Genomic DNA, 105,927 nt, shown 5'->3' with positions numbered 1-105,927 from the left:
GTAATTACGCCGCGTTAATCCTGATATAAGAAGCCGTCAGCTAACACTGGCGGCTTTTTTTCGTCTTTAATTTGCTCCGCAGCTCTGCACATTTTGCCCTCTCTCCAACTCCCGCTTTTTTAGTTTTATGACGTAGGTCACTCTTCTGGTGTGTGCCAAACGAGAATATTTCTTTTATGCATTAATTCGTTTATGCTAGCTGAAGCGTTTCAGTTGTTGTGCTGACGGCGTTCTGCCAGGGGTTCTCTGGTGTCTAAGAAGGGTATATTCTATGCGCTGGGCATACCTGCAATGACATAAGGAACCACAAAGAACGCCATGACGATCCGTATTGCGATAAACGGTTTTGGCCGCATCGGCCGCAGTGTTTTACGTGCGTTGTATGAATCAGGCCGCCGAGCTGAGATTACCGTGGTGGCGATTAACGAGTTGGCGAGCGCGGAAGGCATGGCGCATTTGCTCAAGTACGACTCCAGCCACGGCCGTTTTTCGTGGGATGTGCGTCAGGAATGCGACCAGCTTTATGTCGGTGATGATTGTATTCGTCTGTTGCATCAGGCAGAGATCCAGGCATTGCCCTGGCGAGAACTCGGTGTAGATATCGTACTGGATTGCAGCGGTGTTTACGGTAGCCGGGAAGATGGCGAAGCCCATCTGGCGGCAGGTGCGAAGAAAGTGCTGTTTTCTCATCCGGGAACGGCGGATTTGGATGCTACGGTGGTGTTTGGCGTCAATCACCATCAGTTGGAAAGCGGGCATCGCATTGTTTCGAATGCGTCCTGCACGACCAACTGCATTATCCCGGTGATCAAACTACTGGATGATGCCTTCGGGATCGAAAATGGCACGGTGACGACGATTCACTCATCGATGAACGATCAACCGGTGATCGATGCTTATCATCACGATCTGCGGCGCACACGCGCTGCCAGCCAGTCGATCATTCCGGTAGATACCAAACTGTCGGCGGGGATCACCCGTATTTTTCCGCAGTTTGTCGATCGCTTTGAAGCGATATCGGTGCGGGTGCCGACGATTAACGTCACGGCAATTGATCTGAGCGTTAGCGTCAGGAAAGCCGTAAACGTGAATGAAATTAATGCACTATTGCAAAAATCAGCGCATGAGTCGTTTCGTGGTATAGTTGATTATACTGAATTGCCGCTGGTGTCGGCTGATTTTAACCACGATCCGCACAGTGCCATTGTCGACGGCACGCAGACACGGGTCAGTGGTCAGCACCTGATTAAAACATTAGTCTGGTGCGATAACGAATGGGGCTTTGCCAACCGGATGTTGGATACAACACGGGCGATGGCAGCCTGCGGTTTCTAGTACGACGGTGGCGATCAGGGGTCGCTATCTCGCTCAAGCAACTTTAAAAGAGAATCAACAAGAGGATTCACCATGTCTGTAATTAAGATGACCGATCTGGATCTGGCTGGTAAACGTGTTCTTATTCGTGCGGATCTGAACGTACCAGTAAAAGAAGGGAAAGTGACGTCTGATGCGCGCATCCGTGCCTCTCTGCCGACCATCGAAATTGCGCTAAAACAAGGCGCTCGCGTTATGGTCACGTCCCACTTGGGACGTCCGACCGAAGGTGAGTACAACGAAGAGTTTTCTCTGCTGCCTGTCGTTGACTACCTGAAAGAGAAACTGTCTTCTCCTGTACGTCTGGCGAAAGACTATCTTGATGGTGTTGATGTCGCCGAAGGCGAGCTGGTTGTACTGGAAAACGTCCGCTTTAACAAAGGCGAGAAGAAAGACGACGAAGTCCTGTCCAAGAAATACGCGGCGCTGTGCGATGTATTCGTCATGGATGCCTTCGGTACGGCACACCGTGCGCAGGCTTCAACCCACGGCGTGGGTAAATTTGCGTCTATCGCCTGTGCGGGCCCGCTGCTGTCTGGTGAACTGGAAGCGCTGGGTAAAGCATTGAGCGAGCCAGCACGTCCGATGGTTGCTATCGTAGGTGGTTCTAAAGTTTCCACTAAACTGACGGTACTGGATTCCCTGTCTAAAATCGCCGATCAGCTGATCGTCGGCGGCGGTATTGCCAACACCTTCGTTGCCGCACAAGGCCACAACGTGGGTAAATCTCTGTACGAAGCCGATCTGATTTCTGAAGCGAAGAAGCTGCTGGAAACCTGCGATATTCCTGTACCGAGCGATGTGCGCGTGGCGTCAGAATTCTCTGAAACTGCAACGGCAACGCTGAAGTCTGTTACCGCAATCAAAGATGAAGAACAGATTCTGGATCTGGGTGATGTTTCCGCAGAGCGTCTGGCTGAGATTCTGAAAAATGCCAAGACCATCCTGTGGAATGGCCCGGTTGGCGTCTTCGAATTCCCGAATTTCCGTAAAGGAACCGAGACCATCGCTCGCGCTATCGCAGAGAGCGATGCATTCTCTATTGCAGGCGGCGGCGATACGCTGGCTGCGATCGATCTGTTTGGTATTGCAGATAAAATCTCCTACATTTCTACCGGTGGCGGTGCATTCCTCGAATTTGTCGAAGGGAAAAAACTGCCAGCAGTTGTTATGCTGGAAGAACGCGCTAAGCAGTAATTTAAGGTAAGGGCTGATTTTTTCCCTTTCCTAGGGCTGTCTCGACATGGGGTTGTTGCAACATCATGTCGGGATGGCCTGTCGATTGAACATCGATTTCTCTAACCCCTCCACGGCCAACGAAACGGGACACGTAACATGTCTAAAATTTTTGATTTCGTAAAACCCGGTGTCATCACAGGTGATGACGTTCAGAAAGTTTTCGCAGTAGCAAAAGAAAACAAATTCGCTTTGCCAGCAGTGAACTGTGTCGGTACCGACTCAATCAATGCTGTGCTGGAAGCCGCAGCCAAAGTACGCGCGCCGGTCATCGTTCAGTTCTCTAACGGCGGAGCAGCGTTCACCGCAGGTAAGGGCCTGAAAGCGGAAGGCCAGAAGGCGGCAATTTTGGGTGCGATCTCTGGCGCTCATCATGTTCACCAAATGGCTGAACATTATGGTATTCCGGTAATTCTGCACACTGACCACTGTGCGAAAAAACTGCTGCCATGGATCGATGGCCTGCTGGATGCGGGTGAAAAACACTTCGCTGCTACCGGCAAACCGCTGTTCTCTTCTCACATGATTGACCTGTCTGAAGAGTCTCTGGAAGAGAACATCGAAATCTGCTCTAAATATTTGGCGCGTATGGCCAAAATCGATATGACCCTGGAAATCGAACTGGGTTGCACCGGTGGTGAAGAAGACGGTGTGGATAACAGCCACATGGACGCTTCTGCTCTGTACACCCAGCCAGAAGATGTTGACTATGCGTACACCAAACTGAACGCGATCAGCCCACGTTTCACTATCGCTGCCTCTTTCGGTAACGTGCATGGCGTATACAAGCCAGGTAACGTGAAGTTGACCCCGACCATCCTGCGTGATTCTCAGGAATATGTTTCCAAGAAACATAACCTGCCGCACAACAGCCTGGACTTCGTGTTCCACGGTGGTTCTGGTTCCAGCGCTCAGGAAATCAAAGACTCCGTTAGCTATGGCGTAGTGAAAATGAACATCGATACCGACACCCAGTGGGCAACGTGGGAAGGTATCCTGAAATACTACAAAGAAAACGAAGCTTACCTGCAAGGCCAATTGGGCAACCCGAAAGGCGACGATCAGCCGAACAAGAAATACTATGATCCACGTGTGTGGCTGCGTTCCGCTCAGGCGAGCATGGTTACGCGTCTGGAGCAGGCCTTCAAAGAGCTGAATGCTGTTGATGTGCTGTAAGTAAGACGACGTAAGTATGGTTTGATATTAAGACTCCTAAGGGAGTCTTAATTTTTGGGGCCGATGTTGCGGTTTCTGCTATCGACGTTATGCTTTCCCGGTGATTAAGAAAACAGGAGCGTTTAAATGGAAGAACTTAATACGGGATTGGATCAGGCAGGGAACTGGTTGGTGGCACATCAGAACTTGTTTTTGCAGTATGCCGTGAATATTGTCGCCGCATTAGTGATCCTTATTGTTGGTTTGGTGATCGCGCGGATCGTCTCTGGCACCATCAATAAACTGATGATTAGCCGTTCTATCGATTCAACCGTGGCTGATTTCCTGTCTGCGCTGGTGCGTTATGGCATTATCGCGTTTACGCTGATTGCGGTATTGAGCCGGGTTGGCGTACAGACTGCATCGGTGATTGCCGTGTTGGGTGCGGCGGGCTTGGCTGTCGGTTTGGCATTACAGGGCTCGTTAGCCAACTTTGCTGCCGGTGTGTTGTTAGTGATCTTCCGGCCTTTCCGTACTGGAGAATGGGTCGATTTGGGCGGCGTATCTGGCTCGGTTACGCAGGTGCAGATCTTCTCGACGACGCTACGTACCTCTGACGGCAAAATTATCGTGGTGCCGAATGGCAAGATCATTGCGGGTAATATCATCAACAGCTCACGTGAACCCGATCGCCGTACCGAAATTATTGTTGGTGTAGCCTATGATGCTGACATTGATGTAGTGAAAAAGCTGTTGGGCGATATTGTTGCCGCAGACGATCGTATTCAGCATGACAAAGGCGTTACGATCCGCCTGAATGAAATGGCAGCATCGTCGCTGAATTTTGTGGTATGGGTATGGACGACCAACGGTAATGCGCAGGCGGTGTACTGGGATCTGTTGGAAAGCTTTAAGCGTGTACTAGACGAACATCGTATTGGCATTCCTTACCCGCAGATGGATGTACACCTGCATAAGGTTCAAGAACGCGCTGAATAATAGATAATATGACAGGGGCCGAATGGCCCCTGATTGATCCCTGCCTTTACTGTCCGTAATAGGCGTTTTTACCATGCTTGCGCAGGTAGTGCTTGTCCAGCAGAACTTGCTGCATAGCGGTAATACCCGGTGTCAGCTGGCGTGAAAAAATTCCCATATAGGCTATCTCTTCCAACACCACCGCATTATGCACTGCGTTGTGTGCATCTTTGCCCCAGGCGAACGGGCCGTGGGCATTGACCAGCACAGCAGGAATGTCTGTCGGGCTGATTCCGCGCTGGCGGAACGTTTCTATAATGACGTTGCCCGTTTCCTGCTCATAGTGCTGCGCAATTTCGTCCTGTGTCATCAATCGCGTACAGGGGATGGCACCGTAGAAATAGTCGGCATGCGTGGTGCCCCAGGCGGGCAGATCCAGCCCTGCCTGTGCCCAGATGGTGGCGTGGCGCGAGTGCGTATGGACGATGCCGCCGATCTCGGTAAAAGCACGGTATAGCGCCAGGTGTGTCGCCGTATCCGAGGACGGCTTTTTGTTACCTTCGAGGGTCTGCCCGGAGGCCAGATCGACCACGACCATATCCTCTACGGCCATATGTTCGTACTCCACGCCTGACGGTTTGATGACCACCAGACCGCGGTCGCGATCCACGACGCTGACGTTACCCCAGGTGAACGTCACCAGATTGTGACGCGGTAAATCCAGATTTGCTTCCAGAACCTGTTGTTTAAGCTGTTGTAACGTTAGCATGGCATTCCCCCTTGTTGCATTTTCTGTTCGATCCAGCGGCGCGCCTGAACAATTTCGGCGACCGGTTCATCAGCCTTCTCCGTCCACATTTCAATCAAGAACGCACCGCGATAATTGAGTGCTTTCAGCGTGCTAAAAACGGAAACGAAATCCACACAGCCTTCACCAAATGGCACGTCGCGGAACTGTCCGGGCGAGGTTGCGGTAACGGCTAAGGTGTCTTTCAGATGAATAGCGGCGATGCGATCGATACCCAGTTGTAATTCTTGCGTGACATTGTTGCCCCAGGCGCTGAGGTTGCCGACGTCTGGGTAGACGGTAAACCACGGCGAAGCCAGGCAGGCATCCCAGGCTTTCCACTTACTGATCGAGTTCATAAAGGCGGTATCCATGATCTCCACGGACAGCATCACCTGCGCGGCAGCGGCACGTTCAACCGCCCATTGCATACCTTCGGTAAAGCGAGCGAGCGTGCTTTCATCCTGCTGCTCGTAATAGACGTCATACCCAGCGAGCTGAATAGTGCGGATGCCCACGTCGTTGGCCAGTTGAATAGCCTGCTCCATGATCGTAAAGGCGCGCTGGCGTAGTGCCTCGTCATGGCTGCCGAACGGAAAACGCCGATGCCCGGATAAGCACATCGAAGGGATGCGAATGCCGGTTTCCAGCATCGCATTGACCAACGAGAGCCGCTGCTCCTTACTCCACAGCAGGCGAGCCAGACGCTCATCGCTTTCGTCTACCGACATTTCAACAAAGTCAAAACCACAGGCTTTTGCCAGCGCCAGGCGCTCTGGCCAGGTCAGGTGTTTCGGCAGGGCTTTTTCATAAATACCTAATGGGTGTTGGCGCATATTAAGGCCTCCAGATGGCGTCAATGGCGGTACGGAATTGGCGAGCCGAGTTTACTGGGTCAGATGCATCCGCCAGCGCTCGTCCGGCAATGAATGCAGTGACGGCGATATCACGGAATAGCGGCAGATCCGCAGGGGTGATCCCTCCGGTGATAGACAGTTCGATGCCGAGGTCTGAGAGGGCTTTCATCATGTCCAGATCTTGCTGACCCCAGGTTTGGCCGCTGGCCTGCGCATCGCGGCCACGGTGGTAAATCGCCTGTTTGATGCCCAACGCACGCCACGCTTTGGCATCTTCCAGCGTCCAGCGCCCGAATAGCTCTATCTGGATCTCTCCCCGATGACGCTCTGCCACTTCCCGTGCGCTGGCCATGGTGGGCAGCGGGGCGGCGCAGATCACGGTCATCCAGTTTGCGCCGTGAGAAAAGGCTTGCTCCGCCAGCGTTGCGCCCGCGTCAGCGACTTTCAAATCGGCCACCAGCACATGGTGAGGGCAGCGCTGGCGCAGTTGGTTGACGGCCTGAATACCTGCGCTGATGCACAAAATGGTGCCCGCCTCGATGATGTCAACATAAGGGTGGAGTAATTCCACGGTAGTGAGGGCGGCATCCAGTCGGGTGTGGTCGAGCGCCAGTTGCAGGCGGGGTTGCGTGGTCATGGTTTCTCCTTACCGGCGGGTTGCAGCGCTTTTAACGCGTCGACGAGCGCCTGATAGTGTTGGTATTTTTTGTCGTAGGCCGTGCGAACGTGTTCATCTGGGGTAAGGCGTGTAATGCGTGGTGAGAGTGCCTGCTGAGCGGCAGTGAAATCGCTAAAGGCACCGTTGCCGACCATCGCCGCCATCGCCGCACCCAGACAGCCGGTTTCTTCTACCTGTGGGAGCTCGACAGGCAGGCCACTGATGTCCGCGAACATCTGCATCCAAGGGATAGACTTGGCAGGGCCGCCGGTGATGCGCAACGCGTCCACGTGAGGGAAGCGCTGACGCATACGATTCAGGTGCGCCATGTGGCAGAACACCACGCCTTCGTAAATGGCCTGAACAAGGTGTTCTCGCTGGTGGAACGCTTGCAGGCCGTAGAAGCTGGCGCTGAGCCCTAATCCGGCGTTGGAGCCATACAAAAACGGGACAAACAGTAGGGGGCTGCCTGCTTTAGGCAGCTCCGAAACCCAGCGGTTGAGCTGAGCATAATCAACCCCTAAACCGTCGCTCAGCCGCCATTGTTGGCAGAACCATTCCAGATTGGCGGCAGACGTAGGACTGGCTTCATGCACGATGTAACGGCCTGCTTCCGCATGGCGGCCATACACAAAGGGATGGTCGTAGCCATCGGCGAGCGTGTCGGTGATGCCGCTGGTGACAGACCATGTTCCCATCACCGCATTGAGTCGGGTTTCGTCCTGAAGGCCTGCGCACAGGGCGGTAGAAACCACGTCGAATAATCCGCCGACGACGGGGGTTCCTGCCCGCAGTCCGGTGAGCTGTGCTGCTTCTGGGGTAATTCGGCCTGCGATATCAGCAGAACTGATAAGCGGCGGTAAAGCCTCGATGATTTCTGCAATCCCGAGCTGTTCTGCCAGCGCGGGATCGTAGCGGCCCGTGTCCATGTTGTAGAGATTGGATTCGGAGATATTGGTTTCTTCACAAGCCCGTTCTCCGGTCAGGCAGAAACGCAGATAGTCGTGTGCCATGAACAGCGTACCGATTTGTGCATAGCGTGTCGGCTGGTGGTCTTTAAGCCACCGCAGTAGCGAAACCGGATGGCCTGTCCACAGCGTCTGACGGGTCTGAGGATAAAGCGCTTGCGGTATCCCCGCCTGCTGCCACGCCAGAACCTGTTCACGTGCGCGCTGATCGGATGACAGCATCGCATTACCTAGCGGCTTGTCATGCTTATCCAGCAAGAATAACCCTTTGCCTTGGGCAGAGATCCCTACGCCGGAAATGGCGCTGGCGGGGATTGCCGCTCTGCCCAGCAGTTCGCGAATAACCTCGGCAGCGGTCTGCCACAGGGTGTGCAGGTCGCGCTCAGCCCAACCGGGCTGCGGTGTGGTAATTGGCAGATTACGGCGTGCGATGCCGTACTCTGTTCCGGTGACGTCATAGATCCCGGCTTTGATAAAAGTGCCGCCGCAGTCGAGCCCCAGAAAATAGTCCGTCATGCTGCCTCCGTGGACTCATCGCAGCGCGGTGGCAGCATCATGGCCAGTACAGCGGCAATCGCCAGCGAGATAGCCAAACTGTAGACGCCAACGTCTTTGTTAAAGGCTGAAATCAGGACGCCGACCATATAAGGGCCGCAGAAGCCACCGAGATTACCGAGCGCGTTAATGACACCGCGCGCGCCGCCAGCGACTTCGGCATCAAACAGCTTGGGAGGAATGGTCCAGAACACGCCCGCAGCCGCCTGAATGAAGACGCCACAGCCGACTAGCGCGGCATAGGACCACCAGATATGGCTTTTGAGCAAGACGGACAGCGCCATGCAGATAGCAAAACAGGCGAGCGGTAGTGCGACGAAGACTTTACGTTTTCCTGAGTTATCGGACAGATAGGAGATCGTGAACATGCCGACGATCGCACCGATATAAGGCAAAATAGCCAGCATACCGACCTGTTCCATATTGCCGTTGGTCAGCCCTTTCAGGATGGTGGGCAACCACAGGGTGTAGCCGTAAATACCTGTCTGGTAAAAGAAATTTACCAAAATTAACTGCCACATCAGCTTTTCGCGCAGTACCCGGCTTAGGGAGGCATTACGGACGGTTTTGCCTTGCAGAGCCGCTTGTTCTTCCTGCAACGTTTTGATCAGATACTCTTTTTCTGCCTGTGAAATCCATTTCGCTTCCTGCGGGCGGTTGCTGATGGTAAACCACCACAGCAGCATAACCACCAGCGAGAATCCTCCCTCCACCAGAAACAGCATGCGCCAATCCCAGGTTGTGATGACCCAGCCAGAAAGCGGGGCGGTCAAAATTCCGGCGATGGGCACAAACATGATGACAATCGCGTTGGCGCGGCCACGCTCTTTATCTGGGAACCAGTTGCTGATCATCGTGAGCACCACCGGGAGCATGCCGCCTTCAGATACCCCCAGCGCAAAGCGTAAAAACAGCAACTGATACTGATTGGTCACCAGACCGGTTAACACCGAAATGACGGCCCAGGCCAGCAGTGACCAGCCGATAAATTTTTTACCGTTGCCGTGTACGGCGAGTTTGCCGCCCGGCACTTGTAAAAACAGATAGCCGATGAAGAAGATCCCGCCTGCGAGTCCGGCCATCGATGCCGTAATACCCAGTTCGTCATCCATACCGCCCGGCATCGCGAAGGCAATGTTGACGCGGTCCATATAGGAAATAATGCAGGTAATCAAAATGGGCGGTACGATCCGCAACCAGCGTAATCGAGGAATGTTTGCTGCTGTGGGCTGGTTAGAAGAAATCGTAGCTGTATTCATATCACTTTACCCTTCAACATGTTGCGTGCATGGCGTGCTTCACTTTGGGCTTTTTCGCGCGTAGCGATCCCCGCACATGCCCGCAGGCATGTGTCGCGTTACATGGCAAAATCAGAAACGATTAGGGAGCGTGAAAGTGTGCCATCGGTATCTTCACCACCACTTTGCGGATTGCGCAGGGCTGCTCGTGAATGCAGGCTGGACGATGCACATCCTGAGGAAAGAACACGGCAAAGTTGCCGGAATGCATGGTCAGCCAGGACTCGTCATCAACATCCTGATAGAACAAGATGTCGCGTGCTTCGTTCCATTCCTGATGTACCGGATTACGGCCGTTGTCCGTTACCACGCCGATCCGTTCGGTTCCGCTGACTAAAAATTGCACATCGATATTGTGACGATGGACTTCAGGACGTAAGTCACTTTTAGTCTGCGTGTGTAGATCCAGTACCTGAACGGTATAGCCTGTCTCTTCATCAAGGTAGCGACCAGCCGGTAAGGCGCTGAAGTCGGTTTTTTGCAGGTAGGCCAGCGCACGGGCGACGGGCGCAGGGTGCTGACCAAAAACGGTATTGTCGATATGACCGAAGATCATGGGACGTCTCCTTGTTAAAGCGCCTGAATACGTGCCCACACCCGTTCATCAACCGGGATGCCGTCGCGCAAGTTTTCTTCGCGAATACGCGGAAACTTATGGCCCGGCAGACGGATGGCGACATCAGGTTGGGTACGCTCGGCGCTGGTGATGTAATCCATTATGCGTTTCAGTTTTTCATCGCGGGTTTTGCCGTCGATCAACCTATCGATCTCAATGGCGATGAAGACCTGCGATACGCCGTATTCGTCGCGATGATCTTCTGTGACTTCTGCGACGGAGGCACCGCCGGACAGTAGGGTGGCGATCATGTCCAGCACAATAGACAGTGCCGATCCTTTCCAGTAGCCCGCCGGGAGGATGCGTCGGTTCTCCTCGATAATGGCTGGATCGCGGGTCAAATTACCGTCGTTGTCGAACCCACCATCAACGGGCAAGGTCTTGCCTGCCAGTCGGTTTATCTCTAGCGCGCCATAGGAAAACATCGACATCGACATATCCACCATGGTGATCGGATTTCCGGGGACGGCGACGATCAGCGGATTAGTACCGATGCGGCAGGTTTTTGCTCCCCACGGTGGCATAACGGCGATCGAATTAGTCCAGCAAATACCGATATAGCCTTTCTCGGCTGCCTGCCAGCCATAGCCGCCGCCGCGCATCCAGTGGTTAGCATTGCGTAGCGCGACCAGGCCGATACCGTGCGCATCAGCCAACTGCATGGCGCGATCCATCATGCGGCGCGCCGTCAGGTTGCCAATGCCCTGATGGGCATCCCACTGTTCGATAGCACCAAGTGAGAGCAGTTTGCTGGGTTCGGCATCGGGTACGATGTCGCCAGCGTCCAACTGCTGAATAAAGCGTGGGAAGCGGTTTACACCGTGAGAATAAACGCCGTCGGCTGAAGTATCGGCGAACAGCGTCGCGCAGGCATCGGCGGTTTCTTCCGCTACATTGCGCACCAGTAAAACACGTTTGAACTGTTGCTTAAGGTCGTCGTAACTCACTCTCATAACGCGTCTCCATGACGATGGTTAGATTGCTTTTTATTCGTCATATTTCATTATGCGAAATTGCATTTCAAATAAATGCTATACCTGTGCTTGCATGAAGTCAAAACGAGAGAGGGTTAAATTTTGCTTTAAAAACAATTAGTTATTTTAATGTGGTGACTTTGTGATCGGTGCCGCATTTTGGTCGGTACACAGAGTACAGGCGTGAGAAAGCAGGGGGAGAGACTCCCCCTGTTAACTACCCACAGGCGTGGTTTTACCGGTACGACTCTACCCCGATACGGTAAAGCGACGTTGTTGCCGTGATGTACAGTTCATTCCCTTCTGGCCCGCCAATGGTGCAGTTGGACACGCACTCCGGTACATCAATTTTGCCGATCTGATGACCATCGGGACTAAAAATCAGGACGCCGTCAGCGCAGCTACAAAACAGATTGCCAGTGCGATCAACACAGAAGCCATCGGGAATGCCCGGCTCGACGCGGGCAAAAAACTGGCCCGCTCCCAGACGCTTTCCCTCAACCGGATAAATTCGCAGATCGCGACGACCCAGCGTGGGGAAATCAATAATCGACATGTCTGCAACATATAAATATTTTTCATCTGGCGAAAAGGCCAGCCCGTTTGGACGCTGGAGATCGCTGGCCGCGATGCTGAGTGAGCCATCGCGCGGATCGAAGCAGTAGACATAGCAGCCAATGACCTGACTTTCTGATTTGTAGCCTTCGTCATCGCTGGTAATGCCATAGGGCGGATCGGTAAACCAGATCGTGCCATCGCTACGGATCGCCACATCGTTGGGCGAGTTGAAGCGTTTCCCGTCAATGCGGTCGACCAGAACGTGAATATCGCCATTGTGCTCACGACGGCTGATACCACGTCGGCCATGCTCGCAGCTCACGACGCGTCCTTGCGCATCAAGTGCATTGCCGTTGGCGTAGTGGGATGGAGAGCGCCAGAGCGTGACGTCGCCAGTACGCGACCAGATAAACATCCGATTTCCTTTTACATCGCTAAAGACCACGGCATCCTGCTGCGGCAACCATACTGGGCCTTCGGCCCAGATGGCGGGAGAACACAGGCGCTCAAGTTGTTGTGTCATGCTGGGCTCTCCACTTATTTCACACCCCAGATTGCCCGGTAATGGCCCTGATAATCATTTTGTGGGTCATACAGGTTGTTATTACCGCCATCGTTCGCGACGTTTTCGGCAGTCACCAAATGTGCCGGGGTGACATAGCCAGAAGGCGGTTGCTTGGCAAAGGCACGGTTAAACTCATCCAGTAACTGCCAGCCGTGCAGTTTCAGGGGCTCAGGCACGGTGGCTGATTGGCTATCGCCGGAGCGAATGCGCTGATAGGCAGAGATGGAACCATCGCCAGCCGAAATGTTGTACGGTGCATTTTTACCGCCTTTCCCAGCCGTTTTTAACGACGGTGCCATGAAATCAAAATACAGATCGTTGATTGCCAGCGAATACTGGAAGCTGTCGCCGTATTTCTGCAACAGACTAAACGTCATGGCAGGCATGCGGTTTGCGGTATCGGCGAGCGGTGTGTCGATGAACTCCACCACCTTGCAGCCGCTACATTTACCGATTTCGTCTTTCATGACGTTGGCTTTATCAAGAGCGATTTGATAAAGGGAATCGGTAAAGATTAAAACATTGGCTTTTCCACCTGATTTAACGACGGCGTATTGTGCGGCGATGCGGGCGACGTCATTCGAATCAGAGGTCACATTGTAGAAAATATCGTATTTAGGCAGCGGCCCCGGTTCGGGTACGGCATGCCACGCTGTCAGAACAATGCCTTGCTGAATGGCTTTCTTTAGCGGGATTTTGGCGACATTTGGGTTCCAGCCGCCAATCACAATGCCATCTGGCTTTTGAGCGATCGCCTGATTGAGCGAGGCCAACTGATCTTTGACCGAGCCGCCGCCGTCCAGCGTTTCTAACTTCCAGCCTGCGGCTTTGGCTGCTTCATTCAGCCCCTGTTGCACGCCTTGAACGCCGCCATTTTTCATATCGGAAGCAATAAAAATAATCTTCTTATTCGGCTGTAACTGCGGCCCCTGAGTCGGGCCATCCCACTGTGTGCTGCTGGCGGTCGCTTTTGCAACGGCCGCTGTTGCCTGATCGAGATAGCTGTCAGCCCACGTTGACTGGCTGCTTAATAACACGGTGGTCAGTCCTGATAACAGCAATAAACGTTTCATAGGGGGTGCTCCTGTTAGGGATGTGTCACGTTATGGTTATTGTTTTCTGGTGGCGTGTTTTTCTGATGAGAAGGTTCCTGGTGGTGGCGCTGGGGTGTGTCAGCCTGACGGCGTTGTACGGCTTTTTGATTCAGTAAGCGGCGGCGCTGGGCGTAGCCTGCCAGCGTGATGGAGAGCAGCAGCGTGGCTCCGTTAAACAACGGTTCCACCCAGAATTCGCCACCAAATTGCTGGATACCGGCGATGCCAATCGCAAGAATGGCGATGCCAATAACCGTTCCCCAGACGTTAACTCGGCCGGGGCGAAGCGTGGTACTGCCAAGGAATGCACCAACCAGCGCAGGCAAGAGATAATCCATACCGACGCTGGCTTGTCCGACGCCTTGTTCTGCGGCGATCAACACGCCGCTAAAGCCTGTCAATACGCTGGACGTGATGAAGGCACCGATAGTAAAACGATTAACGGAAATCCCATTGAGACGTGCTGCGGCCGGATTGCCCCCCACGGCATACATGCAGCGGCCGAGCGGCGTATGTTCAGTGACGAGCCATAAAACGATCGCGACAAGCAGGACATAGAAGGCCACGATAGGGATCCCGCCGATCTCGGTATGGTGCAGAGCAATGAAGGCATCAGGCAGATCGCCGACGATCTGGCGGCCGCCTGAGTGCCACAGGGCGACGGCGTACAGTACGGTGCCAGAACCCAGCGTGGCGACGAAGCTATCGATATCGGCCAATGCCACCAGAATGCCGTTGAGCAAGCCGTATAGCGCGGAAATGACCAGCACTGTCAGCACGGCCATCTGCCATGAGAAGCCGTATTCCACCTGAAGCGTAATCGCCAGAATGTGCCAGAGCACGATGCCGAAACCGACGTTGAGATCGATTTTTCCGACGATCATGGGAATGGTCGCGGCCAGTGCCAGCAGGGCGATTTTGGCTTTACTGGAGAGGATGGCCTGTAGCGTCAACATGGAAGCGAACGATGGCGTGGCAAGTGAAAACAGAATAACCAGCGCGATGCACAGTAACAGCAGGCCATAGCGGGTCAGAATTTGCATCAGCCAGGGGCCGGCACCATCCTGTGCCAGACTCACTCGTTGCTCTAGCGCCGTTGATTTTACTGATGTTTTATTAGACATTATTTTCTTCCTTCGAACAGGTGAGGCTGTGTGAGCGTCTGAATTTTTTTACTGTGGATTCAGTTCGCCTGCGCAATAGCGTGCTATTCAGGCCGAAGCCGTGGTTTCCCCCGTGCTGGCAGACGCCAGTTCCAATAAGTTGGCGAAAGAGACCTGTTGATTTTTGAGTTCGCCGACGACATTGCCCCGATTGAAAACCAGTGCGCGATTGCAAATGTGGGCGATCTCCTCGAAATCATTGGAAATCACCAGCACGGCGACGCCTTCTGCCAGTGACTTGTTTAATAGATGGTAAATTTCTGCACGAGCACCGACATCAACGCCCGCCGTGGGATCTTCGAGGATCAGCAGCGGCGCGCCGAGGTGCATCCAGCGTGCCATCACCACTTTCTGTTGGTTGCCACCAGACAGCGCACTGATGTCGATATTGACGTTTTTGGGGCGAACATCGAACAGTTGTACTTTCCACCAGCTTGCCCCGATCTCTTCGCGACGGCTGTAGCGGGAAAAGAGCTTATGTCCGCTGGCGCAGGGGTTGATAAACAGGTTCTCGCGGACGCTCATCGACATCACTAGACTTTCATTGGTGCGATCGCCTGCGACCAGCGAGACGCCATGAGCCATCGCCTGTTGCGGTGAACTAGCGTGGTAAGGTGCATCACGAAACTGAATTTCTCCGCTGTCGCATTGGCGCAGCCCGAACAGCAAACGACCGATTTCTTCTTGACCCGCGCCGCGCAGACCCGCCAGCGCGAGCATTTCCCCCGGTTGCAGGCTAAAGCTGACCGGGCCGATGTCGCCTACAGTGACGTTTTTTACCTGGAGAACAGGAGAAGAAAGGGCAGGCAAGGGTTCACGCTGATCGCCGGGCATGGCTTCACCCACAATCAACTGCACCAGGTCGCGCAGCGAATAATCCGCCGTTTTACCGCCCGCGACATAGCGACCATCGCGCATGACGCAGACGCGGTCGGCGATGTCGATCACTTCATCCAGTCGGTGAGTGACGTAAATCATGCCCACTTTTTTCGCACGCAGCCGGTTAATCACGGAAAAAAGATGGCGGACATCATTTGCCGGAAGCGACGCGGTGGGTTCATCCAGCACGAGGAGTTCGGCATTCACCGCGACGGCTCGCGCGATGGCGAGTAGCGATTTTTCCGTGCGGGAGAGTTCAAATACGCGGGCATCGGGATCGAGTGCGATCCCCACATCCTGTAGCGCCTGGCTGGCACGCTGACGGATCGCCCGCCAGTCAATTAATCCAAAGCGGCGTGGAAAGCCCATGACCAGCGCCATGTTTTCCGCCACCGTCATCCACTCGATCAGCCCCAGATCCTGATGAATAAACGCAATAGGCTGGAGGCCATCACTTTTTATCGCTGCGGCTGACGCTATGCTGGTTCCACGGAATTGAATATCACCGCCATCGCGGGGGTAGACGCCTGCGAGGACTTTAATAATTGTCGATTTCCCCGCGCCATTTTCGCCCAGCAGCGCGAGCACCTCGCCCGGCATGACCTGAAGGCTGACATCATTAACCGCAATGTTGCCGCCAAAGCGTTTAGTGATGTGGCTAAGCGCAAGTATGGGTTGATCCGCATTGATTTGATTCATGTGATGCGCCCTTGTGTTCAGCACACGCTGCGATGCGGTGCAAAATCGGTAAGCAACCTGTTCCCATTAATTCAGAACGGCATCGCGTCCTGAATGTGATGTGGCAGGAACGAAATTAGTAATATTTTGGCGTTTTAATAATCCGCATATTTCAATATGCGAAACTTGATTTCAAAAACAATATACTGAAGATTGCGCTAAAGCAAAGGCAAAGAGGTTTTTAATTTCTTTAAAAAACAAATGATTATTTTTGTTGTTTCGTATTTGTGACGTACTGCTCACTTCATGGACAGGGGGAAGGTTGCGTATTCGGGATGTCATGCCGACAATGAAACGGCGTTCCACTTCACCTCATGCAGCCCTTGCGGTAACATCGCTATTCTTAAGAGAAATGGATGGCGGCGACACACTGCGTTGCAGCAATTTCTGCGCAAGCACTGCCCAGCCCCTGATTCTGGAGATCAGTTATGAGCCCGAAAGCTGTTAATGAGAAAGACGATCAAAAAGAGAAACCGCTGGGGAGCCAGAGTCTATTTCGTGGTTTGCAATTGATTGAAATTCTGAGTAATTTTCCTAATGGTTGCCCACTCGCCCATTTGTCAGAACTGGCGGGGATGAACAAAAGCACCGTGCACAGGCTGCTACAAGGGCTGCACACCAGTGGCTATGTTACGCAGGCACCTTCACCCGGCAGCTATCGTCTGACGACTAAATTTATCTCTATTGGGCAGAAGGCCCTGTCTTCACTGAATATTATCCACGTCGCATCGCCCCATTTGGTGCAATTAAATCTGGAAGTGGGAGAGACGGTAAACTTCTCCAGCCGTGAAGACGATCATGTCATTCTGATTTACAAATTGGAGCCGACGACGGGCATGATGCGTACTCGCGCTTATATCGGTCAGCACATGCCGCTTTATTGCTCCGCCATGGGCAAAATATTTATGGCGTATGGTAAAAGCGACTACCCTGCGTACTATTGGCAAACTCACCAAAATACTATCCAGCCTCTCACGCGCAATACCATCACCGAGCTGCCGAAGATGTATGAAGAGCTGGAGGATATTCGTCAGAAAGGTCTGGCGATGGATCGTGAGGAAAATGAACTTGGCGTATCGTGTATTGCCGCGCCGGTATTTGATATTCAGCAGCGTGTTCCTTATGCCGTATCGGTATCCCTGCCTACCGCTAAGTTACAGCAAATCGGTATGAAATCGCTGATTAAGCCGGTCATCGCGACCGCGCAGCGTATTTCTCTGGAGCTGGGTTTTGTCACGCCCGGTTGAGTATTAGCTTGGCTAATGCCTGATTAGAAACATCCATTTCATCTAATGATTATCCCTTCGTATGATGCGCGAGTGACATCGCGCATGCGCCGCTATTGGCGCTTTATCTACGAGGGAAATCATGTTTGCTGTCTTTCTACAAGGCGTTCTATTAGGCGCGGCGATGATTCTGCCGCTGGGGCCACAGAATGCATTTGTGATGAATCAGGGAATTCGCCGTCAGTATCACCTGATGGTAGCGCTGTTGTGTGCCGTGAGCGATATGGTGTTGATTACCGCCGGTATTTTTGGCGGCAGCGCGTTGCTCAGCCAGTCTTCGCTGTTATTGGGGGCGGTGACCTGGGGCGGCGTTGCGTTTCTACTCTGGTTCGGCTGGGGAGCGATGAAAACGGCTTTCAGCAAAAATATCGCACTGGCTAGCGCTGAGGTGATGAAGCAGAGCCGCTGGCGGATTATTGCCACTATGCTGGCAGTGACCTGGCTTAATCCCCATGTTTATCTCGATACCTTTGTGGTGTTGGGAAGCCTGGGGAGCCAATTTACGGAGGATGATCGAGGCTGGTTTGCGCTGGGGACGATAACGGCTTCCTTCACCTGGTTCTTCGCGCTGGCGTTATTGGCGGCCTGGTTGGCACCGTGGCTGAATACGTCGAGGGTACAGCGGGTCATCAACGTTTTTGTCGGCGTGGTGATGTGGGGGATTGCCTTGCAGTTGGCGCGTCACGGTTGGCAATAGTGGTTAGAAATAAATGACATCACCTTACGCTACGTTTCAGAAATTCACCTATATTGTGTGGAGTCAGTAATACGTTATGTTGTCTGGTAAAAGATACCCTTCTTGTATCTTTCATTCTGGAACGTGCTGTGCCGACGTAGGAAAAATCTGCCGGGACACACGCGTGACGAAACATCAGTAAGGAGAGAGTGTGAAGCGAGGTATGATGAAGCTAAATGCACTGGCGCTGGCCGCCGCAGTAGGATTTGGTGGTGTGTCGATGGTCGCACAGGCTGCGGAATTGCCGGATGGCCCGCATATCGTGACGTCAGGGACATCCAGCGTAGACGCCACGCCGGATATTGCGCGCTTGGCGATTGAAGTGAGCGTGTCATCGAAAGATGCGGCGGAAGCGAAAAAGCAGGTCGATGCCCGCGTTGCACAATATTTTGATTTTCTAGGTAAAAACGGCATTGAGAAAAAAGACATTAATGCCGCCAATTTGCGCACGCAGCCGGAATATGACTATCTGAAAACGGGGGGATCGGTGCTGAAAGGCTACCGTGCCGTGCGTCAGGTTGAAGTGACATTACGTCAGTTAGATAAACTGAACGAACTGCTGGATGGGGCGTTGAAATCGGGCCTGAATGAGATTCGCACGGTAGAACTCGGCGTGGCTAACCCAGAAACCTATCGTGACGAAGCGCGTAAGAAAGCGATTGAGCAGGCGACGAGCCAAGCGGCAGCGCTGGCGCAGGGCTTCAATGCCAAGCTGGGGCCGATCTACAGCGTTCGCTACCATGTTGCCAACTATCAGCCGATGCCAATGGCACGGATGTTTAAAACGGCAGATGCGGCGACGCAAACGGAAGCGGCACAAACTTATGAACAGCAAACCATTCACTTTGACGATCAGGTGGATGTCGTGTTTGAACTACAGCGTACGCCGTAATGACTGCGTGAACGCAGTGATGCTACTAACAGGCCTGTTCAGACAGGCCTGTTTTCGTTTATCACTCTCTCAGTACGTTATGATTGTCTCAGTACCTGATGGCCGTGCGAAAGTAGGGCGTCCGTCACTTTCCTCATCATCCGGCTTTCTGGTGCGAAGCGATGCCAATAGAGCATCCGACGTTGAAATAGCCCCGGCGTCAGGTCGATTAGCTCGTTATTGGCCAGTTCTCTCTCGATTTGCAGATGCGGGATCATGCAGCAGGTCGTGCCCTGTCGCGCTAATTGAACAAAGGCTTCCGACGAGTTCACGATATGGCAGGGAACGCTGCCCGGCGATAAATCAAAGTTTTGCTGTAAAAAAGCCTGATGCATGTCATCCAGATGGTCGAAGGCGACCGCAGGCGCGCGCAGGAGCGCCGAACGCGTGACGCCATTCGGGAAATAGCGGGCAGCAAAGGTGGGTGATGCGACAAACAGATAATCCAGTGCGCCCAGTTTATCCACCAGACAGCTTGGCAGCGGCTGAGATTGGATACTCACTGCGCCCACCACTTCACCCCGGCGCAGCCTTTCCTGAGTACGCGTTTCATCTTCTACCTGCAAGTTGAGGCGAATCGGTGAATCGACCAGCACCGGCTGTAACGCGGGTAACAGCCAGGTTGCCAGACTGTCAGCGTTCACCGCCAGCGACAGCAGCAGCGGGATATCGCTGTTAGTTTCATTGCCCAGCCACTCTTCTTCCAACAATTCTACCTGATGAAGCAGAGCCAGCAGTTTCTGCCCTTGTTCCGTCGGACGAGGAGGAATGGTTCTGACCAGCAGCGGCTGGCCGAACAGATTTTCCAGCTGTTTAATGCGTTGCGAAACGGCAGATTGGGTAATACACAACTTTTGGGCAGCGCGTTCAAAACCACGCTCGCGGATGACGGCATCCAGAGCCTGAAGCGTTCGATAGTCCGGGCGTTTCATGAAATTCAAAATCCTCTGAATGAGTCCGTTTTTTTCACTATGCCACATTTTGCTGATTTGCCATGCAGAAATCTTATTTTGGCTGTTGTGTGCAATCACGATTCAGCACGCTGCGTGTGGCGCGGTGCGTATGAAATAATGCGGCAATGGGGTGATGAATTTGCACGCTTTCCCCAACGCGCATGTTCTATAATACGCACACGTTTTCGTATATTGATTCTACAGGCCAGAAGCAGATTATGACGCAAGATGAACTGAAAAAAGCAGTGGGATGGGCGGCGCTCGACTATGTCCGTCCTGACACCATTGTGGGAGTAGGAACCGGATCGACGGCAGCACACTTTATTGATGCGCTGGGTTCGATAAAGCATCAAATCAAAGGCGCGGTTTCCAGCTCTGATGCCTCAACGGAAAAGCTGAAAAGTCTGGGTATCCCCGTTTTTGACGCCAATGAAGTCGATTCGTTGGATGTTTATGTCGATGGTGCCGATGAGATCAACGGCCATATGCAGATGATTAAAGGCGGTGGTGCGGCACTGACCCGCGAGAAAATCATTTCGGCGCTGTCGCGCCAGTTCATCTGCATTGTTGATGCATCCAAGCAGGTTGATGTGCTGGGCACGTTCCCGTTGCCCGTTGAAGTTATTCCGATGGCGCGATCTTACGTGGCGCGTGAACTGGCGAAGCTAGGCGGGCAGCCAGTATATCGTCAGGGAGTGGTGACGGATAACGGCAACGTCATTCTGGATGTACACAACCTGAATATCATGGATGCCGTTGCGGTAGAAAACCACATCAATGGTATCGCAGGCGTCGTGACCGTTGGGTTGTTTGCTAATCGCGGCGCAGATGTTGCGTTAGTCGGCACCGCCGAGGGTGTAAAAACTGTCGTTAAATGAGTTCGCGATTGTTCTGACGTGATGAGCGTCCACGTTCCACGTCAGAAATTTTTTAGCTAAAAAAATCTATTTAGTTAACGGCTCATTTTTGGTACTTAATATCACATTTTCTTATTTTGTTTATCGCCGATATGGCGATGTATCTCTTTGGCAATATTTTTTGCCATAAATCAGGCGCGCTTCTCGGTGGCGCGATTCGGGCAACGCAATCGTTTGTATTGCTGACTGCGTAATTTTTGTTATGTTGGCAGAGGTTATTTAGCACTCTGTCACATTTGAAGTCTGAAAATAAGGTCGGGAAATGGCAAAGGTATCACTGGAAAAAGACAAGATTAAGTTTCTGTTAGTGGAAGGCGTGCACCAGAGCGCGTTGGATAACCTGCGTGCAGCCGGTTACACCAACATCGAGTTCCATAAAGGCGCACTAGATCCTGAGGCGCTGAAAGCCTCCATTCGCGATGCGCATTTTGTTGGTATCCGCTCGCGTACCCATCTGACAGAAGAAATTTTTGCTGCTGCGGAAAAACTGATCGCGGTAGGGTGTTTCTGTATTGGGACTAATCAGGTTGAGCTGTCGGCTGCGACCAAACGCGGTATTCCGGTATTTAACGCACCTTTTTCCAATACCCGATCCGTAGCAGAAATGGTGATCGGCGAAATGTTGCTGATGCTGCGCGGTATCCCGGCTGCCAACGCGAAAGCGCACCGTGGTATTTGGCACAAACTGGCTGTGGGATCGTTTGAAGCGCGCGGCAAAAAACTCGGGATCATCGGCTACGGCCATATCGGTATGCAGTTGGGTATTTTGGCTGAAAGCCTCGGTATGCATGTTTACTTCTATGATATCGAAAGTAAATTGCCGCTGGGCAATGCTCAGCAGGTGCGTCACCTGTCTGATTTACTGAATATGAGCGACGTGGTGAGCCTGCACGTGCCGGAAAATGAAAGCACGTATAACATGATGGGCGCTGAAGAACTGGCGCTGATGAAGCCGGGCTCAATCCTGATTAACGCCGCTCGTGGTACCGTAGTTGATATTCCAGCGTTGTGCGACGTGTTGAGCAGCAAGCATCTGTCCGGTGCGGCGATTGACGTATTCCCACAAGAACCTGCAACCAACAGCGATCCGTTCCTGTCACCACTGTGTGAGTTTGATAACGTGCTGCTAACGCCGCATATCGGTGGCTCCACGCAGGAAGCACAGGAAAATATCGGTGATGAAGTTGCCGGAAAACTGGCGAAATACTCAGACAACGGTTCTACGCTGTCTGCGGTGAATTTCCCAGAGGTGTCGCTGCCTGTTCATGGTGCACGCGCCAGCCGTCTGCTGCACATCCATGAAAACCGTCCTGGTATGATTACCAAAATTAACCAGATCTTTGCTGAGCAGGGTATTAACATTGCCGCACAGTATCTGCAAACGACGCCTGAAATTGGTTATGTGGTGATTGACGTCGAAACCGACGGCGCGCAAACGGCGCTGCAACTGATGAAAGCGATCCCTGGCACTATTCGTGCCCGTCTGCTGTTCTAATACGTTCCAATCAGTGAATAAACAGCCAGCCCCAAACGGGGCTGGTTGCGTTATTACAGCGCGATAACGATCTTGCCGCGCATATGCCCTTCCAGTACTTTATCGTGTGCCTGCTTCAACGTATCTACCGTTAACCCTTGCAGCGCTTCGCTGGCGGTTCCCTGAAGTTTCCCTGCATCAACCAGTTGTGCGACGTCGTGCAAAATGTTCCCCTGTTCCGCGATATCCGGGGTGGTAAACATGCTGCGAGTAAACATGAGTTCCCAATGCAGTGCCGCGCTTTTGAGTTTTAGCTGCGTTTGGTCGAGCGGATTTTTGTTTTCCACGATGGTACAGATGTGCCCCATTGGCGCGATCAGTTTGCTGATGGCATCCCAATGGCCGTCGGTATCGTTCAGGCAGAAGATATAATCAACCTGCTTGATCCCTTCTTTTGCGAGCTCATCCACCAGATTACGGTAATCCACGACCTTGTGCGCGCCGCGCTGGCGGCACCACTCTGCCGAGTCTGGCTGTGATGCGGTGGCGATAATGTTCACCGAGCTGCGTAACGCCGCCAGAGAAATCGCGAGAGAACCGACGCCGCCCGCGCCGCCGATAATCAGCAGCGTTTTCTTGCTGTCGGCCTGCTGTATTTTCAGGTGCTCAAACAATCCTTCCCATGCGGTTAACGCCGTGAGCGGCATGGCGGCAGCGGCTGCCCAGTCCAGAGAGATGGGCTTACGCGCCACGATACGTGAATCAATCAACTGATGGGTGGTGTTGCTGCCAGGGCGTGTGATGTCGCCCGCGTACCAGACTTCATCACCGACCTGAAAGTGACTAACCGCGCTGCCCGCTTTCAGCACGATGCCGCTGGCGTCCCAGCCGAGAATTCTGGGTTGCTGTAACCCATTCTGACGCAATCCGGCATGAACCTTGGTATCAACCGGATTGACGGAAATGGCTTTTACGCCGATCAGCAGATCGTATTCGCCCGGTTCCGGGATCTCCTGTGTGATGGCGATGAAGTTTTCTGGCTGTTGTGGATCAACGGCTATCGCATGAGCGGTCATGGTGTATTCCTCATTATTTTCAGAATAGGGTCTTGTGAATGGGACATGTTTTTGAATACAACCAAGTGTAGAACACGGAGATAGGGCTGATAAGATGGACAATAAATAATGAAGTGTTCGACTGAGATGAACAATAATGTTTAAACAATTGCAGGATATGGCACTGTTTGCGCTGGTGGCTGAGTGTGGCAGCTTTACACTGGCGGCACGAAAAGCAGGGTTGGCAAAATCCAGCTTGAGTCTGCGTATTAGCCAGCTCGAACAGCAGATCGGCCTGCGGCTGCTTAACCGAACGACGCGCCAGCTAAATCTGACGTTTGCTGGCGAACGTTACCTGATTCACTGCCAGGAGATGCTACAAGCCAGTGAGCGTGCCGATCTCGCCATACAGCGCCTGCGCGATAACCCGAGTGGGCGCCTACGTATTACCAGCCCTGCGGGGTTAGGTTCCACACTGCTGGCGCGACTCACCGCCGAGTTTCAGCAGAGCTTTCCCGCGGTATCGCTGGATGTGCTGATTTCAGATGCCGTGATCGATCTGGTTCAGGAGGGATTTGACGTCGCTTTTCGTACCGGCAAACCGCACGATTCCTCACTCATTGGGCGTTCACTCGGACAGACTCCGCGATATTTGCTGGCATCGCCTGACTATCTTGCACGGCATCCTGCATTGCTTCATCCGCAACAGCTCCAGCAACATCGCTGTATTGCGCATCATGCCTGGACAGAGTGGCTCCTTCACCGCGGTTCAGAACTCTATCGTTGGCTATTACCTGACGCACACATTACAGACAACCTGCTTTACGCCCGCGAGTGCGCGATTGCGGGGGCGGGGATTACGCTGTTGCCGGATTTTCTCTGCCAAGATAAAGCGGTGTCAGGAAAGTTGGTTAAGGTTCTGCCGGATTGGCAGGCGGAGGCCAATGAGATTTATCTGGTGTACCCCAGCCGCAAGCTGAACTCGCCCGCGCTAGCGTGTTTTATCGACTTTGTTTTGCAACATCGTGCATTGGATGATTACTCAATAGCGTTGAAAAAGTCGCCGTGATAGGCAGAGAAAAACGTTTTTGTTTCATTTTTATGGATGAGTTTCAATTTTTATTGAAACGTGATTTCTATCAACTTATTTTAGGTACGCTTTAGCGTGGAAGTGCCGATAACACAATGTGGTTCCTTTTTACTTTTTTATGAAAGGTATTTATTTCCTGCGTGGCGTTGTTGTCACGGTAATATCCGAGCTCTGTCGCAGCCATGATGGCAGAGATAATGTAGACCAGTGATGGTGAAAATGACAATGCAATCGATGTCTGTTCAAAAAGAGAAGTTGAGTTACATCAACAATATACGTCTCGTCTCGCTATTTATTACTCTTTTTTCAATTATCCTGATTCTTTTTGCGCTTTCTATTGGCACCGCAAGTTATTTCTTAAAGCAGAGCAATGATTCACTGGATAAGGCTAATGATCTGTCTGACATCCGTGCAGGTATCAGCAGCAGCCTCGATCAATTACGTGTTGCCAGATTGCTGCTCATTCAGGCGGGTGCAGCAAACCGTATTAGCGATCACGAGGTATTTAAAGCTGCTTCAGATCAGGCTGCTGGTCGAGTCAGAGCCTCACAGAAACGTCTTGATGAATATCTTGCGCGCCCAGACAGACTGGAGAGTGAAAAGGCTCTGGATGAGGATATTCTCAAGGCTTACGCCAACTATCGTGATAACGCGATTGCGGTGATGCAGAAAGCGACGAATGATGGTGAATTCGAAGATCTGGTGTCGTTGGAAAGCACGGTGGCGCGCACATTAGATGAAGCGTTTAGCGTTCCGGTGCGTAAGAAAGTGACTGAACTTACGAAAGCTGCGCAAGACATCAATGATCGAGCGGCGGAGAACGCGAAACTGGGTAACTGGATGATGGCGGGCTCATTTGCCTTATCCATCATTATGGCGATTATGGCGTACATCATGGTACGCAATGTGATCCTCGCGCCTATCAACCGATTGGTTGAGCGTATCCAGAAGATTGCGGCGGGGGATTTGACACAACCGCCAATGGTAATGGGGCGTAATGAAATCGGTATTCTGGGAACGAATATCCAGAATATGCAGGCGGAGCTGACCGATACGGTCACGATCGTTCGTGAAGGTGCAGATTCGATCTATCAGGGATCGTCAGAGATTACCGCGGGTAACGTCGATCTCTCTTCGCGTACCGAGCAGCAGGCAGCCGCGCTGGAGGAAACCGCCGCGAGCATGGAACAGCTGACCGCAACGGTGAAACAAAACTCTGACAACGCTCACCATGCTAGCCAACTGGCGAAGAACGCGTCTGAAAAAGCAGAGAAAGGCGGACAGATTGTGCAAGGTGTGGTGGATACCATGCATGATATTTCCACTAGCTCAAAACGTATTTCCGAGATCACTTCCGTTATTAACAGCATCGCCTTCCAGACCAATATTCTGGCGTTGAACGCCGCAGTAGAAGCGGCGCGGGCGGGTGAACAAGGGCGTGGTTTTGCCGTGGTCGCGGGGGAAGTTCGTAATCTGGCGCAGCGTAGTGCGCAGGCAGCGAAGGAAATCGAAACGCTGATTGGTGAATCTGGCAGGTTGGTCGATACCGGCTCTGGGCTGGTGGCGCAGGCGGGGTCAACGATGGGTGAGATTGTCCGTGCGGTTGTTAGCGTCACTGACATCATGGGGGAAATTGCCTCTGCGTCTGATGAGCAAAGCCGTGGTATCGGGCAGGTGAGTCAGGCCGTGTCTGAAATGGATAGTGCGACGCAGCAGAATGCGGCACTGGTGCAAGAAGCCTCGGCGGCAGCGGTTTCGCTTGAAGAGCAGGCGGCGCGTTTGACGCAGGCTGTCGCGGTATTCAAGCTGGCTGGCGTGGCCCAGCAACGGAGAACGTCATTGCCGAAAGCAACTGCGCAACCACGTTTAGCGCCAGCAATGGCCATCGCTAGTGCCAGCAGTAAAGGTAGTGATAATCAAAACTGGGAAACGTTCTGATCGCTTACAGTAAATAACACACCATCAGAAAGAAAAATGGCCCGCGATGCGGGCCACTTTTTTATGACGTCTGGTGACGGCTTATTTAGCAATCTTCTTGTACTTGATGCGGTGAGGTTCCAGCGCTTCTGCACCCAACGTACGCTTCTTGTATTCTTCGTATTCGGTAAAGTTACCTTCGAAGAATTCCACTTTACCTTCATCCTGATAATCCAGAATGTGCGTTGCGATACGGTCGAGGAACCAACGGTCATGCGAGATCACCATGGCGCAGCCAGGGAATTCCAGCAGGGCGTTTTCCAGTGCGCGCAGGGTTTCGATATCCAGGTCGTTGGTCGGCTCATCGAGTAGCAGCACGTTGCCGCCTACCTGTAGCAGCTTCGCCAGATGCAGACGACCACGCTCACCACCGGATAGTTCACCAACGCGTTTTCCCTGATCAACCCCTTTGAAGTTGAAACGGCCAACGTAAGCGCGGCTCGGCATTTCGGTATTGCCGATGCGCATGATGTCCTGCCCGCCAGAAACTTCTTCCCAGACGGTTTTGCTGTTGTCCATCGCATCACGGAACTGGTCGACTGACGCCAGTTTGACGGTTTCACCCAGTTCAATCGCGCCGCTATCTGGCTGTTCCTGACCGGACATCATGCGGAACAGCGTTGATTTACCCGCACCGTTCGGACCGATAATGCCGACAATCGCACCTTTCGGTACGGAGAAAGAAAGCCCGTCGATGAGTTGACGCTCGCCGTAAGACTTACTCAGGTTGGTGACTTCCACCACTTTATCGCCGAGGCGGGCACCAGGTGGAATAAACAGTTCGTTGGTTTCGTTACGTTTCTGGTATTCCGTGTTGTTCAGCTCTTCAAAGCGTGCCAGACGCGCCTTACCTTTCGACTGGCGGCCTTTAGCGCCTTGACGCACCCACTCCAGCTCTTTCTCAATCGATTTACGACGTGCCGCTTCCTGAGAGGCTTCCTGTGCCAGACGCTGATCTTTCTGCTCCAGCCAAGAAGAGTAGTTACCTTCCCACGGAATGCCTTCACCGCGGTCCAGCTCCAGAATCCAGCCTGCGACGTTATCGAGGAAGTAACGGTCGTGGGTAATCGCCACCACGGTACCCTCGAAATCGTGTAGGAAGCGTTCCAGCCAGGCGACTGATTCGGCATCCAGGTGGTTGGTCGGTTCGTCGAGCAGCAGCATGTCTGGTTTTTCCAGCAGCAGACGGCATAGTGCAACGCGGCGGCGCTCCCCCCCGGACAGGTTGGCGATTTTTGCATCCCATTCAGGCAGACGCAGGGCATCTGCCGCGCGCTCTAACTGGTTATTCAGGTTGTGGCCGTCGTGCGCCTGAATGACTTCTTCCAACCGACCTTGTTCGGCGGCCAACTTATCGAAGTCTGCATCTGGATCGGCATACAACGCATAGACTTCATCAAGACGTTTCAGCGCAGTCACGACTTCAGACACCGCTTCTTCCACGGATTCACGTACGGTGTGTTCCGTGTTTAACTGCGGTTCCTGCGGCAAATAGCCGATTTTGATTCCTGGTTGTGGGCGAGCTTCACCCTCGATGTCCGTATCAATGCCAGCCATAATACGCAACAGCGTTGATTTACCGGCTCCGTTCAGACCCAGTACGCCGATCTTGGCTCCGGGGAAAAAACTGAGGGAGATGTTTTTCAGAATGTGACGCTTCGGCGGAACGACCTTGCCGACGCGATGCATGGTATAAACATATTGAGCCACGTTGCGACTTCGCCTCTCTCTTATCTCTATGATTTGTCACCTTAAGCGGGTGACGATGTGTAGCACTGTGCTACTGAATACGAATAGCGCCGCTGAGAAAACACCTCGGCAACGCTCGATTATCCTAACCGTTGAGTGTAGCGGGTTTCAGCCCGCGATCCCAGCTATCCGGCGATTTGCCATTGTCGATCTGAGACGTAGACCCGTCCGGTGAATTTCAGAATCGGTTTGCGGATCGGCGTATCGTTGTCTGGCATGATGTGCCACACTGGATCTGCCCGATAGGATTGGGTATCGATACGATGAAGGATGCCGATAGCAGGTTCGATAACGGATGAGGTTAATGCAGGTGATAAAAGCAGGTCATTGGTGGTACGCCGTTGCGGCGATATGTCTGGCTGGGGCTTCCGGTCATGTGCTGGCGGATTCTCTGGACGAACAGCGCCAGCGTTATCAGCAGGTGAAGCAGGCGTGGGACAGCAACCAAATGGACACGGTAGCGCAATTGATGCCGACGCTGCGCAGCTACCCGCTTTATCCTTATCTTGAATATCGCTCGCTTACGCAGGATCTGAGTCAGATAAGCGCAACGCAGGTGAGGCAGTTTATGGCAACGCACCCAACGCTGCCGCCTGCCCGTAATCTGACCACCAGCTTTGTGAATGAACTGGCACGCCGTCAGGACTGGATCGGGCTACTGGCATTTAGCCCGCAGCCGCCGAAGCCGGTCAGCGCCCGCTGTAATTTTTATTACGCCCAATGGGCAACTGGCCAGCGCCAAGGCGTCTGGGAAGCCACGCGTGATATCTGGCTAACCGGGCGTTCGCTCCCTACCGTGTGCGATAAACTCTTCTCCGTGTGGCAGCAAGCGGGTGAACAAACGCCGCTGACGACGTTGGAACGTGCGCGTCTTGCCATGGATGAAGGCAGCGGTAGTCTGGTGAGCTATCTCATTAAGCAATTGCCCGACGATTATAAAACGATGGGTGATGCGCTGCTGAAACTCCAGAATGATCCCAATTCGCTGGAGAGCTTTGCTCGCACCGTCGGGCCAACGGATTTCACCCGTAAAGTCACGCTGTCGGCCTTTACGCGTACGGCGCGTCAGGATACGGACAATGCCCGTTCGATGCTGCCGGTTATTGCCCGTTTGCAAAAGATGAGCGCCGCAGAACGTCAGGATATGGAAGAAACCATCGCCTGGCGTTTAATGGGGAATGATGCCACACCAGAGCAAGCACAGTGGCGGGATAGCGTGGTGCGGCGCAGCACATCGACCACCTTGCTGGAACGTCGCGTGCGTATGGCGTTGGGTGCAGGCGATCGTCAGGGCTTGACGAGCTGGATGGCGCGTTTACCGGCGGAGGCGTTGCAGAAAGATGAATGGCGCTACTGGCGTGCCGTCGTGCTGTTGGATCAGGGCAAACGTCAGGAAGGCGAGACGCTATTACGCAGCCTGATGCAGGAGCGTGGGTTCTACCCAATGGCGGCGGCGCAGAAACTGAACGAGCGCTATGCTATTACTATCATGGCGGCAGTGAAGCCGGACCCTTCTTTGTCCCAATTACCCGAAATCACCCGCGTGCGGGAATTGATGTTCTGGCAGATGGATAATCTGGCGCGTAGCGAGTGGGTCGGGCTGGTGGCGAATCGTAGTAAGCCGCAGCAGGAAGCACTGGCTCGCTATGCGTTTGAACAGCGTTGGGCAGATTTAAGCGTTCAGGCGACGATTGTTGCAAAATTATGGGATCATCTTGAAGAGCGCTTCCCGCTGGCCTGGAATGATGAATTCCGCCGTGAAACGCAGGGCAAGGGGATCAGCCAGAGCTATGCGATGGCGATTGCCCGTCAGGAGAGCGCCTGGAATCCGAAAGCGCGGTCGCCCGTCGGCGCATCGGGTCTGATGCAGTTGATGCCTGCGACGGCGCAGCATACCGCTAAAATGAGCAATATCACGTTCTACACGAACAGCAGCCAACTGCTTGATCCTGAGACGAACATTCTGTTGGGAACGAGCTACCTGGAGTACGTGTACCAGACATTTGGCCGTAACCGCATTCTGTCTTCTGCGGCTTACAATGCCGGGCCGTCGCGCGTGAATACCTGGCTGAGGAACAGCGCGGGGCGTATCGATCCCGTTGCGTTTATCGAAAGTATCCCGTTCTCGGAAACACGCGGTTACGTGAAAAATGTGCTGGCCTATGACGTCTTCTATCGTTATTTCCTCAACCAGCCAGCCAATGTGCTGACGGATGGAGAATGGCAACGGCGTTACTGAGACGCGGCGTTGCGATCGTTACCCGGAACTGTGCTATGCTGCCGTACTAGTTAAATAGTATGGCAGCCAATTATGACTCCGTTATCGCTAATCGACCCAGCACTTTCTGAACAAGACAATGAGCATTGGTTACGCTTTGTCGCGCTATTACAGCAGTCAATTGAGAAAGATCTCCAACTGCCACTGCTGCAACTGCTGTTGACGCCAGATGAGCGTACAGCGTTGGGAACGCGGGTGCGAATTGTGCAAGAGTTAATGCGGGGTGAAATGAGCCAGCGCGAACTGAAAAGTGAGCTAGGAGCGGGAATCGCTACGATTACGCGCGGTTCAAATAGTCTGAAAGCCGCGCCCCCTGCGTTAAAAAGCTGGCTGGAAGCGCAGTTGCTGTCGGCAGATAAACCGTTGGATGAAGACGCGTAACCGTTACGGTTTCGCGGCCTGAACGGGAATCTGATAGATTGGATTATGGAATGGCACCAGCGCCAGCAGCAGCGCTTGATGGTACACGCTAGTGCGCGATAATTTGCCGTCGGTGAAGACGCCGATGGCACCGCCTTTATGTTTAATGTTCTGAACGCCCGTCAAACGTTCCATTTCATCACCTAATTCCCGCCCTTCACGGATACCATGTAATATACTTTCTGGAAGGACCAGGCTTGCAGAACGTGATTCGCCACGCAGGTGAGCATTTTCGATCACCATCCAGGCGAAAGTCATACTTTCTTCAATGCCTGCTTCTACACCGACCCAAAAATCGGCTTCTGGCCGTACCTGACGTGCCATCATAACGCGGTTTCTGGCTCCGGTACGGGTTTCAATAGAGCCGAGAGGCTGGCGTGGGACGCCGCTATCGACGTCAACGCCTTCGATGCGGCAATTTTCTGCACCAAAGACATCGGTGAATGCCAGACTAATAGCCTTAATTTTTGCCGGGTTGGTAGTTGCAGCAACAACGTGATACATAACAGTTTCGTACCTTTAGTTAATTTGACGCAGTATAACGGAAAATAACCATGTTACAGGTATATCTTGTTCGCCACGGCGAAACAGAATGGAATGTGGCTCGACGTATTCAGGGTCAATCGGACAGTGCACTGACGCCAAGAGGTGAGCAACAGGCACAGCAGGTTGCTGAACGAATCAGAACGCTAGGGATTACGCACATTTTTACCAGCGATCTCGGAAGAACGCGTCAGACAACAGAAATCATCGCTAAATCTAGTGGTAATTGCCAGATAATCCTGGAGCCAGGGCTACGTGAATTGAACATGGGCGTATTAGAAGCTCGCGATCTGGATTCGCTGACCACGGAAGAGGAAGGATGGCGTAAAGGGCTGGTGGATGGTACGCCCAATGGCCGCATCCCAGAAGGTGAATCGATGGTTGATGTGGCATTACGCATGCATGGCGTTCTGGAACGCTGCCTGGCGTTGCCAGCAGGAAGCCGCCCGTTATTGGTGAGCCACGGGATGGCGTTAGGGTGCTTGCTAAGTACGGTACTCGGGCTGCCCGCGTCGGCTGAGCGCCGCCTGCGTCTGCGCAACTGTTCCTTGTCACGCATTGATTATCAGCAAAGCCCGTGGCTGGCACCGGGTTGGGTGGTAGAAACGGCCGGAGATATTTCTCATCTGGATATTCCGGCACTGGATGAGCTACAGCGCTGAGATGGGTTCTGCGTGCTGGATGGGGATGAGGTACTCGCAGCGAATGATAGCGGGCACCTCGTCACGTGCCGTACCGTCTGGATGGAAACGTTCTGCATCGAACCCTTTGCGGCGCGTGAGTTGAAAGGTCGGCAGACAGGTGTCATACAGTGTGATAATAAAATCCTGTAGCCCATCTTTCGGCCCTTCAAATACAAACATCGCGTAGTCGCCGCCCGGCAGCGTAATGGGTTCGCCCGTGTGAACATCGTCAGGCAGATATTGTGGTTCCAGCGCGGTGGTGTAAAGCACCTCGTGTTCGTCGTCTTTCTCTTTGCTTGGGCGCGAATGGTGCAGTCCGTAAAGCACTGGCGGGACAGAACAGGTTTCGCCTAAAAATTGACGCCAATAGTGGACACGAATTTCTGTACGGAAGTTACAGATCTGTTCAAGACGACAGTTATAGGTTTGCGTTAGCCCAAGAAGTTGCGTTTCTGGGAGGGCTACAAATTGCGGCTGTGGTAGGGTAAATTCACCGAGCCGGATCGGCGGACGAATGCCAAAAGTATTCCAGTTATCGGAACGACGGTAAGACGCTGGCGTTTGGGCAAACTGCTTTTTGAACGCGCGAGTAAAAGTCTGTTGTGAATCAAAGCGGTATTGCAGGGCAATATCAAGAATAGGGCGGCTGGTCAGGCAGAGTGCAACCGCCGCTTTGGTCAATCTCCGCGCCCGGATATAGGAACCAATGGCATTACCTGTTACGTCTTTGAACATTCTTTGCAGATGCCACTTGGAATAACCTGCTTTCGCCGCCACATTATCGAGTGATAATGGTTGGTCGAGATGGCTTTCCAGCCAGTTAAGTAGGTCACGTATGATACCGGCTTGATCCATAATCTTCCTCATCAAACACATTGAGCGCGAGCGTATTGAGATCCCGCATCATAGCAATATTTTCACGTTGGTACTGCTGAAGATTTTTGAAAATATCCCGCAGGTAATTTGGATAAGGAGGATGATCATAGCGGTTTATTTTGTACATCCTCTTTTTTATTGTGGTTATTAATCGTTTGTTATGAATTATCACAGAGTCTGAAATATGAACATAAAGCGAATGATGGGAGCGGGGCTGCTGGTGCTATCTGCCGTTAGCGTAGCCAATGCGGAAGAAGTGGGATCGGTCGATACGGTCTTTAAACTACTTGGGCCGGATCATAAGATCGTGGTGGAAGCGTTTGATGATCCTGATGTATCAAACGTGACCTGCTACATTAGCCGGGCCAAAACAGGCGGAATCAAGGGAGGGTTAGGACTGGCGGAAGACACGTCGGATGCGGCAATTTCCTGCCAGCAGGTTGGGCCGATTGATCTGTCCGATAAGATCAAAAACGGTGGCAACCGCGGGTCCGTCGTATTCCAAAAACGAACGTCGTTGGTTTTCAAAAAATTGCAGGTCGTTCGGTTCTACGATCAGAAACGCAATTCTCTGATCTATCTTGCTTACTCTGATCGACTGGTTGATGGTTCGCCAAAAAACGCGTTAAGCGCGGTGCCGGTGATGCCGTGGGGAAAGAGTGAATAAGGTGTGGTAAGAAGAGGAAAAACAGCCGGAACAGAGGCCTGCTCCGGCTGAGTAGGATTAATTATCCAGATCGCCGCAGAAGCGGTAACCTTCGCCGTGGATCGTCGCGATGATTTCCGGCGTATCTGCGGTTGATTCAAAGTGCTTGCGGATGCGGCGGATGGTGACGTCAACGGTACGGTCATGCGGTTTAAGCTCGCGACCGGTCATTTTCTTCAGCAGTTCTGCGCGAGACTGAATCTTGCCTGGGTTTTCGCAGAAGTGCAGCATCGCGCGGAATTCACTGCGTGGCAGCTTGTATTGCTCGCCAGCCGGGCTGATCAGAGAACGGCTATTGATATCCAGTTCCCAGCCGTTGAAACGGTAGCTTTCCACCAGACGACGTTCTTCAGTGCCACTGCCCAGATTCATGGTACGTGACAGCAGGTTACGTGCGCGGATCGTCAATTCACGTGGGTTGAATGGTTTGGTGATGTAATCATCCGCACCGATTTCCAGACCGAGAATCTTATCGACTTCATTGTCGCGGCCGGTAAGGAACATCAAGGCAACGGTGGCTTGCTCGCGCAATTCACGTGCCAGCAACAGGCCGTTCTTTCCTGGCAGGTTGATGTCCATGATCACCAGATTGATGTCGTTCTCGGACAAAATGTGGTGCATTTCTGCGCCATCAGTGGCTTCGTGAACAACGTATCCTTCCGCCTCAAAAATGCTTTTGAGGGTATTACGAGTTACTAGCTCGTCTTCAACAATAAGAATGTGCGGCGTCTGCATGTTTGCTACCTAAAATTGCCAACTTAAATTATAGAAATCGGAAGTACAGAAGTCGCTGTCATACCCTGCTGGCCCGCTGGCTACAACGCCAGTTATTCCGGGTATTTCCCTGGAGCTTATCGAGGTAGACTACGCTCTCGCTCAACGTCAGACTCAAGTACGTAAATGCGTTACTGGTGTTCATTCTCTACCCGCTTAGAGGTACTGCTAGCGGATGAGCGTGGCGCTAATTTAACTGCGCTCAAAGTGGCGCACAGTTTAACCTTATTAACAGCAACATAACAGTAAGCACAGATTTTGCCTGCTGATAAATCTACGGTTCTGTTGACATATATCAAATTTCATTTTAGCACGTTAACTATTTTGTGATAAACACTTATAGGATTGCCAGTTTACGTCACAATTTAGCACTTTTTATGAACGATTTAGCATAGCAAATGCCAATAATCATAATTGACGCTACACAGTCGTTGGTGTTTTTATAACTTATTGAAATAAAATAATTTACCTTGTTTTCCTTAGGGTTTTTATTCCCGCCCACTTTTTGGACATCCCGATGTTTCCTGCCACAGGCTGAGTTGATGCCAGAAACTCTGTTGGTTTATTGTTAATTTTCTACCTGTCGCGAGTGATAGCTCGTTATCGAGGAGCGGTGATCAATCAATCGTTACCAATGATGCTATCGATTACAAGACCGTGTTATTGACCTGCTGGCGCAAATAGTGTCAGAGCGTTCTAACCCATACTGGGGAGTCTATGCAGTTTCATATTATTTTGGTTGAGCCCGCTCGGGCTGAGAACGTAGGGGCGGCGGCCCGTGCGATGAAGACGATGGGATTCAGCAGTTTACGTATTGTCGGCAGTACGGCACACCAAGAGCCTGCGGCACGCTCGGTGGCACATGGTTCGGGAGAGATTCTGGATAACGTACAGGTCTTTTCCACGCTGGCCGATGCACTGGCAGATGTTGATTTTACGGTTGCGACTACCGCGCGCAGTCGGGCTAAATTTCGCTATTACTGCACGCCAGCCGAACTGACAGACCTATTGCAGGAAAAGATCCAATGGATGGCGTCTGCGGCGTTGGTGTTTGGCCGGGAAGATACGGGCCTAACGAATGAAGAGCTCGAGCTGGCGGATGTATTAACTGGCGTGCCAATGAAAGCGGACTATCCTTCGCTGAATCTTGGTCAGGCCGTGATGGTGTTTTGTTACCAACTGGCCGCACTCATGCAGGTCAAACCGGATGCTGTGCAGCCAGCGGCGGCGGGACAATTGTCGGCGTTACACGATCGTTTGGATCGGCTACTGGTCAATTTGGCGGTTGAGGACGATGAAAAACTACGGGACTGGCTGCATCAGCGGCTGGGTCGTTTAGAGCAACGCGATACGGCGATGCTCCATCGGTTGCTACACGATATTGAAAAAAGGTTGCCGAAATAAGATAGCAAGAATGACTTTCCTGGCAGGCGAACATATTGAAACGCGTATTTTTGCAATGGTTTGTCTGGCGTATTTCTGTTTCAGTAGTGGGTTTAGCGGTAGGCGTTTTTCATTCGACGAGAAGAAAAAAAAGAAATCCGTTGACTTCAAAGGGCGATTGGCCTAACTAATAGGGCAGATAACTCTACTTTTAATGAGATTCGATTTTAGCATGCGCACTATCAGCCTGATCACCACGATTATTACCATCACCGATACAACCAGTAACGGTGCGGGCTGACGCATACCAAGATTCCAGAAAAAGCCCGCACCGAACAGTGCGGGCTTTTTTTTTATGGCAGGTTATCCCTCAACGCCGTTTGTAAGCGGCATATAAAAAACGCTTCCGGCGTTTGGTTGGCAGAAATTCAGGAGAACAGATAAAAATGCGAGTGTTGAAATTTGGCGGGACTTCAGTAGCGAATGCGGAACGCTTTGCCCGCGTTGCTGACATTATCGAAAACAACGCGCGCCAGGGACAGGTGGCTACCGTATTATCCGCGCCGGCGAAAATTACCAACCATCTGGTTGCCATGATTGAGAAAACCGTCGCCGGACAAGATATCCTGCCGCATTTAAATGACGCCGAAACGATCTTTTCTTCTCTGCTGCAAGGTCTCGCCGCATCCCAACCTGGCTTTGAACACGCCCGTCTAAAGGCATTTGTGGATCAGGAATTTGCACAGCTGAAACACGTTCTGCACGGTATCGCTCTGCTGGGGCAATGTCCTGACAGCGTGAATGCTGCGATTATCTGTCGGGGGGAAAAACTGTCTATCGCCATTATGGAAGCGGTCTTTCAGGCACGCGGCTACGGCGTTTCCGTCATCAATCCCGTCGAGAAACTGCTGGCGCAGGGACACTATCTCGAATCTACCGTGGACATTACTGAATCAACTCGCCGTATCGCCGAAAGTGCCATTCCGAAAGATCATGTGATCCTGATGGCGGGCTTCACTGCCGGTAACGATAAAGGCGAACTGGTGGTGCTGGGCCGCAACGGTTCAGACTATTCAGCTGCGGTGCTGGCCGCGTGTTTGCGTGCTGACTGTTGTGAGATCTGGACCGATGTAGACGGCGTGTATACCTGCGATCCGCGTCAGGTGCCGGACGCTCGATTATTGAAATCGATGTCCTATCAGGAGGCAATGGAGCTGTCCTATTTCGGCGCTAAAGTCCTCCACCCCCGCACCATCGCTCCGATTGCCCAGTTCCAGATTCCCTGCCTCATCAAAAACACCGAAAATCCTCAGGCTCCCGGTACGCTCATCGGCATGGACAGCACGGATACCCAGTATCCGGTGAAAGGCATTACCAACCTGAACAACATGGCGATGATCAACGTATCTGGCCCCGGCATGAAAGGCATGGTCGGCATGGCCGCACGTGTGTTTGCCGCGATGTCACGTGCGGGTATCTCGGTCGTGCTGATCACGCAGTCCTCTTCTGAATACAGCATTAGCTTCTGTGTATCGCAAAACGAGTTGGCGCGCGCCAGAAAAACGCTGGAAGACGAATTCTATCTGGAACTGAAAGAAGGTGTGCTGGAGCCGCTGGATGTGATGGAACGTTTGGCCATCCTCTCTGTGGTGGGCGATGGTATGCGCACGCTGCGCGGCCTGTCTGCCCGCCTGTTCTCGGCACTGGCGACGGCAAACATCAATATCGTGGCTATCGCACAGGGATCATCCGAGCGCTCCATCTCCGTTGTCGTGAATAACGATGTCGCTACCACCGGGGTTCGCGTTGCTCACCAAATGTTGTTTAACACCGATCAGGTGATCGACGTATTTGTTATCGGCGTCGGCGGCGTGGGTGGTGCATTGCTGGAGCAGATCCACCGCCAACAGCCGTGGCTGAAAGACAAACATATCGACCTGCGTGTCTGTGGGATCGCTAACTCCAAGGCTATGTTGACCAACATTAACGGCATTTCGATGGACAACTGGCGTGAAGAGCTAGAGAAAGCCCGTGAGCCGTTCAATTTGGGCCGTCTGATTCGTCTGGTTAAAGAATATCACCTGCTGAACCCCGTCATTGTCGACTGTACGTCGAATCAGGCGGTGGCCGATCAGTATGTAGATTTTCTGGCCGATGGTTTCCACGTGGTGACGCCAAACAAGAAAGCCAATACCGGGTCGATGAACTATTATCACCAACTGCGTAGCGCTGCGGCGAAATCCCGTCGTCGGTTCCTGTATGACACCAACGTCGGTGCGGGGCTACCCGTCATTGAGAATCTGCAAAATTTGCTGAATGCGGGTGATGAACTGATTCGCTTTACCGGTATTCTCTCTGGCTCGCTGTCCTTTATTTTCGGTAAACTCGATGAAGGCATGTCGCTGTCGGCTGCGACCACGCAGGCGAAAGAAAAAGGCTATACCGAACCCGATCCACGTGACGATCTGTCTGGTATGGACGTAGCGCGTAAATTGCTGATTCTGGCTCGTGAAGCGGGTTGTCAGTTGGAATTGGGCGATATTGAGGTGGAATCCGTCCTGCCTGCCAGCTTCGATGCTGCCGGCGATGTCGCCAGTTTTATGCAACGCCTGCCGGCGGTAGACGATGAGTTTGCCAGCCGTGTTGCACAAGCGCGTGATGAAGGTAAAGTGTTGCGCTATGTTGGCGTGATTGAAGAAGGCCGCTGTAAGGTCAAGATCAGCGCCGTTGGCGGCAACGATCCACTGTTTAAAGTCAAAGATGGTGAGAATGCGCTGGCATTCTACAGCCGCTATTATCAGCCACTGCCGCTCGTGTTGCGCGGTTATGGCGCGGGTAACGATGTTACCGCTGCTGGTGTGTTCGCCGATCTGCTGCGCACCTTGTCATGGAAGTTGGGAGCATAATTATGGTTAAGGTGTATGCACCTGCATCAATCGGTAACGTCAGCGTTGGATTTGATGTGCTGGGTGCGGCCGTTTCGCCGGTAGACGGTTCACTGCTGGGGGATTGCGTCTCTGTTGAAGCCGCCGATCTGTTCAGCCTGCGTAATGAAGGGCGTTTTGTTAGCAAACTGCCGGACAATCCGAAAGAAAACATTGTGTATCAATGTTGGGAACTGTTCTGTCAGGAAATTGGCAAAACCGTGCCAGTAGCGATGACGCTCGAAAAGAACATGCCGATTGGTTCGGGGCTCGGTTCCAGCGCCTGTTCCGTGGTCGCCGGGCTGATGGCGATGAACGAATTTTGCGGCAAACCGCTGGATGATACCCGTCTGCTGACGCTGATGGGCGAGCTGGAAGGGCGCATTTCCGGCAGCGTTCACTACGATAACGTTGCCCCGTGTTTCCTCGGTGGTGTCCAACTGATGCTGGAAGAAAACGGCATTATCAGCCAGCCTGTGCCGTCGTTCGATGATTGGCTGTGGGTCATGGCGTATCCGGGGATTAAAGTCTCTACCGCTGAAGCGCGCGCGATTCTGCCTGCGCAATATCGTCGTCAGGATTGCATTAGCCACGGCCGTTATCTGGCTGGCTTTATCCACGCTTGCCATACCGGACAGGCTGCGCTGGCGGCGAAACTGATGAAGGATGTCATCGCGGAACCTTATCGTACGAAACTGCTGCCTGGATTTGCGGCAGCTCGCCAGGCTGCTGAAGATATCGGGGCGCTGGCCTGCGGTATTTCCGGTTCTGGTCCAACGTTATTCTCCGTCTGCAACGACATGGCGAGCGCACAGCGCTTAGCCGACTGGCTGCGGGATAACTATTTGCAGAACGATGAAGGTTTTGTTCATATTTGCCGTCTTGATACGACTGGCGCACGACAACTGGGATAACGCATGAAACTGTACAACCTTAAAGATCATAACGAGCAGGTCAGTTTTGCTCAGGCTATCAAGCAGGGGCTGGGCAGCCAGCAGGGGCTGTTCTTCCCGCTGGAGCTGCCGGAATTTGAGCGCACCGAAATCGATGCACTGCTGGATCTGGATTTCGTTACTCGCAGCAGCCGTATTCTGTCTGCGTACATTGGCGATGAGATCGCGGCTGAAACCGTGTTCGAGCGCGTAAAAGCTGCCTTTGCGTTCCCGGCACCCGTTGCGCCAGTTGCGGAAGACATTGCTGCGCTGGAGCTGTTCCACGGCCCGACGCTGGCCTTTAAAGACTTCGGCGGCCGCTTTATGGCGCAAATGCTGACGGAAGTCTCTGGCGACGAGAAAATTACCATTCTGACGGCGACCTCTGGCGACACCGGTGCCGCTGTGGCGCACGCCTTTTACGGTCTGGAAAATGTCCGCGTTGTGATTTTGTATCCGCAGGGCAAGATCAGCCCATTGCAGGAAAAACTGTTCTGTACGCTGGGTGGTAATATTCACACCATCGCTATCGACAGCGATTTCGATGCCTGTCAGGCGTTGGTGAAAAAAGCGTTTGATGATGAAGAACTGAAAAAGGCGATTGGCCTGAATTCAGCGAACTCCATCAACATCAGCCGTCTGCTGGCGCAAATTTGCTACTACTTTGAAGCCGTTGCACAACTGCCGCAGGAAGCGCGTAACCAGTTGGTCGTTTCTGTACCGAGTGGTAACTTCGGCGATCTGACCGCTGGTCTGCTGGCGAAATCTCTGGGGCTGCCGATTAAGCGCTTCATCGCGGCGACGAACGCCAATGATACCGTGCCGCGCTTCCTGAGCAATGGTAACTGGGAACCGCATAAAACGGTGGCAACGTTATCCAACGCGATGGACGTAAGCCAGCCGAACAACTGGCCGCGCGTGGAAGAACTGTTCCGTCGTAAGAACTGGCAGTTGAAAACGCTGGGCTTTGGTGCGGTGAGCGATGAGACCACGAAAGAAACCATGCATGAGCTGGATGCGTTAGGCTATCTCTCTGAGCCGCACGCGGCGATTGCTTACCGTCTGCTGCGCGATCAGCTGCAAGCCGGTGAGTTTGGCCTGTTCCTGGGTACGGCGCACCCAGCGAAATTCAAGGAAAGCGTAGAAGACATTCTTGGCAAAGAACTGGATCTGCCAGAAGCGCTCGCTGAGCGTGCCGATCTGGATCTGCTGTCGCACAACTTCCCGGATGATTTCGCGAAGCTGCGTGAGTTCCTGATGTCTCTGCCGAAATAAGGTTGCTGACGAACCTATTCGCTAAGCGGAAACGGTAGTAACGGAATAGAAGAGTAAAGCGTTTGCGCCATGGATGGCGCAATCCGAGCGTACATGGATGTATTTACAGCGTCTTTACGATCTATCCGTTACTACCGCTCGATGACCTTTGTCAGCAATTTCGTCTTCTCTTCTTTACCTATCGTACTACCTTGTTTACTGTTCGTGGCGCTTGAACACCAGCTCGTTAGCCGAAGAGTCCGCAGCTTCGAAGAAGTAACCTTCCAGATTAAACGCTTTCAACTGTTCCGGTTGAGTCAGACGGTTTTGAATAATGAAACGACTCATCAGGCCTCGCGCTTTCTTAGCGTAGAAGCTGATCACCTTGAATTTACCATTTTTCTCATCCAAAAAGACGGGCTTGATCAAACGAGCATTGAGCTTTTTCGGTTTAACGGCTTTGAAATACTCATCCGATGCCAGATTAATCAGTACGTCGTCGCCTTGATCGCGTAGCGCCTGATTCAGCTTTTCTGTAATGGTATCGCCCCAGAAGCTGTAGAGATCTTTACCGGTTTTATTTTCCAGTTTGGTGCCCATTTCCAGCCGATACGGCTGCATCAAATCCAGTGGGCGCAACACGCCGTAGAGACCTGACAGCATACGCAAATGCTGCTGGGCGAAATCAAAGTCATCTTCGCTGAAATCCTCTGCGGCTAATCCGGTGTAGACGTCGCCCTTAAATGCTAACAGCGCCTGACGCGCATTCTCCGGCGTGAAATCTGGGTGCCACTCGTTAAAGCGACCCGCGTTCAGGTCAGCCAATTTATCGCTGATGCTCATCAGTGAGGCGATCTGCGCTGGCGTCAGCTTTTTACACACGTTAATTAACTGGCTGGAATAGTTCAGGAGTTCCGGCTGGGTGTAACGCGTTGTTGCCAACGGACTGGTGTAGTCGAGCGTTTTTGCGGGTGAAATAGTAATAAGCATGCGCCATGTCCTGTCGGTCTGATTTTTGATGCGCCTACTATAGCAAGAACCTGATAAGAAAACGGCGATGGCTACAATAGCTTCATCTTTTAAGAAATAGCTTCATCTTTTAAGACGCTTCATTTTCCCGGTGCGATGATTTTAGCGTGGTCAGAGGTGAGGCTGTGTGGAGAGGATTAACAGTCGGCTTGCACGGTAAAACGCGCGTGTTATTATCAGATTTCGGCGCAAAACAGATGGCCACCTGATTACATAACAAGTCGATTCATATACGAGCTATTTTCATTCACGAGCACCACGTATAAACAACGAGACATGCCAACATGACGGATAAACTGACTTCCCTACGCCAATTGACCACAGTTGTCGCTGATACCGGTGATATTGCGGCAATGAAACTGTACCAACCGCAAGACGCGACCACCAACCCTTCACTGATTTTGAACGCGGCGCAGATTCCTGAATACCGTAAGCTAATCGACGAGGCTATTGCTTGGGCGCGCGAGCAGAGCAGCGATCGTAAACAGCAGGTCGTGGATGCCACGGATAAACTGGCGGTCAACATTGGTCTCGAAATTTTAAAATTGATCCCCGGCCGTATCTCTACTGAAGTCGATGCGCGTTTGTCTTATGACACCGAGGCTAGCGTGGCGAAAGCTAAGCACCTGATCAAACTGTACAACGACGCAGGCATCAGCAACGAGCGTATCCTGATTAAGTTGGCCTCAACCTGGCAGGGCATCCGCGCGGCGGAGCAACTGGAAAAAGAAGGCATCAACTGTAACCTGACGCTGCTGTTCTCCTTTGCACAGGCGCGTGCTTGTGCCGAAGCGGGCGTGTTCCTGATTTCACCGTTTGTTGGCCGTATTCTGGATTGGTACAAAGCCAATGGCGACAAGAAAGACTTCGCACCGCATGAAGATCCGGGCGTGGTTTCTGTTAGCGAAATCTATGATTACTACAAAGAGCACGGCTATGAAACCGTCGTGATGGGCGCGAGCTTCCGTAATGTCGGTGAGATTCTGGAACTGGCCGGGTGTGACCGCCTGACGATTGCACCAGCCCTGCTGAAAGAACTGTCAGAAAGCGAAGGTGAAGTGGTTCGCAAGCTGTCTTATGTCGGTGAGGTGAAAGTTCGTCCAGCGAAAATGACAGAAGCTGAGTTCTACTGGCAGCACAACCAAGACCCAATGGCGATTGATAAACTGGCCGACGGTATTCGTAAGTTTGCGATTGACCAGGAAAAACTGGAAAAAATGATTGCAGATTTACTGTAAGCATTGTGCAAATAAAAATAGCCGGGAAATCCCGGCTATTTTTTTGTCTGCGGTTCGTTGCTGAGGGAGGCGAAACCTATCTCGCCGTCGCGTTACGCGTTTTCTTCGCGATATAAAGATTGTCATCGGCGCGTTTCATGACCTCGCTTAAATCTTCCTCTGCGGTGTGGTATTCAACCAGTCCGATGCTCACCGTAAGCCTGATTTTTCCTGCGGTTGTATCACAAGGTGTGTCGCTAATACGCTCTCTGGCTCGATCGACGATCGTGTAAGCATCATCCAATCCGGTATTCGGTATTCGGTAAAACAATAGCGAATTCATCGCCGCCAATACGGCCAAAAATATCTTCGCGGCGAAATGATTTCTTGAATGTGTCGGCAATGAATCTCAATGCGTCATCGCCGACGCTATGGCCGAAGCTGTCATTCACCCGTTTAAAATGGTCGATATCGATCAGCATGACGCTAACGGGCCGCTTGGTCAGATTGGCGATACTAAAGGCTTTATTCGTTGCCAGAAAGAACGCATCTCGCCGTAAATAGCCAGTCAGATCGTCGTATCTGGCAATGATCGGCAGTTCTATCAGGTATTTTTTTGCCAGAAGTGACAGCAGGCTGCCTAAAATAGCGAAAAGCACTACGCTACCAACAATAATAAGGGTCGATGATAGAGAAAACAGCGTCTGGATAAATGATGGTTGTGGTTTTTCCGACGTTGTTCTTATCCAAATGCCCAGTAGTTCATCGGTGGGAGACAGTATAGGGAAAATAACTGTCAGCGTGTCTTTACCTGCATAGTCACCGATAGACGGCAATTTATTTTGGCAGGTTCGGATCACGGCCATATCGTTGAAAGTGAGATCGGAAGAAGAAAGCTTGTTTATGCATTCACTACGTGAATTTCGAGTGTTAAAGGCTACTGTTCTGGTTCGTGAAGATAAATAAGTGCCGGATTGCCGGGTCATATCGCTTTCTGTTACTTCACCGCTGTTGCTGTAGGAACCATAGGTTTTGATTGCGGTATCGAGATTGGTGCGTTCTGCTTTCCAAGTCGATTTGTTGGCTTCATGCATAATAACGATGGTGAAGATAAAAGAAATCGCCCCGAACAGGAAAAATGCGTATGTCGGATGGGCAAAAAGTTTAAGTATCTTATACTTAAGGTCGTTCATGGCGACTTCCTTGATAAGGCTTTTTTACTTATTGTGATACTAAAGAAGTGCTTTAATTTTATCATATGATTTGATTTTTCGTGATGTTCTGTCATGGCGGATATCATCCTTTTTCTCTTTAATATATCGGCCTATTTCCTTGGCTCTTAATGGGTAAGCGATTTTTTTATTCGCCTGCGATTTTTTAATTTTAATTTCTTGGCGGTATTATTAATTTAAGTAATTTCATGGTTTTTTGAGACGACAATTAATAACCATTATCAAGTGCTGTATCACGCAGCGTGCGAAATGACGGGTGTGATAGGAATTTTTTTATAAGCGCTAATTCTTTGATAAAAGCGTTCACTATCCTGATAAAATTTATTTTTTGTTTAAATTGAGGTGCTTATGAACGTACTACGTATTGGTTTGGTCTCCGTATCCGATCGCGCTTCCAGCGGAATTTATCAGGATAAAGGTATCCCAGAATTGGAATCCTGGCTCCGCACTGCCCTGACGACGCCTTTTGACGTGGAAACTCGGCTAGTGCCGGATGAACAGTCGATGATTGAACAAACGCTGTGTGAGCTGGTGGATGAACGCGGCTGCCATTTGGTGTTAACGACGGGAGGCACGGGGCCTGCACGTCGTGATGTCACGCCGGATGCCACGCTGGCCGTTGCCGATCGAGAAATGCCTGGATTTGGCGAGCAAATGCGGCAGATCAGCCTGCGTTTCGTGCCTACCGCGATCCTCTCTCGTCAGGTGGGCGTGCTGCGTAAACAGGCGCTGATTCTCAATTTACCAGGGCAACCTAAGGCGATTAAGGAAACGTTGGAAGGTTTAAAAGATGCCGATGGCAAGGTGATTGTGGCCGGTATTTTTGCCAGCGTACCGTATTGTATCCAACTGCTGGAAGGCCCTTATATTGAAACCAGTGTGGATGTAGTAGCAGCTTTTCGCCCTAAAAATGCGGTGCGCGAAATAAAAGACTGAAGTTAGGCGATTTGAAACATAAGATTCAGCTTTGCTGGTGTATAAAATTTTTGCCGCTATAGTAATTTCTACTTTACACACTGCGGTGACGTCTTTTTCACTCTGGCAATGCACGGTAATTTATGACTCAGAATCAACACGTCCATCCTCGTCGGCTGAATCGGCAGGACTATAAAACGCTGTCTCTGGCTGCGCTGGGTGGCGCGCTAGAGTTTTATGATTTTATTATTTTCGTCTTTTTTGCTGCGGTTATTGGCGATCTCTTCTTCCCGCCAGATATTCCAGAATGGCTGCGGCAGGTACAGACGTTCGGTATCTTTGCTGCTGGCTATCTGGCTCGCCCGCTTGGGGGCATCATCATGGCTCACTTTGGCGATAAGAGTGGGCGTAAGAAAATGTTCAGCCTGAGCATATTATTGATGGCGTTACCAACGCTGGCAATGGGTCTGCTACCGACCTATGAAGCCATTGGTATTGCGGCTCCGCTGTTACTGCTGTTCATGCGCGTGCTGCAAGGTGCGGCAATTGGTGGTGAAGTTCCCGGCGCATGGGTCTTCGTTGCAGAGCATGTGCCTCGTGCTCGCATTGGATTTGCCTGCGGTACGTTGACCGCCGGGTTGACGATGGGGATTCTGCTGGGTTCGCTGATCGCAACGCTCTTGAATACGGTGCTCACGCCAGAGCAGATGTCGGGTGGTGGTTGGCGGCTGCCGTTTTTCATCGGCGGGGTATTTGGCCTTGTGGCGATGTATCTGCGTCGCTGGTTACAAGAAACGCCCATTTTTATGGAAATGCAGGCGCAGAAAAAGCTGGCGGAAGAGCTGCCGCTGAAATCGGTTGTCTTAAATCATAAACGTGCGGTTGTGGTGTCAATGCTGCTGACCTGGCTGCTGTCTGCGTGTATCGTCGTCGTTATTCTGATGGCACCAACCTATCTGCAAAAAGTCCACGGTATATCGGCCGCGCTGGCATTGCAGGCGAACTGTCTGGCAACGATTGCGCTGATGGTGGGCTGCGTCGGAGCAGGGCTGTTGGTTGATCGTTTCGGTGCCAGCAGGTTGTTCATTGTGGGTAGCCTGCTGTTAGCCGTGTGTAGCTGGTTCTTTTATAGTTCGGCGGCAAGCAGTACAACATTGCTCTTTGTCAGCTATGCGATTGTAGGGCTCAGTGTTGGCATCGTGGGTGGGGTGCCTTATGTCATGGTGCGGGCATTTCCCGCTGCGGTCCGATTCTCAGGACTTTCTTTTTCCTACAACGTGTCCTATGCCATTTTTGGTGGCCTGACGCCCGTCTTTGTCACGCTGATCATGAAGGCGACACCGATGGCTCCGGCATTCTATGTCTTGACGCTGGCTGCGGTAGGATTACTGCTAGGCGTTTATTTGCAACGCGATTTGGATGCTGATTCGCGTTCTTCGGAAGATAGCGACGCGGGCGATCGGTCACCTGTCAACGTTTAAACCCACGTTATCAAACAAGCTCTTCATCAAAAACAAACGAGCCCTGTCAGGTTGACAGGGCTCGTTGCTATTTAACGCGGGCTAGTGCTTATAAACAGCGTCTATCGCGTCGGTATTTATGCTGCGCCAGAACTCAGTGAGACGCACCACGAGCACCAATTGGCAGTACGGTGCGGCCAAACTTCTCGTTCAGCACTTCAGCCATTGCCAGATAAATGGCGCTAGCGCCACAGATGATACCTTCGTAACCCGCGAAGGTTAGCAGTGCGTGGTTGCCAGTAAAGTTACCTACGGCCAGTAGAGCAAACAGCACGGTCAGGCTACCGAATACAAATTGCAGGGCACGGTTGGTGCCGAATGTACCGAAGAACATAAACAGCGTGAAGACGCCCCACAGACCCAGGAATACCCCAAGGAACTGAGCATCGCTGGCTTCCGCCAGACCCATTTTCGGCAGGACGAGAATGGCAACCAGCGTCAGCCAGAACGCGCCATAAGACGTAAACGCTGTCACGCCAAACGTATTACCTTTTTTATATTCCAACAGGCCAGCCAGAATCTGGGCAATACCGCCGTAGAAGATACCCATGCTGAGAATGATTGAAGAAAGTGGGAAAAAGCCTGCGTTGTGCAGGTTCAACAGAATAGTGGTCATCCCGAAGCCCATCAGTCCTAATGGACCAGGATTTGCCAACGTGTTCGTGCTCATAAATCCTCTGCAATAACAGATTATTAATAGTCCCTTCGCGTCGGGCGCGGCATTCAGGTTAGCGAATGCGCCAATCACGTTGGGATAGGTGTCGTTTAGGTGTTATTGCCCGCCATTGTGTAGGGATATGTCCCCATTTTTGCGACGAGCGCGGCATCATATCGGGCGTTTGGAATGGACACAACATCGGGAAGGCAGAATAGTTTGATCGTAAGAGGGATAAAGGCCATTTTTTTTCATCTTCCCCCCTTGATGATAGAAATGTTGGCCCCATCTTATTTCCAACCGAAACAGTTTGACCTGCCGCAAAGGCGTGTGTCGGGCCGTTACATCGGTGGTTAGCATGAAAATGAAACGTGTGCTGCTGATGAAAAACGAGGGTGTGTCGCTATAAAACGAGAAATCTTGTTGAAAAACGACATTTCGCCCGCACAGTAGGTAGTAGGTTTAACCACCACACCGAATATGACTTTTTAGTGGAGATGTTTAGATGGGTAAGATTATTGGTATCGACCTGGGTACAACCAACTCTTGTGTCGCGATTATTGACGGTACTCAGGTAAAAGTACTGGAAAATAGCGAAGGCGATCGCACCACGCCTTCAATCATTGCTTATACGCAAGACGGTGAAACTTTGGTTGGCCAACCGGCTAAACGTCAGGCAGTGACCAACCCGAAAAATACCCTGTTTGCTATCAAGCGTCTGATTGGTCGTCGTTTTAAAGACGAAGAAGTTCAGCGCGATGCCAACATCATGCCGTACAAAATCATCGCGGCGGATAATGGCGATGCATGGCTGGAAGTGAAAGATCAGAAAATGGCTCCGCCGCAGATTTCAGCTGAAGTGCTGAAAAAAATGAAGAAAACGGCGGAAGATTATCTGGGTGAGACGATCTCCGAAGCGGTTATCACCGTACCGGCTTACTTCAACGATGCACAGCGTCAGGCAACCAAAGATGCTGGTCGTATCGCGGGTCTGGAAGTCAAACGTATCATTAACGAACCAACCGCGGCAGCGCTGGCGTATGGTCTGGATAAAGAAGTTGGCAACCGTACTATCGCGGTTTACGACTTGGGCGGCGGTACGTTCGATATTTCCATCATCGAAATCGACGAAGTTGATGGCGAAAAAACCTTTGAAGTGCTGGCGACCAACGGTGATACCCACCTGGGTGGTGAAGACTTCGATAGCCGCATGATTAACTATCTGGTTGACGAATTTAAGAAAGAGCAAGGTTTCGACCTGCGTAACGATCCACTGGCGATGCAGCGTCTGAAAGAAGCAGCAGAAAAAGCCAAGATTGAGCTGTCTTCTGCACAGCAGACCGACGTTAACCTGCCGTACATCACGGCTGACGCGACCGGTCCTAAGCACCTGAACATCAAAGTGACTCGTGCGAAACTGGAATCTCTGGTCGAAGAACTGGTGAACCGTTCTCTTGAGCCGCTGAAAGTCGCATTGCAGGATGCTGGCCTGTCTGTTTCTGAAATTCAGGACGTGATTCTGGTTGGTGGTCAGACGCGTATGCCTCTGGTACAGAAGAAAGTCGCTGACTTCTTCGGTAAAGAGCCACGTAAAGACGTGAACCCGGACGAAGCGGTTGCCATCGGTGCTGCGGTTCAGGGCGGTGTGTTGTCTGGTGACGTGAAAGACGTTCTGCTGCTGGACGTAAGCCCGCTGTCTCTGGGTATCGAAACCATGGGCGGCGTGATGACGGCGCTGATTGCTAAGAACACCACGATCCCGACGAAACACAGTCAGGTGTTCTCGACGGCGGAAGACAACCAGTCTGCGGTAACGATTCACGTTCTGCAGGGTGAGCGTAAGCGCGCGCACGACAACAAATCTCTGGGTCAGTTTAATCTGGATGGTATTCAGGCTGCACCGCGCGGTATGCCGCAGATCGAAGTCACTTTCGACATCGATGCTGACGGTATCCTGCACGTTTCTGCGAAAGACAAAAACAGCGGTCGCGAGCAGAAGATCACCATCAAGGCATCTTCTGGTCTGAATGAAGAAGAAATTCAGAAAATGGTACGCGATGCAGAAGCGAATGCTGAAGCTGACCGTAAGTTTGAAGAGCTGGTTCAGGCACGTAACCAGGGCGATCACCTGCTGCACAGCACGCGTAAGCAGCTGGAAGAAGTGGGCGATAAACTGGCCGCTGATGACAAAACTGCCATTGACGACGCACTGAAAGCGCTGGAAAGCGCGCTGAAAGGCGAAGACAAAGCAGAAATCGAAGCGAAGATTCAGGCACTGGTTCAGGTTTCCGGCAAACTGCTGGAAGCATCTCAGCCACAGCCTGGTGCTGAAGGTGCCGCTGATGATGCCTCTGCTCGTCGCGACGACGATGTCGTTGATGCTGAGTTTGAAGAAGTAAAAGACAAAAAGTAATCGCCCTTGAGCGGGCGCAGTAGCAGCCACAAGGCTATTGCTGGCAATCAGCACGGGCGTCGAGGAAACTCTGCGCCCGTGCACGCATGTTGAGGGGCAGGAAAAGAAATGGCGAAGCAAGATTATTACGAAAGCCTGGGCGTTGCTAAAAGCGCGGATGAGCGCGAAATAAAGAAAGCGTACAAGCGTCTGGCGATGAAGTACCACCCGGATCGTAATCCTGGTGATAGCGAGGCAGAAGCCAAGTTTAAAGAGATCAAAGAAGCCTACGAGATCCTTATCGATTCGCAAAAACGCGCAGCTTACGATCAGTACGGTCACGCGGCGTTTGAGCAGGGCGGTATGGGTGGAGGCGGCGGTGGCTTTGGCGGCGGCGGTGCTGATTTTGGTGATATTTTTGGCGACGTGTTCGGAGACATCTTTGGCGGTGGCCGTCGTCAGCGCGCAAGCCGTGGCTCCGATTTACGCTACAACATGGAGTTGACGCTGGAAGAAGCGGTACGTGGCGTCACCAAAGAGATCCGTATTCCTGCGCTGGAAGAGTGTGATGTGTGCCACGGCAACGGTGCGAAGCCGGGTAGCTCGCCGGTCACCTGTCCAACCTGTCATGGTAACGGTCAGGTACAGATGCGCCAGGGGTTCTTTACCGTGCAGCAGGCGTGTCCGCACTGTCATGGTCGCGGTAAGATCATTAAAGATCCGTGCGTCAAATGTCACGGCCATGGTCGCGTAGAGAAGAGCAAAACGCTGTCGGTGAAAATTCCGGCGGGTGTGGACACGGGCGACCGTATCCGCTTATCTGGCGAGGGTGAAGCAGGCGAGCACGGCGCACCGTCAGGCGATTTGTACGTTCAGGTTCAGGTTAAAGCGCATCCGATCTTCCAGCGTGAAGAAAACAACCTGTACTGCGAAGTGCCGATCAACTTTGCAATGGCAGCATTAGGCGGCGAGATTGAAGTCCCGACGCTGGATGGCCGCGTGAAGCTGAAAGTGCCTGCGGAAACGCAAACCGGAAAACTGTTCCGTATGCGCGGCAAAGGTGTGAAATCGGTTCGCGGCGGTGCACAGGGCGATCTGCTGTGCCGCGTGGTTGTGGAAACGCCAGTTAATCTGAACGAGCGGCAGAGACAATTGCTGCAAGAGCTCGATGAGAGTTTCGGTGGCCCGTCTGGCGAAAGAAACAGTCCACGCTCGAAAAACTTTTTCGACGGCGTGAAGAAGTTTTTCGACGATTTGACCCGTTAATCGCTTTTCGTTAGCGCGTGGCAGAAAAACCGGTGGGGTAAGCCCGCCGGTTTTTTTATGACCGTATCCTCGTCTGTCACTCTGCGGCCGTTGCTGCGCAACGTTGTTTATGCTTTTTTCTCAATACCCTCAATTCAATAGATCGTTTTTTTCGAGTGTTAAGCCAGTTTTAATCTACTTTTAACGAGTGATTGGATTGCGTAATCTTGCCTGCAATAAAGCGAACGTACGGTAGTGACGTTTGTGCCTGATGGGAGATTAAGTCAATGATAACAATGATTCGCCGCTTTATTCGCTTGGATGTGGCCGCTGGCGTGATGCTAATGGTGGTAACGGTGTTGGCGATCGTACTTGCTAATTGGTCTGTTACTGCTGTGGGCTATCAACAATTCCTGATGATGCCAGTAGAAATGCGGTTTGGCACACTGGAAATCAATAAGAACCTGCTGCTGTGGATTAATGATGGCTTGATGGCGATTTTTTTCCTGCTGATTGGTCTGGAAGTAAAACGCGAGTTAGTCGAAGGCACATTAGCCAGTCGTCAGCAGGCGATGTTGCCATTGGCTGCTGCGGTAGGTGGAATGGTTTTTCCCGCTTTGCTGTTTCTGCTTTTTAATGCGAATGATGAGATAACGCGCGCTGGCTGGGCGATTCCCGCTGCGACAGACATCGCGTTTGCCATTGGGGTACTGACACTATTGGGCAAACGCGTTCCAGCAGGGTTGAAAGTCTTCCTGCTGGCGCTGGCGATCATTGACGATCTGGGAGCGATCCTGATTATTGCTCTGTTTTATACGCAGCAGATTTTCTGGCCTGCTCTGGCGGGGGCGGTGTTGGCGATTGCTGTTCTGGCTTATATGAACCGACAGCAGGTTAGGAAGACGTCCGCCTATTTGCTGGTAGGGATAGTCTTATGGGTTTGCATTCTGAAATGTGGCGTTCATGCGACGCTGGCAGGAGTTATTGTCGGATTTTTTATTCCTCTGCGCACATCCGACGGGAAACCTTCTCCGGCAACCACGTTGGAACATGGCTTACAAGCGTGGGTCGCGTTTCTGATTATTCCGCTGTTTGCCTTCGCCAACGCAGGCATTGTTTTACATGGGGTTGTGTTGGAAAAACTGCTTTCCCCGTTGAGCCTCGGTATTGCGGCTGGGCTGCTGATCGGCAAACCACTGGGCATTACCTTGTTCAGTTGGCTAACCATTCGGCTGGGCTATGCGCGTCTGCCTGCTGGTGTGCTCTTTAACCAGATTGTGGCGGTCTCTATGCTGTGTGGTATCGGCTTTACTATGTCGATATTTATTACGCTACTGGCCTTCTCCGGCGGCGATGCGGAATTGATTACCTATGCCAAGCTGGGAATTCTGTTGGCATCGGGACTGGCAGCGCTGCTGGGTTATCTGGCATTACGCGGGGTGTTGCCAGCGCTGGACAAGGTGGTTCAGCCGTGTAAGGGTTGATGCGATGCGAGAGGCGTGAAGAGGGGGCGGGTGTGTCTCATTTGAATTTTAACCATCTCTATTATTTCTGGCAGGTTTATAAGTCTGGCTCCGTTGCCGGTGCGGCAGAAACGCTGTTTTTAACCCCGCAGACGATCACCGGGCAAATTAAATGTCTGGAAGAGCGTTTGCAGGGCAAACTTTTCAAGCGTAAAGGGCGAGGGCTGGAACCGACAGAGCTGGGGCAGCTCGTTTTTCGCTATGCGGATAGCATGTTCCAGCTCAGCCAGGAAATGTTGGATATTGTGAACTACCGCAAAGAATCGAATCTGCTATTCGACGTTGGCGTGGCCGATGCGTTGTCCAAACGGCTGGTAAGCAGGGTGCTGGAAACAGTCGTAACGGAACAGGAACATATTCATTTGCGTTGTTTTGAGTCGACGCATGAGATGCTGTTGGAGCAGTTGAGTCAGCATAAGCTGGATATGATTCTGTCGGATTGTCCGGTGGATTCGACGCAGCAGGAAGGGCTGTTTTCACTCAAGTTAGGTGAATGTGGTGTGAGCTTTTATTGTAAGCGCCCACAGCCTGAGCACGCTTTCCCTGCCTGTCTTGAACAACGTAAATTACTGATTCCAGGACGTAGAACCATGCTGGGACGCAAGCTATTGAATTGGTTTACGGCGCAGAATATTCAGGCGGATATTTTGGGCGAGTTTGATGATGCGGCGCTGATGACGGCGTTTGGCATTAATAACGATGCAATTTTCGTTGCGCCGTCGCTGTATGCCAATGAAATCTACCAGCAGGGGGATATCGTCGAGATTGGTAGGATCGAGAACATCCAGGACGAGTATTATGCGATTTTTGCGGCCAGAATGATCCAGCACCCCGCAGTACAGCGTGTCTGTAACGCGGATTTCGCTGCGCTTTTCCGCGATAGAACAGCAAGTCTATAACGGGACGATGCATAAGCACTTGTCGTACAACAGATACAAAAAAACCGGCCTAAGCCGGTTTTTTTAGCAACTACACGCAGATGCGTGATTATTGCATGGCGTTGATGCGCGCAACCAGATTGGATTTATGACGTGCAGCTTTGTTCTTGTGAATCAGACCTTTACCAGCCTGGCGATCCACGATCGGTTGCATGTCATTAAACGCTTTCTGTGCCACTTCTTTATCGCCAGTAGCGATCGCCGCGTATACTTTCTTGATGAAAGTACGCATCATTGAGCGACGGCTTGCGTTATGCTTACGGCGCTTCTCAGATTGTACGGCGCGTTTCTTAGCTGATTTGATATTAGCCAAGGTCCAACTCCCAAATATATTCAATCGAGGACAATTCAAAGGCCGTGGAATATGCTCGTTTAGCCTTCGTTTGTCAATGGATTTGTGCAAATAAGCGTCGTTTGTACGTCGACACTTGTTACGTTGTGATGGCGCAGGATTTTAGCAGCTTCACGCGGTGGAATACAGCCTTTCGCATCATAATTTCATCTTGAATTTGATAAAGCCCTGTCTGCTCTCGGTAAAGTCGGATTGGATGGGACATCCGCTACCTGGATATTCTGCATATGCGCCTCATTCATCGATGATTCAGCTAAAAAACGTACAAATACTGGCACGATTTATAGGGTGGCTGCAAAAGGCGCGAATCGCGGGTTAACCTTACTCGCTGTACAAGGTATAATCCGCCGATTTCCATAATTTTAACCCTTTGTTCTGGGCCAGCCATGCAGCTAATTCGCGGTATACACAATCTTCGGGCACACCATTACGGCTGTGTGCTCACTATTGGTAATTTTGACGGCGTGCACCTCGGACACCAAATGCTGCTTGAACGACTGAAGCAGGAAGGTCGCACTCGTGGGTTGCCGGTGATGGTCATGATTTTTGAACCGCAGCCGCTGGAACTTTTTGCTACGGACAAAGCCCCCGCACGCCTGACGCGTCTGCGTGACAAGGTGAAGTATCTGGCGCAGGCTGGCGTGGACTATCTGCTGTGCGTCAAATTTGATGCGTATTTTGCCGCCAATGATGCTCAAACATTCGTCTCTTCTCTGTTGGTGAAGAAACTCGGCGTGAAGTTTCTGGTTGTGGGCGATGACTTCCGCTTCGGGGCTGGTCGTCAGGGTGATTTCCTGTTATTACAGAAGGCTGGGCGTGAGTCGGGGTTTGATGTCATCAGCACCAATTCGTTCTGCAATGGTGGCAAACGTGTCAGCAGCACGGCAGTACGTGAAGCGCTCAGTCGTGATGAGCTTGAACTGGCAGAAAGCCTGTTGGGTCACCCTTACTGCATTTCCGGGCGCGTAGAACATGGTAAAGAGCTGGGCAGAACCATTGGGTTCCCGACTGCCAACCTGCCGTTGAAACGTCAGGTTTCCCCTGTCAGCGGGGTCTATGCCGTCAGCGTTTATGGTCTGGGTGAAGAACCTCTGCCGGGCGTCGCCAATATTGGTACACGTCCGACCGTAAATGGTGATAAACGCCAGCAGCTTGAAGTGCATTTGCTGGACGTGACGATGAACCTCTATGGTCGTCATATTGAAGTCGTACTGCGTAAAAAGATCCGTAATGAACAGCGTTTTGCTTCGCTCGATGCGTTAAAACAGCAAATCGCCGATGATGTGGTGACCGCCCGGACGTTCTTCGGGTTAAAGACACCGGTTTAATTTTTCTAGCCGAAACGAAATCGAGAATCTAATGAGTGACTATAAGACTACCCTGAACTTGCCGGAAACAGGGTTCCCGATGCGTGGCGATCTGGCCAAGCGCGAACCTGACATGCTGAAACGTTGGTATGAGCAGGATCTGTACGGGATTATTCGTAATGCGAAAAAGGGAAAGAAGACCTTCATTTTGCACGATGGCCCTCCGTACGCGAACGGCAGCATTCACATTGGTCACTCAGTTAACAAGATTCTGAAAGATATTATTGTTAAATCGAAAGGTCTGTCTGGCTACGATTCTCCTTATGTGCCGGGCTGGGACTGCCATGGTTTGCCGATCGAACTGAAAGTCGAACAGTTGATCGGTAAACCGGGCGAGAAAGTCAGCGCGGCAGAATTTCGCGCTGAGTGCCGTAAATATGCTGCGGAGCAGATTGTCGGGCAGAAAGCCGATTTTATTCGTCTCGGCGTACTGGGCGATTGGGATCGTCCTTACCTGACGATGGATTTCAAAACCGAAGCGAACATCATTCGTGCGCTGGGCCGCATCATTGATAACGGTCACCTGCATAAGGGGGCTAAGCCAGTTCACTGGTGTGTGGACTGCGGTTCCTCGCTGGCGGAAGCAGAGGTTGAGTATTACGACAAAACGTCCCCATCCATTGATGTGACGTTTAACGCGACTGATGTGGCGGCGGTATTAGCCAAGTTTGGCGTGAGTCGCGTAGACGGCCCTGTTTCGCTGGTGATCTGGACGACGACGCCGTGGACGTTACCAGCAAACCGTGCGATCTCGCTGAATGCAGAGTTCGATTATCAACTGGTTCAGATTGACGGCCAGGTACTGATTCTGGCGGCCGATCTGGTTGAAAGCGTCATGAAACGCGTGGGTGTGACTCAGTGGATAGTGCTGGGTGACTGCAAAGGCGCGGATCTTGAGCTGCTGCGTTTCAAACATCCATTCCTGGGCTTCGATGTCCCTGCCATTCTGGGCGACCACGTGACGCTGGATGCAGGTACGGGTGCAGTACATACTGCCGGTGGTCACGGTCCTGACGACTATGTGATCAGCCAAAAATACAATCTGGAAATCGCTAACCCGGTGGGGCCGAACGGCTGCTACCTGAGCGGTACTTATCCTGAGCTGGATGGCAAATTCGTTTTCAAAGCTAACGATCTGATCGTTGAAATCCTGCGTGAAAAAGGCATGTTGCTGCACGTAGAGAAATTACAGCATAGCTATCCGTGCTGCTGGCGTCATAAATCGCCGATCATTTTCCGTGCAACGCCACAATGGTTCGTCAGCATGGATCAGAAAGGCCTGCGTAAGCAGTCGCTGTCTGAAATCAAAGGGGTGCAGTGGATTCCGGATTGGGGTCAGGCGCGTATTGAATCGATGGTCGCCAACCGTCCTGACTGGTGTATCTCCCGTCAGCGTACCTGGGGCGTGCCGATGTCACTCTTCGTTCATAAAGAGACGGAAGAACTGCATCCGCGTACCGCTGAGCTGATTGAAGCGGTGGCGAAACGTGTTGAAGCTGATGGTATTCAGGCATGGTGGGATCTCGATCCGGCCGATGTGCTAGGCGCAGATGCGGATAACTACGTCAAAGTGCCAGATACGCTGGACGTGTGGTTCGATTCTGGATCAACGCACGCCTCCGTAGTGGAGGCTCGCCCTGAATTCGGCGGTCACGCAGCAGATATGTATCTGGAAGGCTCTGACCAGCATCGTGGCTGGTTCATGTCTTCTCTGATGATCTCCACCGCGATTAAAGGTAAAGCGCCTTACCGTCAGGTGTTGACCCACGGTTTCACCGTTGATGGTCAGGGTCGTAAGATGTCCAAGTCGATCGGGAATACCGTTAGCCCGCAGGACGTGACGAACAAGTTGGGCGCTGACATTCTGCGCCTGTGGATCGGCTCAACGGATTACTCTGGTGAAATCGCCGTATCCGATGAGATCCTGAAACGTTCCGCCGATGCCTACCGCCGTATTCGTAACACTGCGCGTTTCTTGCTGGCGAACCTGAATGGGTTTGATCCGCAGAAAGACATTGTAAAACCGGAAGAGATGGTGGTGCTGGATCGCTGGGCGGTTGGCTGTGCGAAAGCGGCGCAGGACGAGATCCTCGAAGCCTATGAAAGCTACGATTTCCACCGTGTGGTACAGCGCCTGATGCAGTTCTGCTCAATCGAAATGGGCTCGTTCTATCTGGACATCATTAAAGATCGTCAGTACACGGCAAAAAGCGACAGTGTTGCACGTCGTAGCTGCCAGACTGCGCTATACCATATCTCAGAAGCGCTGGTACGCTGGATGGCACCGATTATGTCCTTCACTGCGGATGAAATTTGGAGTTACCTGCCGGGCGAACGTGCGCAGTACGTGTTTACCGAAGAGTGGTATGACGGTCTGTTTGCGCTGGATGCCTCTGAAACGATGAACGATACGTTCTGGGCGGATATCCTGAAAGTACGTAGCGAAGTGAACAAAGTCATTGAGCAGGCGCGTAATGATAAGCGCATCGGTGGCTCGCTGGAAGCTTCCGTCACGCTGTACGCCGATGCTAATCTGGCAGACAAGCTGAACCAGCTACAGCAGGAACTGCACTTTGCGCTGTTGACGTCAAAAGCGCGAGTAGAACGTTATGAAAATGCGCCGGATAGCGCACAGGCAACGGAACTCACCGGACTGAAAATTGCCTTAAGTGAGGCAGAAGGGCACAAGTGTCCACGCTGCTGGCATTACGAGACGGATATTGGTAGCAATGCCGAGCATCCTGAAGTGTGTGGTCGCTGTGCGACTAACGTGGGCGGTAATGGCGAAGAGCGTAAATTTGTCTGATGAATAAAATCTGTTCGAGCGGATTGCGCTGGCTCTGGCTGGCGCTACTGGTTTTAGTTATCGACCTTGGCAGCAAGCAGTGGATTCTTGCCCACTTTGCGCTGGGAGATACGGTACCAGTGATGCCTTCTCTGAATCTGCATTACGCCCGTAACTACGGCGCAGCATTCAGCTTCCTGGCGGATAAAGGCGGCTGGCAACGTTGGTTCTTTGCGGGTATCGCGATTGCTATCGTGGTTGCGCTGCTGGTGATGATGTATCGTGGCAACGTCAAGCAGAAGCTAAATAACATCGCCTATTCGCTGATTATCGGCGGTGCATTGGGCAATCTGTTTGACCGGACATGGCACGGATTTGTCGTCGATTTTATCGACTTCTATGTCGGTGACTGGCACTTTGCCACGTTTAATTTGGCCGATACCGCCATCTGTATTGGTGCGGCGCTCATCGTACTGGAAGGGTTTTTCAGTACGCATGATGATACTGATACCGTTAAGCAAAAGGGTCACTGATGTCTGAGACTGTGCAGCACAGCAGCGCGCTGCTGGTGCATTTTATTCTGACGCTGGAGGATGGCTCTGCGGCTGAATCCACGCGTGAGCGCGGCAAGCCTGCGCTGTTTCGCCTTGGTGACGGTAGCCTGTCTGACGCGCTGGAACAACATCTGTTGGGGTTGAGGCGTGGTGATAAACGTAAGTTTACGCTGCCGCCGGAGTCAGCCTTTGGACCGACCAACCCGAACCTGATCCAGTTCTTCTTACGTCGTGATTTTGCCCAGACCGGCGTGCCGGATGTTGGCACCATCATGCTGTTCAGCGGCGTCGCTGGGAATGATATGCCGGGGATTATCCGTGATGTGACTGAAGAGTCAGTCACGGTGGATTTCAACCATCCTTTATCCGGTCAGGCGATTACCTTCGATCTTGAAGTACTGGACATTGATCCCGTACAACAGGAGGCATCACATGCAGATTCTGCTGGCTAATCCACGCGGCTTCTGTGCCGGTGTCGATCGGGCTATCAGCATAGTGGAACGTGCGCTGGAGCTTTTTGGTACGCCGATCTACGTTCGTCATGAAGTGGTACATAATCGCTATGTGGTTAATGGCTTACGCGAACGCGGTGCGATCTTTATTGAGCAGATCGAAGATGTGCCGGACGGTGCGATTCTGATTTTTTCGGCACATGGTGTTTCGCAAGCGGTACGTAATGAAGCCAAAAACCGCGACCTGACGGTATTCGATGCGACCTGTCCTTTGGTAACCAAGGTGCATATGGAAGTTGCCAGGGCCAGTAAGAAAGGCGTAGAAGCCATTCTGATCGGGCATGCTGGGCACCCCGAGGTTGAGGGAACGATGGGGCAGTACAGCAATGCGGATGGTGGCATGTATCTGGTCGAGTCCCCTGAGGATGTCTGGCAGTTACGCGTAAAAGATGAAACTAATCTGTGCTTTATGACGCAAACCACGCTTTCTGTTGATGATACCTATGCGGTAATTGATGCGTTGCGCGAACGTTTCCCGCAGATTGTGGGCCCGCGTAAAGATGATATCTGTTATGCAACGACCAATCGTCAGGAAGCGGTTCGTCATTTGTCGGATAAGGCGGATGTTGTTTTTGTTGTGGGGTCTAAAAACTCCTCAAACTCCAACCGCCTTGCTGAGTTGGCTCAAAGAGCCGGGAAAGCGGCTTATCTGATTGATGCAGCCGAAGATATCCAGGAATCATGGGTAACGGGCGTTGCGCAGGTTGGCGTCACCGCAGGAGCATCGGCACCGGATATTTTGGTTCAACAGGTGATTCAGCGCCTGAAAGAATTAGGCGGCAAGGTTGCGGTTGAAATGCAAGGGCGTGAAGAAAACATCGTCTTTGAAGTACCGAAAGAGCTGCGCGTTGAAGTTAAACAGATCGATTAGTCTGTTTCTGCGATAGGGCTTCGGCTCTATCGCTGTTATTCCAGTCTCTATCTCTCCTTGTATTCATTCATGAAAGTGTTAATGCATAAAAATGAATTTTTATGCATTAACACGTATGGTTTATTTCTGAGCGTTTCTGCTTGTCTTCAAACGCTTTAAGGCTTTTCATCGCTTTCAGATGCGATTCTGCTGGCTGTAGCTAGACAGTTTTGCTGATTTTCTGCGGCTTCAAACAGTATTTTCTAATCTGGCGGTAAATCCGCTGGCGATAGTGCGCAGCGCCCGTTAACCTGATGTTATTTTTATGTCGTCAGGATCAAAAAGAGAGAGACATTATGAAAGATTCATCCATCCGTATTGCGGTGGTTGGTGCGGGCGGCCGTATGGGGCGTCAGCTAATTCAGGCTGTTGAGCAAATGGACGGTGTGGTACTGGGCGCGGCACTCGAACGTTCTGGCTCGTCCCTGATCGGAAGTGATGCTGGTGAGCTGGCGGGGCTGGGTAAAAACGGTATCACCGTGAATGAAAACCTGGATGCCGTGCAGAATGATTTCGATATTTTGATCGACTTCACCCGACCAGAAGGGACGCTCGCGCATCTGGCATTTTGCCGTCAGCATCGTAAGGGCATGATTATTGGGACAACCGGCTTTGATGACGCAGGTAAGGCGGCGATTAAGCTGGCTGCACAGGATATCGGGATTGTGTTTGCGGCGAACTTCAGCGTTGGCGTCAATGTCATGCTGAAACTGCTGGAAAAAGCAGCCAAGGTCATGGGCGACTATACTGACATCGAAATCATTGAAGCACATCACCGCCACAAAGTGGATGCGCCGTCTGGCACCGCGTTGGCGATGGGCGAAGCGATTGCTGATGCGCTGGGACGCGATCTGAAGTCCTGCGCCGTTTACGCGCGTGAAGGTCATACGGGAGAACGCGATCCTAAAAGCATTGGTTTTGCTACCGTGCGGGCGGGTGACATTGTCGGTGAGCATACGGCGATGTTTGCTGATATTGGTGAGCGCGTTGAGATTACCCACAAGGCTTCTAGCCGTATGACATTTGCTAATGGTGCCGTAAGAGCGGCTATTTGGATTGGTGCGAAGAAATCTGGTCTTTTTGATATGAGAGATGTGCTTTCTTTGGATGATTTGTAGTACTTTATTTTTTTTATAAAAAAATATCTTTATGAAAAAGGTGGGTTTTTTTGTTCTCACCTTTACTTTCATGTTTTTGGTTTGTTTTTGTTGTTATCACCGATTTTTATTTGAGTTTTATTCTCTTTTTTCGTGATGGTTTACCTTCCTCACTGCCTAAATGTCCTTTGCTGGTGATTTGTTACCCTGATTTTAACAAAATTGTCTCGCAACCGTTTACCTGTCTAAGTTGATACGGCTTTTTACGTCAGTGGGCGGTTATTTATTTCGGAAAGCATAAAAATAAGAGAAAAAAAGCAGTTTGGGTAGACAATCGGGAAGACCATCATTAAAATGCGCCCAATTTGCCAAAAATTGGCCTTACAGGTAGTTTTTGCATTGATTTAGTGGCTCGAATCTGAATTAATATGCAAATAACGTGATTTTTTATTCCTTGGAGGGTGTTTTGATTAAGTCAGCGCTATTGGTTCTGGAAGACGGAACCCAATTCCACGGTCGGGCTATTGGGGCAGAAGGATCGGCAGTGGGGGAAGTGGTCTTCAATACGTCGATGACCGGTTATCAAGAAATCCTTACTGATCCTTCCTATTCCCGCCAGATTGTCACTCTCACTTATCCCCATATCGGTAATGTCGGCGCTAATGCCAACGATGAAGAATCCCCCTCTGTACAGGCTCAAGGTCTGGTTATTCGCGATTTACCTCTGATTGCCAGCAACTACCGTAGTGAAGAAAGCCTGTCTGAATACCTCAAACGCAACAACATCGTTGCCATCGCCGACATCGACACCCGTAAACTGACCCGTCTGCTGCGTGAAAAAGGCGCACAGAATGGCTGCATCATCGCGGGCGATGCACCGGATGCTGCCGTCGCACTGGAGAAAGCGAAAGCCTTTCCAGGGCTGAAGGGGATGGATCTGGCAAAAGAAGTGACGACGACGGAAAGCTACAGCTGGTTACAGGGAAGCTGGACGCTGGAAGGCGAATTGCCTGCGGCGAAAAACGAGAGTGAGTTGCCTTACCACGTAGTGGCTTATGATTATGGCGTGAAACGCAACATTTTACGTATGCTAGTAGATCGCGGTTGTCGCCTGACGGTTGTTCCGGCGCAAACGTCTGCTGAAGACGTACTGAAGCTTAATCCAGACGGTATTTTCCTCTCTAACGGCCCGGGCGACCCGGAACCGTGTGACTATGCGATTCGCGCGATTAAAACCTTCCTGGAAACGGATATTCCGGTGTTCGGTATCTGCCTTGGTCACCAACTGCTGGCATTGGCGAGCGGTGCGAAGACCATCAAAATGAAGCTGGGTCACCACGGCGGCAACCATCCAGTAAAAGATCTGGATAACAACTGTGTGATGATCACCGCACAGAACCACGGCTTTGCGGTGGATGAAAATAACCTGCCGGACACGCTGCGCGTCACGCATAAATCCTTGTTTGACCACACGGTTCAGGGAATTCACCGTACTGACAAACCGGCGTTTAGCTTCCAGGGGCATCCAGAAGCCAGCCCTGGCCCGCACGATGCCGCGCCGCTGTTCGACCACTTTATTGACTTGATTCAGACTTACCGTTCTTCAGCTAAATAATCAGGAGCGAGAAAATGCCAAAACGTACAGATATTAAAAGCATCCTGATTCTGGGCGCAGGCCCGATTGTTATCGGCCAGGCGTGTGAGTTTGACTACTCGGGTGCACAGGCGTGTAAAGCGCTGCGTGAAGAGGGTTACCGCGTTATTCTGGTGAACTCCAACCCGGCAACCATTATGACCGACCCTGAAATGGCCGATGCAACTTACATCGAGCCAATTCACTGGGAAGTGGTGCGTAAAATTATTGAAAAAGAGCGTCCAGACGCGGTGCTGCCGACGATGGGCGGCCAGACCGCGCTGAACTGTGCGCTGGAGCTGGAACGCCAGGGTGTGCTGGCCGAGTTCGGCGTCACCATGATTGGTGCAACGGCAGACGCGATTGATAAAGCAGAAGATCGCCGCCGTTTCGACGTCGCGATGAAGAAAATCGGTCTGGACACGGCGCGTTCTGGTATTGCACATAATATGGAAGAAGCGCTGGCTGTCGCGGCTGACGTCGGCTTCCCGTGTATTATTCGTCCTTCCTTTACGATGGGCGGCACCGGTGGCGGCATCGCTTACAACCGCGAAGAGTTCGAAGAGATCTGTGAACGTGGGCTGGATCTTTCGCCAACCAAAGAGCTGCTGATCGATGAATCGCTGATTGGTTGGAAAGAGTATGAGATGGAAGTGGTGCGTGATAAGAACGACAACTGCATCATCGTCTGCTCCATCGAAAACTTTGATGCGATGGGTATCCACACCGGTGACTCCATCACCGTTGCACCAGCGCAAACGCTGACCGATAAAGAATATCAAATCATGCGTAACGCCTCGATGGCGGTACTGCGTGAAATCGGTGTAGAAACGGGTGGCTCCAACGTTCAGTTCTCGGTAAACCCGAAAACGGGTCGTCTGATCGTGATCGAAATGAACCCACGCGTATCACGTTCTTCCGCGCTGGCGTCTAAAGCAACGGGCTTCCCGATTGCGAAAATTGCGGCCAAGTTGGCTGTAGGCTACACGCTCGATGAGCTGATGAATGACATCACGGGTGGTCGTACGCCAGCGTCCTTCGAACCGGCTATCGACTACGTTGTGACCAAGATTCCGCGCTTCAACTTCGAAAAATTCGCGGGTGCCAACGATCGTCTGACCACGCAGATGAAATCTGTGGGTGAAGTGATGGCGATTGGTCGCACGCAGCAGGAATCCTTGCAGAAAGCGCTGCGTGGCCTGGAAGTGGGCGCAACGGGCTTCGATCCGAAAGTGGATCTGGACGATCCAGAAGCGCTGACCAAAATCCGCCGCGAGCTGAAAGATGCCGGTGCCGAGCGTATCTGGTACATCGCCGATGCCTTCCGCGCGGGGATGTCCGTCGATGGCGTGTTTAACCTGACCAACGTCGATCGCTGGTTCCTGGTGCAGATTGAAGAGCTGGTTCGTTTGGAAGAGCAGGTTGCAGAGAAAGGCGCTACCGCGCTGGATGCAGAATTCCTGCGCACGCTGAAGCGTAAAGGCTTTGCCGATGCGCGTCTGGCGAAGCTGGCTGGCGTGGCAGAAAGCGAAATTCGCAAGCTGCGCGATAAATTCGACCTGCATCCGGTCTATAAGCGTGTCGATACCTGTGCGGCAGAATTCGCCACTGATACGGCGTACATGTACTCCACGTACGAAGAAGAGTGTGAAGCCAACCCGACTCAGGATCGTGACAAAATCATGGTACTGGGTGGCGGGCCTAACCGTATCGGTCAGGGAATTGAATTTGACTACTGCTGCGTCCACGCTTCTCTGGCGCTGCGTGAAGATGGTTATGAAACCATCATGGTCAACTGTAACCCTGAAACCGTTTCAACAGACTACGATACGTCTGACCGCTTGTACTTCGAGCCGGTAACGTTTGAAGATGTGCTGGAAATCGTCCGTATCGAGAAGCCAAAAGGCGTTATCGTGCAATACGGTGGCCAGACGCCGCTGAAACTGGCACGTGCGCTAGAAGCCGCTGGTGTGCCGGTTATCGGCACCAGCCCGGACGCGATTGACCGTGCAGAAGACCGTGAACGTTTCCAACAGGCCGTTAATCGTCTTGGGTTGAAGCAACCTGCTAACGCCACGGTCGCGACCATTGAGCAGGCGGTAGAAAAAGCGCGTGGTATCGGCTACCCGCTGGTTGTTCGTCCTTCTTATGTTCTGGGCGGCCGTGCGATGGAAATCGTGTATGACGAAATCGACCTGCGTCGCTACTTCCAAAACGCGGTGAGCGTATCCAATGATGCGCCGGTTCTGTTAGACCGCTTCCTTGACGATGCTATCGAAGTGGACGTCGATGCCATTTGCGACGGCGAACGTGTACTGATTGGCGGCATTATGGAACACATCGAGCAGGCAGGGGTTCACTCCGGTGACTCGGCTTGTTCACTGCCGGCTTACACGTTAAGCAAAGAGATTCAGGACGTGATGCGTCAGCAGGTTGAGAAACTGGCGTTTGAACTTTGTGTTCGCGGTCTGATGAACGTGCAGTTCGCGGTGAAGGATAACGAAGTTTATCTGATTGAAGTGAACCCACGTGCTGCGCGTACGGTACCATTCGTCTCGAAAGCGACGGGCGTTCCGTTGGCGAAAGTCGCGGCACGCGTGATGGCAGGCAACACGCTGGCTGAGCAGGGCGTCACCAAAGAAATCATCCCGCCTTACTACTCAGTGAAAGAAGTGGTGCTGCCGTTCAACAAATTCCCTGGCGTTGACCCGATTCTGGGGCCAGAAATGCGTTCAACCGGTGAAGTGATGGGCGTTGGCCGCACGTTTGCTGAAGCGTTTGCCAAGGCGATGCTGGGCAGCAATTCGCACATGAAGAAAACCGGACGTGCGCTGCTGTCGGTACGTGAGGGCGATAAAGCCCGTGTGGTGGATCTGGCGGCCAAACTGCTGAAACACGGCTTTGAGCTGGATGCGACACACGGTACGGCGATTGAGCTGGGTGAAGCGGGCATTAATCCACGTCTGGTGAACAAGGTGCACGAAGGTCGTCCGCACATTCAGGACCGCATCAAGAACGGCGAGTATACTTACATCGTCAACACCACGGCAGGACGTCAGGCGATTGAGGATTCCAAGCTGATTCGCCGCAGTGCGCTGCAATACAAGGTGCATTACGACACGACGCTGAACGGTGGTTTCGCTACCGCGATGTCGTTGACGGCAGATCCGACGGAGAAGGTGACTTCCGTGCAGGAAATGCATGCGATGATTAAAGGTTGATTGACCGGCTTCGGTAGGCAATAAACCGATGATGAAAGCCAGCGTTGGTAACAGCGCTGGCTTTTTTGTATTTTTATTTAGCCTGAAATCCTCTTTCCAGCCACTCTGTTTTAAGGCCGGTATTGAACAGGTTTTCTATGCCTGAAATCAGGGTGAGATGATGTCCAGAACGCAGCGTTTACTTGAGCTTTTACAGATATTACGCCATCACCGGTTTCCCGTAACAGGGGCGTATTTGGCGGAAAAGTTAAATGTGAGCCAGAGAACCGTCTATCGTGATATTGCTACGCTACAGTTGCAGGGAGCGCATATTGAGGGCGAGGCGGGATTAGGTTATATCCTGCGCCCGGGGTTCATTCTCCCTCCTCTGATGTTTTCAGAAGAGGAAATTGAAGCATTGGTATTGGGATCGCGCTGGGTCGTCCGAAGAACAGATGAGCGTTTGGCGGGGGCAGCCCGTAATGCGTTGATGAAGATTGCGGCGGTATTACCGCCAGAGTTGCGCAATGCACTCGATTCCTCAGGATTATTAGTGGGTAAGGCAGAAGTTACTCCCGCTGCTGTTATCGATTTATCTGTCTTGCGTCATGCTATTCGTGCAGAACGTCGTACGGAGATTGCTTATTGTGACCTTCAGGGGGATGAATCCCACCGTGTTATCTGGCCGTTTGCATTGGGGTTTTTCGATCAAACGCACGTGATTGCCGCCTGGTGCGAACGTCGTCAGCAGTTTCGTCATTTCAGAGCTGAACGTATCCGTAGCATGTCGGTGTTGGAACAGCGCTATCCTCGTCGTCGGCAGCAGTTATTAAAAGAGTGGTATGAAAAAGAGGGCATTCCTCAGCAGTAATGGCTACTGACAAAAATTGACATCAGGGCGTACTACGATGCATTCAGGCAAGCAGAATCCTTCTGCTTATATCTCACCTGATTACAGGGAGTCTCTGATGAACGCACCAAATTTTATTATTTTATATGTGGAAGATGCTGTTGCCAGTGAACGTTTCTATCGTGAACTGTTTGATTTTCAGCCTATTGAGAAGTCGGAAAACTTTGCCATGTTTGCCTTTGACTCTGGGTTGTTATTGGGGTTGTGGTCTAAGCATGAGGTTAAACCGGTAGCGCAATTAGTGGGCGGTGGTAGCGAATTAGCCATTCGTGTCGAGAGTGAGGCTGCATTGAATGCGATGTATGAAAGCTGGAAGGCACGGAATATAACTATCGCTCAGGGCATCACCCAGATGGATTTTGGCCTGACGTTCGTGGCACTCGATCCCGATCAACATCGATTACGTGTTTATTATGCCAGTTACTAAGCTCACTTCAGGATAAGGCCATAACCCCCTTCGGTGAAAATCGGAGGGGGTATATCGCTCCAGACGGCGATCAACCTAGCGCCACTTTGATACCTAACGCGATCAACACCGTTCCCAGCAGCTTATCTACCAATTTCTGTACTTTAGCTAATCCGCGCCGTACCGGTTCGCTTTGGAAAAGCACCACCAACAGCGGCCACCAGACGACAGATAGTCCCCAGATAATCATGGCATACCACAGTTTTTCACCAATACCGGAGTGAATATTTAGAACCTGAGTGAACATTGCCAGAAAGAATAGTGTGGCTTTCGGGTTAAGCAGGTTGCAGAGATAACCTTGCAGGAAGGCTTTCTTCAGGCTGACGCTTTGCTGTGCCAGATGTGATACATCCAGCTTGCTGCCACCGCGCGTGAATAGTGCCTGAACACCGATCCAGATTAGATAGGCGGCACCGGCATATTTCAGTACATTAAACAGCCACGGCGTGGTGGTGATGACGACGGCGAGCCCGGCGACGCAGTACGCCATATGGGTTGCTACACCGCAGATTACGCCAAATGCGGTCATCAGTGCGGCGACGCGTGGGTAGCGCGCGGCATTCCTGATGACGAGGAAAAAGTCGGGGCCGGGGGAGATCATCCCTAACGTGGCGATGGTCGCGACAAACAGCGATGTTTCTAGCATGATCATTCCAGACAGTAAAAAAGAGAGGGGCGAGGGGAATCATAACGCCAGAATAATGAATTCGCATCACACTTATTGGTTATTCGGCGGCGATATGTTAACAATTATCCTTTCATTTTTTGTGGTTAATTTCAGGGGCGGGTTGAGAGAACAACATGGTCAGTGAACGTGAGAACCGTGAACCATTCAGTGGTGAAAAACCATTTAGTGGTGAAAAACCATTTAGTGGTGAAAAACAAGCCAGTGGCGCAAAACGGATGGGTGAAGCACCACAGCAGCGGGAGATAACCCGACTGTGTATTCAGTGTGCGCTGCTGCTGTTACAGCATGGTGCAGAAAGTATGGTCGTGGAGCAGCTGTCTTCAAGGTTGGGTATGGCACTGGGGGCCGATAGCGTTGAGAGTTCAATTTCGGCAAATTCGATTGTCCTAACCACCATCATGCAGGGGCATTGCCTGACGTCAACGCGGAAGAATGTGGATCGCGGCATTAATATGCACGTCGTTATTGAGGTGCAGCATGCGGTGATCATGGCCGAGCATAAACTGCTGGATGTGGCGGGCGTGGAGAAGCGTCTGGGAAATATTAAGCCACTGCGCTACCCGCGTTGGCTGATGGTTTCCGTCGTGGCGCTCTCCTGCGGCTGCTTCAGCCGTTTGAACGGCGGCGGGTGGGATGCGTTTATTGTCACGCTGATTGCCAGCGGCCTGGCGATGTACGTCCGACAGGTTTTTACCGGACGGCACCTGAATCCGCTAATCAATTTCTGTATTACCGCGTTTGTCGCGACGTCGGCATCCGGGTTGTTGATGCGCCTGCCTGCTTTTTCTCAAACCTCGACGGTGGCGATGGCGGCGAGTGTGCTGCTGCTGGTTCCCGGTTTCCCGCTAATTAACGCTGTGGCGGATATGTTTAAAGGGCACGTGAATACCGGTCTGGCGCGCTGGACGGTAGCGAGTTTATTGACGCTGGCAACCTGTATTGGTGTGGTGATGGCGATGTCGTTGTGGGGATTACGCGGATGGGCTTAAGTTTACTCTGGGCGCTCTTGCAGGATATGGTGCTGGCCGCGGTCCCTGCGTTGGGGTTTGCTATGGTCTTCAATGTGCCACTGAAAGTGCTGCCTTACTGCGCGCTGTTGGGAGGCGTCGGGCATGGCGTACGGTTTCTGGCGATACATTTTGGTATGAATATCGAATGGGCATCGTTTCTGGCGGCAATCCTGATTGGCATCACGGGTATTCGCTGGTCACGCTGGCTGCTGGCGCATCCGAAAGTCTTCACTGTGGCAGCCGTCATTCCGATGTTTCCCGGTATTTCTGCCTACACGGCGATGATTTCGGTGGTGGAGATTTCGCACCTTGGCTACAGCGAGGCGCTGATGAGCGTCATGATGACCAATTTCCTAAAGGCCAGTTTTATTGTCGGTGCGCTCTCTATCGGCCTGTCTTTACCGGGAATCTGGCTCTACCGTAAACGGCCAGGAGTATAAATAGCGTCGGAGCTCTCTTATATTACGTTTCGGTCTCGTCTCCATGTCGACGAGTGAAGGGGCTTTCCGTATAGTGTCAGCAATTTTCTGACCTACAGGGTTTTTTCACCATGGTTATTAGTTTGATTGCTGCACTGGCAGTGGATCGCGTGATTGGCATGGAAAACGCGATGCCGTGGCATTTGCCAGCCGATCTGGCATGGTTTAAGCGTAATACGCTTAATAAGCCGATTATTATGGGGCGTAACACCTTCCGCTCTATCGGTCAGCCGCTGCCCGGCAGACTGAACATTGTTGTTAGTAATCATCCCGGTGATGACGATCGTGTGACCTGGGTCTCTTCGTTAGATGCTGCGCTGGCGGCGGCGGGCGAGGTTGAAGAAGTGATGGTGATTGGCGGCGGCAGTATTTATCAGCAAATGCTGGCGCAGGCTAATCGTCTCTACCTGACGCATATTGATGCTGAAGTGGAAGGCGACACGCATTTCCCTGACTATGAGCCGGACGAATGGCAGTCTGTTTTCAGCGAATTCCATGATGCTGATGAGCGTAACTCACACAGTTACTGCTTTGAAATTCTGGAACGCCGCTAAGCACCTTTCCTGCGATAACGCGCTGTCGGTAATACGATGAATACCCAAACCCGCCTTTGTTGCGGGTTTTTTCGTTTTCTTACCCGCTATTTTACTTCCCCGCCTGACAGCTTTCCCAAATGGCTTTTCTCAGCCAGCGATGCGCAGGATCGCTCTCGCGTCGCGTATGCCACACCTGCTGGAATGCGAAATTGGGGATCGTGAACGGCGGTGGAAAAACGTGCAAATCAGGCGAATTGATTTGTGACATGCTGCGTCGCGCAGCCGTCAAAATCAGGTCAGTACCGGCAATGAGGTTGATGGCAGCATGCCAGTGGGGCAGTGCCAGCACGACATTACGCGATTGGCCACTGGCTGCCAGCGTACTGTCAATTTCATTGGCAGAATCAGGATGCATCGTGATCAGAATATGCGGCCTTTCCAGCCATTCGCTAAACGACAGTGTGCCGTTTTCCGGCAGCGTGGCGCGGTCGGCCAGACAGGAAAAATGCTCTTCAAAGAGAAGTTCTGCGTGTACCTCCGACGGGCGTTCAGGGAATACGCCGAGGGCTAAGTCAATTTCTCCATCGATCAACTGTGCCAGCATCATTTCGCGACCAGCATGGCCGACGGACAGCGAAATACCAGGAGCCTGTGTACGGAGATGCCGCATGAGCATTGGCAGGACGGCATTCGTACCGTAATCAGAGAGGACTAAACGGAAATGTCGTGTGCTATGACGCGGATCGAACTGTGGTGCTTGAATAAGTCCGTTTAGTTGATCAAGCGCCTGTTCCAGCGGATCGAGTAGTGCCTGAGCGCGGGTTGTTAGTGTCAAACCAGCCTCACGCCGGACTAACAATGGATCGTTAAAAATCTGACGCAGCTGTGATAGTGAATGGCTGACGGCAGGCTGGCTGCGGTGCAGACGTAGCGCAGCCCGCGTAACGTGTTTTTCCGTCAGCAGAGCATGAAGTGTTAGCAGTAAATTCATGTCGATACGACGCAAATCATCCATTCTATGCATGTCTCATGTGAAAATTACGAATTTCCATTAGTTTAATGGATGGATGAGTATTGGAACATCCCAATGACGTTGTGAATTTTATATTGTGAGCCAGGGGGTTCCATGTCGTTATTCTCTTCTTTTTCTCTCTCATTGCTGCTGCCGTTAGGTGTTGCTGTACTTGCTGGTAGCATTGTGCCTTTTCAAGCAGCCAGCAACGCGGCGTTGGGGCGCTCGTTAGGCCATCCGCTTTGGGCAACGTTGGCATCACTGCTGGTAAGTATCTGTGTGTTGTTGCCGATCCTGTTTGCTGCCCGAGTACCCGCTCTAACGGTTGGTCATACCTTACAGGGATCGTGGTGGATCTGGCTGGGTGGGATAGCGGGTGTGGCTTATATCACCGCCGCGTTATTACTGACGCCAAAGCTCGGCGCTTCAGGATTTATTGTCTGCGTAATTGTCGGTCAGGTTGTGGCATCGCTGATTATTGACCACTTTGGCTTGATGGGGTTGGCGGTGAGGCCAGCGACGTTAGGGCGTATAGCGGGTGTAGCGCTCATCGTCATGGGGATGCTGGTGGTGCAATATTCTGCGGTTTCTCAACCGCTGACAAAACCTGCCGTTGAAACCGATAAGCAACCACAATGAGCGGCGATCTCTCTATTTTTTAGCAGAAATGGGTCACATTTTCGTCATCTATTATCGCTAGTATGACAACGGGTTGCGGCTTTTGTCGTTAAATCAAGATGTCGTTAAGCCGCTGTGTTTGATAGGTAGGAGACAGTACACATGACGAATAGAAGCAGCAATCTGAATACTGATCGCTTAAGCGATCCACGCCGCCGCGAATTACCGTCAGATGGTGTAGAAGCCGTTGGTCTGGCTGGGTTTCTTGGTGGCGGTATCTGGTCGATTCCCGCTGAGGCGTTGGCCGTGCCGCCATCCAGGCAGGTGCAGTCTGATACGACCTTCCCCTTTCTATGACAATGGCACGGCTAGCGATGGAATGGAGATACCGGTGTATTATTCACCCATTTCAGAGCGTGATATCGCCAGAGAGTTCGGTAGCTGATGAGAGTGACGGTTGTGTAAAGTAGCGCTTATCATCCCAACGCAGCATCGTCATTTCTCCCCCCCAACAGCACCCGGTATCCAGCGCATAAATGTTTTCCGGCGTGCCTTTCCCTTCCAGTGATGCCCAATGGCCGAACACAATGGCGTATTCTCCAGCGATTTGACTGGGTAGATCAAACCATGGTTTTAGCAGGGAAGGTGCCTGACCCGGTGGTTCTTTGCAGAGCATATCCAACTGTCCGCCAGAGAAACAGTAACGCATGCGGGTAAAAACATTGGTACTAAAGCGTAGACGTGCCAAGCCGCTGAGCTCTGGGCTCCAGTGGTTCGGCATATCGCCGTACATGGCATCAAGGAAAAGCGGGTAACTGTCGCTGCTCAGGATCGCTTCAACTTCGCGCGCGCACATGAGTGCCGTCGGCAGATCCCACTGTGGTGTGATGCCTGCGTGCGCCATGACCAGCTTAAGATCGTCATCGACCTGTAAGATCGGCTGACGACGTAGCCAGTTAATTAGCTCGTCCGAATCCGGTGCGGTGAGAAGATCGTTGAGACGATCTTTCGGTTTGTTGCGGCTGATACCGGCATAAACGGCCAGCAGGTGCAGATCGTGATTGCCAAGTACCATACGGACAGCAGAACCGAGAGAGCGAACGAAGCGCAGAACCTGAAGCGAGTCCGGCCCACGTGCGACTAAATCGCCGGTTAGCCAGAGCGTATCCTGCTCAGGATTAAAGGAAACTTGCGTTAATAGCGCTTTGAGTTCAACTAAACAGCCGTGAACATCGCCAACTAAATAGGTAGACATAATTAATGTATCAGTGAAGGGATAGCCAGACGGAAGACGGAGATTGGAACCTGAAATGCCTTACCCTGATGGTCAATCATATGGTAGTGGCCTTCCATTGTGCCGAGGGGCGTTTCTATGACGGCACCACTGGTATATTGGAACTCGCCACCGGGCTGGATAATCGGCTGTTCGCCGACTACGCCTTCCCCCTGAACCTCAGTCTGCCGGCCATTACCGTTGGTGATCAGCCAATAACGCCCTAAAAGCTGGACTTCATGACGCCCCAGATTGCGAACCGTAATCGTATAAGCAAACACGAAACGTTCTTCATCAGGCTCCGATTGTGATTCCACGTAGAAGCTCTGAACTTGTACACAAACACGGGGCGCATTAATCATGATGAACTCCAGTTATTCCTGTTTTGCCGGATGCTCGCTTAACCAGTTCGCCAATCGGCAATATTGCTCAACGGTCACATTCTCTGCGCGACTGGTAACATTGATACCCAGCTCGGTGAGCGTTTCTGGGGTGAACAGGTTACCGAGACTGTTACGTAGCGTTTTGCGGCGCTGATTAAATGCTTCCGTTGTGATGCGGCTCAGCACGCGAATATCACTAACCGGATAAGGGATCACGGCATGAGGCACGAGTCGCACTACAGCGGAATCGACTTTAGGCGCAGGCGTGAATGCCTCCGGTGGCACTTCAAGCACCGGAATCACCTGACAATAATACTGTGCCATAACGCTCAGACGTCCAAACGCCTTACTATTTGGCCCTGCCACTAAGCGGTTAACCACCTCTTTCTGCAACATAAAGTGCATGTCGCGGATAGATTGAGTATAGGTGAATAGATGGAACATCAGCGGTGTAGAAATATTATACGGCAGGTTGCCAAAAACACGCAGAGGCTGCCCAGCCTGTTCAGCCAGCGCGGCGAAATCGATCGTCATGGCGTCTTGCTGAATAATTGTCAGCTTATCTTTCAGCGTCGGGTGCCTTTCCAACCGTGCCGCCAGATCCCTGTCCAGCTCAATCACGGTAAAACGATCCATTCTGTCGCCGACCGGGGCCGTCAACGCGCCAAGCCCCGGACCGATTTCTACCACGGCCTGACCTGGCTGAGGATGAATCGCCGAAACGATGCTATCGATCACGAAATGATCGTTTAAAAAGTTTTGCCCAAAACGTTTACGGGCGAAGTGACCTTGGTGTACGCGATTATTCATTACTATTCTTTATCATTTTAATGGCAAGATTTAATGCCGTGATGAAGCTACCAGGCTCAGCGCTACCGGTTGCGGCCAGCTCTAGCGCTGTACCGTGATCGACCGATGTGCGGATAAACGGTAGCCCCAGTGTGATATTAACAGCGCGCCCGAAGCCCTGATATTTCAGGACCGGGAGCCCTTGATCGTGATACATCGCCAAAACGGCATCGGCGTGTTGCAGATACTTTGGTTGGAAAAGCGTATCGGCAGGCAGCGGCCCAACCAGCGTGATGCCTTGTTGCCGTAGCTCGTCCAGTGCAGGATTAATGACATCCAGCTCTTCACGGCCCATATGACCGCCTTCACCCGCATGAGGATTCAGTCCGCAGACATAAATCTGCGGTTGAGAGATACCGAATTTTGTCTGCAAATCATGATGTAAGATCGTGATGACTTCATGCAGACTCTGGCGAGTAATGGCCGCAGAAACGGCAGCGAGCGGTAAGTGTGTGGTCGCTAAGGCGACGCGCAACGCTTCCGTCGCCAGCATCATGACGACGCGCTCACAGTGGCTGCGATCGGCGAAAAATTCAGTGTGCCCGCTGAAGGGGACACCGGCATCGTTGATAATGCCTTTATGCACCGGGCCGGTAATCAGCGCCGCGAATTCACCGTTCAGACAACCATCACACGCGCGGGCTAACGTCTCAACGACATAAGCACTGTTGGCAACATTCAGTTGTCCTGCAATGACGGTTGCTGGTGCGGCGATCGGCAGGACGGTGAGGCTACCTGCCTGCTGTGGCTGTGCGGGCTGGTCGGATTGATAGTCACGCAGCGTCAGCGGCATAGACAACTGTAATGCGCGAGTTAATAACAGCTCAGGATCGGCACAGCAAACGAGCTCTACAGGCCAAGCCTGCTGTGCCAGAGCAATAACCAGATCGGGGCCAATCCCAGCGGGTTCGCCGGGGGTGATCACAACGCGTGGCGTATTGCTCTCAGTCTGCATTAGTTAGTGGCACCATTAATCACTTTGACATAGGCCGCTGCACGCTGTTCTTGCATCCAGGTTTGTGCTTCTTCAGCGAATTTACGATTAAAGATCATACGGTATGCCTGCTCTTTTTGCGCCGCGTCGGTTTTATCAACCTGACGGGTGTCCAGTAATTGAATCAGGTGCCAGCCAAAAGAGGAATGAATCGGCTGACTGATTTCGCCTTTCTTCAGTTTCAGCAACGCATCGCGGAAGGCTGGATCGTACATATCTGGAGAGGCCCAGCCAAGGTCGCCGCCTTGATTCGCCGATCCTGGGTCCTGAGAAAGCAGTTTGGCCTGAGCAGCAAAATCTGTGCTGCCGTTTTTGATCTGTTGCGCAACGTCGGCCAGCTTGGCTTGCGCCTGGCTGTCCGTCATCACGACAGATGGCTTGATCAAAATATGGCGAGCATGGGTTTCGGTTACCGACACGCTTTTGTTACCACCGCGGATGTCGTTCACCTTCAGAATGTGGAAGCCGACACCAGAACGGATCGGACCGACGACTTGGCCTTTCTGCGCCTGTGTTAAGCGTTCAGCAAACAGCGTTGGGATCTCCTGCAACTTGCCCCAGCCCATTTGACCGCCTTTCAGCGCCTGAGAATCAGATGAATAGGTGATGGCCAGCTTACCGAAATCCGCCCCTTCACTGATTTGCTTCACCAGCGATGTGGCCAGATTTTCCGCTTCATCAACCTGCTGCTGAGTCGGGTTTTCCGGTAATGGAATCAGGATGTGGCTCAGATTCAGCTCATCATTCTCGCCGGTCTGGTTAGCAATCTGCTTCGCAAGCGTATCGACTTCCTGTGGCAGGACGGTAACGCGACGGCGAACTTCGTTGTTACGCACTTCCGAAATCAGCATCTCTTTACGAATCTGGTTGCGGTAGGTGTTGTAGTTCAGACCTTCATAAGCCAACTGACTCTTTAACTGGTCCAGAGACATCCGGTTCTGAGCGGCAATATTAGTGATGGCCTGATCCAACTGCTCATCCGTCACCTGAATACCCATTTTTTGCGCCATTTGCAGGATGATGTTATCCATGATCAGGCGGTCGGTTATCTGATGACGTAACGTGGCATCATCGGGTAACTGTTGCCCGGCCTGCTGGGCGTTCAGTTTGACCGATTGCAAAAGACTGTTTACATCACTTTCCAGTACGACGCTGTTATCGACGACTGCTGCGACTTTATCAACCACCTGTGGTGCTGCGAACGCGGTAGAGGCACTCAGTGCCAATCCGAGAATAAGCGTTCTCCAGTTCTTCATACCTTTCCCATTATTTCATCCGCAAGGCGGGTTAAAAGTTCCAACGTTTCAGTGAGACAGCCTGTTTGCTACTAACACTCCATATTGCATCAGAATGCGCGCTGGTAAGGCAAAATGCCTGAACGCAGCATTTTGTCGGAACCCAGACTGTAATTACTGCTTAAACCACGTAACTCGATATTAAATGACACTTTGTTGTCGTATACACTACTGCGGCTGGCGCTATTCCAGTCGGTAATTTTACGTTCATAACCGACGCTCACAGCCCAACAGCAGGTGTTGTACTGTAAGCCAATAAGCTGGTTTGCCGGCTGATTGGCTTTGGTGTCGTAATAATAAGCGCCCACGACAGCCCAACGTTCGACGATCGGCCAGCTCGCGGTGACACCAACCTGTGAGATACCTTGCTGGAAGCCAGGGTTCGTGACATTAGGGATCATGTCGCGAATATATTCAGGGCTGGCGTAACGGTAGTTTAACTGCACCAGACGTTCTGCATCACGACGGTATTCTAACACGGCGTCGCCCAGAGCGACTTCGTTCAGACGATTGTCATACTGTAGACCACCACGAACACCCCAGCTGTCATCGATTTTCAGGAAGGAGTCACCTGCCCACACCTGGCTGCCGTTGTTATCACTTTTATCGAGTGACGTGTTGCGGTCACCGGTGCGTGGACGATCGAAGTAATAGATTTGACCAATAGAAGCGTTAAAACGTTCAACCAGCGCATCATCATAAATACGCGTGGTGATACCGGTCACAAGCTGATTCGCGGAGGCGATACGATCCAGACCGCTGTAGCTGCGATCGCGGAACAGGCCGGAATAGTCGGTCTGCATGAGTGTGGAGTCATAGCTGTGGATGCTGCTCTGATCGCGGTAAGGCACGTACAGATATTGCGCGCGAGGTTCCAGCGTTTGGGTATAAGCCTGCGACCAGTCCATTTCGCGTTCAAAGACCATCTTGCCGTCGACTTTATATTGCGGCATGACTCGGTTCACCGAATCTTTCAGTGCATCTTTTGTACTTTGGTCAATATTTGGCGTCGAGGAAGCACGGTAACGATCCAGATTATCCTGCTGGTAGTGCGTCGCTAACAGCTTAGCTTCGGTATTCAGGCTGGCCCAGCGGTTTGCCAGCGGGAGATTTAGCGTTGGCTCAACGTGCAGACGCGTTGCTTCTGGCCTGTTGTCGTTGACGTTGGTAAATTTTACCGCCTGACCGTAAAGGTGCATGTCAACCGGGCCGATATCATTCTGGTAGTAATTGATATCAAGCTGTGGTTCTGCGCGGTAGACATCGCGACTGGTCGCATTGGAAAAAACCTGGAACTGTTTGGTAGACAGCGTGGTGTTCCAATTTTGGTTCGCATAACCTGCACTGAGTTTTTGGGTAACGTAGCCGTCAGTGGTTGAACCGTAATGCGAGTCTAGATCGGTAAAGTAGCGATCGTCGCTGACTTTTGTATAGTCTGCGTTAAAACGCCATACCTGATCCATCACGCCGCTGTGACCCCAGTGGAGCAGCCAGCGGGTATCATTATCGTCCTGCGGTGAGGTTTTGGCGTATTCGCGATCGCTAGGTAGCCAGTCGAACTGAATAACGCCAAGGCCCGGTGTGGTTAGATAGCGGAATTCGTTCTGCCACTGCATGCCGCGTTTGGTTTGCAAATGCGGTGTGATCGTGGCGTCGAAATTAGGGGCGATATTCCAGTAATAGGGCGTCAGTAGTTCAAAGCCATTGCTACTACCATATTTCGCATTGGGGATCAGGAAGCCAGAGCGTCGTTTATCGCCGATAGGAAGTTGTAAATACGGGCTGTAGAACACAGGCACGCCGCCGATCTTGAAACGTGCGTTCCAGATTTCAGCAACCTGCTCTTCTCTGTCTTGAATCACTTCCGAACCGACGACACTCCAGCTATTATCTCCCGGCAGGCAGGATGTGAAAGAGCCGTTTTCCAGAATGGTGTAGCGATTGCTGTCACGCATTTTCATTTTGTCGGCGGAACCACGCCCTTGACGGCCTACCATCTGATAGTCGCCTTCATAGACGTCGGTATCTTTGGTGTTCAAGTTGGCCCAGGCTTTAGGGCCTTTTAGGATGACTTGATTGTCGTCGTAGTGGACATTCCCCGTCGCGGTAATAGTGCGCGTAGGTGTGCTGCCCTGCGTTGCCGGGTCCAGTTGGTTCAGCTCCACCTGCTCGGCAGTCATGACGCTGTTACCCTGCTGGATGTTAACATTGCCGATGAATTTGGCATTGTCGGGATAATTGGCTTCGGTTTTGTCGGCCTGAATATTAACCGGCAGCTGATTAGGATCGCCTGTTACCAGCGGCCTGTTGTACGTGGGTACGCCCAGCATGCACTGTTCAGCGAGATCGGCCAGCGCGTGCTGGCTGTAAAGCGCGGACCAAACCAGAGTGGCCAGCAGAGTTGGGAAACTTTTTTTCATACGTGTTATCAGGTGTTCCGTCATCAGGGGCATCATGTCGGCAAACGGTCAGAGACTATATCACTCGTTGGCGTCGCGCCAGTGTTAAATCCCCACCGCTATATACGCACCGCCGTTAGGTGCAAAGATAAATGACAGGTATGATAAAGCAATTTTTAGCTGACGGCATGAGGATTTGAGGAGTATATGCGGTATTGGGGAAAGTTGCTGGGGTTGGCGCTGGGAATTGTTTCAAGCGCTGGCATCTGGGGAATGATCATGGGCTTACTGATGGGGCACTGGATTGACAGAGCCCGGGCATCGCGTCGCCGTGATTATTTCTCCGCCCAGTCTACCCGTCAGTCATTGTTCTTTCTCACCACCTTTCAGGCCATGGGGCATCTGACCAAATCTAAAGGTCGGGTGACGGAAGCTGACATCAAGATCGCGACCAAAATGATGGATCGCCTTGAGCTGTTTGGTGAGGCCAGAGCGGCTGCCCAGCGAGCTTTCCGCGAGGGAAAGGCCGGTCATTTCCCGCTGCGAATAAAACTGCGCAAGCTGCGCGATGCCTGTCTGGGACGTTTTGATTTAATTAAGATGTTTCTGGAAATTCAGCTTCAGGTCGCGTTTGTCGATGGGGTTCTGCACCCAAATGAGCGTCGTGTGCTGTACGTGATTGCTGATGAACTGGGGGTGACGCGTGAACAGTTTGAGTTCTTTTTGCGGAATATGGAAAGCGCCACAGGGCAGCAGTCTCGGCAAAATCAGTCACGACAGAATGGTAAATCACATCAGCGGCGCAACAGCAGTTATTCCAACTCCAACGGGCATTCTTATGGTGGTCAACGCCCGCCTTCGGCACCGCGCGGGCCAACGGTTGAAAGTGCCTGTCGTACATTGGGGGTGCGCAGTAGCGATGATGCCGCTACGATTAAACGTGCCTACCGTAAACTCATGAGTGAACATCATCCCGACAAGCTGGTCGCGAAGAAGCTTTCACCAAGGATGATGGAGATGGCCAAGCGCAAAGCGCAGGATATTCAGGCTGCCTATGAACTGTTGAAAAGTGCGAATCAGGCAAAATAATCCGTATTCTTCCCTTTTTTAATGTCTTCTCTGTCTCACCGCTCTACCACACCCGATTTAACAATACCGTCAGCACATTTGGCTCAAAAATCTGCTTCGCAACGAAAGTGCATCGGAGTATTGAACGCGGGGTGTGTGATAGCCAACTCTTGTGCGTGCAGTAAAAGGCGTGGAGCCATCGCTTTAGCATCGGGATGTGCATAAAAGCCATCGCCGAGGATAGGGTGACCCAGTGCGAGCAGATGGACGCGCAGTTGATGAGAACGGCCGGTAATCGGCATCAGCTTGACGCGTGTTGTACCATCATCGTCACGCGAGAGTACCTGATACTCTGTCTGCGCTGATTTTCCTGTTTCAAAGCAGACTTTCTGTTTCGGGCGGTTCGGCCAGTCACAGATCAGAGGCAGATCGATGACGCCTTCATCCTGTGCCATATGACCCCAGACGCGGGCAAGGTAGGATTTCTTGGGCTCACGTTCGCGAAATTGGCGCTTTAATTCGCGTTCTGCGTCTTTTGTGAGCGCAACGGCAATCACACCGCTGGTTGCCATATCCAGACGATGAACGGATTCTGCCGTCGGGTAGTCAGCCTGAATGCGGTTCATGACGCTATCTTTGTGTTCTGGCGCACGGCCAGGAACCGACAGCAGGCCGCTGGGTTTATTCACCACCATAATGTGCTGATCCTGATACAGAATATGCAACCAGGGATCGGTAGGCGGATTATAGGGTTCCATCGGAGCACCTTTCAGGCAACGTATAATGTGTGATATTAGGGAGAACACGTGGATGAGGTTCCCGTAGGGAGACCTCGCCTCGTGGTAGGCCCGTGTATCTCGATTTTACAAACAACATGTTGTTATGGCAGCGGTAATGCGTTGTGCCTATACCGCTGCAAGCAACATTTACTGATGCGTTACTACGACCAGGCGGATCGCATCCAGACGCCAGTTGGCCTCGTGCAGGTTGCTCAACACCTGTTCACGCTGATTTTCCAGTGCAGTCAGCTCATCCTCACGAATGTTAGGGTTGACGGCTTTCAGCGCTTCCAGACGTTCCAGCTCACGGCGCAGTTGCAGGTCAGCCTGCTGTTGCGATTCAGTGATAAGCTGGCGCGCCTGCGTTTCCACCAACGCTTCCGCCTGCTGTAGCATCGCATGAACATCGGATTGCACCGCATTCACCAGTTTGCTGGAGGTATGACGGTTTACTGCATTGAGCTGGCGGTTGAAGCTCTCAAATTCAACCTGTGCCGCCAAATTCGTACCTTTACGATCCATCAGCAGGCGAACCGGTGTAGGTGGCAGGAAGCGGGTCAGTTGCAGGTGTTTTGGTGCCTGTGCTTCGACAACGTAAACCAGCTCTGCCAGCAGTGTACCGACCGGCAGCGCTTTATTTTTCAGCAGCGACACCGCGCAGCTTCCGGTATCGCCGGACAGCACCAGATCGAGCCCGTTGCGGATAAGTGGGTGTTCCCAACTGATAAACTGCGCATCTTCACGAGAGAGTGCCTGATCGCGATCGAAGGTGATCGTACAGCCGTCCTGCGGCAACCCTGGGAAATCCGGCACCAGCATATGATCGGATGGCGTCAGAATGATCAGGTTATCGCTGCGATCTTCCTGATTGATGCCAACAATATCAAACAGGTTCAGGGCGAATGTCACCAGATTGACGTCATTATCCTGTTCAGCAATGGCCTGCGCCAATAGCTGAGCCTGCTCGCCACCGTTAGAATGCATTTCCAGCAGGCGATCGCGACCCTGTTCAAGCTGCTGCTTCAGGCTGTCGTGCTGCTGACGGCAGGTATGGATAAATTCATCTAATCCCTGCTGTTCACCGACGGTCGTCAGCCGCTCAATCAACTGCGTATGGTGTGCATCATAGATAGTGCGACCTGTTGGACAGGTGTGCTCAAACGCATCCAATCCTTCGTGATACCAGCGTACCAGCATGGCCTGTGCGGTATTTTCCAGATAGGGCACCAGAACCTGAATCTCTTTTGCCTGTCCGATTCGGTCCAGACGACCAATACGCTGTTCCAGCAGGTCGGGGTTGAACGGCAGATCGAACATCACTAAATGGCTGGCAAACTGGAAGTTACGGCCTTCAGAGCCAATCTCTGAACAGATCAGCACCTGTGCGCCTTCTTCTTCGGAAGCAAAATAGGCGGCGGCGCGGTCACGTTCCAGAATAGACAATCCCTCATGGAAGACGGCGGCGCGAATCGCCTCACGCGTGCGTAGCACTTGCTCCAACTGTAGCGCTGTGGCGGCCTGTGCACAGATCACCAGCACCTTTTCATCGCGGTTAGCAGTCAGGTAGTTCAGCAACCATTCCACACGTGGGTCGAAGTTCCACCAGGTGGCGTCGTCCCCTTCAAGCTGTTGATAAATTTGTTCTGGATACAGCATGTCGCGGGCGCGGGTTTCCAACGGCTTATTCGCGTTCATAATGCCGGAAACTTTAATGGCTGTTTGGTACTGTGCCGGCAGCGGCAGACGAATTTGATGCAGAATACGCTGCGGAAAACCTTTAACCCCCTGACGCGTATTGCGGAACAACACACGGCTGGTGCCGTGGCGATCCATCAGCATAGTGATCAGTTCCTGACGCGCCTTTTGATTGTCATCGCTGTCGCTGTTGATGGCTTTTAGTAACGGCTCGATGTCCTGCTCACCCAGCAGATCGCTTAGCGCATTCAGTTCAGTCGTTTGGGCTTTTTCGCCTGCTAATAGTAGTGTGACGGCATCGGCAACCGGACGGTACTGCTGCTGTTCGGCAACGAATTCTTGATAGTCGTGGAAACGGTTGGGATCGAGCAGGCGTAAACGCGCAAAGTGGCTTTGCTGGCCAAGCTGTTCCGGCGTTGCGGTTAATAGCAGAACGGCAGGGGTGGCGCGTGCCAGCGTTTCAATAGCCTGATATTCCGCGCTGGGGCTTTCTTCGCTCCAGACCAGATGGTGGGCTTCATCCACTACCAGCAGATCCCAGTCGGCGTTAACTAACTGTGCAAAACGCTGGGCGTTGCGCTGAACAAATCCCAGTGAGCAGATCACCAACTGTTCGGTTTCAAACGGATTGCTGCTGTCCAGCTTGGCTTCGGCATAGCGCTCATCGTCAAACAGTGAGAACAGCAGATTAAAGCGGCGCAGCATTTCGACCAGCCACTGATGTTGCAGGGTTTCCGGTACGATAATTAACACGCGGCTGGCACGACCCGCCAACAACTGCTGGTGGATAATCATACCGGCTTCAATCGTTTTCCCCAGACCGACTTCGTCCGCCAGCAAAACACGTGGCGCATGGCGTTGGCCGACTTCATGAGCGATGTGAAGCTGATGGGGGATGAGGCTGGCACGCATGCCGCGCAAACCGCCCCATTGTTGCAGCGCCTGCTCGTTCTGGTGCTTGCGGGCGCGATAGCGCAGAGCAAAGCGATCCATACGATCTATCTGTCCGGCGAACAGGCGATCTTGTGGTTTGTTGAACGTGAGCTTGCTGTCCAGAAAGACTTCACGCAGTTCTGCCTGTGTTTCATCGTCCAGGCGTTGGCCGCAATACACCAGTAACCCTTTTTCTTCCCGCACGTCATCAACCTTAAGCTGCCAACCTTCATGGCTGGTAACGGTATCGCCGGGATTGAACATCACGCGGGTGATGGGGGCGTCGCTGCGGGAATAAAGTCGGTTTTCACCGCTGGCAGGGAAAAGCAGCGTTATCATACGCGTATCGACGGCAACAACCGTTCCCAGTCCAAGTTCGCTTTCTGTATCGCTGATCCAGCGCTGACCAAGTGTAAAAGGCATAAATTCTTAGCTCGATGTCGTTTGTGTCGGGGGAATGTCTGATTACATTATCGGTTGCGGATAATGCTGCTGATGCAAATTCAGAAAGGGCGTTATGGTAATGGATGACGGCGCGTTCGTCACCTCTCAAACTTGCTGTGCTGTGAATTAACCGTTTCTATTTAAAATAATCCCATCTGACCTGTCACCAGTGTAGCAAAGTCGTCATGAAGGAAAGGAAGAATGGCGTCCGCGACGGGCTGAAGCTGGCGTTCTACATAATGCTGATAATCTAACGGTGAATGTCGGGTTTCCAGCGGTTCAGGGCCATTGACGGTCATCACATAGCTGATCCAGCCACCGTTTTGGTATTGCAGCGGTCGACCTTGCTGACGGTTATAATCATCGGCGACTTTCGCGGCTCTGGCGTGTGGCGGCACGTTGCGCTGGTAATCGTCCAGCTTGCGACGCAGCCGTTTACGGTAGATCAGCAGATCGTCAAAATCCCCGTTCAGAGTACGGTCAACATAATCCCGCAGCCAGTCCTGATAAGGCTGTTGCTGAAAAATCAACAGATAAAGCTGCTGCTGAAACTGCTGTGCCAGCGGCGTCCAATCGGTACGCACGGTTTCCAGCCCTTTGAACACCATCTTTTCGCCTTGTGGCGTGTCGATCATTCCGGCGTAGCGTTTTTTACTACCTTGTTCTGCGCCGCGTATCGTTGGCATCAGGAAACGGCGAAAATGGGTTTCGAACTCTAGTTCTAGCGCGCTGGTTAACTGCTGAGTGTCTTGCAGGTGCTGTGTCCACCACTGATTAACGTGCTGTACCAGCGTTTTACCAATTTTTGCGGCTTCCTCTTCACTGTGCGCATGCTTAAGCCAGACGAACGTGGAGTCGGTATCGCCATAAATCACCTGATAGCCTTGCTCTTCGATCAGTTCGCGCGTTTTACGCATAATTTCATGACCGCGCAGAGTGATAGAGGAGGCGAGTCGCGGGTCAAAGAAGCGGCAGCCAGTCGCACCTAGCACGCCGTAAAAGGCATTCATGATAATCTTCAATGCCTGCGATAGCGGCTTATTATTGGTGCGTTTCGCCGCTTCACGTCCTTGCCAAATGTGTTCAACAATGGCTGGCAAGCAGTGTTGATCACGTGAGAACCATGCCCCGCGAAAGCCGGAGACGGCATGCTGAGCGTCTGGATTCTGCGTTCCCACCGCCAGCCCGACGGGGTCGATCAGAAAGGTGCGGATAATCGAAGGATAGAGGCTCTTGTAATCCAGCACGAGCACGGAGTCATACAGGCCGGGACGTGAATCCATCACAAACCCACCGGGGCTGGCTTCCAGTGCGACCTCGCCCAGATTGGGCGCGACGTAACCCATGCGATGCATGCGCGGTAGATAAAGGTGGGAAAATGCCGCGACGGAACCACCGCTGCGGTCTGCCGCCAGCCCGGTGACGCTGGCGCGTTCCAGTAAAAAAGGCAGGAGTTCGGTTTTTTCAAAAATACGCGTGACGAGTTCGCAGTCCTGTAGGTTATAGCGAGCGAGTGCGGGCTTATCTTCGGCAAAGCGACGGTCAATTTCATCCATCCGTTGATAGGGCGTGTCGATGGCTTTACCTTCCCCCAGCAGTGACTGTGCGACAAACTCCAGACTGAACGAGGCAAAATTCCACGTCGCGGATTTGAGCGCTTCAATGCCGTCAATAATCAGACGGCCAGTGGCGCTGGCAAAGAAATGCCCCTGTTTAAAGCCGTGTTCTCGCCATTCCAACGCCTGCCCATTACGCCCCAGCTTGAGAGGAATGTTGTAGCGCTCTGCATGTTTCTGCAAAACACGCAGGTCAAACTGCACCAGATTCCAGCCGATGATGGCATCAGGATCGTGTTGCTGCATCCAGGTGTTCAGCTTTTCTAACAGTAGCGGGCGGCTGGCAACGTACTCAAGATTAAAATCATCGCGTTCGGCAGGTGTGCCGTTTGGCGGGCCGAGCATGTAAACCTGGCGCTGCCCGCAGCCTTCGAGCCCGATGCAGTAAAGCTCACCGTGGCGGTTGGTTTCGATATCCAGCGACACTAGCCTGAGTGTCGGACGGTAATCGGGATTCGGCTTCATGCGGGCTTGTGTTAGCAGGTTATCTGACATGGGGGTACCGCTCAGCCACACGGGGGCGGTGATAAAGCGTTCCATCAGAAAACGTTCCGTCGGGCGAATATCCGCTTCGTAGACCTGAACGCCACCTTCACGCAGTAACTTTTCCAGCCGCAGCAACTGACGGTATTGCGGGCAATACAGCCCCAATAGCGGTTGATGGTGGAAATCTTGCATAGCGAGCGGCTTTAACTGCCAGCGTTTTTCCTGCTGTAACAGTATTCTTGCGCGGGCTTCCTGCTGTGCGGGAATAAAGGCAACGGCCTCTTGTGGCGGCAGCCGTGCAAGCAGCGGACCTTCATCGGTGGCCAGCCAAAATTCAACCTGCGTGCCTGCTGGCGTATCGTTCCAGTGGCGGGTCAGTAGAAACCCCTGACGAACCTGAGTCACTAAGCGGCCTTTTATAGCAAGCGAGATAAGGAAGGATGGTAGAGATAAGTATGGTTATTTATACAGGTAATGTCCAGTGTTGCTGGATAAGGTCAGAGCACCCATTGCCGCCATTCTCTGAAACGCACTTTCGCACCAACGCGCCTGAACTTTTCCAGTCGAAAGAAGAAACAACTTAACCTATAATCCCTTCAATCAGAGAGGAATTTATTACACCTGATTTTAATGTTGTACTGAAGAACTAAGGAAAGATAGTCAAGGCTAACGTTGATTCTCCTGCATCTGATATTTTTTATTTTATAGATCATATTTTACTTATGAAAATTAATTTTCGAATTGTTGTTTCTATCTAATGTCTATCCTAAATGAGGTCAAGTGATGGTTTTCATTGTTTGGTTTGTATTATCTATATGTGTTGGGGTTTTAGCTGGTAATAGAGGCCGAAGCGCTATTGGATGGTTCTTATTGGCATGTATAGTGAGCCCAATTATTTCTTTTATTATCTTGCTTGTAATAAAAAATATTAAAGAAGAAGAGGAACAGATGCTTTACCAACAGAGAGCACGTGCTCGCTGGCAAGAAGAAAAAGATGATGAGGAAAGAAGGCATCAGCAGATTTTACAGGCCATCTTAATGAGATCAAATGAAGGTGCTGACCTTAATAATGGAGTTCCTAGGATTACAAAAGAGTGCCAATTCTGCGGAGGGGAAATAGTGAAGGAAGCAATTATCTGCAAATATTGTGATAATATACTAAAATAACCCTGAGGTAGAATGATTATCTGATCAATCTATAATTTTTGCTAGCATATCACTATCTAATAATGCAAGGTTAACAGCCTAACCTGCTGCGCCACTGGAATTAAATCAATGGCGCAATTATATCTTTTCAAGAATCTTACTTGTGCCCAAGAACAGCAAATTTTTGCAATTTAAAATAAACCTCAATGTTATTCTTAAAACAGATACACCCAACATTCCATCGGAAGTTTTTCGCTTCTGAATCGTAAATTCGAATACCGGAAACCAACAAGTGGCACCTGCATTAAAGTCTACGATATCACTTTTATAGGTAAACCACGGCAAACATAATATGACAAATAGCAAAAGAGATCGCCTGCAATCCCAATATCTTCCAGTAGCATGCAGGCAATTGCTTCTGGCTTCAGCGTCTGAAAGACACGTTATTGATTCATAATCCTAATCATCACAAAGAATGACGGGTTTTTACCTAATAGCACGTACGTTGAAGAACAACACAAAAACTAGGGCAATTCAGAGTAAGGAAAGATTAGATTTCGGTCTGCGCGTTATTCGTCAGAGCTGGGTATCTCTGTGAAGGAGTGCTCCCTGTTGATTTATATATCGCTTAAGTTCTATTTTCCTTAAGCCAAATTTTCCCTTAATACTGGATATATAAAATAAATAACCAATTGAGAGTGTCTATTTTAATAGTGTTAAACTAAATGTGGCGACGATTTTCTCGCGACAGAGTAATTACTTACATTTTTTACACAAAATGTGCATAGATAAACCAAAACAGGCAGTATTGCCATCACGCAATACTGCCTGTTTCATTGATTACAATGGCGTTCTGAATCGTGACGTTACGATCTATTTGGTTAAATGATTCACACGATTGCGTGTGAATCATAAAAGAAGTAGGAACGAGAATTAATGCTCGTCGCGTAAAGCTGAAGCCACGCGGTTGCGGCCTTCCTGTTTGGCTTGATACAGAGCCTCATCCGCGAGCTTGAAGGTTCGCTCGATCGACATATCGCTGGTACCCGGTTCCCATAGGGCAACACCTAATGAGATGGTGATATTGCCCACGACAGGTATCGTGGATTCCTGCGTGCGTTGGCGTAATCGTTCAGCAATGTTGAGAGCCTCATTCAGGCTGGTTTCTGGCAACAATATCAGAAACTCTTCACCGCCGCTGCGGCACAGAATGTCAGCATCGCGCGAGCTGGTGCGAATAAGCTGTGATAGATAGCGAATGACGGTATCCCCTACGTCGTGACCGTGGGTGTCATTGATGCGTTTGAAGCGGTCGATATCGAGCGCGATGACCGCAAAGCTTTTTTGCCCCATCTGCCAGTAGCGGAGAACGCTATCCAACCCGCGGCGATTGAGTAGTTCGGTCATCGGGTCTGAGTGTGCCTCAGAGCGTAATTTACCAATTTTGCGTTGCAATAAATCGATGCCTAGCAACATGGCCTGCTTGAGCTGAGAGGCTTCAAAATACCAAGAGTGGATGTTTCTGATATCGTCGGAAACGTCCGTCGCATCCATCTTATTGGCACTGCGAGCCAACAGCCAGAGGGGCTGTGCGATGAGCCGGGCAAGTAGCCAGACGCACAAGATCGTGAGTAGCGCGAGCGGGAGCGTATGACGCAGAACGTTTAGCATCAGCCCATCCAGTGGTTTCAGCGTGGTGTCTGTTGGGCGAAGCGCCACAATCTCCCATTGTGAGGTAGATTCCACGGCGTAACCCGCTAACATTTGTTCACCCAGATAGTTCACCATATGCTGGCTACCATTATCTTCGCGCTGTGCATCGATCTTCAGATCGTTGGTTTCTACTTTACCAATACGCTCCATATCGCGGTGATACAGCATTCTTCTGTTTCTATCGGTGACATAAATATAAGAGCCGTCGCGGTAATAGTGTTTATCTAGTAGCGTATTAAGAACGCTGGGCTGCTTAAGATAGATCGATCCGCCGATAAACCCTTTGTAACGGCCATCCCGTGTAAAGATCGGCGACGATATCAGCACGATAAAGTTATTGGCGGCAGACATGTAGGGCTGGCTGATGAGAGGCCGCTTTTCTTTCAAGGCGTCGAGTGCGCCGTCTGTTGTCAGGTTTCTCCCGATTAATTGGAACGTATCGGGTGACGTGGCTCTGACGATACCTTTTTCATCTGCAATGACGACAGAGTTGAAGTTGCTGGTCTGTAACCGCAGGCGGTCAGCTTCTTTTAGCAGACTAACCTTGTCATCCATTTGGGAAGCGACGATGTTTGCGCTGTAGGCTAACTGCTGCTGAGATTCTTTAAAGAAAGAATGGGTCATTGCCGCAAGTTTGGCGGCGTAGACGCGATTGGCTTCAAGTGTGTTATCAATCAGAAGCTCTCGCTGGACGCGATAGCTGGCGTAAAAGCTGTTTGCCAGCGTCACTAATGCGCTTGCCACTGCCAGTAATAGGATGAGGCGTCGTAGCCCGAAATGATTGAGTAGTTTAAAAAACATAGTGGCAGAGCGGCACAGTGGCAAAAAATGACCGCTATCATAAGTGTTGCTGCCTGTCGGTGCAAAATAATTGACCAACAATCAGGAGTTGACGGCTTCTGCTATGATCCAGACAATCTTTGTTTTTATACAGTACGGGTAGGTTTTATGGAAGCGTGGCTGGATCATCTGGTTACTCAATCACTCGCGTATTCACTGATCGCCGTCATGCTGGTTGCTTTTCTGGAATCTCTGGCTCTGGTGGGGCTGTTGTTGCCGGGCACGGTCATGATGGCAACGCTGGGGGCGCTGATCGGCAGTGGACAAATGGGGCTGTACCCGGCGTGGGCGGCTGGAATTATCGGTTGCCTGCTAGGAGACTGGATTTCCTATTTTATTGGCATACGTTTTAAGGCACCACTACATAACTGGTCTTTCCTGAAAAAGTATCAGGCGTTGCTGAATAAAACTGAATACGCCCTGTATCAGCACCCGATGCCGACGATATTGATCGGGCGTTTTGTCGGCCCGACGCGGCCGCTTATCCCAATGGTGGCGGGGATGCTGGGGTTACCACCTTATAAATTCGCGGTGCCGAATATCATCGGCTGCCTGCTGTGGCCACCGGCCTATTTCTTACCTGGTATTCTGGCTGGGGTGGCGATTGATATTCCCGCAGGGACGAACAGCGCGGGCTTTAAGTGGTTATTACTGGCAACGGCCATCGTGGTATGGGTCGCAGGCTGGTTAAACTGGCGCTGGTGGCGCAGCGATAAGCGTAAACATCATGATTGGTTTAGCAGAAAGATACCGCTCAGACGCCTGCGTTGGGTCGCTCCAGCGATATCTGTAGCGGCGGCTGCATCGTTGGTCGTGCTGGTTCAGCACCCGCTGATGCCGGTTTACCGGCACCTGCTATGGCAGGTGTTGAACGGGTGAGATTGGGCAGGCCGGGAAAGACCCGGCCACGCCATTTAGCAGTAAAACTCGGCGACCTGCTCAAAAATACGCATTTCTTCACCGTGACGACGAACCTGAAGGACATCCTCCAGCTTTTCTACCTGACTGATCATTTGCTGTAGCCGCTGGTCATCTTTAACCAGTAGCCAGATTCGGCTTTCTTCACCGTTTGCCAGCGGCATACACAGAATGCCTTCTACGTTAAATGCCCGGCGGGCAAACAGTCCGCAAACGTGTGACATCACGCCGGGGTGGTTGCGCACAGAGAGTTCTAGCGTGACCTGATTTGAAGTTGGCTGAGTTGACGAAGTTAGTTGAGTTGACATAGTCATTAATCTCCGATCATATCGATGTTCGCTGCGCCCGGTGGCACGATGGGTAACACTTTTTCATTGGCGTCAATAAGTACGTGGATCAGCGCAGGACCCGGCTGATTAAGCGCCTCTTGCAGAGCAGCCTGTGGATCGGCTGCGGCGTTTAGATCGCAGGTTGCAAAGCCGAAACCTGCGGCAATCGCGAGGAAATTGGTACTGTAACGGTAATCGGCCGCGAAGATGCGCTGCTGGAAAAACATATCCTGCTGCTGGTGAACCAGACCCAGTGACTGGTTGTTCATCAGGACGATTTTTACGTTGAGCCCTTCTTCTGCCGCGGTCGCCATTTCCTGAATATTCATCATCAGGCTGCCATCACCCGAGAAGCACACTACGGTGCGTTCCGGTTCGGCCAGCGCGGCACCAATCGCCGCAGGCAGGCCAAAGCCCATCGTGCCAAATCCACCAGATGTCAGCCACTGACGTGGACGACGCAGTGGATAGGACTGAGCCACCCACATTTGATGTTGGCCGACATCGGTGGTGATGATGGCATCATCCGTCAGCGCCTGCGCCGTGGCCTGCACCAGACCATAATGGCTTAACGGATCGTCAGCATTCGGCATGCTGAACGGGAATTCCTGTTGCAGACTGCTAACGGTTGCACGCCACACGTCACGCTGCTGCGGCGTAATATGCGGAAGCAACTGCTCCAGTGCCTGTGCAACGTCGGCATTGATCGCCACATGTGGCTGGCGGATCTTGCCCAGTTCGGCTGGATCGATGTCGATGTGGATGATGCTGGCCTGCGGGCAAAACTGCTCTGCTTTACCAATCGCGCGATCGTCAAAACGCGCACCCAGCACAATTAACAAATCCGCCTGCTGTAAGATCAGATTGGTTGATCGTGCGGCGTGCATGCCGAGCATACCCAGCGACAGAGGATGATCGACAGGCATTGAGCCCAGGGCCATCAGCGTCATGGTGGTTGGCAGGCTGGAACGTTCTGCCAGTTGAACTGCCTGCTCGTGCGCAGCGCTGCTAATGATCCCACCGCCCAGATAGAGAACCGGACGCTGCGCCGCGTTAATCATAGCCGCCGCTCGCTCGATGTCCTGCTGGGCGATAGCGGGGGGCGTATCGAGAGGAAAGACGCCCGGCAATTCGCTCAGTTCAATGGTTGCGTTCTGAATATCTTTTGGAATATCGATCCACACCGGTCCGGGACGGCCCGACTGCGCGATGCGAAACGCTTCTGGGATCACGCGCGGCAGTTCGCTGATGTCACGCACCAGATAATTATGCTTAGTGACGGGGATTGAGATGCCGTAGGTGTCGACTTCCTGAAACGCATCGGTGCCGATCATGCCGGAAGGCACCTGACCGGTGATGCACACCAGCGGGATGGAATCCAGCTTTGCATCGGCAATGGCAGTGAGCAGGTTGGTTGCTCCTGGGCCGCTGGAGGCCATACAAACGGCGGCTTGCCCACTGGCGCGCGCCATGCCTTGTGCCATAAATCCCGCCCCTTGTTCATGGCGAGCCAGAACGTGGTGAATCGTCTTACTTTGACCCAGTGCATCATATAACGGCAGAGCTGCGCCGCCTGGAATACCCGCTACGGTGGTGATGCCCTGCTGTTCGAGCAGCCGAACAATCAACTGAGCGCCTGTATAACGCATGTTTACATCCTTCATCAGGGCCGGTGCGGTGTCGGAGCGGGGAGGGTAGAAACAAGAAACCCCGCTCGGCTGGCGCCGGCGGGGTTTGAGAATCTTCGATTCGGAACCCGTTACGGCGCGCTGCCGACGACGACCACGACCACCACGCGCACGACGACGACCGCGTCAACATGCGCGGTGCTTAGTAGTGCTGAAGTGGAAGAAGAGTAGTGCGTCACGGGAATCCTATTTATGTTCTAGTGAATTATTTATGGCCGAATGTTGTGTTCGAATGAGTTATTCACTCGCCAACTCATATAAGCACAGCAGTACAAAAAGACACAATACCTACAAGGGATAAAAACTGAATATGTCGAATTGGTCACAGTATACCCGTCATACTTCGAGTTGCATGTGCGTTGGCTGCGCTCAAATACTCGGCCCGTCGTGGGCCTTGCCCTGAAGGGCCGCTGCAAGCAGCGTTCAAATCTGCTCCCGGCAGATTTGTCACCCGAATCACTTACCTGAGTAAGCTCATCGGGATTCCCTCACTTGCCGCGTTATTCGGCCTATGGCCTCACCCCTTCGGGGTCAGCGCAAGCGCTGTTCAAAACGCTACGTTTTGTCCTGAAACTCGAATTATTTAGGGTATATATTGGTATTTCACCGCACGATTACCGCCTGATTTTTCGCCGAAAAACCAGAGAAGCGTGACTGTTTTCACAATTGGAACAGGGTTTCAATGTTATAAATTATAAAATAATCATTGGGATAGTGGGTGGTGATAAATGGGCGTGTCCCGAGTGGTAGGGAAAGGGGTATTGAGCGGTATCTTACTGATGGCAATGGGTATCGGTCAGGCAATGTCCTGTCAGGCTGGCCCTGCTAACGAGTGGAAACGGGGTATTGAACAGCAGCGTCAGGCGGATTTGGGCAACGGCTGTTATCTCAATCCGATTATTGCGGGCGATCATCCAGATCCCACGATTATCAAGGATGGTGCCGATTACTACATGACGTTCTCGTCCTTTGACGATATCCCCGGACTGCTGATTTGGCACTCGCGCGATTTAGTTAACTGGCAGCCGATTGGCCCGGCGATCACGACGCCCGTTGACGCGATCTGGGCGCCGGATTTGGTGAAACACGACGGCAAATATTATATCTACTTCACCACAAACCGGATTATCGACGCCAAAGGAACGAAAAAGAAAACGCTGTATGTGATTACTGCCGATGATATTCACGGCCCGTGGACGCCGCCGAAGGATACGGGCTTGAAAAATCCGGCCAGCGATCCCGGTCATGTGGTGGGAGAGGACGGTAAACGTTACATCTTTATGTCTGGCGGCAATCGCGTGCAGTTAACCGATGACGGGCTGTCGACGGTCGGTGACATGGAAGTGGTTTATCAGGGATGGCAATACCCAGAAGAGTGGGATGTGGAAAGCTTCTCGCAGGAAGGGCCGAAGATGCTGCGCCACGGTGACTATTTCTACATGGTGCTGGCGGAAGGCGGCACGGCGGGGCCACCAACGGGACATATGGTGATTGCCGCGCGATCGAAATCGATCAACGGGCCGTGGGAGAACTCACCACATAACCCGATTATCCGCACGCAAGATCGTTCTGAAAAGTGGTGGTCACGCGGCCACGCAACGCTGATCGAAGGACCGGATAAAAATTGGTACATGGTGTATCACGGTTATGAAAATGGCTTTATGACGCTGGGACGGCAGGCGATGCTGGAGCCGATCGTCTGGGGAGACGATGGCTGGTTTACGTCTGCTGGCTTTGATACCGGTAAACCGATTCGCAAACCGGCTGGAGGCGAAGCGGTGCCGCATGGCATCGGCTGGTCTGATAGCTTTACCGACGAGAAATTTCCAGCCCGCTGGCATTTCTACCGCGCCAATGCGGAAGAGCTGAAACGGGTTACGCTCAGCGACGGCAAGCTGCACCTGAAGGCAAAAGGAACGTCGCCGAAAGACAGCGCACCGCTGACGATGATCCCTGGCGATCAGGCTTACCAAATTGAGGTTACGGCGAATTTCGCCCCCGGCGCACAGGCTGGTTTACTGCTGTTCTACAACGCGAAGCTGTATGTCGGGTTGTCGTTTAATCAGGATGGCACCGTCATGCACCGCTATGGGCTGGAAAGGGCGGAGAAGAAACTGCCGCACATCACAGGCAATGAGGTGCAGATTCGGATGAAAAACGATCGCCATATCGTGACGTTTTACACCCGAACCTCGGATCAGGAGCCGTGGAAAAAGTATCCGGTGCAGATGGAAGTGTCCGGCTACCATCACAACGTCGCGTATGACTTCCTCAGTCTGCGGCCTGCTCTTTACGCATCGGGCGAGGGTGACGTGACGTTCAGTAACCTGCGCTATCAGGCTTTGCCTTGATTCCCCGGTCTTAAGACGAGCGTGAAATGCCCAGGATGGTGGCGGCTTCGGCGCTGCCATCCTGTAGCGCCTGAGTCGATCCATCATAATAAATCTGCCCGTCCACGATCAGCACCGTACGTTTTGCGATCCGCATGGCATCATCCAGATTGTGAGACACCATCAGCAGCGTGAACTGACGCTCCTGACATACGCTTTCAACCAGATCGAGCATCTCCTGACGCAGTGCCGGATCGAGTGCTGAAAACGGTTCATCCAACAGCAGAATCGGTTGATGACGTACCAGACAGCGTGCCAATGCCGCGCGCTGACGTTGCCCGCCGGAAACCTGCGACGGTAACCGATCCAGAAGATCTGCCAGACCAACCCGATCGGCGATCTGCCGTAGCGTTTCACGCTGTGCGGTACTGAGCCGTAGACCGGGGTGCAACCCCAGCGCGATGTTCTGCCCAATCGTCAGGTGAGGAAACAGGTTGTTTTCCTGAAATAGAATAGAAACCGGTCGTTTAGCGGGGGGAGTTTCGCGGTGGGGAGCGCCGTTAAGCCGTAATTCGCCGCTGTCTGCCATCAGGAAACCGGCAATCAGATTCAGCAGCGTGCTTTTCCCTGCGCCGCTGGGGCCGAGGATGGCGATGCGCTCACCCGGTTTGACGTGAAAATCAAAGCGCATAGGCAAGTGCTGATAGAAGTAGGTCAATTTCTCAAGCGCGATCATGACGGCCTGCCAGTTTCTCAATCAGGGTAAATAACATAAAGCACAGCAGCATCAACAACAGTGCCGTGACCGCACCGTCGGCGCTGCGATAGGAACCAATTTGCTGATACAGATAGAACGGCAACGTACGGAACTGCTCATTGCCGAACAGTGCGATGACGCCGAAGTCGCCGATAGACAATACGCAGGCAAAGGCCAACGCCTGCGCTAACGGCTGCTTCAGGGCGGCAAGTTCGATTAGCTTCAGCCTTTGCCAGCCGCGAATATCCAGCGATGTACAGAGCCGATTGTAGCGTTCGGCAACATCCAGCATCGGGTTTTCCAACACCTTAATGGCATATGGAATTGCCATCAGCGCATTCGTGAACACAACCAGCGCATAGGGGGATTGTGGCAGCCCGATGCTGTTATTCAGCAGCAGAAAAAAGCCAGTTGCCAGCACAATACCGGGCATGGCGAGGATGAGCATACCGCTCAGGTTCATCAACTGCCCGTAGAGTGGCTTCTGGCGTAACTTGAGTTCGCGGCTGCTCCAGAGCAGCATCATGGTTAACACCAGACACAGGAGCCCAGCGCCTAGGGCAATGCGCAGCGAAGTAAACAGCGTTTGCCAGAGTACGGGCTGTTGCAGCACGGTAACCAGCGAGCGGTTCACGCCATCAACCACCACGGCTAGCAAAGGGGGAATGACCAGCAGCAACAGCGCGCCAATCATCAGGCCATCGGTGAGGCGGCTTAAGGCGCTATCTTGCGGGTTGCGCCATGAAAGCTGCTGCGTACTGCCGACAGGCAGAATACGACCCAATCGCTGGCTCAGCAGCACCAAACCGAGACAGCAAACCATCTGAATTATCGCCAGCAGTGCCGCGCGTGCCGGATCGTAATCAAAGCTCAATGCCTGATAGATAGCCAGCTCAATCGTGGTCGCCTGCGGGCCACCGCCCAGTGACAGAACTGTGGCAAAGCTGGCAAAGCAGAGCATAAAAATTAGCGCGCCAGTGGGTAAAATTTGCCTGCGCAGGGCGGGCCACTCCAACAGACGGAAATGTTGCCAGCTATTCATGCCCAGATTGGCGGCTAACTGGCGCTGCTCGGTGGCGATGCCTTCTAAGGATTGCAATAGCAGTCGGGTTGCCAGCGGCAGGTTGAAGAAGACGTGTGCCAGCAAAATACCTTTCAGTCCGTAGGGCGAAAACGTGTATTTTAGGTCGAACCAGCCCAATGCAGAGGCCAGCCAGCCTTGTCGGCCATAAACGCTGAGCAGGCCAAAAACGGCCACCAGTACGGGCAACACCAGCGTCATCGCGCACAGGCGCAGCAACCAGCGATGGCCGGGGAAGCGCCGTCGGTACAGCGCTCTGGCGAGGCAAATCGCGGGAACGGTAGAAAACAGCGCAGAGAGAAAGGCCTGCCAGAAGGTAAACCGAATGACATGCCAGAGATAGCTGTCATGCCATAGCGTGCGCCACTGGCTTTCTGGTGCCTGTATCCACAGCGCGCCGAAAGCCAGTACGGCAACGGAAATTAACAACGTGGTGGCCAGTAGCCCTGGCCACAGACGTCCGCCGATTAGTGGCTGACGGCGCGTTGCCATGCCTGAATCCACTGCGTCCTTTGGTCGGCAACGTCTTGTGCGCTGAACTGCATCGCTTTCTCAGGCACGGCGAGCGTTGCGAAGCCCGCAGGCAGTTCGGTTTTCACCGCCGGATACATCCAGTTTGTCGTAGGGATAGCCTGCTGGAAGGTTGGGCTCAGGATGAACTGCATAAAGCGTTTTGCCAGCTCGGGGTTTTTGCTGGAAGCCAACTGCCCGGCGATTTCAATTTGCAGATAATGTCCTTCGCTAAAGGTCGCCGCTGCGTAGCTGTCTTTCTTCTCTTCGATGATGTGGTAGGCCGGCGATGTCGTGTAGCTCAACACCAGATCGGCTTCCCCTTTCAGGAACAAACCATAGGCTTCGCTCCAGCCTTTGGTGACGGTAACGGTTTTTTTCGCTAGCTTCTGCCAGGCTTGCGGCGCATCGTCGCCGTAAACTTTCTGCATCCACAGTAGCAGGCCCAGCCCCGGTGTGCTGGTGCGCGGGTCTTGATAGATCACTTTCCACGGCGTGTTGCTGTCCACCAACTCATGCAGGCTTTTCGGCGGGTTCTTCAGCGTGTCTTTGTTGTACACAAAGGCGAAATAGCCGTAGTCGTAAGGAACGAACGTTTTATTGTTCCAGCCGCCCGGCACCGTGACGGTGTTGGTGTCCTGACCGTGTGGCGCAAACAGACCGGTTTGCTCTGCGGCTTGCAACAGATTGTTATCCAGCCCCAGAATGATGTCCGCTTTACTGTTTTTTCCTTCCATACGCAGGCGATTTAGCAACGATGCACCATCTTCCAGCGCGACGAAATTCAGCTCGCACGCGCACTCTTTTTCAAACGCGGTCTTGATGACGGGTCCCGGGCCCCATTCGGAAGCGAATGAGTCATAGGTATAAACGGTAAGCGCGGGCTTGGCGAAAGCGGATGCTGAGAGCAGTAACAAACAAGGTAGGCTGGTTTTCAGCACGGTGGCTGAACGGTGTAAGAATTGATTTAACACTTTGCACTCCTGAGAATCATAGGGTGGCAAAGGACTTCGAGGCAGCATAAGCCGCACTCTCAAATCCCTTCGCCGGTATTAACCGGATCAGGTTCGACGGGTATCTTCTCAGCGAAAAATTTTCCGCACCCCGTTGAGAACGGCTCATTGTAAAGGGTTAAGTCCGGCAGTGAAAGGCTCTCAGCGTTCCGGCGGCGCAAACCACGCGGATTTAAAATCAAACCAGCCCAGCATATTCATTCTGACGCCGCGCATGCTGCGCTGCCCTTGAAGTTGCAGCCAGTGATGCAATAACGGATGCAGTTGCCCGCTTTTGATGAGTTTTTCACTCCATTCTGCCATTGGGAGCGAGTGATTACGCCACTGTTGTGCGTCGGTATCCAGGTCGTCGTTCAGACAATGTTGCACCAGCGGCAGCTCATAGAGCATGGCGAACAGAGAGAATTCGAGCGGCAGATAACAATTCAGGCTACCAAACCAGATATCGCTTTCGGCATTGCCCTGATACCAATCTTCGTAGCTGATGGTCTGAACATGTAGAGTGACACCCTGTTGCGCCAGCAGCGTGCGCATAATCTCGCTTAATATCCGGTACTCTGGGTGCTCCTGATAGAACGTGAGCGTGACGTCGGTCAGCCCTTTTGGCATCGACTGTGGCGTGTCAGGGTGATGGTGATGCCAGCGCGGCAGCAGGCTATAGGCTGGCGACCAATCGCGTTGGTTGCTGATATTGGCGTGGTTGAGCAGCGAAATAGGATTAAATACCTGCCTGAGCCATTGCTGAGCCTCTGGGCGCTTGTTCAGCGGTGAACGTTTGTCGAACAACAGAAAATAGCCGCCTTCTTCCATCCGGCTTTCCAACTGTTCGTGACGAGAATTGTCTGACTGGAATTGGACGGAGACGGGCATTTCCTCCGGTTCGTCCGGCAAGACCCAGATGTTGACCTCATCAATCAGCGCTCGATAGCCAAAATAGTCATCGAAAGCGCGGATCTTCAATTGGCTGCTGTTATTGCGCACCACGGCGTAAGGGCCGGTGCCAATCGGGTGTTGGGCGAAATTCGGCAGCGTTTGCCACTCTTGCGGCAGGATCATGGCATGCACGCTGGCCAAAAGCCACGGCAACCACTTATCTGGGCTGCGCAAGCGGATATCAATCACAAACGGCATCGGTGAGGTCACGGCTTCGATATGTGAGAAGAGCGGAAGCGGCGCGAGGCGCGATAACGATAGGGTGATGTCATCCATTGTGAGTTCACGACCGTGATGGAAGCGGATGGCTGGACGCAGATAAAAGCGCCAGTGCAGAGGAGATAGGCTCTGCCAGTGATGAGCTAGATCGGGTTTCAGTTCCCCATTTTCCTCATTTATATTGGTCAGTCCGCTGAATATTTGCCGCGCAATGTGCATTTCTGAGCGTCGTAGTGCTGAACTGGGTAATAAATTGCGTAACGGGCGGTAATAGAGGATGCGCAGAATATGCTTCCCTTGCCGGAAACTTCGCCCAAGGTGGGCGAGTAGCATCTGGCGCACCGCTTCTTTATCACCTACCAACTGCACCAGCTGCTCAATACGATCCTGTTCCAGTAAATCTTCGGCACGCTGCTGCTGTAGCGCTAATCCGGTATAGACAAAGGAGAGCTGCGAACGTTTTCCTCGCCCGGCCTCTGCCTGCCAGATGAGCCAGCCTTCTTGTTGCATTGCGTTCAATAACGAACGGATGTGGCGGCGTGAGCAGTTCAACACCCCGGTTAGCTCTTGCAGCGTGGTATCGGTGGTTTGCCCCTGAAAGTGTTGCCACAGGCGGATGAACTGTTGTTGCAATCGAGGGGAAGACATAAAAGAGGAACTCCCTACACTAAAGTCATCAATTTATCTTTCCCTATATTACGTCGATACTTTCTAGCAAGGAAAGAGAGGAGGTGGATCATGACAATTTCCCGTTTGTCCCAGTTCTATCGAACCTATCTATCGACGTGTAAAGCGAAGTGGTTGCGATGGATGTCTACCCAGCAGCGCGTTGCCTTATTGCAGCAGGCGACGCAGTGGCACCTAAACGAAATGTCTGATGAAGAGTATCGTCATTGGCTCTAGGTGGTGTGAGGAAACGTATTCTGAGTAAAACAATGTATTCTGAGTAATGGTGATGTTTCACCAGCCAGCGAGTTTTCTCGCTGGCTTTTTTTATGGCGTTTACCTGCCACCCTACTACGGATCGTCGCGTCATTTTTTGGCTATTGCGGAGAGCTTGCGTGACGAAGTGGCATCAGCGGCGCGGTTCACGTAATGATTTGTTCACGTAATGGCTTACCTTCGCTGAGCAGTGCACAATAGCGTGCTAATTCATCCTGTTGGCGGGCATTTCGTATCTGTAAGGCCAGATTAATCGTGGCAAGCTCCCGAGCGTTGTCGGCTAACGATTGTGGGATTTTTTTTTGTTTGGCCAGCCAGTCTGCGACATCGCTCCACTCCCACAGCGGTGATGTGCCGCGTAAACGTTGGACTGGGGAGGGGAAATCGCCTGCGCCACGTTTTCCATCTTTGAGAAGCGCAATCGCCTGACGCGACATCGTAGACAAGGCTGCGATATCACTGATCCCAACCCAGACTGCATCAACGGAGTGGACTCTGGCCTGGATGCCTGCTGACTCGATGTCATGAATAGCGCTGATGACCGCGGTAGAAAAACGAGGGCTTTCTCGATCAAATTCGAGATAGACGGCGCTGCCATAGAAGCAGATCAACGCGTCGTCGCAGCCGCTGGCAAAAAGTGCATCTTCCAGCCCAGCCGTATCTGCGCAAACGCCCGCTAGCGTGAGAGAAAAGTGATACGTTGTCATAAATTCCTCGGTAAGCCGTATATATCTTTTATTGTTTCAGTATTGTCAGGCAGTTATCGACGTTACGGCGGATCTGCTTTGCATGATTTTCCGGGACTGATGGCGTGGACCAAATGCTCATCATATGAGTGCTGTGGTCCGGCGTGCCGCAGATAAGCCTGCCAAATGCATGCCCGTTGCTAGGATAAAAACGCCAGCCCTGCGCTAATGCGTATTCAATGGCTGCCTGAATATGCTTGTTTGGGTGTTTTTTCATCTATATACGGTCATGGTATGTTTGTTTGTTGACGAGCGTCAACATTGGTGTTGATCAAGAATGAAATATACCCGCTTATTTCACTGGCTATTGAATGGCGTGGCGAGCCTGCGTGTGGCTTCGCAAAAGCAGGTTGAAAGGAAGAGGAAGAATACATTTCAGAGAACCGTATTCAGATATTACTAACGTAACGTTTAATACCCAATATTGAATGTTAGGGTGAAATCTATTGTCATTAAAATTAAACAATTCTATGAATGTGTTTCTATACTAACAAGATGCTGTAACGCAAAAGTCTTAATTCGGATTATTCACTAACTCTATGTAATAGTTAATGTTATGAATGATTTTTAATTGAAGAAATTATCGTTAAAATGACGTTTTTTCGTGATGGTGATCTTATTGATAAAATTATTTTTCATGGGTTACTATTTTTTTTCTTGCATTTAACGCAGATTGTCACAATCTTTAATTAATATGTAACATGTAGTGGCGTTTTATTTTTTCTTGCTTACCTGAAATTTACTTCACAGCAACCTTCTGAATAACTCGACGGATGTAAAAATGAGCGATGTACCGTATCAGTCAATAGCGCTTTACGAAAAGCCAGAATCCTGGCAGTCCACCCCTGGGGTACATAACATTAAGCTGACGCCTCTCTTTGTTGTTGTTTTTTCTGGTGTTTTATTGCTCTTCGCTCTGGCTGTGGCGACGTCATCCTATTTTTTGAAGCAAGCGGAATTGTCATTAAATGAATCAACGCTGGAATTGAACGTTCGGATGGAGTTAGTTGATAGCGCGAATCATATGCGTGCGGCACGTATGAATCTGTTGCATGCCGTGAACCACTTACATAATGGCCTTACGAACAACTACAACGCCAGTATGAAAGCCGCCGAAGAACGGCTGATGATGTCGCAGCAAATGTTTAACGGATATCAAAATAGAGCGGTTCGCGCTGACGTTGAACAAGCACGTGATAATGAATTGAAAGCGCGTTATAGCGATTATGTTGAGCGGGGTATCAAGCCCATGTTTGATATCGCGAAACGGGGCAATGTTGACGAACTCAATGCGTTTGAGTCGACAACCCTGTCTAAGCTGGACGATGAGTATGACGTACCGCTGAAAGCGTCTTATCTTTATCGGGTTGAGATGGCAAAAAATATTAATGTGACGGCCGAAAGACATTCAACGTTGGGATATACGCTGATGACAGGGGCGTTTATTCTTGCCATTGTGCTAACTGGTATGACGTTCTTATTAATTCGTCGGGTCATTATTAATCCAGTGCAGTATTGGGTGTCGCGCATACAGGCTATCGCGCAGGGGGATTTGACGCGCACGAGCGTGGATGTGGGAAGAAATGAAATCGGCATTTTGGGGGGAAATATCCAGCAAATGCAGGATTCACTCTCCGAAACGGTTGGATCGGTGCGTGATAGTGCGGAGTCGATCCATAGTAGTTCGACGAAAATCGCCGTTGGTAACACAGACTTATCCGCTCGAACGGAACAGCAGGCTGCGGCACTGGCGGAAACAGCAGCCAGCATGGAGCAACTTACCGCAGCGGTGAAGCAGAATACCGATAATGCGCATCATGCCAGTGAGGTAGCGACGGAGACGTCTTCCAAGGCCGTAAACGGTGGCAATATTGTTGAACAGGTGGTGGATTCTATGGCTGGTATTGCCAAGAGTTCAGACAAAATCTCTGAGATTATCGCGCTCATTAATGGGATTGCATTCCAGACTAATATTCTAGCGCTGAATGCGGCAGTTGAAGCAGCCAGAGCAGGCGAGCAGGGCAAAGGATTCGCGGTGGTGGCAGGAGAAGTGCGTAGCCTGGCACAGCGTTCGGCTAACGCCGCAACGGAAATTGCCGCGTTGATTAAAGAATCCGAAACCAGAGTAACAGAAGGTACGACGCTGGCATCTGAAGCGGGTAAAGCGATGGCTGAGATTGTCGCTGAAATTAATAACGTTACCCGAATCATGAATGAGATCGCGCTGGCTTCCGATGAGCAAAGCAGCGGTATCAATCAGGTGTCGTTAGCGATATCAGAAATGGATCGGGTCACGCAACAAAATGCGACGCTGGTGTTGGAGGCCTCCTCATCAGCCGCATCTCTGGAGCAGCAGGCTGAGCGGTTAAATCTTGGCGTGTCCCGTTTTCACCTGATGTAGCCCCCTGACGGTAAAAAAAGAAAGTACCATTGATGGCCAGCGACGTTGTCGCTGGCTTTTTTTCGCTGTTTTTTCCAGCATGGGGATGTTAATCCGTTTCTGATAGAATCAGTGAAACAGGTACACCGTTTCTGGATGATGAAGATCGCTTATTTTTCTTCTCTGCCTGAGCAATTTTGTACAAATGACAAGAGGGTTAACGCGTGCATAAAAAGCTGGTTGCGCAAGAGCAGACAAATTTCAGACACCTGGAGGCACTCGGTGGTCTGGATATGTTGCAGGCGCAGTACTACCAGCAACGCTTTCCTCGTCATGTTCATGATACCTATTGCATCAGCGTGATTGAGCAGGGCGCTCAGCGCTTTTATCGCTCTGGTGCGGAGCACGTTGCGCCTAAAGGTGACATCATTTTGGTGAATGCAGACGATGTGCATACGGGAAGTTCCGAGGTAGAAACCGGCTGGGCCTATCGCGCCATTTATCCGCATCCTGACCTTTTTCGCTCCATTAATCAGGATCTTCAACGCGAAAAGGATTCCATTCCGTGGTTTCCTGACGCTGTTGTGCACGATCCAGGATTGGCGGAACAACTGCTCATGACCTTCAATATGCTTGCTCAGCCGGGCAATATGCTATTGAAAGAAACGCTGCTGTTGTCGTCATTAACCTGGCTGACGATGCGCTATAGCAAGACTCGTCTTACGCCACAGACGCTACCTGTTTCGACCCAAAATATATTGAATGTTAAAGCGTTTATGGACGGCTATCCTGAGAGAGAACTCGCCCTTGTTGAACTGGCAGAACTTGCCGAGCTTAGCGTATGGCACTTCTTACGGCAGTTTAAGGCCGTTGTCGGTATCACCCCCCACGCTTATTTGATTCAAGCGCGTTTGCGTAAGGCGAAAGATCTACTGCGTAAAGGCAACACGATTCTTGATGTTTCGGTACAGTGTGGTTTTACCGATCAGAGCCACTTCCACCGTCATTTCAAAAATTCGTTGGGGCTGACGCCGGGCGAGTTTGCTAAAGGCAACGTATAACCCGCCATACTTCAAGTTGCCTGTGCGTTGTTCAAAACGTTAACGTTTTGTCCTGAAACTCGAATTATTTAGGGTATTAATAGGCTCGTTCTCTATTCCGAGTCACAGCAAATTTATCCAATACTGTTAAAAACCGTTCTGTTAGTTTTCCGCTATCGATTTATTTATGGTAGCGCAATGTTATATGGAAAACACCGTAGCCCGTTCATCGTCGGAATCAAAAGACACGGTTAGCCCGTGGAAGCATTTTATGACCGGCGTGGTTGAAATGCTTCCGCTCTGTTTGTCCGTGGTGCCATGGGGAATTCTCGCAGGTTCTATGGCTATCCAATCGGGATTATCTGTCGGGCAAAGTATCGGGATGTCCGCGATTATTTTTGCGGGAGCAGCGCAATTAGTCTCGTTAGGATTGCTCATGTCTGGGGCGAATGTCGCGACGCTATTAATCTCCGTTTTCTTTATCACCGCACAGCACCTGATATATGGCCTGACGCTACGCGAATACGTTTCAACCTTGAGATTAAGAAAACGGCTGCCTATCGGTTTTTTATTGTCAGATGAGCTTTTTGCGCTGAGTGAAAAGAAAGATAGAAAGAACAATGTCAGCGCCAGTTATTTAATTGGTGCGGGCCTCACCTTTTATATCTTTTGGAATATTTTTAGCATCCTCGGTGTGGTTATGGCCTCGTCAGTGCCTGACTTGGATAAGTATCACCTTGATTACTCTATCGTGGCTACGTTCATTACCATCGTTGTACCGATGATAAAAAAGATCAGTACCTTTTCTGGTGTTCTGTTCTCTCTATCTCTTTCAATGCTATTGACCTATTTCAAGATAGAAGGTGCCATCGCTATTGCTGGTGTCGGTGGTATGTTTTTCTCTGTTTTCATTGCGTCCGTGCTTAAGGAAGAAAAATG

At 51.9% G+C, this 105,927-nt stretch carries 94 protein-coding genes, 1 riboswitch and 1 other annotated feature (2 of these 96 only partly in view); of the genes, 51 read left to right on the top strand and 43 right to left on the bottom strand.

Annotated elements, in window-relative coordinates; all coding sequences use genetic code 11:
- Nucleotides 1–318: 318 nt before the first annotated feature.
- The 4 genes from epd (at nt 319) to mscS (ending at nt 4,764) form a co-directional block, all read left to right on the top strand.
- Nucleotides 319–1,335: an erythrose-4-phosphate dehydrogenase gene (epd, locus tag A6301_RS19905; RefSeq protein WP_107169240.1), complete on the top strand. Its 1,017-nt coding sequence runs from the start codon at nt 319–321 to the stop codon at nt 1,333–1,335.
- A gap of 72 nt (nt 1,336–1,407) precedes the next feature.
- On the top strand, nt 1,408–2,571 hold the full coding sequence (pgk, locus tag A6301_RS19900; RefSeq protein ID WP_107169239.1) for a phosphoglycerate kinase: 1,164 nt from the start codon (nt 1,408–1,410) through the stop codon (nt 2,569–2,571).
- A gap of 138 nt (nt 2,572–2,709) precedes the next feature.
- On the top strand, nt 2,710–3,786 hold the full coding sequence (gene fbaA / locus A6301_RS19895) for a class II fructose-bisphosphate aldolase (RefSeq protein ID WP_107169238.1): 1,077 nt from the start codon (nt 2,710–2,712) through the stop codon (nt 3,784–3,786).
- 126 nt (nt 3,787–3,912) lie between these two features.
- Nucleotides 3,913–4,764 (top strand): small-conductance mechanosensitive channel MscS, encoded by an 852-nt coding sequence (gene mscS / locus A6301_RS19890; protein ID WP_107169237.1) that lies wholly within the window; start codon nt 3,913–3,915, stop codon nt 4,762–4,764.
- Between the two features lie 46 nt (nt 4,765–4,810).
- Here mscS and araD read toward each other — a convergent pair whose 3' ends face one another.
- The 11 genes from araD to A6301_RS19835 form a co-directional block, all read right to left on the bottom strand.
- On the bottom strand, nt 4,811–5,512 hold the full coding sequence (gene araD / locus A6301_RS19885) for an L-ribulose-5-phosphate 4-epimerase (RefSeq protein WP_107169236.1): 702 nt from the start codon (nt 5,510–5,512) through the stop codon (nt 4,811–4,813).
- Complete coding sequence (locus tag A6301_RS19880; protein ID WP_107169235.1) at nt 5,506–6,366, bottom strand: L-ribulose-5-phosphate 3-epimerase; 861 nt, start codon at nt 6,364–6,366, stop codon at nt 5,506–5,508. Before A6301_RS19880 ends, araD begins: the two co-directional genes overlap by 7 nt.
- A 1-nt stretch (nt 6,367) precedes the next feature.
- Complete coding sequence (gene ulaD / locus A6301_RS19875) at nt 6,368–7,024, bottom strand: 3-keto-L-gulonate-6-phosphate decarboxylase UlaD (RefSeq protein ID WP_234258556.1); 657 nt, start codon at nt 7,022–7,024, stop codon at nt 6,368–6,370.
- Nucleotides 7,021–8,529 carry an FGGY-family carbohydrate kinase gene (locus A6301_RS19870; RefSeq protein WP_234258555.1) on the bottom strand — a complete coding sequence of 503 codons (1,509 nt, stop codon included), beginning with the start codon at nt 8,527–8,529 and terminating at the stop codon, nt 7,021–7,023. The genes ulaD and A6301_RS19870 overlap by 4 nt, the downstream gene beginning before the upstream one ends.
- Complete coding sequence (locus tag A6301_RS19865) at nt 8,526–9,827, bottom strand: MFS transporter (protein ID WP_234258554.1); 1,302 nt, start codon at nt 9,825–9,827, stop codon at nt 8,526–8,528. Before A6301_RS19865 ends, A6301_RS19870 begins: the two co-directional genes overlap by 4 nt.
- Before the next feature lie 121 nt (nt 9,828–9,948).
- Complete coding sequence (locus A6301_RS19860; protein ID WP_107169231.1) at nt 9,949–10,422, bottom strand: YhcH/YjgK/YiaL family protein; 474 nt, start codon at nt 10,420–10,422, stop codon at nt 9,949–9,951.
- A gap of 14 nt (nt 10,423–10,436) precedes the next feature.
- Nucleotides 10,437–11,435: a 3-dehydro-L-gulonate 2-dehydrogenase gene (gene yiaK, locus A6301_RS19855; RefSeq protein ID WP_234258553.1), complete on the bottom strand. Its 999-nt coding sequence runs from the start codon at nt 11,433–11,435 to the stop codon at nt 10,437–10,439.
- A gap of 256 nt (nt 11,436–11,691) precedes the next feature.
- The gene (locus A6301_RS19850; protein WP_234258552.1) at nt 11,692–12,537 is read right to left on the bottom strand and encodes an SMP-30/gluconolactonase/LRE family protein; all 846 of its coding nucleotides are present in this window, start codon (nt 12,535–12,537) and stop codon (nt 11,692–11,694) included.
- Nucleotides 12,538–12,551: 14 nt separating this feature from the next.
- On the bottom strand, nt 12,552–13,652 hold the full coding sequence (locus A6301_RS19845; protein WP_234258551.1) for a substrate-binding domain-containing protein: 1,101 nt from the start codon (nt 13,650–13,652) through the stop codon (nt 12,552–12,554).
- 14 nt (nt 13,653–13,666) lie between these two features.
- Entirely contained in the window at nt 13,667–14,797 is a 1,131-nt protein-coding gene (locus tag A6301_RS19840) for an ABC transporter permease (RefSeq protein WP_005973142.1), read from the bottom strand.
- Between the two features lie 87 nt (nt 14,798–14,884).
- A complete protein-coding gene (locus tag A6301_RS19835) occupies nt 14,885–16,414 on the bottom strand; it encodes a sugar ABC transporter ATP-binding protein (protein ID WP_234258550.1) in 1,530 nt (509 codons plus the stop codon).
- A gap of 467 nt (nt 16,415–16,881) precedes the next feature.
- Here A6301_RS19835 and A6301_RS19830 point away from each other — a divergent pair, with 467 nt between their 5' ends.
- From A6301_RS19830 to A6301_RS19820, 3 genes are all read left to right on the top strand, one after another.
- Nucleotides 16,882–17,700: an IclR family transcriptional regulator gene (locus tag A6301_RS19830; RefSeq protein WP_107169225.1), complete on the top strand. Its 819-nt coding sequence runs from the start codon at nt 16,882–16,884 to the stop codon at nt 17,698–17,700.
- A gap of 121 nt (nt 17,701–17,821) precedes the next feature.
- Nucleotides 17,822–18,436 (top strand): arginine exporter ArgO, encoded by a 615-nt coding sequence (gene argO / locus A6301_RS19825; RefSeq protein WP_107169224.1) that lies wholly within the window; start codon nt 17,822–17,824, stop codon nt 18,434–18,436.
- Between the two features lie 205 nt (nt 18,437–18,641).
- Complete coding sequence (locus A6301_RS19820) at nt 18,642–19,367, top strand: oxidative stress defense protein (RefSeq protein ID WP_107169250.1); 726 nt, start codon at nt 18,642–18,644, stop codon at nt 19,365–19,367.
- Between the two features lie 77 nt (nt 19,368–19,444).
- Here A6301_RS19820 and A6301_RS19815 read toward each other — a convergent pair whose 3' ends face one another.
- On the bottom strand, nt 19,445–20,338 hold the full coding sequence (locus A6301_RS19815) for a LysR family transcriptional regulator ArgP (RefSeq protein ID WP_010300546.1): 894 nt from the start codon (nt 20,336–20,338) through the stop codon (nt 19,445–19,447).
- Between the two features lie 239 nt (nt 20,339–20,577).
- On the opposite strand from A6301_RS19815, the gene rpiA reads away from it, so the two are divergent.
- Entirely contained in the window at nt 20,578–21,237 is a 660-nt protein-coding gene (gene rpiA / locus A6301_RS19810) for a ribose-5-phosphate isomerase RpiA (protein ID WP_107169249.1), read from the top strand.
- A gap of 301 nt (nt 21,238–21,538) precedes the next feature.
- Entirely contained in the window at nt 21,539–22,771 is a 1,233-nt protein-coding gene (serA, locus tag A6301_RS19805; protein ID WP_107169223.1) for a phosphoglycerate dehydrogenase, read from the top strand.
- Between the two features lie 53 nt (nt 22,772–22,824).
- On the opposite strand, the gene A6301_RS19800 is transcribed toward serA, so the two are convergent.
- Nucleotides 22,825–23,826: a zinc-binding alcohol dehydrogenase family protein gene (locus A6301_RS19800; protein WP_215483184.1), complete on the bottom strand. Its 1,002-nt coding sequence runs from the start codon at nt 23,824–23,826 to the stop codon at nt 22,825–22,827.
- Nucleotides 23,827–23,962: 136 nt separating this feature from the next.
- Here A6301_RS19800 and A6301_RS19795 point away from each other — a divergent pair, with 136 nt between their 5' ends.
- Together A6301_RS19795 and A6301_RS19790 are read left to right on the top strand one after the other, a co-directional pair.
- Entirely contained in the window at nt 23,963–24,874 is a 912-nt protein-coding gene (locus A6301_RS19795) for a LysR family transcriptional regulator (RefSeq protein ID WP_234258549.1), read from the top strand.
- Nucleotides 24,875–25,129: 255 nt separating this feature from the next.
- Nucleotides 25,130–26,833 carry a methyl-accepting chemotaxis protein gene (locus A6301_RS19790; RefSeq protein ID WP_205540305.1) on the top strand — a complete coding sequence of 568 codons (1,704 nt, stop codon included), beginning with the start codon at nt 25,130–25,132 and terminating at the stop codon, nt 26,831–26,833.
- 81 nt (nt 26,834–26,914) lie between these two features.
- Here A6301_RS19790 and ettA read toward each other — a convergent pair whose 3' ends face one another.
- Nucleotides 26,915–28,582, bottom strand: coding sequence for an energy-dependent translational throttle protein EttA (gene ettA, locus A6301_RS19785; RefSeq protein WP_107169220.1), 1,668 nt, complete (start codon nt 28,580–28,582; stop codon nt 26,915–26,917).
- A 343-nt stretch (nt 28,583–28,925) separates the two neighbouring features.
- Here ettA and sltY point away from each other — a divergent pair, with 343 nt between their 5' ends.
- Nucleotides 28,926–30,860: a murein transglycosylase gene (sltY, locus tag A6301_RS19780; RefSeq protein ID WP_205540303.1), complete on the top strand. Its 1,935-nt coding sequence runs from the start codon at nt 28,926–28,928 to the stop codon at nt 30,858–30,860.
- A 72-nt stretch (nt 30,861–30,932) separates the two neighbouring features.
- A complete protein-coding gene (trpR, locus tag A6301_RS19775; protein ID WP_107169218.1) occupies nt 30,933–31,280 on the top strand; it encodes a trp operon repressor in 348 nt (115 codons plus the stop codon).
- Between the two features lie 3 nt (nt 31,281–31,283).
- Here trpR and yjjX read toward each other — a convergent pair whose 3' ends face one another.
- Nucleotides 31,284–31,823 carry an inosine/xanthosine triphosphatase gene (gene yjjX, locus A6301_RS19770; protein ID WP_107169217.1) on the bottom strand — a complete coding sequence of 180 codons (540 nt, stop codon included), beginning with the start codon at nt 31,821–31,823 and terminating at the stop codon, nt 31,284–31,286.
- Between the two features lie 50 nt (nt 31,824–31,873).
- On the opposite strand from yjjX, the gene gpmB reads away from it, so the two are divergent.
- The gene (gene gpmB, locus A6301_RS19765) at nt 31,874–32,524 is read left to right on the top strand and encodes a 2,3-diphosphoglycerate-dependent phosphoglycerate mutase GpmB (protein WP_205540302.1); all 651 of its coding nucleotides are present in this window, start codon (nt 31,874–31,876) and stop codon (nt 32,522–32,524) included.
- On the opposite strand, the gene robA is transcribed toward gpmB, so the two are convergent.
- Nucleotides 32,513–33,400, bottom strand: a complete 888-nt coding sequence (robA, locus tag A6301_RS19760; protein ID WP_107169215.1) for an MDR efflux pump AcrAB transcriptional activator RobA — start codon at nt 33,398–33,400, stop codon at nt 32,513–32,515. The genes gpmB and robA overlap by 12 nt on opposite strands.
- 205 nt (nt 33,401–33,605) lie before the next feature.
- Between robA and creA the strand changes: the two genes are divergently transcribed.
- Nucleotides 33,606–34,088, top strand: coding sequence for a protein CreA (gene creA / locus A6301_RS19755; protein ID WP_107169214.1), 483 nt, complete (start codon nt 33,606–33,608; stop codon nt 34,086–34,088).
- A gap of 57 nt (nt 34,089–34,145) precedes the next feature.
- Here creA and arcA read toward each other — a convergent pair whose 3' ends face one another.
- On the bottom strand, nt 34,146–34,862 hold the full coding sequence (gene arcA, locus A6301_RS19750; protein ID WP_005973184.1) for a two-component system response regulator ArcA: 717 nt from the start codon (nt 34,860–34,862) through the stop codon (nt 34,146–34,148).
- 756 nt (nt 34,863–35,618) lie between these two features.
- Here arcA and A6301_RS19745 point away from each other — a divergent pair.
- The 5 genes from A6301_RS19745 (at nt 35,619) to thrC (ending at nt 41,415) form a co-directional block, all read left to right on the top strand.
- Complete coding sequence (locus tag A6301_RS19745) at nt 35,619–36,305, top strand: tRNA/rRNA methyltransferase (protein WP_234258548.1); 687 nt, start codon at nt 35,619–35,621, stop codon at nt 36,303–36,305.
- A gap of 193 nt (nt 36,306–36,498) precedes the next feature.
- Entirely contained in the window at nt 36,499–36,585 is an 87-nt protein-coding gene (gene thrL, locus A6301_RS22520) for a thr operon leader peptide (protein ID WP_071531141.1), read from the top strand.
- Nucleotides 36,524–36,639 (top strand) — a sequence feature (Thr leader region). It overlaps the preceding gene by 62 nt.
- Nucleotides 36,640–36,730: 91 nt before the next feature.
- Entirely contained in the window at nt 36,731–39,190 is a 2,460-nt protein-coding gene (gene thrA / locus A6301_RS19740) for a bifunctional aspartate kinase/homoserine dehydrogenase I (protein WP_234258547.1), read from the top strand.
- 2 nt (nt 39,191–39,192) lie between these two features.
- Nucleotides 39,193–40,122 carry a homoserine kinase gene (gene thrB / locus A6301_RS19735; RefSeq protein ID WP_010300501.1) on the top strand — a complete coding sequence of 310 codons (930 nt, stop codon included), beginning with the start codon at nt 39,193–39,195 and terminating at the stop codon, nt 40,120–40,122.
- Between the two features lie 3 nt (nt 40,123–40,125).
- Complete coding sequence (gene thrC / locus A6301_RS19730; protein WP_234258546.1) at nt 40,126–41,415, top strand: threonine synthase; 1,290 nt, start codon at nt 40,126–40,128, stop codon at nt 41,413–41,415.
- Between the two features lie 195 nt (nt 41,416–41,610).
- Here thrC and yaaA read toward each other — a convergent pair whose 3' ends face one another.
- Nucleotides 41,611–42,384: a peroxide stress protein YaaA gene (gene yaaA / locus A6301_RS19725; protein WP_234258545.1), complete on the bottom strand. Its 774-nt coding sequence runs from the start codon at nt 42,382–42,384 to the stop codon at nt 41,611–41,613.
- Nucleotides 42,385–42,707: 323 nt separating this feature from the next.
- Here yaaA and tal point away from each other — a divergent pair, with 323 nt between their 5' ends.
- Nucleotides 42,708–43,661 carry a transaldolase gene (tal, locus tag A6301_RS19720; RefSeq protein ID WP_107169209.1) on the top strand — a complete coding sequence of 318 codons (954 nt, stop codon included), beginning with the start codon at nt 42,708–42,710 and terminating at the stop codon, nt 43,659–43,661.
- Nucleotides 43,662–43,737: 76 nt separating this feature from the next.
- On the opposite strand, the gene A6301_RS22430 is transcribed toward tal, so the two are convergent.
- Both A6301_RS22430 and A6301_RS22425 read right to left on the bottom strand, forming a co-directional pair.
- Entirely contained in the window at nt 43,738–43,971 is a 234-nt protein-coding gene (locus tag A6301_RS22430; RefSeq protein ID WP_255764910.1) for a diguanylate cyclase, read from the bottom strand.
- Entirely contained in the window at nt 43,937–44,833 is an 897-nt protein-coding gene (locus A6301_RS22425; RefSeq protein ID WP_255764908.1) for a GGDEF domain-containing protein, read from the bottom strand. The genes A6301_RS22430 and A6301_RS22425 overlap by 35 nt, the downstream gene beginning before the upstream one ends.
- A gap of 387 nt (nt 44,834–45,220) precedes the next feature.
- Between A6301_RS22425 and mog the strand changes: the two genes are divergently transcribed.
- Together mog and A6301_RS19705 are read left to right on the top strand one after the other, a co-directional pair.
- A complete protein-coding gene (mog, locus tag A6301_RS19710; protein ID WP_234258544.1) occupies nt 45,221–45,808 on the top strand; it encodes a molybdopterin adenylyltransferase in 588 nt (195 codons plus the stop codon).
- 122 nt (nt 45,809–45,930) lie between these two features.
- A complete protein-coding gene (locus tag A6301_RS19705; protein WP_215483176.1) occupies nt 45,931–47,268 on the top strand; it encodes an MFS transporter in 1,338 nt (445 codons plus the stop codon).
- 133 nt (nt 47,269–47,401) lie between these two features.
- On the opposite strand, the gene satP is transcribed toward A6301_RS19705, so the two are convergent.
- The gene (satP, locus tag A6301_RS19700; RefSeq protein ID WP_005973207.1) at nt 47,402–47,977 is read right to left on the bottom strand and encodes an acetate uptake transporter; all 576 of its coding nucleotides are present in this window, start codon (nt 47,975–47,977) and stop codon (nt 47,402–47,404) included.
- Nucleotides 47,978–48,467: 490 nt separating this feature from the next.
- Between satP and dnaK the strand changes: the two genes are divergently transcribed.
- From dnaK to nhaR, 4 genes are all read left to right on the top strand, one after another.
- A complete protein-coding gene (gene dnaK / locus A6301_RS19695; RefSeq protein WP_129706846.1) occupies nt 48,468–50,375 on the top strand; it encodes a molecular chaperone DnaK in 1,908 nt (635 codons plus the stop codon).
- Between the two features lie 108 nt (nt 50,376–50,483).
- Nucleotides 50,484–51,620: a molecular chaperone DnaJ gene (gene dnaJ / locus A6301_RS19690; protein ID WP_014701502.1), complete on the top strand. Its 1,137-nt coding sequence runs from the start codon at nt 50,484–50,486 to the stop codon at nt 51,618–51,620.
- A gap of 266 nt (nt 51,621–51,886) precedes the next feature.
- Complete coding sequence (gene nhaA, locus A6301_RS19685) at nt 51,887–53,083, top strand: Na+/H+ antiporter NhaA (RefSeq protein ID WP_234258543.1); 1,197 nt, start codon at nt 51,887–51,889, stop codon at nt 53,081–53,083.
- Between the two features lie 32 nt (nt 53,084–53,115).
- Nucleotides 53,116–54,021: a transcriptional activator NhaR gene (gene nhaR, locus A6301_RS19680; protein WP_234258542.1), complete on the top strand. Its 906-nt coding sequence runs from the start codon at nt 53,116–53,118 to the stop codon at nt 54,019–54,021.
- Nucleotides 54,022–54,109: 88 nt separating this feature from the next.
- Here nhaR and rpsT read toward each other — a convergent pair whose 3' ends face one another.
- Nucleotides 54,110–54,373 carry a 30S ribosomal protein S20 gene (gene rpsT / locus A6301_RS19675; protein WP_005973217.1) on the bottom strand — a complete coding sequence of 88 codons (264 nt, stop codon included), beginning with the start codon at nt 54,371–54,373 and terminating at the stop codon, nt 54,110–54,112.
- Nucleotides 54,374–54,798: 425 nt separating this feature from the next.
- On the opposite strand from rpsT, the gene ribF reads away from it, so the two are divergent.
- The 10 genes from ribF (at nt 54,799) to A6301_RS19625 (ending at nt 67,807) form a co-directional block, all read left to right on the top strand.
- Entirely contained in the window at nt 54,799–55,740 is a 942-nt protein-coding gene (gene ribF / locus A6301_RS19670) for a bifunctional riboflavin kinase/FAD synthetase (RefSeq protein ID WP_234258541.1), read from the top strand.
- 31 nt (nt 55,741–55,771) lie between these two features.
- Complete coding sequence (gene ileS, locus A6301_RS19665) at nt 55,772–58,585, top strand: isoleucine--tRNA ligase (protein WP_205540292.1); 2,814 nt, start codon at nt 55,772–55,774, stop codon at nt 58,583–58,585.
- Complete coding sequence (gene lspA / locus A6301_RS19660; protein ID WP_107169200.1) at nt 58,582–59,097, top strand: signal peptidase II; 516 nt, start codon at nt 58,582–58,584, stop codon at nt 59,095–59,097. Before ileS ends, lspA begins: the two co-directional genes overlap by 4 nt.
- A complete protein-coding gene (gene fkpB / locus A6301_RS19655; protein ID WP_215483172.1) occupies nt 59,097–59,570 on the top strand; it encodes an FKBP-type peptidyl-prolyl cis-trans isomerase in 474 nt (157 codons plus the stop codon). Before lspA ends, fkpB begins: the two co-directional genes overlap by 1 nt.
- Nucleotides 59,551–60,501: a 4-hydroxy-3-methylbut-2-enyl diphosphate reductase gene (gene ispH, locus A6301_RS19650; RefSeq protein ID WP_107169198.1), complete on the top strand. Its 951-nt coding sequence runs from the start codon at nt 59,551–59,553 to the stop codon at nt 60,499–60,501. The genes fkpB and ispH overlap by 20 nt, the downstream gene beginning before the upstream one ends.
- 335 nt (nt 60,502–60,836) lie before the next feature.
- Nucleotides 60,837–61,658 carry a 4-hydroxy-tetrahydrodipicolinate reductase gene (dapB, locus tag A6301_RS19645; RefSeq protein ID WP_205540291.1) on the top strand — a complete coding sequence of 274 codons (822 nt, stop codon included), beginning with the start codon at nt 60,837–60,839 and terminating at the stop codon, nt 61,656–61,658.
- A 445-nt stretch (nt 61,659–62,103) separates the two neighbouring features.
- Nucleotides 62,104–63,252: a glutamine-hydrolyzing carbamoyl-phosphate synthase small subunit gene (carA, locus tag A6301_RS19640; RefSeq protein ID WP_205540290.1), complete on the top strand. Its 1,149-nt coding sequence runs from the start codon at nt 62,104–62,106 to the stop codon at nt 63,250–63,252.
- Between the two features lie 14 nt (nt 63,253–63,266).
- Nucleotides 63,267–66,491 (top strand): carbamoyl-phosphate synthase large subunit, encoded by a 3,225-nt coding sequence (carB, locus tag A6301_RS19635; protein WP_234258540.1) that lies wholly within the window; start codon nt 63,267–63,269, stop codon nt 66,489–66,491.
- A gap of 160 nt (nt 66,492–66,651) precedes the next feature.
- The gene (locus tag A6301_RS19630) at nt 66,652–67,341 is read left to right on the top strand and encodes a YafY family protein (protein WP_107169194.1); all 690 of its coding nucleotides are present in this window, start codon (nt 66,652–66,654) and stop codon (nt 67,339–67,341) included.
- A gap of 97 nt (nt 67,342–67,438) precedes the next feature.
- Nucleotides 67,439–67,807: a VOC family protein gene (locus tag A6301_RS19625; RefSeq protein WP_234258539.1), complete on the top strand. Its 369-nt coding sequence runs from the start codon at nt 67,439–67,441 to the stop codon at nt 67,805–67,807.
- Between the two features lie 70 nt (nt 67,808–67,877).
- Here A6301_RS19625 and A6301_RS19620 read toward each other — a convergent pair whose 3' ends face one another.
- Entirely contained in the window at nt 67,878–68,492 is a 615-nt protein-coding gene (locus A6301_RS19620) for a LysE family transporter (RefSeq protein ID WP_107169192.1), read from the bottom strand.
- 257 nt (nt 68,493–68,749) lie between these two features.
- Here A6301_RS19620 and A6301_RS19615 point away from each other — a divergent pair, with 257 nt between their 5' ends.
- The 3 genes from A6301_RS19615 (at nt 68,750) to folA (ending at nt 70,577) form a co-directional block, all read left to right on the top strand.
- Nucleotides 68,750–69,523 carry a threonine/serine exporter ThrE family protein gene (locus tag A6301_RS19615; protein WP_137740180.1) on the top strand — a complete coding sequence of 258 codons (774 nt, stop codon included), beginning with the start codon at nt 68,750–68,752 and terminating at the stop codon, nt 69,521–69,523.
- On the top strand, nt 69,514–69,984 hold the full coding sequence (locus A6301_RS19610; RefSeq protein WP_048262415.1) for a threonine/serine exporter: 471 nt from the start codon (nt 69,514–69,516) through the stop codon (nt 69,982–69,984). Before A6301_RS19615 ends, A6301_RS19610 begins: the two co-directional genes overlap by 10 nt.
- Nucleotides 69,985–70,094: 110 nt before the next feature.
- Entirely contained in the window at nt 70,095–70,577 is a 483-nt protein-coding gene (gene folA, locus A6301_RS19605) for a type 3 dihydrofolate reductase (protein ID WP_015841772.1), read from the top strand.
- A gap of 91 nt (nt 70,578–70,668) precedes the next feature.
- Here the strand turns inward: folA and A6301_RS19600 are convergent, their stop codons facing one another.
- On the bottom strand, nt 70,669–71,574 hold the full coding sequence (locus A6301_RS19600; RefSeq protein ID WP_234258538.1) for a LysR family transcriptional regulator: 906 nt from the start codon (nt 71,572–71,574) through the stop codon (nt 70,669–70,671).
- A 111-nt stretch (nt 71,575–71,685) separates the two neighbouring features.
- Here A6301_RS19600 and A6301_RS19595 point away from each other — a divergent pair, with 111 nt between their 5' ends.
- Nucleotides 71,686–72,210, top strand: coding sequence for a DMT family transporter (locus A6301_RS19595; RefSeq protein WP_234258537.1), 525 nt, complete (start codon nt 71,686–71,688; stop codon nt 72,208–72,210).
- 141 nt (nt 72,211–72,351) lie between these two features.
- Nucleotides 72,352–72,546, top strand: a complete 195-nt coding sequence (locus tag A6301_RS19590) for a hypothetical protein (protein ID WP_107169188.1) — start codon at nt 72,352–72,354, stop codon at nt 72,544–72,546.
- 52 nt (nt 72,547–72,598) lie between these two features.
- On the opposite strand, the gene apaH is transcribed toward A6301_RS19590, so the two are convergent.
- The 6 genes from apaH to lptD all read right to left on the bottom strand — a co-directional run bounded on the left by apaH (nt 72,599) and on the right by lptD (nt 79,403).
- Nucleotides 72,599–73,444 carry a bis(5'-nucleosyl)-tetraphosphatase (symmetrical) ApaH gene (gene apaH, locus A6301_RS19585; protein ID WP_234258536.1) on the bottom strand — a complete coding sequence of 282 codons (846 nt, stop codon included), beginning with the start codon at nt 73,442–73,444 and terminating at the stop codon, nt 72,599–72,601.
- Between the two features lie 2 nt (nt 73,445–73,446).
- The gene (gene apaG, locus A6301_RS19580) at nt 73,447–73,824 is read right to left on the bottom strand and encodes a Co2+/Mg2+ efflux protein ApaG (RefSeq protein WP_107169186.1); all 378 of its coding nucleotides are present in this window, start codon (nt 73,822–73,824) and stop codon (nt 73,447–73,449) included.
- Between the two features lie 12 nt (nt 73,825–73,836).
- Nucleotides 73,837–74,655 (bottom strand): 16S rRNA (adenine(1518)-N(6)/adenine(1519)-N(6))-dimethyltransferase RsmA, encoded by an 819-nt coding sequence (rsmA, locus tag A6301_RS19575; protein WP_137740086.1) that lies wholly within the window; start codon nt 74,653–74,655, stop codon nt 73,837–73,839.
- Nucleotides 74,648–75,649, bottom strand: coding sequence for a 4-hydroxythreonine-4-phosphate dehydrogenase PdxA (gene pdxA / locus A6301_RS19570; protein WP_234258535.1), 1,002 nt, complete (start codon nt 75,647–75,649; stop codon nt 74,648–74,650). The genes rsmA and pdxA overlap by 8 nt, the downstream gene beginning before the upstream one ends.
- Nucleotides 75,649–76,944: a peptidylprolyl isomerase SurA gene (gene surA, locus A6301_RS19565; protein WP_107169183.1), complete on the bottom strand. Its 1,296-nt coding sequence runs from the start codon at nt 76,942–76,944 to the stop codon at nt 75,649–75,651. Before surA ends, pdxA begins: the two co-directional genes overlap by 1 nt.
- Before the next feature lie 89 nt (nt 76,945–77,033).
- Nucleotides 77,034–79,403: an LPS assembly protein LptD gene (gene lptD, locus A6301_RS19560; protein ID WP_107169246.1), complete on the bottom strand. Its 2,370-nt coding sequence runs from the start codon at nt 79,401–79,403 to the stop codon at nt 77,034–77,036.
- A gap of 186 nt (nt 79,404–79,589) precedes the next feature.
- On the opposite strand from lptD, the gene djlA reads away from it, so the two are divergent.
- Nucleotides 79,590–80,471 (top strand): co-chaperone DjlA, encoded by an 882-nt coding sequence (gene djlA / locus A6301_RS19555; RefSeq protein ID WP_107169182.1) that lies wholly within the window; start codon nt 79,590–79,592, stop codon nt 80,469–80,471.
- Between the two features lie 83 nt (nt 80,472–80,554).
- Here the strand turns inward: djlA and rluA are convergent, their stop codons facing one another.
- From rluA to A6301_RS19540, 3 genes are all read right to left on the bottom strand, one after another.
- Nucleotides 80,555–81,208: a bifunctional tRNA pseudouridine(32) synthase/23S rRNA pseudouridine(746) synthase RluA gene (rluA, locus tag A6301_RS19550; RefSeq protein WP_107169181.1), complete on the bottom strand. Its 654-nt coding sequence runs from the start codon at nt 81,206–81,208 to the stop codon at nt 80,555–80,557.
- A gap of 168 nt (nt 81,209–81,376) precedes the next feature.
- Nucleotides 81,377–84,280 (bottom strand): RNA polymerase-associated protein RapA, encoded by a 2,904-nt coding sequence (gene rapA / locus A6301_RS19545; RefSeq protein WP_234258534.1) that lies wholly within the window; start codon nt 84,278–84,280, stop codon nt 81,377–81,379.
- 161 nt (nt 84,281–84,441) lie between these two features.
- On the bottom strand, nt 84,442–86,808 hold the full coding sequence (locus tag A6301_RS19540; RefSeq protein ID WP_107169179.1) for a DNA polymerase II: 2,367 nt from the start codon (nt 86,806–86,808) through the stop codon (nt 84,442–84,444).
- 378 nt (nt 86,809–87,186) lie between these two features.
- Between A6301_RS19540 and A6301_RS19535 the strand changes: the two genes are divergently transcribed.
- Complete coding sequence (locus A6301_RS19535; protein ID WP_234258533.1) at nt 87,187–87,570, top strand: hypothetical protein; 384 nt, start codon at nt 87,187–87,189, stop codon at nt 87,568–87,570.
- Between the two features lie 912 nt (nt 87,571–88,482).
- Here A6301_RS19535 and A6301_RS19530 read toward each other — a convergent pair.
- Nucleotides 88,483–90,063 carry a sensor domain-containing diguanylate cyclase gene (locus tag A6301_RS19530; RefSeq protein ID WP_205540283.1) on the bottom strand — a complete coding sequence of 527 codons (1,581 nt, stop codon included), beginning with the start codon at nt 90,061–90,063 and terminating at the stop codon, nt 88,483–88,485.
- A 147-nt stretch (nt 90,064–90,210) separates the two neighbouring features.
- Here A6301_RS19530 and A6301_RS19525 point away from each other — a divergent pair, with 147 nt between their 5' ends.
- On the top strand, nt 90,211–90,981 hold the full coding sequence (locus tag A6301_RS19525; RefSeq protein WP_234258532.1) for a DedA family protein: 771 nt from the start codon (nt 90,211–90,213) through the stop codon (nt 90,979–90,981).
- A gap of 35 nt (nt 90,982–91,016) precedes the next feature.
- Here A6301_RS19525 and ilvN read toward each other — a convergent pair whose 3' ends face one another.
- From ilvN to A6301_RS22515, 3 genes are all read right to left on the bottom strand, one after another.
- Nucleotides 91,017–91,328 (bottom strand): acetolactate synthase small subunit, encoded by a 312-nt coding sequence (ilvN, locus tag A6301_RS19520; protein ID WP_215483165.1) that lies wholly within the window; start codon nt 91,326–91,328, stop codon nt 91,017–91,019.
- Between the two features lie 5 nt (nt 91,329–91,333).
- Nucleotides 91,334–92,998 (bottom strand): acetolactate synthase large subunit, encoded by a 1,665-nt coding sequence (gene ilvB / locus A6301_RS19515; RefSeq protein WP_234258531.1) that lies wholly within the window; start codon nt 92,996–92,998, stop codon nt 91,334–91,336.
- 110 nt (nt 92,999–93,108) lie between these two features.
- On the bottom strand, nt 93,109–93,216 hold the full coding sequence (locus A6301_RS22515) for an ilvB operon leader peptide IvbL (RefSeq protein ID WP_015731251.1): 108 nt from the start codon (nt 93,214–93,216) through the stop codon (nt 93,109–93,111).
- A 549-nt stretch (nt 93,217–93,765) separates the two neighbouring features.
- Here A6301_RS22515 and A6301_RS19510 point away from each other — a divergent pair.
- Nucleotides 93,766–95,388 carry a family 43 glycosylhydrolase gene (locus A6301_RS19510; RefSeq protein WP_215483164.1) on the top strand — a complete coding sequence of 541 codons (1,623 nt, stop codon included), beginning with the start codon at nt 93,766–93,768 and terminating at the stop codon, nt 95,386–95,388.
- A 10-nt stretch (nt 95,389–95,398) separates the two neighbouring features.
- On the opposite strand, the gene thiQ is transcribed toward A6301_RS19510, so the two are convergent.
- From thiQ to sgrR, 4 genes are all read right to left on the bottom strand, one after another.
- A complete protein-coding gene (thiQ, locus tag A6301_RS19505; protein ID WP_107169175.1) occupies nt 95,399–96,103 on the bottom strand; it encodes a thiamine ABC transporter ATP-binding protein ThiQ in 705 nt (234 codons plus the stop codon).
- Nucleotides 96,090–97,697, bottom strand: coding sequence for a thiamine/thiamine pyrophosphate ABC transporter permease ThiP (gene thiP, locus A6301_RS19500; protein ID WP_234258530.1), 1,608 nt, complete (start codon nt 97,695–97,697; stop codon nt 96,090–96,092). The genes thiQ and thiP overlap by 14 nt, the downstream gene beginning before the upstream one ends.
- Complete coding sequence (gene thiB, locus A6301_RS19495; protein WP_215483193.1) at nt 97,673–98,656, bottom strand: thiamine ABC transporter substrate binding subunit; 984 nt, start codon at nt 98,654–98,656, stop codon at nt 97,673–97,675. The genes thiP and thiB overlap by 25 nt, the downstream gene beginning before the upstream one ends.
- A 79-nt stretch (nt 98,657–98,735) precedes the next feature.
- Nucleotides 98,736–98,832, bottom strand: a riboswitch (TPP riboswitch).
- 37 nt (nt 98,833–98,869) lie between these two features.
- Entirely contained in the window at nt 98,870–100,528 is a 1,659-nt protein-coding gene (sgrR, locus tag A6301_RS19490) for an HTH-type transcriptional regulator SgrR (RefSeq protein WP_107169172.1), read from the bottom strand.
- A gap of 90 nt (nt 100,529–100,618) precedes the next feature.
- On the opposite strand from sgrR, the gene sgrT reads away from it, so the two are divergent.
- The gene (gene sgrT / locus A6301_RS19485; protein ID WP_107169171.1) at nt 100,619–100,783 is read left to right on the top strand and encodes a glucose uptake inhibitor SgrT; all 165 of its coding nucleotides are present in this window, start codon (nt 100,619–100,621) and stop codon (nt 100,781–100,783) included.
- A gap of 185 nt (nt 100,784–100,968) precedes the next feature.
- Here sgrT and A6301_RS19480 read toward each other — a convergent pair whose 3' ends face one another.
- A complete protein-coding gene (locus tag A6301_RS19480; RefSeq protein WP_205540278.1) occupies nt 100,969–101,529 on the bottom strand; it encodes an AlpA family transcriptional regulator in 561 nt (186 codons plus the stop codon).
- Nucleotides 101,530–101,557: 28 nt separating this feature from the next.
- On the bottom strand, nt 101,558–101,785 hold the full coding sequence (locus A6301_RS19475; protein WP_215483162.1) for a hypothetical protein: 228 nt from the start codon (nt 101,783–101,785) through the stop codon (nt 101,558–101,560).
- Between the two features lie 564 nt (nt 101,786–102,349).
- Between A6301_RS19475 and A6301_RS19470 the strand changes: the two genes are divergently transcribed.
- Entirely contained in the window at nt 102,350–103,969 is a 1,620-nt protein-coding gene (locus A6301_RS19470) for a methyl-accepting chemotaxis protein (protein ID WP_107169169.1), read from the top strand.
- A gap of 203 nt (nt 103,970–104,172) precedes the next feature.
- Nucleotides 104,173–105,009, top strand: a complete 837-nt coding sequence (locus A6301_RS19465) for an AraC family transcriptional regulator (protein WP_107169251.1) — start codon at nt 104,173–104,175, stop codon at nt 105,007–105,009.
- Nucleotides 105,010–105,193: 184 nt separating this feature from the next.
- Nucleotides 105,194–105,927 carry the 5' portion of an AzlC family ABC transporter permease gene (locus A6301_RS19460; RefSeq protein WP_234258529.1) on the top strand. 1 nt of this gene lie beyond the right edge of the window, so the window shows 734 of its 735 coding nt (coding positions 1–734); its start codon is at nt 105,194–105,196; its stop codon straddles the right edge of the window (only 2 of its three bases are visible, at nt 105,926–105,927).
- Nucleotides 105,925–105,927, top strand: partial view of an AzlD domain-containing protein gene (locus tag A6301_RS19455; RefSeq protein ID WP_234258528.1) — the start only. The gene runs 309 nt beyond the window's last position; only the first 3 of its 312 coding nucleotides appear in the window; the start codon lies at nt 105,925–105,927; the stop codon falls past the right edge of the window. The genes A6301_RS19460 and A6301_RS19455 overlap by 4 nt, the downstream gene beginning before the upstream one ends.

It is taken from the genome of Pectobacterium sp. IFB5596 (assembly GCF_021432585.1).
Taxonomy (GTDB): Bacteria; Pseudomonadota; Gammaproteobacteria; order Enterobacterales; family Enterobacteriaceae; genus Pectobacterium; species Pectobacterium punjabense.
The sequence above is the reverse complement of the archived record's forward strand: the minus strand, read 5'-3'. Positions and strand labels throughout refer to the sequence as shown.

What these genes read in the sequence shown, in the direction of transcription:
- epd (WP_107169240.1), top strand. Translation starts at nt 319, where the DNA reads ATGACGATCCGTATTGCGATAAACGGTTTTGGCCGCATCGGCCGCAGT.
- pgk (WP_107169239.1), top strand. Translation starts at nt 1,408, where the DNA reads ATGTCTGTAATTAAGATGACCGATCTGGATCTGGCTGGTAAACGTGTT.
- fbaA (WP_107169238.1), top strand. Translation starts at nt 2,710, where the DNA reads ATGTCTAAAATTTTTGATTTCGTAAAACCCGGTGTCATCACAGGTGAT.
- mscS (WP_107169237.1), top strand. Translation starts at nt 3,913, where the DNA reads ATGGAAGAACTTAATACGGGATTGGATCAGGCAGGGAACTGGTTGGTG.
- araD (WP_107169236.1), bottom strand. Translation starts at nt 5,512, where the DNA reads ATGCTAACGTTACAACAGCTTAAACAACAGGTTCTGGAAGCAAATCTG.
- A6301_RS19880 (WP_107169235.1), bottom strand. Translation starts at nt 6,366, where the DNA reads ATGCGCCAACACCCATTAGGTATTTATGAAAAAGCCCTGCCGAAACAC.
- ulaD (WP_234258556.1), bottom strand. Translation starts at nt 7,024, where the DNA reads ATGACCACGCAACCCCGCCTGCAACTGGCGCTCGACCACACCCGACTG.
- A6301_RS19870 (WP_234258555.1), bottom strand. Translation starts at nt 8,529, where the DNA reads ATGACGGACTATTTTCTGGGGCTCGACTGCGGCGGCACTTTTATCAAA.
- A6301_RS19865 (WP_234258554.1), bottom strand. Translation starts at nt 9,827, where the DNA reads ATGAATACAGCTACGATTTCTTCTAACCAGCCCACAGCAGCAAACATT.
- A6301_RS19860 (WP_107169231.1), bottom strand. Translation starts at nt 10,422, where the DNA reads ATGATCTTCGGTCATATCGACAATACCGTTTTTGGTCAGCACCCTGCG.
- yiaK (WP_234258553.1), bottom strand. Translation starts at nt 11,435, where the DNA reads ATGAGAGTGAGTTACGACGACCTTAAGCAACAGTTCAAACGTGTTTTA.
- A6301_RS19850 (WP_234258552.1), bottom strand. Translation starts at nt 12,537, where the DNA reads ATGACACAACAACTTGAGCGCCTGTGTTCTCCCGCCATCTGGGCCGAA.
- A6301_RS19845 (WP_234258551.1), bottom strand. Translation starts at nt 13,652, where the DNA reads ATGAAACGTTTATTGCTGTTATCAGGACTGACCACCGTGTTATTAAGC.
- A6301_RS19840 (WP_005973142.1), bottom strand. Translation starts at nt 14,797, where the DNA reads ATGTCTAATAAAACATCAGTAAAATCAACGGCGCTAGAGCAACGAGTG.
- A6301_RS19835 (WP_234258550.1), bottom strand. Translation starts at nt 16,414, where the DNA reads ATGAATCAAATCAATGCGGATCAACCCATACTTGCGCTTAGCCACATC.
- A6301_RS19830 (WP_107169225.1), top strand. Translation starts at nt 16,882, where the DNA reads ATGAGCCCGAAAGCTGTTAATGAGAAAGACGATCAAAAAGAGAAACCG.
- argO (WP_107169224.1), top strand. Translation starts at nt 17,822, where the DNA reads ATGTTTGCTGTCTTTCTACAAGGCGTTCTATTAGGCGCGGCGATGATT.
- A6301_RS19820 (WP_107169250.1), top strand. Translation starts at nt 18,642, where the DNA reads ATGAAGCTAAATGCACTGGCGCTGGCCGCCGCAGTAGGATTTGGTGGT.
- A6301_RS19815 (WP_010300546.1), bottom strand. Translation starts at nt 20,338, where the DNA reads ATGAAACGCCCGGACTATCGAACGCTTCAGGCTCTGGATGCCGTCATC.
- rpiA (WP_107169249.1), top strand. Translation starts at nt 20,578, where the DNA reads ATGACGCAAGATGAACTGAAAAAAGCAGTGGGATGGGCGGCGCTCGAC.
- serA (WP_107169223.1), top strand. Translation starts at nt 21,539, where the DNA reads ATGGCAAAGGTATCACTGGAAAAAGACAAGATTAAGTTTCTGTTAGTG.
- A6301_RS19800 (WP_215483184.1), bottom strand. Translation starts at nt 23,826, where the DNA reads ATGACCGCTCATGCGATAGCCGTTGATCCACAACAGCCAGAAAACTTC.
- A6301_RS19795 (WP_234258549.1), top strand. Translation starts at nt 23,963, where the DNA reads ATGTTTAAACAATTGCAGGATATGGCACTGTTTGCGCTGGTGGCTGAG.
- A6301_RS19790 (WP_205540305.1), top strand. Translation starts at nt 25,130, where the DNA reads ATGTCTGTTCAAAAAGAGAAGTTGAGTTACATCAACAATATACGTCTC.
- sltY (WP_205540303.1), top strand. Translation starts at nt 28,926, where the DNA reads ATGCAGGTGATAAAAGCAGGTCATTGGTGGTACGCCGTTGCGGCGATA.
- trpR (WP_107169218.1), top strand. Translation starts at nt 30,933, where the DNA reads ATGACTCCGTTATCGCTAATCGACCCAGCACTTTCTGAACAAGACAAT.
- yjjX (WP_107169217.1), bottom strand. Translation starts at nt 31,823, where the DNA reads ATGTATCACGTTGTTGCTGCAACTACCAACCCGGCAAAAATTAAGGCT.
- gpmB (WP_205540302.1), top strand. Translation starts at nt 31,874, where the DNA reads ATGTTACAGGTATATCTTGTTCGCCACGGCGAAACAGAATGGAATGTG.
- robA (WP_107169215.1), bottom strand. Translation starts at nt 33,400, where the DNA reads ATGGATCAAGCCGGTATCATACGTGACCTACTTAACTGGCTGGAAAGC.
- creA (WP_107169214.1), top strand. Translation starts at nt 33,606, where the DNA reads ATGAACATAAAGCGAATGATGGGAGCGGGGCTGCTGGTGCTATCTGCC.
- arcA (WP_005973184.1), bottom strand. Translation starts at nt 34,862, where the DNA reads ATGCAGACGCCGCACATTCTTATTGTTGAAGACGAGCTAGTAACTCGT.
- A6301_RS19745 (WP_234258548.1), top strand. Translation starts at nt 35,619, where the DNA reads ATGCAGTTTCATATTATTTTGGTTGAGCCCGCTCGGGCTGAGAACGTA.
- thrL (WP_071531141.1), top strand. Translation starts at nt 36,499, where the DNA reads ATGAGATTCGATTTTAGCATGCGCACTATCAGCCTGATCACCACGATT.
- thrA (WP_234258547.1), top strand. Translation starts at nt 36,731, where the DNA reads ATGCGAGTGTTGAAATTTGGCGGGACTTCAGTAGCGAATGCGGAACGC.
- thrB (WP_010300501.1), top strand. Translation starts at nt 39,193, where the DNA reads ATGGTTAAGGTGTATGCACCTGCATCAATCGGTAACGTCAGCGTTGGA.
- thrC (WP_234258546.1), top strand. Translation starts at nt 40,126, where the DNA reads ATGAAACTGTACAACCTTAAAGATCATAACGAGCAGGTCAGTTTTGCT.
- yaaA (WP_234258545.1), bottom strand. Translation starts at nt 42,384, where the DNA reads ATGCTTATTACTATTTCACCCGCAAAAACGCTCGACTACACCAGTCCG.
- tal (WP_107169209.1), top strand. Translation starts at nt 42,708, where the DNA reads ATGACGGATAAACTGACTTCCCTACGCCAATTGACCACAGTTGTCGCT.
- A6301_RS22425 (WP_255764908.1), bottom strand. Translation starts at nt 44,833, where the DNA reads ATGAACGACCTTAAGTATAAGATACTTAAACTTTTTGCCCATCCGACA.
- mog (WP_234258544.1), top strand. Translation starts at nt 45,221, where the DNA reads ATGAACGTACTACGTATTGGTTTGGTCTCCGTATCCGATCGCGCTTCC.
- A6301_RS19705 (WP_215483176.1), top strand. Translation starts at nt 45,931, where the DNA reads ATGACTCAGAATCAACACGTCCATCCTCGTCGGCTGAATCGGCAGGAC.
- satP (WP_005973207.1), bottom strand. Translation starts at nt 47,977, where the DNA reads ATGAGCACGAACACGTTGGCAAATCCTGGTCCATTAGGACTGATGGGC.
- dnaK (WP_129706846.1), top strand. Translation starts at nt 48,468, where the DNA reads ATGGGTAAGATTATTGGTATCGACCTGGGTACAACCAACTCTTGTGTC.
- dnaJ (WP_014701502.1), top strand. Translation starts at nt 50,484, where the DNA reads ATGGCGAAGCAAGATTATTACGAAAGCCTGGGCGTTGCTAAAAGCGCG.
- nhaA (WP_234258543.1), top strand. Translation starts at nt 51,887, where the DNA reads ATGATAACAATGATTCGCCGCTTTATTCGCTTGGATGTGGCCGCTGGC.
- ribF (WP_234258541.1), top strand. Translation starts at nt 54,799, where the DNA reads ATGCAGCTAATTCGCGGTATACACAATCTTCGGGCACACCATTACGGC.
- ileS (WP_205540292.1), top strand. Translation starts at nt 55,772, where the DNA reads ATGAGTGACTATAAGACTACCCTGAACTTGCCGGAAACAGGGTTCCCG.
- fkpB (WP_215483172.1), top strand. Translation starts at nt 59,097, where the DNA reads ATGTCTGAGACTGTGCAGCACAGCAGCGCGCTGCTGGTGCATTTTATT.
- ispH (WP_107169198.1), top strand. Translation starts at nt 59,551, where the DNA reads ATGCAGATTCTGCTGGCTAATCCACGCGGCTTCTGTGCCGGTGTCGAT.
- dapB (WP_205540291.1), top strand. Translation starts at nt 60,837, where the DNA reads ATGAAAGATTCATCCATCCGTATTGCGGTGGTTGGTGCGGGCGGCCGT.
- carB (WP_234258540.1), top strand. Translation starts at nt 63,267, where the DNA reads ATGCCAAAACGTACAGATATTAAAAGCATCCTGATTCTGGGCGCAGGC.
- A6301_RS19630 (WP_107169194.1), top strand. Translation starts at nt 66,652, where the DNA reads ATGTCCAGAACGCAGCGTTTACTTGAGCTTTTACAGATATTACGCCAT.
- A6301_RS19625 (WP_234258539.1), top strand. Translation starts at nt 67,439, where the DNA reads ATGAACGCACCAAATTTTATTATTTTATATGTGGAAGATGCTGTTGCC.
- A6301_RS19620 (WP_107169192.1), bottom strand. Translation starts at nt 68,492, where the DNA reads ATGCTAGAAACATCGCTGTTTGTCGCGACCATCGCCACGTTAGGGATG.
- A6301_RS19615 (WP_137740180.1), top strand. Translation starts at nt 68,750, where the DNA reads ATGGGTGAAGCACCACAGCAGCGGGAGATAACCCGACTGTGTATTCAG.
- A6301_RS19610 (WP_048262415.1), top strand. Translation starts at nt 69,514, where the DNA reads ATGGGCTTAAGTTTACTCTGGGCGCTCTTGCAGGATATGGTGCTGGCC.
- folA (WP_015841772.1), top strand. Translation starts at nt 70,095, where the DNA reads ATGGTTATTAGTTTGATTGCTGCACTGGCAGTGGATCGCGTGATTGGC.
- A6301_RS19600 (WP_234258538.1), bottom strand. Translation starts at nt 71,574, where the DNA reads ATGGATGATTTGCGTCGTATCGACATGAATTTACTGCTAACACTTCAT.
- A6301_RS19595 (WP_234258537.1), top strand. Translation starts at nt 71,686, where the DNA reads ATGTCGTTATTCTCTTCTTTTTCTCTCTCATTGCTGCTGCCGTTAGGT.
- A6301_RS19590 (WP_107169188.1), top strand. Translation starts at nt 72,352, where the DNA reads ATGACGAATAGAAGCAGCAATCTGAATACTGATCGCTTAAGCGATCCA.
- apaH (WP_234258536.1), bottom strand. Translation starts at nt 73,444, where the DNA reads ATGTCTACCTATTTAGTTGGCGATGTTCACGGCTGTTTAGTTGAACTC.
- apaG (WP_107169186.1), bottom strand. Translation starts at nt 73,824, where the DNA reads ATGATTAATGCGCCCCGTGTTTGTGTACAAGTTCAGAGCTTCTACGTG.
- rsmA (WP_137740086.1), bottom strand. Translation starts at nt 74,655, where the DNA reads ATGAATAATCGCGTACACCAAGGTCACTTCGCCCGTAAACGTTTTGGG.
- pdxA (WP_234258535.1), bottom strand. Translation starts at nt 75,649, where the DNA reads ATGCAGACTGAGAGCAATACGCCACGCGTTGTGATCACCCCCGGCGAA.
- surA (WP_107169183.1), bottom strand. Translation starts at nt 76,944, where the DNA reads ATGAAGAACTGGAGAACGCTTATTCTCGGATTGGCACTGAGTGCCTCT.
- lptD (WP_107169246.1), bottom strand. Translation starts at nt 79,403, where the DNA reads ATGAAAAAAAGTTTCCCAACTCTGCTGGCCACTCTGGTTTGGTCCGCG.
- djlA (WP_107169182.1), top strand. Translation starts at nt 79,590, where the DNA reads ATGCGGTATTGGGGAAAGTTGCTGGGGTTGGCGCTGGGAATTGTTTCA.
- rluA (WP_107169181.1), bottom strand. Translation starts at nt 81,208, where the DNA reads ATGGAACCCTATAATCCGCCTACCGATCCCTGGTTGCATATTCTGTAT.
- rapA (WP_234258534.1), bottom strand. Translation starts at nt 84,280, where the DNA reads ATGCCTTTTACACTTGGTCAGCGCTGGATCAGCGATACAGAAAGCGAA.
- A6301_RS19535 (WP_234258533.1), top strand. Translation starts at nt 87,187, where the DNA reads ATGGTTTTCATTGTTTGGTTTGTATTATCTATATGTGTTGGGGTTTTA.
- A6301_RS19530 (WP_205540283.1), bottom strand. Translation starts at nt 90,063, where the DNA reads ATGTTTTTTAAACTACTCAATCATTTCGGGCTACGACGCCTCATCCTA.
- A6301_RS19525 (WP_234258532.1), top strand. Translation starts at nt 90,211, where the DNA reads ATGGAAGCGTGGCTGGATCATCTGGTTACTCAATCACTCGCGTATTCA.
- ilvN (WP_215483165.1), bottom strand. Translation starts at nt 91,328, where the DNA reads ATGTCAACTCAACTAACTTCGTCAACTCAGCCAACTTCAAATCAGGTC.
- ilvB (WP_234258531.1), bottom strand. Translation starts at nt 92,998, where the DNA reads ATGCGTTATACAGGCGCTCAGTTGATTGTTCGGCTGCTCGAACAGCAG.
- A6301_RS19510 (WP_215483164.1), top strand. Translation starts at nt 93,766, where the DNA reads ATGGGCGTGTCCCGAGTGGTAGGGAAAGGGGTATTGAGCGGTATCTTA.
- thiQ (WP_107169175.1), bottom strand. Translation starts at nt 96,103, where the DNA reads ATGATCGCGCTTGAGAAATTGACCTACTTCTATCAGCACTTGCCTATG.
- thiP (WP_234258530.1), bottom strand. Translation starts at nt 97,697, where the DNA reads ATGGCAACGCGCCGTCAGCCACTAATCGGCGGACGTCTGTGGCCAGGG.
- sgrR (WP_107169172.1), bottom strand. Translation starts at nt 100,528, where the DNA reads ATGTCTTCCCCTCGATTGCAACAACAGTTCATCCGCCTGTGGCAACAC.
- sgrT (WP_107169171.1), top strand. Translation starts at nt 100,619, where the DNA reads ATGACAATTTCCCGTTTGTCCCAGTTCTATCGAACCTATCTATCGACG.
- A6301_RS19480 (WP_205540278.1), bottom strand. Translation starts at nt 101,529, where the DNA reads ATGACAACGTATCACTTTTCTCTCACGCTAGCGGGCGTTTGCGCAGAT.
- A6301_RS19475 (WP_215483162.1), bottom strand. Translation starts at nt 101,785, where the DNA reads ATGAAAAAACACCCAAACAAGCATATTCAGGCAGCCATTGAATACGCA.
- A6301_RS19470 (WP_107169169.1), top strand. Translation starts at nt 102,350, where the DNA reads ATGAGCGATGTACCGTATCAGTCAATAGCGCTTTACGAAAAGCCAGAA.